Origin of the sequence: Rothia nasisuis (assembly GCF_928381405.1) — a bacterium.
GTDB lineage: Bacteria > Actinomycetota > Actinomycetes > Actinomycetales > Micrococcaceae > Rothia > Rothia nasisuis.
Genome location: NZ_CAKMSB010000001.1, coordinates 230,687 through 346,029, shown reverse-complemented (window position 1 = coordinate 346,029; position 115,343 = coordinate 230,687). Strand labels below are relative to the sequence as shown.

Sequence of the window (115,343 nt, the reverse complement as noted above, 5' to 3'; positions counted from 1 at the left end):
GGTGCTCAAGCGTGCCGGTCAGTAGCGCCTGGGCGGCTGACTGGAAGATAGCTAGGCGCACCTGCCCGGCGGGGACGCCTTCGAGCAGGGTGATGCGGGTGCGGGCAGCATCCAACTCCTTGAGAATGTTACGGGTGCTCTCAATCAAAATCAGAGCCTCGGTGGTCAGCTCAACCCTGCGACCCACCTTGCGCAGTAGGGGAGCACCCACCTCTTTTTCAAGAGTGGTGATTTGCTGAGAGACGGCTGATGAGGTCAGATGCAGGGCTTTGGCTGCGGCGGCAAGGGTTCCGCGCTCGTGGATTTCAAGGAGCATGGCCAGGCGGCGGATATCGTACATGGCAACTCTTTTCTTGTGTAGAGAGTAAGCAGAATATAGTTTAGTAAAACTGAACATACAGGCTAAAAAAGATTCATTTTTTCTAATAGTGTATCTCAGACTCATAGATGGTGAAATGGATAACAAGTTCAAATATCATCTCCACCTCCGGGTGGAACTAGTAGGAGGTCAACCTTTTGGCACAGCCTTTTAGCGATCCCCACCACCAGCAGCTCGCCGAGCAGGCCGTCAACCTTGTAGCTGACTGGGTCAAGGCCGCCCAGAGCGTCCCCTCAGACCCCGCAGCGGAGAAGCTGGCCGGTGTGCTCAAAGACCCCAACGGGCTAGACTTCACTGTCGGCTTCGTTGACGGCGTGGTCCGCCCCGAAGACCAACAGGTTGCCGGTCAAAATCTGAGCCGAATCGCCCCCATCGTCCCCTCCTTTCTGCCCTGGTACATGAAGAGCGCTGTGGGCCTAGGTGGCAAGCTTGCCGCTAAGGCCTCCTGGCCCACTGTTCCTGTCGCCCGCGCCGTGTTGCGCCAGATGGTCGGGCACCTGATTGTTGATGCTCGCGACGAAAAGCTGGGCCCTGCTATTAAGCACCTCACCTCAACCGGTAATAAGCTCAACATCAACCTCTTGGGCGAGGCAGTTCTCGGTGACCGTGAAGCCGAACGCCGCCTGAGTGAAACCAAGCGCCTGCTGACCCGTGATGACGTTGACTACGTCTCCATCAAGGTCTCCTCAGTTTCTGGCCCCCACTCCCACTGGGCCTTCGAAGAGGTTGTGGACGAGGCCGTCCGCCGCCTGACCCCTCTCTATGAGCTGGCTGCCAACTCACCTGCCAAGAAGTTCATCAACCTTGATATGGAGGAGTACAAGGATCTCGACATGACTATCGAGGTCTTTACCAAGATTCTTGACCAGCCCCACCTCAAGAACCTCGAAGCTGGCATTGTGCTTCAGGCTTACCTACCAGACACCCTGGCAGCCATGCAGCACCTCCAGGAGTGGGCGGCAACTCGCGTGGCTGACGGCGGTGCCCCCATCAAGGTGCGTCTGGTCAAAGGTGCCAACCTTTCCATGGAAAAGGTAGAAGCTGCTGTGCACGGTTGGCCTCTGACCACCTGCGACTCCAAGCAGGATTCAGACACCAACTACAAGCGCATTCTCAACTACGCGCTGACCCCCGAGCACACCAAGAACATCCGCTTGGGCGTAGCAGGCCACAACCTTTTTGATGTTGCTTTCGCCCTGCTACTGGCTGAAGATCGTGGCGTTGAAAAGGACATCGAGTTCGAGATGCTCATCGGTATGGCCTCCCAACAGGCCGAGGTCATCCGCCGCCGAGTGGGGCACCTGTTGCTCTACACCCCCGTGGTTCGCCCCGAAGAGTTTGACGTCGCTATCTCCTACCTGGTGCGCCGTCTGGAAGAGAACGCCTCGTCTGAAAACTTTATGAGTGCTGTCTTTGATCTTGATTCTTCACCCGAGCTGTTCGAGCGTGAAAAGAATCGTTTCTTGCGCTCTCTTGAGGCTGTTACCGATGAGGTCCAGCCCGCCCAGCGTACCCAGAACCGCCTGGAAGAAACCGCCGAAACTGTTTTCAAGCCCGCCAGCGGCAGGTTCGAGAACACCCCCGATACCGACCCGGCTCTGGCCGCCAACCGCGAGTGGGGCCGCGCAATTCTGGAGCGCTCCAAGAATACTCAAATCGGTATCGAGGCCCTGGCTGCTAACGAGCTAGGCTCGGTTGAGGACGCAGAAGCCCTGGTTGCTCAGACCGCCTCCGCTGGCGAGAGCTGGGGTGCCCGCCCCGCTGCCGAGCGGGCCGAAATCCTGCGCCAGGTCGCCGTCAATCTGGCTGTGCGCCGGGCTGACTTCATGGAGATCATGGCACACGAGGCAGGTAAGACCCTGGAACAGGGCGATATTGAGGTCTCAGAGGCCGTTGACTTTGCTTACTACTACGCCATGCTGGCCGAGCGCCTGAACTCTGTTGACGGTGCCGCCCACCACCCCGTCAAGCTGACTCTAGTCGTTCCGCCCTGGAACTTTCCCACCGCAATTCCCGTCGGTGGTGTCATTGCAGCCCTAGCGGCAGGCTCCGGCGTCATCTTCAAGCCCGCATCTAACACCGCCCGCGTCGGTGCCCTCATCGCCGAGGTGCTCTGGGAGGCTGGAGTTCCCCGTGACGTTCTGCGCCTGGTTAAGGTCACTAACCGCGACGCCGGTTCAAGGATGATTGCCCACCCGGCGGTCGACCGCCTGATTCTGACCGGCGGCTACGAAACCGCCGAGATGTTCCGTTCCTGGCGCAAAGACCTGCCCCTCTTCGGCGAAACATCCGGTAAGAATTCCATCATCGTTACTCCCAATGCTGACTTCGATTTGGCAGTCAAGGATATTGTTTACTCGGCCTTTGGCCACGCAGGCCAGAAGTGCTCGGCAGCCTCCACCGTGATTCTGGTCGGTTCGGTGGGTGAGTCCAAGCGTTTCTACAACCAGTTGGTTGATGCCGTGAAGTCTCTGTATGTTGCCCACCCCCAAGACATCGAATCAGAGATGGGCCCCGTGATTGAGAAGCCCGAGGGCAAGCTTAAGCGCGGCCTGACCACCCTGGGTGACGGCGAGACCTGGATCATTAAGCCCGAACAGCTCGACGAAACCGGCCGCCTCTGGTCACCCGGTGTACGTGCAGGCGTCAAGCCCGGCAGCGAATACCACCTGACCGAGTACTTTGGCCCCATCCTGGGTATTATGAAGGCCACAACCCTCGAAGAGGCCATTGAGCTACAGAACGCCACTGACTACGGCCTGACCGCCGGTCTTCACTCCCTGGATTCTCAAGAGTTGGAGCTCTGGCTCTCTAAGGTCCAGGCGGGCAACCTTTACGCCAACCGTGGTATCACCGGTGCAATCGTGCAGCGTCAGCCCTTCGGTGGCTGGAAGAAGTCCACCGTAGGCTCTGGCACTAAGGCCGGTGGCCCCAACTACCTGGTGGCTCTCTCAGATTGGTCGAGTGCCGAGGCCACCGCAAGCACCGCGCCCTCCAACCCCTCGGTTCGCGCACTGCTAGCAGCTCTGCGTGAACCCACCGCGACCCAGGACGGCTCCCTTGACATGCTGACCCGGTCGGCAAGCTCTGACGCTGAGGCCTGGGCCAGTGAGTTCGGTGTAGGCCACGACCCCAGCCAGCTGGGTGTTGAGCGCAATATTCTGCGCTACCTGCCCACCACAGTGCAGGTGCGTTTGGATGAATCCGGCGATCGCGATCGTGCTCTGCGCGTTCTGCTCGCCGGCCTTGCCGCCGGGGCCACCATCGAATTCACCACCGGGCAGAGCATTCCTGTGGCTGTTGCCGGTGCCCTGCGTTCTGCCGGTGTGACCGTTCTTGAGCAGTCTGATGAAACCTACCGCGCGTCCCTGGCCACAATTGCCAAGACTCCCTCAAAGCAGCTTGAGGGGACCGCTCTCGAAGGAGCCCGTATTCGCTACATCGGTGACGATGCAACCAGCATCTACAAGGCACTGGGAGGCCGCCCTGACATTGCGGTCTACTTTCAGCCGGTCACCGAAGCCGGCCGTATTGAAATGCTGCCCTTCATCCGTGAGCAGGCAGTCTCTATTACTGCCCACCGTTTTGGCAACCCCTACAAGTACTCTGAGTGTGTTATCTAAACGGTTAGGTACAAGGACGCCGCCCCCCGCTCTTTCTCGCCGCTAGGCTGGGGAGTGGGCGGGCGACGTCCCGTTAAACTGTCAACACGGGGTGCGGGTCATCAGTACCTGCACCCAGTACCATATAATTTGAGGTAACGGGCCTCACTCCCTCGTGTGGCCTGATTCGACAGTCGAGTTTCACGCACCTCGATCGGCCCTCCACCAAAGAAAAGGACACCTCCGATGAGCAACGTTCCGGCAGAACTCAAGTACACCAAAGAGCATGAGTGGGTTAGCGAACTCACCTCAGACGGCACTGTCCGCATCGGCGTGACCGACCACGCCCAAGATGCTTTGGGCGATGTCGTCTACGTTGACCTACCCGAGGTCGGCGAAGCGCTTGACGCAGATGCCACTTTTGGTGAAATCGAATCCACCAAGAGTGTCTCAGACCTCTTTGCTCCCATCTCTGGTGAGGTGGTTGCTGTTAACGAAGACCTAGCCGATGCTCCTGAGACCGTCAACTCTGACCCCTACGGTTCTGGGTGGTTAATTGAAGTTCGCCCTGCGAACGAGGCAGACCTTGACAACCTGCTCTCAGCTGACGATTACACCGCCGAGATTGCTTAAAGGTGCGCTCCGAACCGGGCTCCGATCCCGGTAGGCAGGCCGTCTTTCGTAAGAACGAAAGGCGGCCTGTTCGCTTTCCAGAAAATTTGAGGCCCGAATGCAAACTCAGCTGGGCGAGAGAGGCCCTCAATGGATAGGATTAAACAAGCGGTTCACTGTTTACCGTTTTGTGACCTTGAACCGTAGCCCAGTATCACAGTTTCTTACCGCCCTCTGCCTCGCGGCATACCTCTCTCACACCAAAGGAAAATAGACCGAATGGCTCAGCACGACTCCTACCCGGCAACATCGGCTATGGCCGCAGTGAAACCCCTCGGGGTTGCCACTTCTCATCAGCCCACCACTGAGGAAAGCGACCTGCTGGCCACCCTGCCCGGCGGCTCTGCTATTTTGATTGGCCTAGACGGTCAGTTTAAGGGTGCCCGTTTCCTCATCACCCCCGACACTAAGGACGGAAGCGGCGTCACCGTAGCGGGCCGTAGCCCCGACTCAGATATCTACCTGGACGATGTGACCGTCTCCCGCCGTCACGCCCTTTTCATGCCCAACGCCGGTAGCTACATTCTTACTGACGCAGGTTCACTCAACGGCACCTACGTGAACGGTGACCGTGTTGACGAGGCCTACCTCAAAAATGGGGATGAAATCTACATCGGTAAGTTCCACTTCGCCTTCTACCAGGGCAAGGGCAACTAGCCATGGTTGCGCGTGATACCAGCGATTCCAAGAACAAAACCATCGGCCAGGTGCTCAGCGCCCTCGAGGGGGAATTCCAGGGTATCAGTGCGTCCAAAATTCGGTTCCTTGAGGATAAGGGCCTGGTTGCACCTCAGCGTACCAATACCGGCTACCGCAAGTACTCTGAAGCTGACATTGAGCGCCTACGCTATGTGCTACAACTTCAGCGAGACCAGTACCTGCCCCTCAAAGTGATTCGTGAGCGACTGGCGGATCTTGACGCCGGTCATGGCCCGGGCATCGAAACAGGCGCGGCTTATCGGCAGCAGGCCTCAGCTACGGCGGTCTCTCCTCTGCCCACCGCCGTCGACTCCCCGGTGCCCCCCTCGGAGTCCGCTGAGCCGGGCCGCACCTACACCCTGCGTGAGCTGGGGCAGGCTGCCGGGGTAGATATGCCTCTCTTACGTGAGCTCATGAACTACGGTTTGCTGGCCGACCACAAGGATTCCTATGACGAGTACGACCTCGTGGTCACCAAAGTCAGTGACCAGCTGACCGCCCACGGGTTGCACCCGCGCCATCTGCGTGCTTTCCGGGCTGCCGCCGACCGTGAGGTTGATTTGGTCGAAACCGCCGTAGGCCCCCTGGCTTTGCGCAAGGACGAAAAATCTCAGGCTCGTGCCGCTGAACTGGCCAGTGACATTGCCCAGCTCCTGCTCCGCCTGCACATGGCTTTGGTCGCCGGATCCATGCCCAGCTTTGATTAGAACTATCTTAAAACGCCGAGTCGTAGCCACTCGGATTAACTGAGAATTGGGGGAGCGTGCAGGTAGGATAAGAGAGTCCGTGATCAGCACAAGGGAAGGAACCTCTGACACCGTGAATAAGTTCAGCGGTCAGCACGGCGCACCTGAGTCGCTCCGAGGTGTACCTGCCCCCATTGATCAGCCGATTCTTGGCTTAGACGAAGTGCTACCTCGCACTTCTCCGGTTGGCGAGCAGGGCGTGCTCTTTGACGATCCGGTTTCACTCGTTGACGAGAATCTGGGCTACCGCGGACCCACTGCCTGTAAGGCCGCCGGAATTACCTACCGCCAGCTGGACTACTGGGCACGAACTCACCTGGTCGAACCCACTGTACGCTCTGCAAGGGGTTCGGGTTCTCAACGTCTCTATTCTTTCCGCGACGTTCTAGTGCTGAAAATCGTTAAGAGCCTGCTCGATACGGGAGTATCTTTACAGCAGATTCGCGCCTCTGTTGACCATTTGCGGTCCCGAGGTGTTGAGGATTTGGCGGGTATCACCCTCATGTCAGACGGCGCCTCGGTATATGAGTGCACCTCAGCTAGTGAAGTGATTGACCTGGTCCAAGCAGGTCAGGGTGTTTTCGGCATTGCCATTGGCCGCGTCTGGCGCGAACTCGAAATGTCGCTGAGCGAACTGCCCGGTGAGAGCACCGCTGAAGCCCTCGAAACGCAGGCCCCTGAGACCGTTGATGAGCTCTCTGCTCGCCGTGCTCGTAAGGTTGCTACCTAGCCCACAGCAGCCAAGGAGGGGCTGAGGTTAGGCCTGAAGGCCGTGGGCCCTACACAGAGGGTGAGTTCTTTAGCTGGCTCGCGCCTCGCCCTGGCTAGCTTCGGGAGCCTGGACCAGGCCGGTCAAAAGCTCACTAAATGCATCAGCCAGCTGCTGAGCCTCTGCCTCAGGCCAGTAGTGGATGGGGTAGGCCGCCCCCTGAATGCGCTGAAGCAGGGGGGTTTCAGGTAGTGAGGGCTCAGCAACCAGATCGCCGAAGAGCTGGCGCATTTCTTGGTTGCGGTAGCTGTGTTCTGGGTCGCCCTCACGAACTTTATTGACGACGATGGAGGCTGAGGACACTGCGTGCTCAGTGTTGGCCTCGAAACGTGCGAGAGCTCGCAGAGTGCGTTCTGAGCCGGCAACCGAGAAGAGGGAGGGCTCAGCGACTGACAGCACACGGTCTGAAGCAGCCCAGGCTATTTCAGTTAAATGACCCAATGTGGGTGGGCAGTCAACCAGAATCAAATCAAAATCGGGTAGGGCAGGCTTAAGTAGCTGCGCCAGGTTGGGTAGGGCTTCAGTTGCCTTTTCTTGCTCCAACCGCGCCAACCGCGCCGAGGCACGCCCAACCCATACGCCGGCGTCCTTGCCTGTAGCCGATGCATTGCCCAAGGCGCCTAGGGCAACCCAGGAGGAGGGGCGAATCTCTTCAGTTAGTGTAAAGTTCCCCGGAGCGGCGAGCATGGCCCCCATATCGGCGCCGCTTTGAGCGTCTACAGCACGCACCCCCAGACCGGTGGAGGCGTCGCCGTGAGGGTCCATGTCTACCACGAGAACACGGAGCCCCCGGGCCTGTGCCGCTGAAGCTAAGCCCAACGCCACAGAGGTTTTACCCACACCGCCTTTTAGGCTACTGATACTTACAACGCTGGTCATGCCGGGAAAGCCTCTCAATGTTATGCGAGCACACTGCTCTTCCATGCTACCCAAAGTACAGGCATGGCGGTGAACTGCACCGCCGAGAACTCGACAATGTCGTACAAAAATACCCACCAGGTATGTAGCTAGGCTCACAAAAAAATCGTTACATTACGGCACCGGTCACAAAAATTGAGACAAAAAGAGCGGTGAGAGGCCCAGAAAAGCTATATTTGAGGTGTTCACACGCACTGTGGCTTAGCCGTGTGCGCTCACCAGCAACGACTCATGAGGCGGAACGGAAAATATGTTTTCAAAGATCCTGGTCGCTAACCGCGGCGAAATCGCTATCAGAGCCTACCGCGCGGCCTACGAGCTCGGCGCGAAGACCGTCGGCGTCTTCCCCTACGAGGACCGTCATTCCATTCACCGCCAGCAGGCCGACGAGGCTTACTCAATTGGTGAAGAGGGCCACCCTGTACGTGCCTACCTCGATATTGACGAGATTATTCGCGTGGCTAAAGAAGCCGGAGCCGATGCCATTTACCCGGGCTATGGTTTTCTCTCGGAGAATCCCGACTTGGCGCGTGCAGCTGCGGACGCCGGTATCACCTTCATCGGCCCGCCCCCGGAGGTTCTGGAACTGGCCGGTAACAAGGTAGAGGCACTCAAGGCCGCCCGCCGTGCCGGTATTCCAGTGCTTAAGTCAACCGAGCCGTCAGCCGATGTAGAGAAGTTGCTGGCTGAGGCCGAAGAAATCGGCTTCCCTATCTTCGTTAAGGCAGTTGCTGGCGGTGGCGGCCGCGGTATGCGCCGCGTTGAAAAGCGTGAAGATCTGCGCTCAGCGATGGAAGCTGCCATGCGTGAGGCCGATACAGCCTTCGGCGACCCTACCGTTTTCTTGGAGCAGGCGGTTCTGCGCCCCCGTCACATTGAGGTGCAGATTCTGGCCGATGCTGAAGGCAACATTGTGCACCTCTTTGAGCGCGACTGCTCCCTGCAACGCCGTCACCAGAAGGTTGTGGAGATCGCGCCTGCCCCCAACCTGGACGAAGAGATCCGCCAGGCCCTCTTCCGCGATGCCGTCAAGTTCGCCAAGGAGCTGGGCTACGTCAACGCCGGTACCGTTGAGTTCCTGGTTGACACAGCCGGTGAGCGCGCGGGGCAACATGTTTTCATTGAGATGAACCCCCGCATCCAGGTGGAGCACACCGTGACCGAGGAGGTTACAGACGTTGACCTGGTTCAGTCACAGATGCGTATTGCCGCCGGTGAGACTCTGGAAGATTTGGGCATCCGTCAGGACGATTTGCGTGTGCGTGGCTTCGCCTTACAGTCTCGTATCACCACCGAGGATCCCGCCAATGGCTTCCGACCAGACGTGGGCAAGGTGACCTACTACCGCTCTGCAGGTGGGTCGGGCATTCGTCTGGATGGTGGTACCGTCTACACCGGTGCCCAGATTTCACCCCACTTCGACTCCATGCTGGTTAAGCTGACCTGTCGCGGCCGTACTTTTGAGGACGCCGTACGCCGAGCTTCTCGTGCCCTGGCAGAGTTCCGTATACGCGGTGTGGCCACCAACATCCCCTTCATCCAGGCGGTGCTAGATGACCCCACCTTCCGCGCCGGTGACGTCTCTACCCCCTTCATCGATGAGCACCCGGAGCTGCTGACCAAGAAGCCCTCAGCTGACCGTGGCACCAAAGCCCTGCAATATCTGGCTAACGTCACCGTGAACAAGCCGTACGGTGAGCGTATTGAGGGGCTTGACCCCCGCTGGAAGCTACCCGCCTTCCCCGGTGATAAGACATCTGAGCCCTACCGTTCACCCTTCGACGCTTCTACCCACGAGCCCCCGGCCGGCTGGCGTCAGCGCCTACTGGAGCTTGGCCCTGAAGGATTTGCTCAGGCTGTGCGCGGCACCAAGGAGGTTCTGATTACAGACACCACCTTCCGTGATGCTCACCAGTCCCTGCTGGCAACCCGCGTGCGTACCCGTGACCTGTTGGCTGCCGCACCTGCAGTTGCTCATACCACCCCTGAGCTCTTCTCGGTAGAGGCCTGGGGCGGTGCAACCTATGACGTCGCCCTGCGCTTCCTCTCCGAGGACCCCTGGGAGCGTTTGGCTCACCTGCGTGCGGCCATGCCCAATCTGCCTATTCAGATGCTACTGCGCGGCCGTAACACTGTGGGCTACACACCCTACCCGACCGAGGTTACGGACGCCTTCGTCAGGGAGGCCGCTGAGACCGGCGTTGATATCTTCCGTATCTTCGACTCGCTCAACGATGTATCTCAGATGACTCCGGCCATTAAGGCCGTACGTGCCACCGGAACCGCTGTTGCTGAGGTTGCTATCTGCTACACCGGCGATATGCTTGACTCAGCAGAGCAGACCTACACCCTGGACTACTACCTGAACCTGGCTGACCAGGTGGTAGAAGCTGGGGCGCACATCCTCGCTATTAAGGACATGGCCGGTCTGTTACGTCCTGAGGCAGCCCGCCGCCTGATTACTGCCCTGCGCGAGCGTTTTGATTTGCCCGTGCACCTGCACACTCACGACACTGCCGGTGGCCAGGTTGGTACCCTGTTGGCTGCTGTTGAGGCGGGCGTGGACGTGGTTGATGTAGCTGCCGCTTCAATGGCAGGTACCACCTCACAGCCCTCCTTCTCAGCTCTGGTCGGAGCTCTACAGCACACCGACCGTGCCCCCTCTATCTCGCTGGAAGCTGCGTGTGCGATGGAGCCCTACTGGGAGGCCGTCCGTACCATCTATAAGCCTTTTGAGATGGGCCTGTCATCGCCGACCGGTCGTGTCTACACCCACGAAATCCCCGGCGGGCAGCTCTCTAACCTGAGGGCACAGGCAACCGCGCTGGGTCTGGGGGAGCGCTTTGAAGATATCGAAGACATGTACGCTGCCGCCGATCGCATGCTGGGGCACATCGTCAAGGTGACGCCATCATCGAAGGTGGTGGGTGACCTGGCCCTGCAGCTGGTCGGTATGGGTGTATCGCCCGAGGACTTTGAGAATGACCCGCAGAAGTTCGACATTCCGGACTCTGTGATTGGCTTCCTCAACGGCGAGCTGGGCACCCCGCCCGCGGGCTGGCCCGAGCCCTTCCGCACCCGCGCTCTGGAGGGCCGCAAGCTAGCTAAGCCTTCGGTGACCGAGCTGTCTGAGGAGGATTTGACTGCCCTGGCAGGCGACTCGGCCACCCGCCGCGCCACCCTCAACCGCCTGCTTTTCCCCGCGCCTACCCGTGACTATGAGAAGGCCCGTGAGGAATACGGCGACCTGTCGATTTTGCATACCCGCGACTTCCTCTACGGCCTGCTCTTCAAACGTGAGCATGTGATTTCACTGGGCAAGGGTGTGCGCTTGATTGCGACCCTGCAGGCCATTTCGGAGCCTGACGAGAAGGGGATGCGCGAGGTTATCTGCACCCTGAACGGCCAGCAGCGCACCGTCAAGGTTCGCGATAACTCGGTTGAGTCCAACGTGAAGGAAGCTGAGAAGGCGGATGCTTCTAACCCCGGCCACATCGCAGCGCCCTTCGCAGGTGGTGTGTCTATCACCGTCAAGCCTGGTGACGAAATCTCAGCCGGCGACCAGGTAGCCACCATCGAGGCCATGAAGATGGAAGCCTCCATCACCTCAGCGGTCTCAGGCACCGTCGAACGCGTTGTCTACAACGAAGTCTCCCAGGTAGCTGGTGGTGACCTGCTGATCGTGGTCAACGTGAAGTAGCCCTGTTTGAGAGTGATGCGAGGCGCGGACGCCTGTACCCATTGATAACATTTTGATATGTACTGGGTTCAGGTCACAGAGACTTATTCATAAGGGCAGAGGTGCCCCGGGCTCGCAGCGAAGCTGCTGGCTCGGATGAAGTGACCGGGTGCGAGCGTGCGAGCACTCATGAGGGCACGGAATCCGCCGCAAGGCGGGGCGTGAATCGCCTTGTGAGCGAAGCGAACCGGGCGAGAGGGTCGGCAGCGAGTGCGAGCCCAGGGGTGCCTCGAGACAGACCTTATGAATAAGCCTCAAATTACCCCCTAAAATTTTTGAGCAATTTGTGCTGCGCGTTGCTTGATATCAGTCAGGAGCCCATCAGGGTCGGCTTGAACAACATTTGGGCCAAACAGGACATGTTCTCGTGACTTGACACCTACAAAATCAAGCCAGTCCTCAAAGAACGTCCGTGTAAAGTCCTCACCAAAGGCGTGAGGTACACCATTTCCGTAAACACCGGAGGCGTAGACTGTGAAAGCCTTCTTGCCTTCCAGCAGGCCGCTATACCCAGTCGCGGGATCAAACGCAAATGCCCAACCTGGTTGCGTCACAAGATCAATCCACTGCTTCAGAATATAGGGCACACCCGCATTCCAAAAAGGGACGCTAAAAACATACATATCGGCAGTCTGAAACTCATCGAACAACTCGCGAGCACGAGCCCAGATATCCTGCTGCTCTTTAGTTTGCTCCTCTCCGGCAAAGACAGCCATCTTGGCGGCAGCTGCCTGGGTGCCAAAAGCTGGTAAATCAATATCGAACAAAGATACTTCCCGCACATCAACCTGCTGGTTAGATCTACTGTTGCGAAGCTCCTGAATAAAAAAATCAGAAATCTGCTTAGACTTCGATAGCTCGCCGCGTGGAGAAGCAACATAGTGCAGTATACGTACCATAACAAAATACTCTCTTCTAAATTAGGGGGTTTTGTGTGAAGGACTCGTTGTGCCCTCTATAGACATTTTCACACGCCCCGGAGGACGGACACCAGTAGGAACTTTAATGTCCCCTTGTCACATCGTGCTGAACACGGCCTTACCGCCACTTTTCACCGCTACCTGTAGGCTTAAAGCATGAACCCTACACACCTGATGATTATTGGTTTTGGCGCGATTCTCCTACTACTGGGAGTGCTGGCTCCGCAGGGCGGCTGGAATATCTACGTGATGATTCTTGGTTTCATTCATATCGCTGTGGGCAACGTGCTCGTCTTCCGCCAGTTGCAGAAGAACTTCCGCGAAAACGCAGAAGCCGCCGCCCAGCGCGACACCCCAGATTCACACTAGACACTAAAGAAAAGACCATGACGCACGTACACGACTACGACCTCATCATTATCGGCTCCGGCTCCGGCAACTCCCTGCCCAACCAGGACTACGAAGGCAAGAAAATTGCCATCGTCGATGGCGGCCGCTTCGGCGGCACCTGCCTTAATGTGGGTTGTATTCCCACCAAGATGTACGTCTACCCGGCCTCCACGGTGGCCCGCGCTAAGGACGCCGCCCGCCTGGGCGTAGAACTCGAGCACAAGCACACTGCCTGGCGGCAGATTCGCGACCGAATCTTCGGTCGTATCGATGCCATTAGCGAGGGCGGGCTCACCTGGCGCAAGTCTTTAGAGAACGTGGACGTCTACGAGGAATACGTCCGCTTCACAGGGCCTCTCACTCTAACCACCGATTCCGGGGTGCAACTGACCGCACCGAACATCGTCCTAGCAACCGGTTCGCGTGTCACCCTGCCGCAGGTCCCCGGTATTAATCTACCTCAGGTGCACACCTCAGATACCGTCATGCGCATTGATGAGTTGCCCGAGCGCGTGGTGGTCATCGGCGGCGGCTTTATTGCCGCCGAGTTTGCCCATGTCTTTTCAGGCCTGGGCGCCCACGTCACTCAGGCTGTGCGCTCTGACCGCCTACTGCGTAGCCACGACGACACCATTGCCCAGATTTTTACCCGCCAGGCCGCCCGCCAGTGGGACCTACGCACCAACCACGCCTTGAAGGCTATCGAGCCTGCCGAAGACGGGTCTGTGACGGTGGTCTTTGAGGATGCCGGTGAGCGGGTTACCGTGCCCGCCGACCTGGTGCTGGTAGCAACGGGCCGCACCCCCAACTCCGATACCCTCGATGCTGCCACCTACTTTGATGTGGATGAGCGGGGCCTGGTGCAGGTGGATGAGTACCAGCGGGTTCTCTCCGGCGGCCAGCCGGTCAAGGGCGTCTGGGCCCTGGGTGATGTGAGCTCCCCCTATCAGCTCAAGCACGTTGCTAACGCCGAGATGCGTACCGTGCAGTGGAATATCGTGCACCCCGACCAGCTACGAGCAACTGACCACCGCTATGTGCCTGCTGCGGTCTTCACTAACCCGCCCATTGCCGCTGTGGGCCTGACCGAAAGCCAGGCAAGGGAGCAGGCTGCTGCCGAAGGGTTTGAAATTACCGTCAAGGAACAGAAGTTCGGCGACGTAGCCTACGGCTGGGCCATGGACGATAGCGAAGGTGTCTGCAAGCTCATCGCCCGCAAGGATACCGGCGAGCTACTGGGCGCCCACCTGATTGGTGAGGATTCGCCCAATCTGATTCAACCCCTGATTCAGGCTATGAGCTTTGGGTTGAGCGCCCGTGATATGGCCCGCGGCCAGTACTGGATCCACCCGGCCCTGACCGAGGTTGTAGAAAACGCCCTGTTGGGGCTAGACCTCGACTAGGTTTTCCCACGCACCACAAAATCCCCGTTCCTAGAAACAGGAACGGGGAACTTGTACTTTTTATCAGGGGGCGAGAGTCGGTCTCCCTCTAACAGACTGACCTGCCCACGCTCACAAGTCTCTTATTTGGAGTCTTCTTCGGTTTCAGTGACCTCAACCCAGTCGCTGGCGGCCTTTTCAACCGGCCCCTCGGCGTCGTCGGTGGCGATATCTTTGTCCTTAGCCCCGGGGAGGGGAGCGACCTGCTGAATCTTGTCAGCTAGCTCGTGTAGTTTCTGCCCCTGAACCTCGGTGAACTCATGTAGCTTCTCAGCCTGGATCGCCTTAAACTCCTCCCATTTTTCGCTCTGTTCAGCGCGAATCTCCTGAACACGCTCAGCGGTGTGGGCGGCTGTCTCGGCTACCGTAGTTTTAGCGCGGTCGTAGATATCTTCAACGTAGGAGTTGAAGTCGGCCAGCACCTGTTTGCGGCGCACCTTCATGGAGGGGGTCAGATGACCCTCTGCCTCGGTGAAGTCCTTATCGAGAATACGGAACTCGCGAATCGACTCAGCTTTAGAGACAAGAGCGTTGGCCTCGTCAATGAACTTCTGAATGGCTGCATGCACCCCGGGGTGGGCGGAGGCCTCCTTGGCAGTGAGCGTGCGAGGTAGCCCGATACGCTCAAGTTCATCAGGTAGGACGTCGGGATCAAGGGTAATCAGGGCGGCAATGAAAGGCTTCTCGTCGCCCACCAGCATAGCTTGGGAGACCAGTGGCGATTGGCGCAGGCGATCTTCAGCGGGAACGGGCATTACGTTCTTACCGCCAGCGGTGACAATGATTTCTTTTTTACGGCCGGTGATGTAGAGCTTGCCGTCTTCATCGATTCGAGCCAAATCACCGGTACGGAACCAGCCGTCGTCAGTAAACGCGGCGGCGTTCTCTTCAGGGTTATCAAGGTAGCCGGGAATGAGACCAACGCCCTTAAACTCAAGCTCACCATCCTCGGCGATGCGGGCTGAACCGCCGGGAATCAGTGTGCCCACGTTGCCGATGTCGAACCCCCGAATGCGGCCCACAGCTAGGGGAGCGGTCGTCTCAGTCAGGCCGTAGCCTTCCACAACCTCAATACCCACTGCGTGATAGAAATGGCCGTAGTGGGGGGCCAGGCGGCCCCCGCCAGAGACCGCGAATCGAACACGACCTCCCATTGCTTCACGCAGTTTGGAGTAGACCAGCTTGTCATAGAACCGGTGCTGTAAGGCTAGCCGGGCGGGGACGTTCCCAGCGATCTTAGCCTGAGACCACTTGACCGCTACCTCTACTGAACGGTGGAAGAGCTTGGCATTAACCTTGCCACCCTTTTCAGCCTTCTTGATAGCGCCCTCATAGACCTTCTCAAAGACACGGGGCACCACCAGTAGCATAGTGGGCCTGAAGGAGGAAAGGTCGGTTGATAGGTTCTTGACGTCAGGGGCGTGACCAACGACGAGGCCGCAGTCGAAAGCGAGTACCTGAATGAGACGGCCCAGAACATGTGCCAGGGGCAGGAAGAGAAGGGTTGAGTTGGTCTCGTTTGCGATCTCAGGGATAGTTAGTTTGGCATTGGCTGACAGGCGCACAAAGTTACCGTGGGTGATAGGGCAGGCCTTAGGGCGGCCTGTTGTGCCGGAGGTGTAGACGATGGTTGCGACTGTAGAGAGGTCAGCGGCAGTGCGGCGCTCCTCAACCTGTTCGTCTGTGACGGGTAGGCCGTGACGTTCCAGGGTGGAAAGCGCGGCGTCATCTATAACCCAGACATCTTGCAAGGCAACCAGGGATAGCTCAATGACCTCTGCCAGTTTGGCGTTCTCTACAAAAACTGCCTTGGCCCCGGAGTGAGAGAGGGCCCAGGCGGCCTGCGCGGGCGAGGAGGTCTCGTAGACAGGAACCGGAATCCCGCCGGCGTACCAGATGGCGAAGTCGATGAGGGTCCACTCGTAGCGGGTACGGCTCATAATGCCCACTGCATCACCCGCTTCGATGCCCGAGGCGATGAGGCCTTTAGCCAGTTCGATTACCTGGCGGCGAAAGTCGCTCGCGGTGACATTGAGCCAGTTACCGGTTGATTTCTGAACACGGTAGACCACAGGATTCCTGCTGTCTTGGGCGCGCCGCTCAACCATATCGGTGATATTGCAGGCGGGGTCAATATCCACTAGTTGAGGGGAATGAATCTCTTTCACGCTGTGGTCCTCGTTTCTCGGGCAGGGCTACATGTGGTCGTCTGGTTATTTTACCCTGAACTTATGGCTAGTTTTGGCTCCCACAGCGCTGCCGCCACCTGACGCAGGGCTTACTTCACCGACGGCTTAGGGTTTCCCTTCGAGCGGTTCAGCGCGGGGCTTTGCACAGGCTTACAATGGGTGGTGGGAGTACATCAGTAATCAAGAGGAGAAACCACCCGTGTACATGCAGCTACGTTTTCTGCTCAAGCCCCTCTTGCAGCGTGCCTATCATCAGGACGTTGTGGGCGCTGAGAATATACCGGCCTCGGGAGCGATTCTTGCGAGTAACCACGTTTCTTTCATTGACTCAATCTTCTTACCCCTGGCTGCTCCCCGCCAGGTTTTCTTCCTTGCTAAGTCTGATTACTTCACCACCCCGGGGCTGAAGGGCCGTGTGATGAAGTGGTTCTTTTCGTCGGTGGGCCAGCTACCCATTGACCGTTCCGGTGGAACAAAGTCTGCGCAGTCTCTCGCAGTTGCGGTGGCTGCCCTGCGCGAGGGTAAGCTCGTTGGCATCTACCCCGAGGGAACCCGTAGCCCAGATGGGCGCCTATATCGAGCCAAGATTGGTGTGGCTCGCCTGGCGCTCGAAGCGGGGGTACCCATCGTCCCTGTGGCCCAGCTCGGGAACGAAAACGTCCAGGAACCCGGTTCTAACCGTCTGCGCCTGCGTCGGAACGGCAAACCCATTTGGGTGAAGACCATCATCGGTGAAGCCATCGATACCTCCCCCTACCAGAACCGTGAGGACGCCTGGGCAGCTCAGCGAGAGCTGGCTGATGTTGTGATGGAACGTATCAGTGAGCTGACCGGGCGGAGCATTGTGCCTCTCTATGCAGCAGATGTAAAAAAACTCATGAATACAGAGAACCTCTCTGCCCAGGCCGCCAGCGACCGCCTGATTCAGGCACGCTCCTAGCCAGCTGATTGCTGCCCCTGAGCGTAGTCAACTTGCCATCGGGCCTTGTCTGCACACCGCACAGTAGCCGTGCACGGGGCCTGCTGAGCTAATGTCACATGCTGGACAGAGCTTGGTCGCCCTTGAACCCAACCACAATACTTTTGAATAGCACCACGGCCAACGCCCTCAGCGGCAGGCCTAGCGATTACCACATTATAAGGAGTCACCCCGTGGCCGACGCCGATACCACCCCCACCCCGAACGCTCTCCCTGAACTCGAAGAGTGGCGTTCACTGAAGATTGACCAGCACCCTCAGTGGTCGGAGCACCCAGACTTCGTATCTGTGATTAAGGAGCTGAATTCTGTACCTCCGCTGGTCTTCGCCGGAGAGGTAGATCAGATGCGCGCCGACCTGGCACGCGTGGCTAATGGCGAAGCCTTCCTACTCCAGGGCGGAGACTGCGCCGAAACCTTTGCTGGCGCTACTGCCGACAAAATCTCGGGCCGTGTGCGCACTCTCTTGCAGATGGCTGTGGTATTGACCTACGGCGCCTCCATGCCCGTGGTCAAGATGGGCCGCATGGCCGGGCAGTTTTCAAAGCCCCGCTCGTCCAACGACGAGACCCGAGGCGACCTTACCCTGCCCTCCTTCCGCGGTGAGATGGTTAACGGCTTTGACTTCACCGCAGATTCCCGGGCGCACGATCCCAACCGCATGCTACGCGGCTACCACACCAGTGCCTCCACCCTGAACCTAATTCGAGCTTTCACCCAGGGTGGTTTCGCAGACCTGCGTTCGGTTCACTCCTGGAACAAGGGCTTCACCTCCAACCCAGCACACGCTCGCTACGAATCCATCGCCGGTGAAATCGACCGCGCTATCAAGTTTATGGAAGCCTGCGGAACCGACTTCGGCCCCCTCAAAACCACCGATGTATACACAGGCCACGAGGCTCTGCTCCTGGACTTCGAGCGTGCTCTGACCCGTGTTGACTCGCGCACCAATCAGCCCTATGACACCTCCGCCCACTTCCTGTGGATTGGTGAGCGTACCCGTGGCTTGGACGACGCCCACGTCAACTTCCTCTCCAAGGTACGCAACCCTATTGGCGTGAAGCTCGGGCCCACCACCACCGCGGACGATGCCCTGGCCCTTATCGACAAGCTTGATCCTCACCGCGAGCCTGGACGCCTCACCTTCATTACCCGCATGGGCGCAGGCAAGATCCGCGAAAACCTGCCCGCCATCGTTGAGGGCGTACAGAAGGAAGGCGCCAAGGTCGTCTGGGTCACCGACCCCATGCACGGTAACACCATCTCGGTGCCCTCGGGCTACAAGACCCGCCGCTTTGACGACGTCATGAATGAGGTTCAGGGCTTCTTTGAGGTGCATGAAGCCCTAGGCACCTTCCCCGGCGGTATCCATGTCGAGATGACCGGCGATGACGTGGCTGAATGCCTGGGCGGCTCCGACCCCATCGAGGAGGCAGCCTTTGCAGACCGTTACGAGACTCTCTGCGACCCGCGTCTGAACCACCAGCAGTCCTTGGAAATCGCTTTTCAGGTCGCTGAGTACTTGGCTCGACGTTAGAGAGGGCGGCTCGAGCCCTCAAGGGGGAAGCACAGAATTAATCGCCGCAGCTCACCTGCCAACCGGCCCATTGGCCGGGCAAAAACACTGGTGAGTTGCGGCGACTTTTGATGCTTGGGAGAGCTTATAACAAGAAACTAGCCAGCCACCAGCCAACCATGCCGGCACCAACGAAAGCCAGGAGCACGCCCAAGGCTGTTAAGGCCAAGACGGTCGTGCTCGGCGCGGGGCGCCAGGGCTTAGCTGGGGTGCGCCGCTGGGCTTCAGTCCAGTGAGCCGGGTCAGGGTTGCGCTGCGAGCTCGGCGCGTCGCGGTGGGTATCGACCTGCCCTGAATCGGCCCACTGACGTGCCGCCCGGTCGGGTGAATAGCCTGCAGAAATTGTATAGCGCGCATCAAACTCAACCTCAGCCTGGCTGGCCGTGAGCGGCCCTAACCCCGTCAGCTCAGTGGGGGAGTAGGCCTCCACCGGGGCGGCAGCGGCCGAACGCACCGCCTGCTCGTGGGCAGAGAGGCTGGCTCCGGCGTCCTCGTCGAATAAAAGATCAGAGGCACCGCCTACCGCGACGATAGACTCATGATCAGCGGTGTGACGGCGGCCGGAGCGCTCGGCGATTTCGTCAATGTCTTCCCACAGTGAAGTCTGAGCCGGGTCAGCTGAGGGCAGGCGATAGGCTTGCTCCTGGGGGGTCATACCGGACTCGACATCACGCAGGGCCCGGTAGAGCTCAGCTGCATCAGCGGGGCGATCACCCGGGTTACGGCGTGTCGCCCAGTTCACCACGCCTGCAACGTCAGACGAAATCCTCGGCGCTAGAAGAGCCACCGATGGGATATCAGTGTTCACATTGTGATAGAGCACCTGCTGGTCATTCTCACCACCTTCAAAGGGCATGCGCCCGGTGAGCATACGGTACATCATCACCCCCACCGCAAAAATATCCGCTTCCGGGCCTACAGTGGCCTGCGCATCGAGAATTTCAGGGGCGATAAAGGGCGGAGTGCCCATCAGCTGGCCTGTTGCCGATTGGTCAGCCCTGCGTGTCAGCCCAAAATCCGATAGCTTAATCGACCCTGAACCAGCCTCTAACAAAATATTGGCGGGCTTTATATCCCGGTGAATTAGCTGATGCGCATGTACCTCAGAGAGGCCTTCCACTGCGGGAAGTATGATATGCAAGACCTCGCCAACACTCAGCACCGGCCGCAGTGTTAATAACTGCGCCAGGGTGCAACCGTGCACATACTCCAGTACCAAAAACATGACCTGCTGGCCATGAACTAGTTGCGTTCCCTCATCTACCACACCCACTACGTGCTCATGGTTGATTTTCTTGAGTGCCCGCCCTTCTCGAAAAAATTTTTGCTGCTGGGCAGGATCACCCGCCAGATGCGGCAACAGCACCTTGACTGCTACAGGATTATTCGACCAGAGATCAACAGCATAGTAGACCTCGGCCATACCTCCGCGCGCAATCAGGTGGCCTACCTCAAAATGGCCCTTAAAAATGACCCCCGTCAGCCAGGGGGCAGCAGACTTAGAATCAGACATCCCTCATATAGTACGAGAAACAGCTGGGAGCTCCCCGTAAAGGCACACCCTCCCGTCCTACCGCTTCAGCACTTTCTGGGGCACAATGGAGGGGTGACTGATGAAAAAACAACCCCTCAAGTAATGGAGCTCGTCGGCGACTGGCTCACCATTCCCGACATTGCAGAGACCCTTGACCTCAAGGTCACCCGTGTCCACAACCTCCTTGCTGACGGCACCCTCCTGGCGGTACGAGATCCTGAGACCGGCGTTCGTAAGGTGCCCGCTCTCTTCATGCGCGAAGACCGCGTCCTTGAGTCTCTCAAGGGTACCGTCAGTGTGCTCTCTGATGCTGGCTTTACCGCTGAAGAGGCTATCGTCTGGCTTTACACCGCAGATGACTCCCTCCCCGGCCGCCCCATCGATGCCCTCATCGACGGCCGTAAAACCGAGGTGCGCCGTCGTGCCTCAGCACTCGCCTGGTAGAAATAGTGTGATTGAGCTGCTCGGCGGTGAGGTCGCCAAGACTCTAGGCGACCTAAGCCTGGTTATCTCAAAGATCTAGTAGGAGCGCTGTAGGGCCTTCAAAGCAATGGCATGGAGGGCATCGCGTACTTCCTCCGGGATAGGCAGAGCTGAGAGGGCCGAGAGTGCCTGATCGCTCTTCTCACTGATAAGGGCTTCAACTTCGTCAAGGGCTCCGGATTCACGCATGAGCCTCTGGATCTGGGCGATGGTAGTAGCGTTGAGCTTGGGGTCGCCCAAAGACATCTCGAGCAGGGCTCGTTCCTCGGGGCTGGCTTTCATGGCGGTAAAGGCAGTCAGTACGGTGCGCTTGCCCTCGCGCAGATCATCGCCGGCCGGCTTGCCAGTTGTTTCGGGTTCGCCAAATACGCCGAGGATGTCGTCGCGGAGCTGGTAGCCCTCCCCCAGAGGGAGGGCGAAATCTCGGTAGCCCCGGATAATCTGGGCTTTCTGATCGCGGCCTAGACCCAGGCCCAGTGCACCGCCTAAGGCAACAGGGTGCTCACAGGTGTATTTGGCGGCTTTATAACGGATGACATTGAGAGCGCGTTGAAGGGCTACCTGCGGTTCTTCTTCGGGTACCACCTCACCCACAATATCGAGGTACTGGCCGGCCATGACTTCGGTGCGCATGACATCGAAAATAAAACGGGCCTCGCTGGTGGCGGTCAACTCAGGAATTGAAGAGAAAACCATCTCAGACCATGAGAGGCAGAGGTCTCCCGCTAGAAGTGCACTTGAAACGCCAAAAGAAGCTGCGTTTGTTTTATACCCGCGTTCCCGGTGCATCGCCTCAAAGCGGCGGTGGACGCTGGGGGCACCGCGCCGCGTATCAGAGGCATCAATTATGTCGTCGTGAATGAGTGCTGCGGTTTGGAAGAGTTCAATGGCTAGACCAGCCCGAACGATAGAGGCTGAGCACTCAGTGCCACCAGCGCCGCGGTACCCCCAGTAGGCCAGCAGGGCACGCAACCGCTTGCCGCCGGTAGAAAGGGCTGAGATAGATTCGATGAGAGGTAGGGTTTCGGGCGAGACCGCCCGCATCGTGGTGCTCTGTTCATGAAAGAAGCGGTTCATCTCTGCTTCGATGGCCGCCAGGTAACGAGCTGATTCATCGGTGCCCGCAGAGGGGGGTAGCTGGGTGGTCATGGCATCCTTGGGTTGAACCTATCTGTAGAGTACCAGTTTATCGATAAAGTACCTGGCGTGCTGGGGGCCTCTGATTTATGATGGATTAGAACATATTTTCGATGGAAGGTGTGGTGGGGTGCCCATGCAGAACGGCGGACGCGGCCCGCAGTCGCGCGTTATCATGCACCTTGATATGGATGCCTTCTTTGTCAACGTGGAACTCTTAGCCCGGCCCGAGCTCCAGGGGCAAAGAATTATTGTGGCCCGTAATTCGCCGCGCTCTGTGGTTCTCTCTGCTTCGTATGAAGCTCGACAGTTTGGTGTGGGCTCTGCCATGCCGCTGGCGCAGGCACTCCGGCGTTGCCCCGGGGCTGTACTTATTGAACCGTCGGCTCGCTACCGTGATTACTCGGCTCACGTTATGGGGATTCTGCGTGATGTTACCGACCGGGTAGAGCAGGTAAGCGTCGATGAAGCTTTCGTTGATTTAACCGGAGCCATGCGCGCCCAGGGGAACCCGGTCGAGCTGGCCCAGGGGGTGCGCGCTCGCATTGTTGACGAGCTACATTTACCGAGTTCTGCCGGTATTTCCTCGACCAAGTTTGTGGCCAAGGTGGCATCAACCGGGTCCAAGCCCAACGGGCTCTGGGTGGTTCCTCCGCGGCGTATCCAGGAATTTCTTGACCCACTTCCTATTGAGAAACTCTGGGGTGTGGGCGCTAAGAGCGCACAGAACTTGCACGGCTTTGGTATTCATACCGTAGCCCAGTTGCGCGAGTACGAGTTGGGCTGGTTGCAGGGGCGGCTGGGTAAGGCGGCTGGGTCTCATCTCTATGAGATGGCCCGAGGTATTGACCGGCGTGAGGTGGTGCCCTACCGCCATGAAAAATCTATCGGAGCTGAGCATACCTTCGTAACGGACCAAACGGATGCCTCTGCGGTAGCTGCCGAGCTATACACTCTCTGTCTCACGGTAGCGCGCCGTCTTAGAGCGTCCGGCAAACAACCGCGCGGTCTCAGTCTCAAAATTCGTTACTCAGACTTTGAAACTCTCACCCGCTCCTGCCCGCTTGATACCCCAACTACCTCGGGTCGGGCTCTTTACCGTGCTGTACACAGCCACCTGCAAAGGTTGGGCCTGCTTGATGCGCAGGGGGCCTCGCCCAGGCCGATTCGCCTGGTGGGTGTACGTGCCGAGAAATTAGAGAGCAAGGACGCCGGCGTGCAGCTCTCACTCTTTGAGCAGGAAGGCGCTGGGGGAGATCCGGTGGGCCTAACGACTGTGCGGAGTGATGCGTCTGCCGAAAACTTTGGTGAGCCTGATAGTTTGCGTGAACACTGGGAGAGGGCTGAGGCGGCTATGGACCAAATACATTCTAAGTTCGGCTCACGGGGTTTGCTGCCTGCTCGTTTGCTTAACCCCACGATGCAGAAAAGTGGGTGACATGCAAGGTTATTTTTTACCTTCTGTCTAGGTTCTACCCCGCCTGCCCCGGTAAGATTAAGTAGACGCGCGGGGTAGTCCGCGTACCGGCCCTAGGGAGTGATAGCTGGGCCCAGCTAAGCTCACCGAACCAGCTCAAGGAGACACCATGGCGCTATCTGAACAGGAACAGCAACTGCTGGATCAGCTCGAGAAGCAGTTGAACGAAGACCCTGCTTTTGCGTCAACCATGACTGACCCCCACCCTGCCGTTGCTTCCACGGGTAAGACCTCCCCCCGCAACTTGGTCATTGGCGCTCTTGTTGCCGTGCTGGGCTTGGGGGTTATCATCGCCGGGGTTGCTACCAAACTTATTCTTCTTGGCGTACTGGGATTCATCATTGCAGCCGGTGGTGTCTATTTCGCTACCACCGCTCCCAGGGGTTCCCGGGCCGTACCTACCAACCCCCAGAGAGGAGTGCCCACGAAGAAACAGGGCAGTTCCCGCTTCATGCAAAATCTTGAAGACAAGTGGGATAAACGTCAAAACGGTAATCGTTTCTAAGCGTCCTTTTCAACGTTTAATCTCAGTGCTCTAGCGCAGGTTTCCTTGGCCGCCCGGCATATGCCGGGCGGCCAAGTTTTTTTAAACTCCGGGTCATAGGTCAAAAGCGATTATGAAACTGATTCAAAAGCAACAGGGCTTCTCAAGCTTGAGGTGAGCGCGAGCTTGGGCGCCCAGAGAGAGATCTTAGGGATAAACCTCAGGGGATAAAACATGTGAAAACACTCAAAAAGGAGGAAAAATTCCATATTTGCTGTGGTTGGTGGGGCATAGTGGAGTAAAGTGGAGGAAGTCAGAGCAACAGTGGTGCAGTTTCCCCGTCCGGGGAAGCCTCTAGGTAGTCAAGAAAAGGCGGTGGTGCTATGTTCCTCGGGACTCACACCCCGCGGCTGGACGTCAAAGGTCGGCTTATTCTGCCTGCAAAGTTTCGCGAGCAACTCGAAGAAGGGCTTGTACTGACCCGCGGTCAAGAACGTTGCCTCTATGTTTTCACCCAGGCTGAGTTTGAACGCATCCACGAACAGTTGCGTTCGGCCCCGCTGTCATCAAAACAGGCGCGAGACTACATCAGAGTTTTTCTGTCGGGTGCCTCAGACGAAGTGCCAGATAAGCAGGGGCGTATCACCATACCGCCTGCCCTCAGAACCTACGCCGGGCTCGAAAAAGAACTGACCGTTATTGGTGCAGGGTCTCGAGCAGAAATATGGAGTTCTGAGGCCTGGGAAGCCTACCTGCTCGAACAAGAGGAAGCCTTCTCTGACACAGATGAAGACATCCTTCCAGGGCTGATGCTCTAATACAGCCCGCACCATGACCATACGACCACCCCGAGGAGCAAAACCCTTGACTCAGGTAGAGAACCTCTCACCAGGCAAGGAAGCCAAAGACAGGCACACGCCGGTCATGCTTGACCGTTGCCTGAGCCTCCTCGCGCCCGCACTGAACCGCCCAGATGCCGTCGCCATTGACGGTACTCTCGGCATGGGGGGCCATTCTGAAGCCATGCTTGAACAGTTCGAAGACCTCATCCTGATTGGCATTGATCGCGACCCCATGGCTCTCAAGATTGCGAGCCAGCGCCTGGCCAGGTTCAGCAAACGGTTTATCCCGGTGCACGCTGTTTATAGCGAAATCCCGCGTGCTATGGAAGAAGCCGGAGTGACCGAAGTCGATGGTGTGCTCTTTGACCTGGGTGTTTCTTCTATGCAACTTGACGAACGCGCCCGTGGGTTTGCCTACTCCTACGATGCCCCTCTTGACATGCGTATGGACACAACCGAAGAACTCACAGCAGCAACCATCGTTAACACCTACGACGAAGCTGATTTGCGCCGAATCATTCGTACGTGGGGCGAAGAGAAGTTCTCCTCCCGTATAGCCGCTCGTATTGTCACCGCTCGTGCCGAACGTCCATTTGAAACGACCGGGGAACTGGTGAGAGTCATCCAGGAGGCGGTACCCGTTGCTGCTCAGCGAAAAGGCGGTCACCCCGCCAAGCGCACCTTCCAAGCACTCCGTATAGAGGTCAATCACGAGCTCGAAGCACTTGAGCTGGCCATTCCCGCAGCTATCGACGCCCTCAAACTCGGCGGCCGCTGCGTGGCCATGAGCTACCACAGCCTCGAAGACAAAATCGTTAAACGAAGTTTCACCGCTCGTTCCACATCTAGCGCCCCTAAAGGCTTTCCTGTGGAACTTGAAGAACACAAACCCGAACTCAAAATTATCACCCGGGGTGCGGAACCCCCCACTGACCGAGAGATTGAAGAAAACTCACGGGCAGCGTCCGCAAAACTCCGGGCAGCAGAAAAAATCAAGATCACAAAGGCAGTACAATGAGCGCGGAACCCCGTTTCCTCCATCCCCTGACCGACAGCTCGGCACCAACCAGACCACGCCTGTCTGTAGTACGCGACGACCTGGTAGAGAGCAAGCCAGCCCGTCGCCCCCTATCACGCTCCCGCGCCAACAAGGCCACGTCAAACCGCTGGCGTATCTTCATAGCGCTCGGTGCCATGCTGGTGGCTCTACTGACCGTTCTAGTACTTAGCATCATCATGGCCTCCCGTCAGTATGATTTGGTTGAGTTGCGCGCTCAGGAACAAGCTCTGCAGCAGAACAACGAGGCTCTAGTTCAGGAGATTGAATTCCAGCAAGCGCCCCAAGATTTGGCTATACGTGCCAGCCAGCTGGGCCTGGTTGCCACCTCAAGTCAGGCCGCACTTGACCTGCAAACCGGTGAAATTACAGGTACGCCCACGGCAGCTACCCCTGCTGAAGAAACAGATCAAAACCTGATAGCTCCGCCTGCGCTGTCTGACACCCAGGCGTACTCTGAGGCTCAAGCCCGTGCTGAGGAACAGCGTAAGAAAGAAGAAGCAGCAGCCAAGGCTAAAGCATCGGCAGAAGCGTCAGCAAGTGCGGCTGCATCAGCTCAGGCGTCCCCAGGGGCAACACCCACCGCTACGCCCTCAACCTCCCAGAGCGGTGGCTGAGACTAGAGTCGAATAGAGCGAGGTGCCCACCGGGCTCGGTGGGCACCTCTTAGCGTGCAGGGTTTCACGTAGACTTTTGCTGGAAAAGACATCATGATTGATCGGAAACCGTGATGAAGGAATGGGGGAGTATGAGCGGCTCGGAGCACACGACTACTAGCCAGAATATTGCTGGCATCCAACGTACCGTGGGGCGCCGTGGCTTTATCGCAGGAACTCTAGCTGTGGGCGGTCTGGGCGTACTCGGCGCTCGCCTGGCCTGGCTACAAGGGCTTGACCCGAACGGGCTAGCCGATGCAGCCAAGCAAAAACGTACTCGCACCCAAACCATCCCGGCTCTGCGCGGTGAGATTCTCGATATTAACGGCAATGTGCTGGCCCGCAGCGTGCAGCGTTACAACATTACCGTTGACCAGACCACCGTCACCGGCTTCAAGCGTTACATTGACGGCAGTAGCGACGCTGTTGAAGTAACTCCCACCGAACTGGTCTATGAACTAGCGGACATTCTGCAGATGAAAGACACCGAGGTCAAAGAGGCTCTGGACGGTGATAGCCGTTACAAGGTCATTAAAGAGAACGTGACCCCTGCCGTCTACAACAGGATTGATGCGCTTGGTGCTCCTTTTATCTATGGTGAAATCCTCTCCGAACGTCAGTACCCCAACGGCCAGGTAGGTGGCTCGGTCGTGGGCCGCTTGAGCATTGTAGAAGAGGCCGTTGAAGGTTCTAATGGGCAAACTCGTCAGGCCAACTACTCAGTAGGGGTTGAACGTACCATGGGTGAGCACCTGGCTGGTGTTGACGGGGAGCGGATCTACGAAATTTCTGCTGACGGAATCCGTATTCCTATCGGAGAGGAGCAGAATACTCCGGCTCAAAACGGTAAAAATATTCGTCTTACCCTTAACCAGGACGTTCAGTACTTTGCTCAGCAGGTGGTGAAAGCCCGAGCAGATGAATTAAAGGCTGAGTGGGGCACAGCCATTGTGATGGATGTGCGTGACGGGTCGATCCTGGCGCTCGCAGATTCCTCGACCATGGACCCGGGTGCCGAGAAGTTTGAACTTGCTGATATGAACCCCCGGGCTATCACTCAGGTCTTTGAGCCGGGGTCAACCGAAAAAATTCTGACCACGGCGGCCGTTTTCGAAGAGGGTTTGGCTGACCCTACCACTGTTTTTGATGTGCCCGCCGAGTTGCATATTGATGATCAGACTATCACCGATGCATTCACACACCCGGCGCAAAAGCGGACTGTGGCAGGTATTATCGCTGACTCGATGAACACCGGCACCGTGCTGATGGGGAGTAAGCTTACCAAGGAACAGCGCTATAACTGGCTTAAGAAGTTCGGTATAGGTGAGTACACCGGTGTTGAACTGACCGGTGAATCACAGGGGCTGGTCTCTGATTGGCGCGACTGGGATATCCGCCAGCAGTACACGGTGCTATTTGGGCAGGGTCTGGCTCAGTCTGCCCTGCAAACGTCGATGATTTACCAGACCATCGCCAATAAGGGTATGATGCTCAAGCCCCGCATTATTGATGCGGTTATTGATGCGGACGGCACTGAGCAGGTTCGTGAGGTTGCTGAGGGCACACGCATCGTGAGTGAAGAAACCGCCCGAAAAACCATGCAGGTCATGGAGGCGGTGGTATATCAGGGGGGCACTAAGGGCGCTCAAATTAACGGTTACCGGGTGGCTGGCAAAACCGGTACAGCAGAAAACGTGGGTGAGGGATCAACAACTTATGACGGCTGGACAACCTCCTTTGTGGGCGTTGCACCGGCCGAAGATCCGCGTTTCTTGGTGTCAGTAACGATACACCGCCCCAAGACCACAGCTGCTGAGGTGGGGTCGGCTAATACTACGCTTCAGTTCGCTGAGATTATGGAAAAAACCCTTCACATTTACAATGTGCCACGCTCTACCACTGAGCCTCAGGAGACCCCCAAGTTCGCTGAAGGTCATGACGAAAACAACTAGAGTAGAGCCTAACTACTTTTGCGGGGCCGCTGCCTGGAACCGCCTGAGAACACATCGCCCATTGAGAGGGAGACCGTGACCGATAATCAATCCCTGAGCGGTAACGCTCAGACCCTACGCCCTGCCCGCGTACCTGAACGTACCTGCGCTGAGCTTGTTGAGTGGCTCCGTGCCGTGGGCCTGTCTGCCAGCGTGGTGCAGGAGTCTAAGAGCCCCATCACCGGTATCACCATGGACTCACGTGAGGTGCAACCCGGTGATCTGTATGTGGCACTGGCCGGAGCCAAGGCTCACGGCGCTGAGTTCTTGGGTGCGGCCGTGCAGTTGGGTGCAGCTGCGATGCTCACGGATGCTACGGGGCTTGAGATGAGTCAGTTATCTGGGCAGCTACCTGAGGGGTTCGGTTTGCTGAGCACAGAGGACGTCCGCTCGGCGGTTGGTCCCCTTTCGGCGCGAATCTACGATTCTCAGCCAGCCGGTGGGGGAGCACCTCGCCTGTTTGCTGTGACCGGCACCAACGGGAAGACCACCACCACCTACATGATTAACTCGGTGATGCAGGGGCTGGGTCACACCACCGGGCTCATTGGAACAATTGAGATTTTGGCTGGGGGCCAGGCTATCCCATCTAGACTGACTACCCCCGAATCCCCTCACGTTCATTCGCTCATAGCGCTGATGCGTCAGCAGGGCGTTACCTCTGCGGCTATGGAGGTTTCTTCTCATGCTCTGGACTATCACCGTGTTGACGGGATTCGCTATGATGTTGCCGGTTTCACTAACCTAACCCAAGACCACCTGGATTTGCACGGCACAATGCGCGGCTACTTTGAGTCGAAGGTCCAGCTTTTTACGCAGACTCGTACTCGCCGCGCGGTCATTACCGTGGACGATGAATGGGGAATCGCGATGGCTGATGCGGCAGAGGCGGCCCTCGGCCCTAGCTCAGTGGTGCGCCTAGCAACTAGTTTCGGCGCGGGGTTTGAAAACAGGGACGCCGCCCCCACCTTGGGCGCCTCAGACTGGGCTCTTCTGAAGGTAGAGCGTTCGGGTATCGGCCACTCGTTCGTGCTACACCGCGGAGACGGCCTGGAATTGCCCACTGCCACCCAGCTCCCGGCTGACTTCAACGTTTCTAATGCTGCCCTAGCTGCGGTGATGGTCTACGAGTCAGCCCGCGACGCTATGGAACGTGACCGTATTGCCGAGCTACTGGCTACTCCCGAGACGCTGACCCCGCTCGTCCCCGGCCGCATGCAGCTCATGTCTACCGAGCCCACTACTTTGGTTGACTTCGCCCATAACCCCGATGCGCTTAAACGAGCTCTGGAGGCTATCGAACCGGCCGACCCCAGCGGTAAGGTCATTATCGTTTTTGGTGCAACCGGTGAGCGCGACCAGACCAAGCGCCCCCTGATGGGCCAGGTAGCGGCTACCTACGCAGATATCGTGGTGGTCACTGACGATGACCCGCACGGAGAAGACCCGGCACCTATCCGGGAGGCGGTTGCTTCAGGTGCTCGTCTGGCAGTTGAGAACGGGGCCCGTGCCAGCCAGGTGCTTAACATCGAGCCGCGCTCTGTAGCCATTGACCGGGCGATTGAACTTGCTGGCCCTCACGATTCAATCTTGGTGGCTGGGCGTGGCCACGAGGTGGCCCAAGACGTGGCTGGAAACGATATAGAACTCGATGACCGGGTAGAGACTGTACGTGCGTTACGCGCAGCAGGTTTTACCGTCGTACCTGCCTATCAGAATCACACCAAATAACTTCAAGGTAAACTTATGATTGAACTTTCAGCTGTTGAGATTGCGGGCGCGGTAGAGGGCACCCTCCTCGGTGTTTCTGAGGATCAGCAATGGGCTTTGACATGCACATCTGCTAGTACAGACTCTCGCGAGGTAGACCCGGGCTGTCTCTTTATTGCTAAGCCTGGTGAAGTAACAGATGGCCATAACTATCTCTCGACTGCTTTCGAAGCCGGAGCGTCTCTAGCTCTCGTTGAACGTGAGGTAAAGGACGCTCACGGTCAGGTTTATCCCTCGGTTCTGGTCGATGATGTTGTGCTAGCTATGGGTCGCCTAGCTTCTTTCATAACCAGGCGTCTGCGCGAGCAGGGGGATATCACGGTCGTGGGCATCACCGGGTCAGCGGGCAAAACCACTACTAAGGATCTGCTGGCGGCTATCTTTGGTGCGGCCGGTAAGACCGTTGCCCCCCTCGGTTCCTTTAACGGTGAGGTAGGTGTGCCGCTGACGGTCTTTCGCGCGGAGCTAGACACCCGCTACTTGGTCATCGAGATGGGAGCAGACCGCGTAGGCAATATCAGGTACCTGACTGACATGATTCAACCTGACTTCGGTGTGGTGCTCAAAGTGGGAACCGCTCACGCGGGTGAATTCGGCGGCGTCGATAATATCGAAGCAACTAAGGGCGAAATGGCCGAAGGCGTGCGCCTAGGTCTAGCCCTAAATATCGACGACTACCGGGTGCGTCGCATGATTAACCGTGCCTCAACCCCCGTGGTCTACTTCGGTGTTGAGGGCCGTGAGGCTGAAGAAACTGTCTCGGATTATTCCGAAGTCCGCCAAGAGCGCATCACAGCGAGCAACCTCACGACGGACAGCGGGGGCAGACCGGTTTTCACTCTGACCTTCCCCTCGGGGGAGAGCTTTGAAATTTCTTCTCAGCTTATCGGCGAACACCATGTCTACAACCTGCTGGCGGCGGCCACGGTGGCTTATCAGGCCGGGATTGACTCTGCAACTATTGCCGGGCAGCTGGCTGTAGCCGGTGCCGCCTCCAAATGGCGGATGCAGCGTACGGATCGAGCAGACGGCATCACGGTCATTAACGACGCCTACAACGCCAACCCCGAATCCATGACCGCTGCCCTTCAAACCCTAGCCCAGCTCGGCCGTCTACCCGGGACCAACCGAACCTGGGCCGTACTGGGTGCCATGCTTGAGCTGGGTGAGCAAACCCTGGCTGAGCATGACCGCATTGGTCAGCTGGCCGTCCGCCTGAATATTTCAAAGACCGTTGCAGTAGGGGAGATTGCCAAGGCCATCTACAACACCGCGCATCTGGAGGGTTCTTGGGGGCATGAGGCTACCTGGGTTGCCACCCCTGACGAAGCATTCGAACTTTTGCGTGGACAGCTTGAACCCGGTGATATTGTACTTTTCAAATCTTCAAATGGTGCTGGCCTGGGCCGACTCGGTCAAAGGGTCTCTGAGTATGAGGGAGACCTCACCCGCCAGAAGAAGCAAAACGAACATTCACAGCCCTGGCTAAGCGCAGGAGACTTTGCACAAACGCTAAACTCAGACAATGGCGCAGAAACAGACACTGCCACCGAATCACAGACAAACTTATAACCGGGAAGGCTCAGACACCGCATGATTTCCATCCTGTTGGCTGCCGCTTTTGGCCTGCTCATCTCGATTATCGGCACTCCGCTCTATACCAAATGGCTGGTGAAGCAGCAGTTTGGCCAGTTCATTCGAGAAGACGGCCCCACCTCTCACCAGACCAAGCGGGGAACCCCCACTATGGGCGGTGTGATGATGATGGCGGCAACCGTGTTCGGTTTCTTTCTGGCTTTGGGGGCCACCGCGGTTTTGACCGGCGTTGCAGAGGCTCCCAGCGCCTCGGTGCTCCTTTCGCTGTTTCTCATGCTGGGTATGGCCGGTGTGGGCTTTGTCGATGACTTCTCGAAAATATGGAAAAAACAGAGCGAAGGGCTAACCCCCAAGGGAAAAATTGTTCTGCAGGGGCTCATCGGAACCCTGTTTGCGGTGGGTGCACTTTTGCTGGAGGACGAACGTGGCTGGTCCCCGGCGTCCTCCCAGCTCTCTTTTACCCGCGATATTTCCTGGCTTGATTTGGCCTTCGCTGGGCCAGTAGTCGGTATTATTCTCTTTATCATTTGGGCAAACTTAATCGCTACAGCCACCACCAACGCTGTTAACCTGACAGACGGCCTAGATGGTCTCGCTACCGGTGTTTCAATCATGGTGTTTTCGGGTTATCTACTTATCTCGATGTGGCAGGCCCAGAACCTGTGCGCCCCCGGTTCTAGTTCAGCTGCCTGCTACGAGGTGCCCGATTCGGCCCAGATGGCTGTTCTCGCAGCCTCACTGATAGGGGCATTGATTGGCTTTCTGTGGTGGAACACCTCACCGGCCACTATCTTCATGGGTGACACGGGTTCGCTGGGCCTAGGTGGAGCGCTTGCCGCCTTCGCTATTATTACCCGCACCCAGATGCTGCTGCCGATTATCGCCGGGCTTTTTGTGATGATTGCGCTGTCTGTGATTATTCAGGTCGGTTACTTCAAGATGAGCGGCGGCAAACGCGTATTTCTCATGGCACCCTTGCAGCACCACTTTGAGCTCAAGGGCTGGACCGAGGTCAACGTGGTAATCCGCTTCTGGATTTTGGCCGGTCTCTTTGTGGCCGTTGCCCTTGGTATTTTCTACGGCGACTGGTTGCTGATTAATGGAGGTGACTTTTAGTGAAGGCTTCAAACGCCAACCCCGTCTATGGCTATGAACGACTAGAGAAACTGACGCGTTGGGAATCTGACTGGGCCGGTTTGCGCGTGGTGGTTGCGGGGCTTGGCGTCAGTGGGTTCGCAGCGGCAGATACGCTCATTGAATTGGGCGCGCGTGTGGTGGTGGTCGACGGATCTGACGCGCAGGCTACCCGTGATAAGGCTGATACCCTCACGATTGTGGGCTCAGCCGGTTCGGTATTGGGCTTGGACGCTATGGACGCCCTGCCACTTGTGGATGGGAAGCCCGCTGAACTGGTCGTGGCCTCGCCCGGGCTCGCTCCCTCCCTGGGTATTTTGGCGGATGCTGTAGCTCAGAAGATTCAAATCTGGGGTGATATTGAGTTAGCCTGGCGTCTGCGTCAACGTGAAGGTCACAAGACAGCCCCCTGGCTGGCTATCACCGGTACGAACGGTAAGACCACCACCGTGGGTATGACGGAGTCCATTCTGCAGACCGCTGGCTACAAAGCCCTTGCCGTGGGTAACGTAGGAACCCCCATTCTCGATGCCCTCCGTGACCCGGTAGACTACGATTTCTTCGCTGTTGAGCTCTCTAGCTTTCAGCTGCACTGGGTATACTCCATGTCTCCGCTGGCCTCAGTGGTACTGAACGTAGCTGAAGATCACGTGGACTGGCATCAGGGGTACAGCAATTACATGGCTGATAAGGCTCGTGTTTACGAGAACACCCAGGTGGCGTGTGTTTTTAATGCCAACTACCCCGAAATCGTAACCATGGTCGAAGAAGCGGACGTAGTCGAGGGCGCCCGTGCTATTGGGTTCTGGGCTGATACCCCGGGGCTCTCTATGCTGGGAGTCATCGATGGGCTTTTGGTTGATCGGGCTTTTCTTGATGACCGCCGCAACCAGGCGCTTGAACTTGCCGAGGTTGCAGACACCGGTCATCTACCCACCAAACACACCGTAGAGAACGCACTGGTGGCTGCGGCACTGACCCGTGCAGCGGGTGTCTCGCCTGAGCAGGTCAAGGCCGGGTTACAGGCCTATGAGCCCGGTGCTCACCGTATTCAGCTCGTGGCCAATACACACGGCGTTCTGTGGGTCAACGACTCTAAAGCAACCAACCCCCACGCCGCCAACGCTTCACTGGCTTCTTTCAACCCCGTCATCTGGGTGGCTGGGGGTCTGTCCAAGGGCGTGACGTACGATGAGCTCGTCAGTAATCACAGGGACCGCCTCAAGGCCGTGATTCTGATTGGCACCGATACCGAGGCCCTGCAAGCGGCCCTGGCTAAGCATGCCCCCGAGGTTCCGGTTCGTAATGTTACCGCTAGCTCCCTGCTCGCCGATCCCACTGACGGTAATGCCGTGATGCGGCTGGCCGTAGCTGAAGCTCACGAAATCTCTGAACAAAACGACACCGTGCTCATGGCGCCGGCTGCGGCTTCGATGGATCAGTTCGCTTCGTATGCTGACCGCGGCAACAGCTTTATCGATGCGGTAGCCGACCTTGTCAACCAGATTAATTCGTAGCCACCCGGCCACACGGAGGGAGACGTAACTATGCCCCTGGTAGCAAACACCACACGACGCCGACTTGCCAATGGCCTGAGGAATCTAGGCCCCGCTCTCAAGAAGACCTGGGAAAACGCACAGGTGCGCCTGAGTACTATGGTGCTCACCGACGTCCCCGTGGTGCTGATGGTGACCGCTATTATCCTGACACTTTTCGGTGTGATGATGGTGCTCTCAGCCTCAAGCGTCGAACAGATATCATCGGGGGTGGGTGCCTACACGCAGGCGCGTTCCCAGGGCGTATTCGCCTTAATTGGCCTGGTACTCATGCTTGTGGTGGGGTATCTGATTCCGGTGACCTGGTACCGCAGACCGGCTGCGTTAACGGCGCTCCTTGCGGTGGTGGTAGTGCTACTCGTGGCCGTCATTGTTGTGGGTACCACCGTTAACGGTAACCGCAACTGGATCAACCTAGGGGGCCTCTCTGTGCAGCCCTCAGAATTCGCCAAGCCGGTTATGATTTTGTGGCTTGCCTCGGTTTACTCCCGTCAGGGCCGTATCGATGTGGGAACGCCCGGGCAAACCATCTACAAAGGGCTTATGCCGGCTGTGGTGGGTTTTGGCCTGGTGACAGCTCTGATTCTGGCCGGTCACGACGTGGGCACGGTGCTGGTTTATGCCGTGGTTTTTCTTGCCATGATTATGGTGGCCCGCCCATCCAGAGCCCTGGTGATGCTTACCGTGGGTCTGGGCCTGGTAGCAGGTGCCGCTATGGTTTTGATGAGCCCCAACCGAGTTGAGCGTCTGCTCAACACCTACTCCTTCTGGAAGGACTGTGTCGAGGCCACCTGTGACCAGGCAAACTCCGGCCTGGCAGCCCTCGCCACCGGAGGTTTCTGGGGTGTGGGCTTGGGGCAGTCACGCCAAAAGTACAACTATCTACCAGAAGCCCACAACGACTATATTTTTGCTGTTGTGGGGGAGGAGCTTGGACTCATTGGGGCGCTGGCCGTGCTGGTGCTTTACGCAGCCCTCATCTATGCTGCTATGCGCATCCTGTTGCGCTCCTCAGACCTTTTCATTCGCTTTGCAACCGTAGGTATAATCACCTGGATTGCAGGTCAGGCCCTGCTGAATATCAGTATGGTGGCGGGCGTAGCCCCCGTCATCGGGGTGCCATTGCCCTTTATCTCCGCAGGCGGCTCTGCGCTCATCTCCTCTTTGATTGGCGTTGGTATTCTGATAGCTTTTGCTCGCCAGACCCCGCTGACGTCCATGGTGGGAGAAAGCCCAGCACCTGCTAACAGTAAGATGCACAAGGACGCTACCCGTCGTCTTGGTCTGGCTCGTATTGCTGAACGTGAGCAGGCGGTGATTGCTGCTGATCCCGTTGGTGCCGGCTGGACCCTCGACAAGTTCCGTACCCGCCTCGGGCTACTGATTGACGGCCGGGCACGTACACCCGCCCCACCCGCTTCGACCCCTTCGCCTGCGAAGAAAGGCCCGGTGCCTCAGCCCCCCTCAGCTGCCCTAAGGCAGTCGGGTACGCCGCACGCAGCCGCGTCCCAGCCTAAAAATCAGCCTGAGGCTCCGCCACCACCGACGAAAAAACAGCAGCCGGTAGCTCCCGTTCAGCCCTCAGAGCCTGCGCTCCCTGCGGGCCTACGCACTATTCGCAAAGCACGCCAGCTACCCGACAACAAGCAGTAGCTACTCTAGGAGAGGTAAGCTCGCTCACCTCGGCCCGGTTAAAGTGCGGCCTGGCAAGAACCCAGCGTAAACTGAAGGGGCACCACAGAAGAGCAAAGGGAGTAAGCACTCATGACCCAAGCACCCACTGTCGTTCTGGCAGGCGGAGGAACAGCCGGGCATATCAACCCCATGCTGGCTATCGCACGGGCCCTGCAAGAGCGGGAGCCGGGCGTAGGCATAGTGACCGTTGGTACTGAAAACAGTATGGAAGCCCGCATGGTTCCCGCTGCGGGTTACGAGATGCGTTTTATCCCCAAGGTTCCCTTTCCGCGTCGTCCCACCCTTGATGCCCTCACCTTTCCGGGGCGTTTCCGTAACTCCATCAAACAGGCGGAGAGGATTCTGAACGAAACTGAGGCACAGGTGCTTGTTGGCGTGGGAGGGTATGTGTGCACCCCCATGTATTTAGCCGCTTACAGGTTAGGTGTGCCCGTCATTATTCACGAGGCCAATGCGAAACCGGGCCTGGCTAACAGAGTAGGTGCTACAAAAGCTGCCCTGGTGGCCACAGCCTTTCCTAACACCCCTATCAAAGGGGCCCGTACCGTGGGTATGCCCATGCGCCAGAACATCGCCACCCTGAATCGGGCAGCTGAGCAGGCAGGTGCACGTGAACGCCTGGGGCTGGACCCAGACCTACCAACGCTGGTCGTCACAGGAGGTTCGTTAGGGGCACTCAGTCTCAATCGAACCGTAGCTGAAATTATTGATGAAATTGCGCCGGCAGGCTATCAGCTACTGCACATCACCGGCCGAGAGAAGGCGCTGAAGGACGATACTGGGCAGCCGCGCACAGCGCCCGGCTACCATCAGGTCGAGTTCATCACCTCTATGGAGGATGTCTATGCAGCGGCCGATTTGATGGTGGTGCGCTCCGGCGCTGCAACCGTCAGTGAAGTCGCGGCTGTGGGTCTGCCCGCTATTTTTGTGCCCCTGCCCATTGGAAACGGTGAACAGGCTCTGAATGCCCGTTCACTGGTAGAGTCCGGGGCAGGCCTGCTCGTTGACGACTCCGAATTCACGGCCAGCTGGTTTCGCGCTACCGTCCCCGGTTTACTGGCCGACCCCGAAAAACTAGCCGATATGGCTGATAAGTCCTACCGACACGGCATCCGTGATGCTGCGGAGGTTATGGCAGACGAAGTACTGAAGGCGGTACGCGCATGAGCAACTCTTTGATGAATCTTTCTATTGACCTTCCCGTGCCTCTGAACCCTCCCTTCCCCGATCGGCCCGCTCTCAACCGCTTGGGCGCTGTACATTTTGTGGGTATTGGCGGAGCTGGCATGTCTGCTATTGCCCGTCTCATGTTGGCAGCTGGCATGACTGTCAGTGGGTCAGATCAGGTTGAGAGCGCTGCGGTCAGCGCCCTTCGTGAGCTGGGCGCGCATGTATCTGTGCCGCAGGCCGCTGAGAACCTTGACGGGGTAGACACCGTAGTGGTGTCAACCGCTATTCGTGATGATAATCCCGAGCTGGCCGGTGCTCGTGAACGCGGCTTGCGGGTGCTCCACCGCTCTGAGGCGCTGGCTGCGACTATGCGTGACTCCCAGGTAATTGCGGTTGCCGGTACACACGGTAAGACCACCACCAGTTCCATGATTGCGGTGATGCTCGGTGAACTGGGGCTTGACCCTTCTTTTGCGGTGGGCTCGACAATCGCCGGGTATAACACCAACGCTCATCTAGGTGCTGGTGGTGAAAAAACCTGGTTTGTGGCTGAAGCTGATGAATCAGATGGGTCTTTTGTGCGGTACCGCCCCGAAATTGCGGTGATAACCAACGCCGAGCCGGACCATCTCGATTTCTATGGTTCTTCTGAACGAGTGTTTGAGGCCTTTAACCGCTTTATTGCCTCCATGGCTCCTGGTGGAGTTTTTGTGACCTGCCTTGATGATCCTGGCGCGGCTCATTTGGCGGCTCGGGTCGCCGAGGCCGGTGTGCAGGTGGTGACCTACGGTGAGGGCGAGAACGCCATGGTCCGCCTCACCGGTATCACCTCTGAGGGTACCGCCTGCTCATCGAACCTGGTGTGGAACTTTACTGCCCGTGGGCAGGAATATGCTGGCCACATTACTCTTACCCTGAAAGTGCCGGGCGTCCATAACCAGCTCAACGCTACGGCGTCCTTTATCTGCGCTCTCATCGCTGGAGCAAGCCCCGAAGCTGCAGCTACCGCCCTGGGCACCTTTGGCGGCACCGACCGCCGCTTCACCCTGCGCGGTGAGGTTGCTGGCGTGAAGGTTTTTGATGATTACGCTCATCACCCTACCGAGGTGCAACGCGCGCTTGAGACCGGGCGAACGGTAGCTTCTGGTCATAATCTTTATGTCATTTTTCAACCCCACCTCTTTTCTCGCACCCAGGAGTTTGCCGCTGAATTTGCACAGGCCCTAGCCCAGGCTGACCGCACCTATGTGCTCGATATCTACCCCGCCCGAGAGGCTCCTATAGAGGGCGTGACAAGCCGCCTTATTACCGAGGCTGGCTATTCAGAGGTGCACTATGCTAAGAGCGCTGAAGAGGCGGTTGAGGCTGTGGTGGCTGCGGCGCTACCCGGTGATATTGTTATGACCGTTGGCGCGGGCGATGTCACCTCCTTGGGGCGGGTACTCGTTGAGAAACTTGCCATACGTACAACCGAAGGTGCTACGAACTAGTGACTGATACGAGCGGAACCGAGAATAACAGGGGGCGAAAGTCACACGTTAGGCTCAATTCAGCTAAGGTGAGCCAGCTCCCTGAGAGTACAGATAATCTGGTCGATATTTCGAACAACAGCCGCTTTGCCCAGTGGCGTGAAGCCCAGAAGCAGGCTAAGGCACAGCGCCAGGCTACGGCTACACCACGGCGTGCGGACGCTGGCGGGCAGAGCCCGGCGGCCCCCACCCCCTTGCGCCCCCGCACCCGAGCTGGATGGAGCTGGAAAAAGTGGGCGAGTCTGATGGGCGCACTATTCCTAGCAGCACTTATTTTTGTGGGCGTGGTTTTCTTCTCACCTCTGCTAGCTACGCGCACTATTACGGTGCAGGGAGCTTCCCTCCTTGATGCTTCGACTGTTAAAGAACAGCTAAGCCCGTTGGAGGGGGTACCCATGACCCGTATTACCGAGTCGGATGTATCCTCTTTGATTGGCAACGAGAACGTGCTGTATGGCGTTACGCTTGAGGCAAATCCACCGCATGAGCTAGTTGTCAAACTGCACGAGCGGGTGCCCGTTGCTGTGGTGGAAGATGCTGGGGTCTATGTGCTTGTAGATAACGAGGGCGTGCAACTGGGGCAGGCGGAGTCCGTTGAAGAAGCCGGTGTGCCCCTGGTTGCTGGTGGCCTCGATATTGTTGGCACTCCGGCCTTTGAAACAGTAACGGGTGTGCTAGCGGCTCTACCTACCTCTATCCTTTCCCAAGTATCTGAAGCGAAGGCTGACTCGGCCTCAACAATTACTCTGGAGATGGCCGACGGGACCCAAGTGGTCTGGGGGACACCGCAAGACAGTGAGATTAAAGCTAAGGTATTGGTTCAGCTTATGGAGTCAGTGGGGAGTGAAGTGAGTGTAACGACCTACGATGTCTCAAGCCCGCTCGTCCCCACCGTACAATAGATTCAACTTCTACCTTAGGTTTTCTTTACACCTTGGTATTTTCTAAGAAAAATAAGCTCATTAGTGAAACCAGGGCGACAATGTCAGGTGAAGTTGATAATCTTTCATTGATTGAATTAATAGGTTTACTCCAATTCTCAACTTTAAATCGATAGTTGAGTTGGCCTGAATAAAGCACAAAATAGTAGGGATTCCATGGATACAGCAACTCCCCAGAACTACCTGGCAGTCATTAAGGTCGTCGGTATCGGCGGCGGTGGCGTCAACGCTGTCAACCGCATGATTGAGGTTGGTCTGCGTGGCGTTGAATTTATCGCAATTAACACCGACGCTCAGGCTCTGCTCATGTCGGATGCAGATGTCAAACTTGACGTCGGCCGCGAACTGACCAGAGGCCTGGGTGCAGGCGCTAATCCCGATGTTGGGCGTCAGGCTGCCGAAGATCACGAACAGGAAATTGAAGAGGTCCTCAAGGGTGCAGATATGGTCTTCGTGACCGCCGGTGAAGGTGGTGGCACTGGTACCGGTGGCGCCCCCGTCGTTGCCCGCATTGCACGCTCTCTCGGCGCGTTGACTATCGGTGTTGTTACCCGCCCCTTCACCTTCGAGGGCCGCCGCCGCTCCAACCAGGCAGAAACCGGCATCGCCTCACTTCGTGATGAGGTCGACACCCTGATTGTGATTCCTAACGATCGACTGCTCTCTATCTCAGACCGAAACGTATCCATGCTTGATGCCTTCAAATCAGCAGACCAGGTCCTGCTCTCTGGTGTTCAGGGCATCACCGACCTGATTACTACCCCGGGCCTGATCAACCTCGACTTTGCTGACGTCAAGTCCGTCATGCAGGGCGCAGGTTCAGCGCTCATGGGCATTGGTTCGGCCTCAGGTGAGGACCGTGCTGTCAAGGCAGCTGAGCTGGCTATAGCCTCACCTCTACTCGAAGCATCAATTGACGGCGCCCACGGCGTTCTGCTCTCTATCCAGGGCGGTTCAGACCTGGGTCTGTTCGAAATTAACGAAGCAGCTCGCCTGGTTCAGGAGGTCGCGCACCCCGATGCCAACATCATCTTTGGTGCCGTCATTGACGATGCGCTGGGTGACGAGGCACGTGTTACCGTCATCGCAGCAGGCTTCGACTCTGTTGACCCCGAAACCAACTCCAACAGCACTAATGCGGCAGCTAACCAGGCTGCACGCACCCAGCAGTCCTTCGGCGGCACCTCAGCCGCCCCCGCTACGGCGGGTAATGGCTTTGGCTCTGCACCTGCTGCGGGTAGCAATAGGAACAACGGTAGCGCTGACGTTCCTACCAACGCGGGTTTCGATGTAGATTTGCCGCCTGTAGTTGAAGACAATCAGCAGAGCCGCCGTGAGACCCTCGACGTTCCGGACTTTCTAAAGTAACAAAAACGGCCCTGCTCGTTTCAAACGAGATAGGGTAGAGGGGTGGAAGCACCGGCTGCTTCCACCCCTCTCGTCTTTAAACTTCACCTACCAGGAGCCCCCGTGACGGACTTTCTGTTTTCGAGCGCTGAGCATAGAACCGTTGACGGTTCTGTAGTAAAGGTAGCTTTCACCTCGGTCGGAGCAGGTAACCTGGGCTTGCATGTTGGCGGCAGCCAGGCCGAAGTATTGACTGCACGCACAAGACTCGAAGAACGACTGCTCGGCCCCAGTGCTCTCTACGGATTCACCTATCTGAACCAGGTACACGGAACTGCGGTGTTCAACGCGGACCAAACCAACCCCCTGCCCGCGGGGCATAGGCAGGTGCTCCCGGGCGCACATCTTTCGGCCCCCACTGCAGATGCCGCCTCTAGCTCGGAGGCAAAACCCCTGGCGATTATGGTGGCTGATTGTATTCCCGTTGTGTTTATAGGGGAGCACCGTCAGAGCGGCCAGCCGGTGTTGGGTGTAGCCCACGCTGGCCGCCGCGGTCTGCTGGACGGGGTTCTGCAGGCTGAGATTCATGACCTGGTGGCCCGTGAAGCAGAAAATATTCATGCCTGGCTCGGCCCTTCCATCTGTGGGCGTTGCTATGAAGTCCCCGAGAGTATGTTCACAGAGTCAGTTGCGCAGTGTGCAGAGGTGGCTTCTCGAACGAGCTGGGGCACCCCAGGTCTTGACCTGCCAGCCGGTGCAGTTGCAGTGTTGAGTAGCCACCCGGCGGGTATTGCCGTTCATACCGATACAGCAGCCTGCACTTTTGAAACCTCAGATCTCTATTCGCACCGTGGTCATACACAGCGAGCAGAAGCTGCTGGCCGAATCGCAGGTCTGGTCTGGGTAGAGTCTGCACAAAACACTATCGATGAGGAGACAGGCCGGTGAAACTGACCTATACCCCTGAGCGGGCCGCTGAACTGCGCGAGCGGGTGGGGGGCGTCCGCAAAATTCTTGAACAGGCAGCCCAAGATGTCAGTGGTGCTCGCACCACAGCCTCGCCAGCCCCTGAGCTGGTTGTGGTCACCAAGTTCTTTCCAGCCTCTGACGTGGCGGCCCTGTACGACACGGGGATGGGCAAGGTCGGCGAGAACCGAGACCAAGAAGCTTCGGCTAAGTCCAAGGAACTGGCTACCTACACTGGCGGCTCACTCCGTTGGGCCTTTATCGGCCAGCTACAGACAAATAAATCAAAGTCAGTGGTGCAGTACGCTAGCGAGGTGCAGTCGGTGGATCGCCTGCAATTAGCTGATGCGCTCTCGAAAGCCTATACCAACCGTCTAGCGCGCTACGAAGCTGGTGAAGCTCCCGCTCCCGCAGCCCACGCCCACGGTGGATTGCGTTGCCTTATTCAGATTGGTCTAGATGAGTCGGTTGAGGCTACCGCGGGTCAGGCAGCTCTTGGGGCTCGGGGTGGTGCTGCCCCAGCAGATGTGGCGGCCCTTGCCGAACGCATCGAATCTTTACCGGGACTCACCCTGGGAGGGATGATGGCAGTTGCCCCGCTGGGGCAGGACGCAGCAGCCGCCTTTGAGCGTCTCTACGGTTACGCCCAGCAACTCCAAGCAACTTACCCGCAAGCTACAACCATATCAGCCGGTATGAGCCACGACCTGGCTGAAGCTGTACGGTGGGGCTCCACCGAAGTCCGAGTCGGCTCAGCCATCATGGGCCCCCGCCCCGTTGCCTAACCTTTGCTCCATACATCAGCCCAACGGCTAAGGACCTTGCCCCTGAATTCACCGGGAATCGGCAGATGCTTCATGGGCTTGTCATTCGGCACAGGCGGCATATTTTTGGTACCGTAAAAGGTTGTTGGAACAGTGGAAACAGCGCCCGAAACCACCGGGTGGGCAACACTGTTGACGAGGGAGGGAACACATGGCTCGCACACTTCACCAGGCGATGGCCTACCTAGGTCTGGGCCAGGTAGAAGATGATAACCAACGGGCGGAGCGCCGTACCCCTGAGACGGTCTATGAAGAAACTGTTTTCATGCCCGATGACCAGTACGAAGACTACGACGACCGTTTAACACGTGAGCCGCGCACCTACGCCTCCTCCACAGCTGACCGCGACGTGCTCCACGGTATAGCTTCTGACCAGGTAGCGGCTCAGAATAATGCGCCCCGGTCTCATGTCACCGAAACCTACGGAACATCCTCCTCAGAGCGTCCTTACGGTAGCGTATCCACCACTGAAGCTGACAAACTGCTCGAGCTGAACTCCACTGGTTCAGACGAGTGGGACCTCCCTGCCACCGATTCAAGGGTCGCCCGTAGCGCGCCCTCTTTCACCCCATCCGTCCCCGAAGAAAGCAGCGACGAATTGCGCCGTATCACCACCATCCACCCCCGCTCCTACAACGATGCCAAGATTATCGGCGAGTCCTTTCGCGAGAATATCCCGGTCATCATGAATGTGACCGACATGGGAGATGCCGACGCAAAGCGTCTTATTGACTTCTCTGCGGGTTTGGCTTTCGCACTCAATGGCCATATTGAGCGCGTCACCGACAAAGTCTTTTTGTTAACCCCCGCCAATCTTGAGGTGCTGGGTGCTGAAGGTACCGAGGTCCCCGTCGCCCTCGATAGCGACGACGACGTAACCCCCTTCAATCAGGTTTAGGTTACGGACTATGGGTTACCTTGTATCCCTGCTGGCGATTGCGCTGTATTTGCTCATCGTGACCTTCATGATTCGTCTGGTGTTTGACTGGGTGACAATGTTTGCCCGGTACTGGCGCCCCAAGGGCATAACGTTGATTTTGGCTTCTTTTGTGTATTCGGTAACAGACCCGCTCATGAACGTGACCCGCCGCTTTATCAAGCCTTTGAACCTGGGTGGTATCTCGCTGGATTTGGGATTTATGGTCTTGCTAGTGGCTCTAGGGTTTGGCTTTATGGTACTCAGTAGGCTGACGCAAACTTTGTCGTAAAACAAGGGCTACCCCGCCCAGCGTGGGCGGGTCGCGGTGAGTGCGCTAGTGAGCGGATGCGTGACCAGTGGCTCATCCTTAATGTGCGCCTAGAATGTTGCAAGCTCTGCCGTTGCCATGTAATTTTGTGTTGTAGTAAATAGGGGACTACCCGAACTTTCAACGCACTGAGAGTTCGAGCGTCGTACACGAGCGCTAACAGCCAACTCTGCTGTAGCTTGACTCGAACCGCTCATCTTGAGGCCGGGTTCAAAGCCGAACGCGGGTGGAATGTCATCTGCCTGCTGGGCGCTAGTGGCCGAAGCAAATACGTTTTAGAAAATAGAGGTGAACAATCGTGGCACTCACGCCTGAGGAAGTCATTAACAAGCGCTTCCAGCCAACTAAGTTTAAGGAAGGCTACAACCCCGAAGAGGTTGATGACTTTCTCGATGAGATTGTCATTGAGCTACGCCGTCTGAACGCTGAAAATTTGAGCCTGAAACGTCAGCTTGAAGAAGCTGAAGCGAAGATTTCTCTGGCTCCTGCACAGCAGTCCACCGGTACAGCGGCAGCGGCTGCTACCTCCCAGCAGTCTGCCACTAACTCGGTTGCATCACCTGCAGCTTCAGCTCCTGTTGCTGACTCCGCTGGCGCACCCTCTAGCGCAACTGGCCTGCTGGCCATGGCTCAGAAGGTCCACGACGACTACGTCTTAGAGGGCAAGCGTGAGCGTGAGCGTCTCATCGGTGAAGGCCGCGATGAAGCCAGTAAGTTGGTTACTGACGCTGAGCAGAAGTCAAGTCAGGTTTTGGGTGAACTTGAAAGGAGCAAGAGTGCCCTTGAAGTTTCTGTGGCCAAGCTGCGTTCCTTTGAGAACCAGTACCGCACTTCGCTACGCGACTACCTGAATAAGCAGCTGACCAACCTTGAGGAGGCTCCGGCACTGGAACCCAAGGGTGATGGCGCTCCAGCCGTAGCTAAAACCGCTAATGACTCGAAGCAGACCCAGGGGTTTGGCGCTTTTAACCAGCGTAATGGCGGTGGAGCTAACAACAATAAGCTCTAGTCTTTAAGATTGGGTATATACCTTAGGCGGCAATTCCCTGCGCAGGGGGTTGCCGCCTGAGATGTTTAAGATAGTCTCTAGCGGTACCCGGGGCGGCCCAGACACGATAAGCTAGGGTGTGCAGTTTTTGATGAGAGATTTACGGGGGCGCTGTGGCTTCGGCGAGGAGTGGTGAGGGTACGATGACGGTGCCCGTGCGGACGATTTCTGGGCTGAGCAAGGCGTTACTGGCCGGTGCGCTGTTCGCTACCATCTATGGGGTTGACCAGTGGGTGAAGCACCTGGTGGAGAGCACCATGCAGGTGGGGCAAACCATCACCGTTATTGATGGGTGGCTTTGGTGGCGCTACTATTTGAACTCCGGTGCTGCTTTTTCAATGGGGGAGGGATCCACCTGGATTTTCACCATCATATCGACCGTGGGGGCTCTGGTCTGCCTGTGGCTCATCGTCCGTGCCCGCACCCTTCCCTGGGTGGTGCTTCTAGCGACCCTGGCCGGTGGGATTGTGGGCAACTTGCATGACCGTCTCTTTCGCGAGCCGGGCTTTGGAGTGGGCCATGTAGTGGATTATATTTCTGTGCCGAACTTTGCGATTTTTAACATTGCGGATGCCTCTATCTGTATTTCGATGGCTGCGATTGTTCTGCTTACTTTTCTGGGCTATCGCATGGATGGTCAGCGGGAGGTAAAAGCTGAGGAGACCGCTGTGAAAGGTGGGGCATCGGAATGAGCCAGAAGATTGAGCTGGAATTTGTGATAGCAGGGGAGCAGGCGGGTACCCGTTTAGACGCCCTGCTGGCGGAGGTCTCTGGCCAGTCCCGTGCTACGGTGGCTACCTGGTTTAGAGACGCCGCTGTAAGGCTTTTCGATACCGGGGGCAGGGAAGTGAAGGCAAAGGCGTCCACCAAGGTAGCTGCCGGGCAGACCGTGCGTGCTACTGGCTCACCCCCTCGTGACCTTACACGGATTGAGGCGGAGCAGATTGATGGTTTCTCCCTCGTGTACCAGGACGATGACATAGTGGTGGTCGATAAGCCCACCGGTGTTGCAGCCCACCCCTCCATGGGCTGGCACGGGCCTACCGTCGTCGGCGCCCTCAAGTATGCCGGAGTTGAGATTGCCACCAGCGGAGCTGCTGAACGGCAGGGCATCGTGCACCGCTTGGACGTGGGTACCTCAGGCCTCATGGTGGTCGCTAAAAATGAGCGCGCCTACTCGGTGCTCAAGAGTGCCTTCAAAGAGCGAACAGTGAATAAGGTGTACCACACTCTGGTGCAGGGGTTACCCGACCCCCTCAAGGGCACCATTGATGCCCCGATTGGCCGTCATCCCGGCAGCGAGTGGAAATTTGCGGTCAGCGAGGACGGAAAACCCGCTATCACCCACTATGAGGTACAAGAAGCTTTTGGCCCGGCGTCCCTGGTTGAGGTGCACCTTGAGACCGGCCGTACTCATCAGATCCGCGTGCATTTTTCGGCTTTACGCCACCCCTGCGCCGGTGATCTGACCTATGGGGCTGACCCGGTGCTTTCAGCCCACCTGGGGCTGACCCGCCAGTGGCTTCACGCTCACCGCCTAGGCTTTACGCACCCTAGCACCGGTGAGCCCGTCGAATATGTGAGCCCCTACCCGCAGGATTTGGTCTACGCGCTAGAAGCCCTGCGCGAGGGCAACTTTGGTTCTTAGTTGAGATTTGTAGAGAGGTAGCGTCATGACTCGAACTGACTTCACCCACTTGCACGTGCACACCGAGTACTCCATGCTTGACGGTGCCGCCCGACTCACCGATCTCTTTGAGCACTCCAAGAATCTCGGCATGAATGCCTTAGCGACGACCGACCACGGCTTTCTCTTTGGTGCCTTCGACTTTTGGAACAAGGCCAAGCAAGCCGGGGTTAAACCCATTATTGGGGTGGAAGCCTACCTGACCCCGGGCACAGCCCGTTCTGACCGAACCCGAGTGAAGTTTGGTGAGGGCGGCCGTGATGACGTCTCTGGTGGTGGCGCTTACACGCACATGACCATGTGGGCAGAGAACACACAGGGCATGCATAACCTGTTTCGGGCGTCATCGCTTGCCTCACTTGAGGGGCACTTCTACAAGCCGCGTATGGATCGCGACCTGTTGCAAACCTACGGCAAGGGCCTGATCGCCACTACCGGCTGCCCCTCTGGTGAAGTCCAGACTCGTTTGCGCCTGGGCCAGTACCGCGAGGCCCTGCAGGCGGCATCTGACTTCCGTGACATCTTCGGCAAAGAAAACTTCTACTGCGAGCTCATGGACCACGGTCTTTCCATCGAGAAAAACGTGATGGCCGACTTGCTCAAGCTCGCCAAAGAGCTCGACCTGCCCCTGGTCGCTACCAACGACCTGCACTATACTCACGCCGAGGACGCCAAAGCGCACGCCGCCTTGCTCTGCGTGCAGTCGGGCTCCACCTTGCAGGACCCTAAACGTTTTAAATTCGACGCCGATAACTTCTACCTCAAGTCGCCAGCTGAGATGCGCGAACTCTTCCGCGACTACCCCGAGGCCTGCAACAACACCATGGAGATCGCCGAGCGCTGCTCTGTGGAGTTCAATACCAAGGCCAACTATATGCCCAACTTCCCCGTACCCGAGGGCGAAAACGAGGAATCCTGGTTCGTCAAAGAAGTTGAGCGCGGCTTGCACTATCGATTCCCCAAGGGGGTGCCCGATGATGTCCGCAAGCAAGCTGAGTACGAAGTGGACGTTATCTCCCAGATGGGCTTCCCCGGCTACTTTCTGGTGGTTGCCGACTTTATCAACTGGGCCAAGGAGAACGGCATCCGCGTGGGCCCCGGTCGCGGCTCGGGTGCGGGCTCTATGGTTGCCTACGCCATGCGTATCACTGACCTGAATCCGCTTGAACACGACCTGATTTTCGAGCGCTTTCTCAACCCTGATCGCGTTTCCATGCCTGACTTCGACGTGGACTTTGACGATCGCCGCCGCTCTGAAGTGATTCACTATGTGACCGAGAAGTACGGCGAAGATAAGGTGGCTATGATTGTCACCTACGGCACTATTAAAGCCAAGCAGGCGCTCAAGGATTCCTCCCGTGTGCTGGGCTACCCCTTCTCCACCGGTGAGCGCTTGACCAAGGCCATGCCTGAGGACGTCATGGGCAAAAATATTGCCTTGGCGAATGTCTATAACTCTGACGACAAGCGTTACAACGATGCGCAGGAGTTGCGAGACCTGATTGAGACTGATCAGGATGCCGCTAAGGTCTTTGAAACAGCCAAGGGCCTTGAGGGCCTCAAGCGCCAGTGGGGCGTGCACGCGGCGGGCGTCATTATGTCGAGTCACGACCTCATTGATGTGATTCCCATTATGCGCCGAGAGCAGGACGGGCAGGTTATCACCCAGTTCGATTACCCCACCTGTGAGGGGCTGGGGCTGATTAAGATGGACTTCTTGGGCCTGCGTAACCTGACCATCATTTCGGATGCGATTGAAAATATTAAGCTCAACCGCGACCTTGACCTTGATCTTGAGACACTTGAACTTGATGACGCTGCCTCCTACAAGCTACTTGCTCGTGGCGACACCCTGGGCGTCTTCCAGCTCGACGGCGGGCCCATGCGTCAGCTACTCAAGCTCATGCAGCCCGACCACTTTGAGCACATTTCGGCGGTCCTGGCCCTCTACCGCCCAGGCCCCATGGGTGCGAACTCCCACACCAACTATGCCCTGCGCAAAAACGGTCTACAGGAGGTCACCCCCATCCACCCGGAGCTTGAGGAGCCTTTGGCGGAAATTCTGGGAACCACCTACGGCCTGATTGTGTATCAGGAGCAGGTTATGGCGATCGCCCAGAAGGTTGCTAACTACTCTCTGGGTGAGGCAGACATTCTGCGCCGTGCCATGGGCAAGAAGAAGAAGGAGGAGCTGGATAAACAGTACGCCACCTTCCGCCAGGGCATGCTTGATAACGGCTACTCTGAGGGCGCGGTGAAGGCACTGTGGGACATCTTGCTTCCCTTCTCTGACTACGCCTTTAACAAGGCTCATACCGCAGCCTACGGTCTGGTGTCTTATTGGACTGCCTACCTGAAGGCGCACTTTCCCCAGGAGTACATGGCTGCCCTGCTGACCTCGGTTGGCGATGACAAAGACAAACTGGCGCTCTACCTAAACGAATGCCGCCACATGAAGATTACGGTGCTACCGCCCGATGTGAATGAATCGGCCCTGAACTTCACCCCTGTGGGTGACGACATTCGCTTTGGTATGGGAGCAATTCGTAACGTGGGTGCCAATGTGGTTGCGGCCATGGTTGCTAGCCGCGAGGAGAAGGGCCGCTATGAGAGTTTCAATGACTTTCTCGCCAAGGTGCCCGTTGTGGTCTGCAATAAACGTACCGTGGATTCGCTGATTAAGGCCGGTGCTTTTGACTCGCTGGGTCACAACCGACGCCCGCTCTCTATGATTCACGAGGAGGCCATTGACGCAACCGTCTCAATCAAGCGGCAGGAGGCCGCCGGTCAGTTTGACCTCTTCGGTGGGCTAGGGCTTGAGGAGGATAACCCGGTCGGGGAGTTTGCGGTGCAGGTTCCGGATTCCCCCGAATGGGAGAAGCGCGACAAGCTCAACTTTGAGCGCGAGATGCTGGGCCTTTACGTCTCTGACCACCCCCTACGCGGCTTAGAAGATGCCCTTGATGCTCTCTCGGATTCAACCATCCAGGGCTTGCTTTCTGAGGATTCGGTTAAGCCTGACGGTGCGATTGTGACCGTAGCAGGCATGATTACCTCGGTCTCCCGCCGCATCGCCAAGAACTCGGGTAACCCCTATGCTCGGATTGAGCTGGAGGACCGCACGGGGTCTATTGAGGTCATGTTCTTTGGCCGGGCCTATGAGCCGATTGCGGGGGTGCTGGCCGAAGACCTGATTTGTACCATCAAGGGGCGCCTGCAGCGCCGTGACGACGGGTCGGTGACTCTAAGCGCCCAGGAGCTGAATATACCCGAGATTTCGGCGGACAGTGTGGGTGGACCAGTGACCATCGTGCTCCCGGAATACAAGGCTACCGAGGAGGCTCTGGGGCAGCTGCGCGATATTCTGCGCAACCACCGCGGTGAATCCGAGGTGCGAATCGCCATGACTACCCGTACCAAGCGTCTGCTGATTCGTCTGGGCGCAGACCTGCGTGTTAACCCAAACCCGGCTCTCTTTGGTGACTTGAAGGTGCTCCTGGGCCCGGCCTGCTTGGACGCGTAGCTTGGGGAACAAGGAACGCCCTACCCACTGCAACCGTTTAAAACAGTGAGAGCACGTAGACTCTACGTGCTCTCACTGTTGTGCTCCACCTTGCACAGAAGGCGGTAGCGCGTTAGGGGCGGCCTATATCGGCTGGTTTATCGTACTGGTAGCCCTTGGGTGAGCTGGGGAAGAAGTACATGACGAACGGAACGATACCAAGAGCAACGAGGGTAAGCAGGTAGAAAGCGCCGTGAAAACCAGCGTCCTGTAGCCTGCGCCAGCTGACGGCAATAGTGCAAACAAGCGTGATTAGACCCCAAAGCCCGAGAAGAATGAGAAGAACAATGACGCCGTAGGCAGGCTCGGTGCTACTTTCAGCGAGTGCCTCGTACTCAGCGCGGGTGATTTCACCAGTCACGTATTGAGTGGAGGCCTCATTGAACCTGGCTACTTCGCTCACTCTGCTTGCGACGGCAAAGCTCAAGATGATTGCCATGACGAGTGTAACGAGATAAAAGGTGCCGTAAACCCACCAGAACTCTGAGCGAGATGCCCTACCTGAGAAGTGGAAGAGGTACTTGAAATTATTTTTCAGTGCCTGGCTGAAACCGACAGCGGGGCGGGGCTGTGAACCGGTCGAAGCTGGCTGGTGATAGTCAGTGTTCTCCATGAGGGGAACCCTTTCGAATCATATGCGATTTAGTGATGTGTACATGGAGCCAGGTAGCTAGGGGGCAAAGCTGACTCCGCTTCTTAGTGTAGCGGCTCTGACCTCTAAGAATAAATATTTAATGCTCTACGGGCAGTTATGGCAAAGGAATCTGGTTGTTTAAAGCCGTGTGGAGTCGTAGCGCTGGCGGTTGGCCTGTACTTCAGCTAGGTGGGTTTCGGCCCAGATACGCACTGCTGTAAGAGGCTCTACGGTGGTGGCGCCTAGGGGAGTGAGCTTGTAGTCCACGCGCGGGGGCACACTGGCGGTGACCAGGCGTTCAACCAACCCGTCGCGTTCCATGGAGCGCAGGGTTTCAGTGAGAACCTTGGGTGAGATGCCCTCTACCCGGGTTTTGATGTCCTTGAACCGCACCGGCTCACCGTCAGCAAGCACGGCGACGATCAGCGGTGTCCAGCGGTCGGTCAGGTGGCGCAGCACCATGCGGGAGGGGCAGTGCTGGCTCAGAACGTCGGCGGGCAGCTGCTCTGCGTCGGGCGGGGAAGCGGGGCGGACGTCCGCGCTGACCTGGGTTGAGGAGGGCATGGTGGGCCTTTCGAAAAGTTTTTTAAAAATCTTCCAATAGTTACCTTGAGGTAATTAGTTTCTAAAATATACTATAGAACTATCAGAAAACGAAAACAACTTCTTCAAGGAGAAACCCCATGAACATCTCAGTCATCGGCGCAGCAGGTATGGTCGGCTCAGACATCGTCGCAGAAGCTAAGAACCGCGGCCACGAAGTCACCGGCTACACCCGCAGCGGCTCAGCAGGCACCTCAGCCCTTGATCTGGCTAACACCCAAGCCCTGGTAGAGGTCATTAACTCCTCTGATGCCACCGTCATTTCCGTAGCTAGCCGTGGTGACTACTCCGCAGCTATTGCCGCCCACCGTGCCCTCATAGCCGCTGCCCCCACCGGCCGCTTCCTGGTTGTTGGCGGTGCCGGTGCCCTGAATGTCGGGGAAGGCCTGCTGCTGGAGAGCCCCGACTTCCCCGCAGAATACCTGCCCGAAGCCAAGACCTTCGCAACCGTCCTTGAGGACTACCGGGCTGCGTCCGGTCTGAACTGGACCATGCTGGCCCCCTCACCCATGATCGCCCCCGGCGCCCGTACCGGTGACTACCGTACCGAGCTGGACGTCCCCGCCGGCATGTTCGTCTCCACCCAGGACTTCGCCGTAGCGGCCCTGGACGAAATTGAAAACCCCGCCCACGCCGGTACCCGTTTCACCGTTGCTTCAGCTGATGAGGCAGCAGCCCAGGGTAAGTAGGACTACCTGTTTATCTTGCACAAAGATAGGGAACAATAGTTCCCGGGTGCTCGATATGGTAGCTGGGGCAGGGCAGCAATCATTCCTGCCGGAGGCAGACAGACCCACTCCAGGTGCATGAAGAAGGACCGTGAAGCAGCACGCTTCACGGTCCTTTGTGTGGGGTTGACTAGGCCGTTTTCCCTTCCCTCCGCTTTTTGAGCAGGGGGATTACGCGGCGTACCAGGTAGACGGTGATGAATACCCCCAGAATGATGAAGGTAAGGGCGACGAAACCCGCCAGAATCGGCAGGAGGAGGGCAAAGATACCGAAGAAGAAGGCGGCAATGTCTTCGCCGATGCTGACAGCGATGTTGGAGACAGGCTCGGGGGAGAGGTTGACGACGGCGCGGGCACTGGTCTTGGTGGCGTGGACGCCGAAGGCGCTCGCTGCACCGACGGCCGCAAGCACGAGGGCGTTGGCGGTGCTTGTTTCTCCGCCGAGGAGGTAGCCGATAGCGCCACCGGCGACGGGGCGGATGATGGTGTGGGCGGTGTCCCAGAAGGAGTCGAAGAGGGCAATTTTGTCGGCGGCAAAATCTACGAGGACGAGGACGCCCGCTATCACGAGCACATCGGTGCGTTGCAGGGCGGCAGGGACGATATCCAGGCCGAAGAAGCGGCCAGAAAGACCCAGGAGTAGGAGCATCAGGTAGGGGCGGATCCCGCTGACAGCGCCGGAACTCAGGGTGAGCATGAGGGTTTCCATGGAACTCAGTCTACCGGGAGAGCCAGAAGACTCAGGCTGACTCTGCATGGCGGCGGCTGCCTCAGCGCTGGCCCTGCCCTTTAAGGTTTATCGAGTTTCATGTAGCCTGTATCAATGCTATGATGAATACAATCGTCCCCCTCCCAAGCCTATCGCAGAAGCTCAAATGGGAGGGGCCTTTTGCATCTGAAAGGTGTGCAATGAAGCCCTACCTTACCCCAGAAGAACAGGCCGATCTCGTGGTGAAACGGGGTCTAGCGGTAGATAATTTAGATGCCTGTCTAGAATTCTTCAGGACCAATAACTATTACAGATTTTCAGGGTATGCCCGGTATTTTCAGGTCGCTCCAGAACGAGGTGATGATACATTTCGCACCGGAGTATCGTTCAGTGCTATTTGTCGGGTTTATGATGATGACGCGAGGCTGCGTGGTTTGCTACTTGCTCGCCTAACCGAGATTGAGCTGCTACTCAGAACAGTACTTGCTAGGGTACTGGCCCGAGACTATGAAGCATACCGCCGTTATCTAGATTCTGATTTTTATGGGTCAACTGGTGACCATGTTCGGTTAGCCTGTACCAGGGATATAGATAGGAGCCGTGATCGGCACATCTTGAAGTATGTGGAACAGGGTGCCGGCCAAGGAGACGGCCTTCAGTCTTTACCGATTTGGTCTGCGGTTGAGGCATTTTCCTTTGGCACCCTATCTAAAGTGATTGAGCTAGGTGATAGTGGAGAACTAGCCCGAAAAGTAGCTCAAGAACTCGGGGTAGCTAAAGCAGGCTTTGCCTATAGAATTAGGGCGCTGGTGTACCTGAGAAATAGATGTGCTCATCATAGTCGCTTGTGGCACCACTCGGTGATTGATGCTGGCCCTACCCCTAACAATGTTCGAGTAAAAGCTAAAAGGCTAGTGGGGCAGTTTGAGCCTCGATCTGTTGCGGATGTCATTGCCTCGTTGGATGATCTCTATGTACGAGCCGGTCTTGGGCAACCTCTCATGCCAGAAGTATTCAAACTCTTTTCTCACTCTAGTCATACGTGGAAGGGGTATACGACCCCGGTTTCTCCGAGAGACCACCGCCCATAGCATCGTGGAGGGTAGGGGTAAAACAAGCAGGTTCTTTGAGTGAAGCTAACCAACTCTACGCTTTTCACATCGGCACACGAGGTTGAGGAGTTGCTCCTTCCTGTGTTCCTTTTCTTGAAGAAACATCTCTGAACGAACCGTCAATGAATGTTCACCTGATGCTGAAAATTCCCTAGTAGCGATTTGCAACGTGCTGACTCAGCGTCCTAATTGCATTGTCGATGTTAACTAAAGCCTTATCTCTAGAATCACCACTCATTCTTTTTGGCCCCGTAACCGGAACAGGAGCTGCGGCAGTAAAACCTGTATCAACGGTTATCACCTCTGCGTACTGAAATTTTCTTCTGAACAAGCCAGGTTTATCCCATGTATATGTAACTTCTACATCTAGAACTTCTGGAGTTCCTCCGACTTTTTCTGCTTTGACTGTCCGCCATATGATTCTGAAACTTGCATGTGGAGCTAAATAGAAAGGGCGATTGAAGACCTTATCCAGAAGCGGCAAAATATACTCATTTTCTCCGCCCTCTAGTTTACCAAGCGGCTTGAGAACAACGTTGTGTGCGGGGGACTGACCGTAGTTAGTAACCACTAAATCAATTGCACCGTTGAGATGGACGCCCAGCCTCGGTTCGAGAGCAATGTAGGGCCTGGTGCGCTCGCGAGAGTCTGACGCTAGCTTCATGAGGTTGAGCACCGCAAAGATAACACCAAGAATTGCTGTTATGACGGTCAGCGGACCGGCTTCAGTTTTCAAAAATGACCAAGGATCAAGAGTAGCTATGAATACCATGCTCCAATTATCCCAGGGTAGATAGGCCCCAGAAAGCCTTTCGCTGTGATGCTGTAGTGTCTACATCGTCTAGCCGAAGCCCAGAATGGGTATCCTTAGAGAAGTCGAAATCTTATCACCATAGGGGAGTGGCATGGCTCGGTTGAACCTTTCCGCAATTGAGGAACGCATGAAGCCGCTAGGACGGCGTGAAGTCTATGACCAGGACTTCATCTTCGACCTGCTGGCAGCTTACGGCCGCCCCAAAAGCACCATTAGCCGCCTCAGAAGCGGGCATCTGAATGTTGCTCAGGATCCTGACCGCGAGGTTGCCCTGAAGAACTACGTCTACTTCAGCGAAGCCTGGCCCGGGCAAGACACCCTAGAACTTTTAGAAAAGCTCCGGCTCGCAGCCCACGTCACCCGCTATTCCCCGCGGTTTATTATCGTGACTGACTACCAGGAACTGTTGGCCGCTGACACCAAAACCGGTGAAACTCTCGCAACCCCTATTGCCCAGATCGACCAGAAGTTCACCTTTTTCCTTCCCTGGGCCGGGATGGAAAAAGCCCAGTACACCTCAGAAGCCCACGCCGATGTCAAGGCAGCTGAAAAGATGGGCAAGCTTTTTGATGAACTGCTTTCAGCCAACCCGCATGTAACTGAGTCGGAGAGCGCCCGCCACCTGCTTAACGTGTTTTTTACCCGCCTGCTCTTCTGCTTCTTCGCAGAGGACACCGGAATTTTTGACGATAACCAGTTCACGAATGCGGTAAGCAGGTTCACCCAGGCGGATGGTAGTGACACCCAGGAATTCTTGACAGGTCTCTTTGATGCCCTTGATACCTCTGATCCCCACGAGAAGACCGGGGTTTTTGCGGACTTCCCCTACGTGAACGGCCGGCTGTTCAGTAGGGGCGGTGAGAACGAGGGGCTCGTGGTGCCTGCCTTTACCCAGAAGGCAAGGGAGTCCCTCATTGAGCTGGGCACCCTCAAATGGCAGGAGATCAACCCGGATATTTTCGGTTCCATGTTCCAGGCAGTGGTTGCCCCGGGTCAGCGCTCTGACCTAGGGCAGCACTACACCTCGGTGCCGAACATTCTCAAAACCATCGAACCCCTCTTCCTGGATGAGTTGCGCGAAGAGTTCGACGCAGCCTACAACAGCGTCAAGAAACTACAGAAACTACTGAATCGCATAGCGGCAATCCGAATCTTTGACCCTGCCTGTGGGTCCGGTAATTTCTTGGTCATTGCCTACAAGGAGCTCCGCCGCCTGGAACACGCTATCTTAGAGCGCCTCCAAACGATTGGCGGTAACAAGCAGGGCTTCCTCTACCACGACTCACAGATTTCCATTGAACACTTCTACGGCATTGAGATCGACGACTTTGCGGTAGAAATAGCGGTGCTCTCCCTCTGGATTGCCAAGCACCAGATGAACCGGGAGTTCAAGGAAAAATTCAGCATCGAAATTCCTCTGATTCCCCTCAAAGAGACAGGCCAGATTAAGGCCGGTAACGCCACCCGCCTCGACTGGAAGCAGATCTGCCCCAACGAGGGAACAGATGAAGTATATCTGATCGGTAATCCACCCTATGTGGGATCTTCCATGCAAACCAAGGAGCAAAAGGAAGACTTCCCCTACGTATTTGGGGAGCGACCCTACTCTAAGAAACTGGACTATATTGCCCTCTGGTTCGTTAAGGGAGCGGACCATATCCGCGGCACAAAGGCCCAGCTAGCCTTCGTCTCAACGAACTCAGTAGCCCAAGGCGACCACGTAGCCCTCATGTTCCCTACGATCCTTAGTGGTGGGATTGAGATTGGCTACGCCTATACCTCCTTTAAATGGGAGAACAACGCCAAACGGAATGCGGGTGTCTCCGTAGTGGTGATTAGTCTCAGAAACCTATCTCAAGATAGTAAATACTTGTATTCTGAAAAAGTGAGTCAAATTGTGGATAATATATCTCCCTATTTGACTGATGGTGATGATTTAATAGTGTCGGGTAGAAGTAATCCTTTATGTTCTGAATTTCCTGCTATGAAATTTGGTAACAAATCTGTCGACGGGGGGAATCTAATATTATCAAGCAATGAAAAAGATGAACTAATAGCTGCTGGAAATAGTCTGTCAAAGTTCTTAAAAAAATTTGTTGGCGCGAGCGAGTATATCAACGGTAAAGATCGTTTCTGCCTTTGGATAAATGAATCTGAATATTTAATGTTGAAGGACTCGCCACTTGTCGGCGAACGGTTCAACCGAGTAAAAAAGATGAGGCTGGCAAGCCGCGACAAAGGGGCTCAAAAATTAGCTGAGACTCCTTGGCGTTTCCGGGAACAGAATATTGGGAAGGCTATTATCGTTCCAAGCGTTTCTTCTGAGCGGCGATCTTATATTCCGATTGGCTTTGTGGGTGATGATACCGTTATCTCAAATCTTGCGTATGCGATTTATGACGCTGAACCCTGGCTTTTTGCTCTTCTCACCTCGCGACTACACATGGTTTGGGTAGCTACTGTTGGTGGCAAACTTGAAACTCGGTTACGTTATACCAACACCCTGGTCTACAACACCTTCCCGGTTCCTCCACTCAACGAGAAGACTAAGGAGAAGCTGACCGCTGCTGCCCTGCGCGTCCTTGACGTCCGTGAGTACCACTGCGAGAAGACCCTGGCTGAACTCTACGACCCCGACAAAATGCCAGACGACTTGAAAAGCGCCCACCTGGCTATCGACTACCTCGTCGACTCCCTCTACTCCAAAAAACCCTTCGAAACAGACGAAGAACGCCTGGCAGTACTCTTCGATCTCTACGAAAAAATGACCGCCGAAGAAGCAGAAGGCGAAGCAGCTGCCAAAGCCGCCAAGAAAACCAGCCGCAGGGCCCGCGGACCCAAAACAACCGCGTCCGCACCTGCCACCACACCCACCACCCACGAGAACTAACCATGAGCACTCCAACCGACAAGACCAAGAACATCGTCAACGTCACCTACGCCCAAGCAGGCACCTCCGTCACCACCGACGAACTGGGCATGCGCGAAATGCAACGCCGCGTCTACGCCGAACGAGCCGCCCAATACCTACTGGTCAAAGCACCCCCGGCCTCCGGCAAATCCCGTGCCCTCATGTTCGTCGGCCTCGACAAACTCTTCAACCAAGACCGCACCAAGGTCATCGTCGCCGTTCCCGAACGCTCCATCGGCGCCTCCTTCGCCAGCACCAAGCTCACCGCCCACGGCTTCTTCGCCGACTGGGACGTCAAACCCGAAAACAACCTCTGTACCCCCGGCTCATCCAGTAAAAAAGTAGACCGCTTCACCAATTTCCTCAAAGGCCCAGACACCGTCCTCGTCTGCACCCACGCCACCCTACGCTTCGCCTTCGAAAAACTCGCCCCCGAAGAATTCAACGGCACCGTGCTCGCCATCGACGAATTCCACCACGTCTCAGCAGACCTCGACAACAGCCGCCTCGGCTCCCTACTCAGCGACATCATGGCCCACTCCGACGCCCACATCGTCGCCATGACAGGTTCCTACTTCCGCGGCGACTCCGTACCCGTGCTCACCCCCGAAGATGAAGCCAAATTCACCCCCGTCACCTTCAACTACTACGACCAGCTCAACGGCTACCAACACCTCAAAACCCTAGGAATTGGCCACCACTTCTACCAGGGGCGCTACACCGACGCCATCGACCAGGTACTCGACCTCGACAAGAAAACCATCCTGCACATACCCAGCGTTGGATCAGGCGAATCTACCAAAGACAAATACGAAGAAGTCGGCTTCATCCTCGACACCATCGGCGACCACGTAGAAACCGAAGACGACACCGGAATCATCGTCATGCGCCGCAAAGACACCGGCCAACTGGTGCGCGTAGCCGACCTCGTAGACGACACCGACCCCAAAAAACGCAGCGCTACCCTCACCTACCTCACCACCATCGCCTCCACAAACCGCGACGCAGTAGACATCATCATCGCACTCGGCATGGCCAAAGAAGGCTTCGACTGGCCCTACGCAGAACACGCCCTCACCGTCGGCTACCGAGCCTCCCTCACCGAAGTCATCCAAATCATTGGGCGAGTCACCCGAGACTCAGAAGGCAAAACCCACGCCCAATTCACCAACCTCATCGCCGAACCAGACGCCGCCCAAAGCCAGGTCACAGTCTCCGTCAACAACACCCTCAAAGCCATCACAGCATCCCTGCTCATGGAACAGGTACTAGCCCCCAACTTCAACTTCAAAGCCAAAAAGGGGAACGACGACTACCCCGACCCCGGCACCATCGCCATCAAAGGCTTCAAAGAACCCTCAACAGAACGAGTACGCCAAATCGTCCGCACCGACCTTAACGACCTCAAAGCCAAAATCCTGCAAGATGACTCCTTTGCCCGAGCCGCAACAGGAGCCCTCGATGCAGAAACCACTAACAAGGTCATCATCCCCAAAATTATCCGCACCCAGTACCCCGACCTCAATGATGAAGAAGTAGAAGAAGTCCGTCAGCAGGTTGTTGTGGACTCCGTCGTCAAGAACGGCGAAGTACGCAACGTAGGTGATAAAAAATTTGTGATGATGGCTGATAAGTTCATCAACATTGACGACCTCAACATCAACCTGATTGACACTATTAACCCCTTCCAGAAAGCCTTTGAGGTACTCTCAAAGTCAGTCACCCCCCCAATGTGCTTCGGCTTATTTCAGATACCATAGCCACCAATAAAATCGTGATGACACCGGAAGAAGCCTTGGCTCTCTACCCCAAAATTAAAATGTGGGTACAGGTCAACGGCCGCAAACCCGAACGTCGAACCGAAGACGCCACCGAACGTACCTATGCTGAAGCCCTACTCATCCTGCAAAAAGCTAAGCGAGAACGGGAACAGCGACGGGCAGCTGCTGGGCAGGCACCCGAAACAGAGTCACAGAGCTAGGAAGGCTAATCCATGAGCATTGAGAAAACCTCATTCGATGATTTGTTAGACCAGCTCATTGCTGATGACACCGACGGGCTGCTCGATACCCCCGAGAAACCCAAGCCCATTACCGCTACCGATCGGCTTGAACGTGCCTTTCTTGAGATCGTAGATTTCCGACGGGAGCACGACCGCCTGCCCTCGCCTGAAACCCTTGAGATTTCAGAACGAAAACTAGGGGCACGACTAGTGGGTTTCCTCAATGATGAAGCCAAAGCTGATCTAGTACGGCACCTAGACGAGTTTGACCTTCTGGCTCTACCCGAAGCACCCACCAGCGTCGATGAGCTATTTGAAAGTGACATCGATGTTTTTGACCTGCTTGAAGACGAGAATGATATCTACGACTTCACTGGCATGGAGGAGCTGCAACGAGAACCCGATGAGTTAGATGTAGCTCAGCGTAAAAAAGCCGAAGACTTTGAAAAGTTCAAGCCCTTCTTCGAGCTTAAACACCAGCAACTGGAAACTGGGGAGCTGAAACTTGGTGACTACACTGGAGTCTCAACCATCAAGCAGGGGCGCTTCTTCGTACTCGGCGGAGTCATGCTTTACGTGGCAGAGGTAGGGGAGACCGAACACGTCAAAAATGGTGATCGAATGGTACCCAAGGAGCGGCTGAGAGTTATCTTCGAAAACGGTACTGAATCCTCTATGTACCGCCAATCACTGGCTGTACGGCTAGGGGAGAAAGACGGCCTAGCCCTACAAGAAACAAACCACAGTGACTTCGCAACCGAAGAACTGGGCGATAACTTCATGCCCGACGGCTACATTTATGTGCTGAAATCGATGAGCACTAACCCGGATATTGCGCAGCTTCGTGACCTTTATAAGATCGGGTTTTCGCGCGGGCCTGTGCAGAAGCGAATAGCTCATGCAGAGACACAGCCCACCTACCTGATGGCACCGGTTGAATTGGTTGCAGAATACGCGGTGCAGAATGTGAAGGCTTCAAAGCTGGAGCACCTCCTCCACAGAATCTTTAGTGACGTACGCCTGGACATCGTTTTGAGCGACGAAGCTGGGCAGCCTTTCAAACCCTCAGAGTGGTTCATAGTACCCCTAGAGGTTATTGATCAGGCTGTACTCATGGTCATCAATGGTGACATCGTGGACTTCGAGTACGTACCGGAGCTGCAGAAGCTGAAATATATCGGAGAGAGCTGAAATGAATGTTAGAGTGCCGACCCGTAAAGATATTTTTACGGGTTACTTATATATAATAATCAGTGTTTTTTTGGCTACTTCGGTTTTGGTTGTATCATGCTCAATTCTCATTCCTCATGCTGGCAAAATTCAAGGGGAGGATATTTATAAGATTTTACCAAAGCTCAAGGAGGGAGTCGGCGTTCTTGTAGAATCTTTTCAAATTTTTCCTTCGAGCACGTGGCTTTCTGTGGCTGCACTGGTTGTTGCTCTAATGATTGCACTATCAATTATTCCAGGAAAATTGATGGTGGAAGCTGAATTAGATTACATGGAGAATCTGAGATATCTTTCAGTGACAATATCGTTAATTTCTCTGATTGCTGTCGCTTCTTCTTTGTCGTTGCTTGGGTTTCAAGTGTGGTCCGGTTATTATCATAATGAAGAGAATTTTGTCCAACTGCTTTTTTCGATGATTATTTCATCTTTTGTTTTTATTTTTGGTGCCCTTAATACAGCCCCTTCGAGCGTAAGGGTTCTTCAGGAGATGGAGTCTATCGATAAAAAGATTTCCAGATTGGCCATTCCTCCATGGTGCGAGAAGAATGACTACCAAGGGAAGGTGTTAAAAATAAAATCAAAGGGTGTGTCTGGTGTGTACTCTGGAATTTTTAGAGTGAGGTTTATGTTGGCCAAGTATTATCTCCCTTCTCTTATTCTTCTATTGGTTCTATCGGTAGTTGTTTCAGTCTTTGGGTGGCAAGACGGAAAAATGGTCGTATTATTCGTATTCACTTTTGTATTCCCTCTCGGCTTTATTGTTTTTATATTTGAGCGATGGAATAGAATTCGCTTTGTAGGGAGTGTAGCTTCAGAGAAAAATGTTTTAGAGTTGTCTCTGATGGTGGTGGTAGCAATTCTATTGAGTCTATCTCCGATAATGATCACGAGTGGTGTTATTTATGGTGCATTGGTGGTTGGTGGTGGCGTATCTGGTTGGCTGGTTAGTCTTTTGTTTCTATTCTCTATCATCTATACAATCATATCTCCTTTGATTTGGATTCGTAGGATATTTCGAGAATATAAAGACGGTATTGAGGAGTTGGTGCGTGAGAGGCTACATAGATCATTGTCTAGTCGGAGATCTGATCTGGAGAAAATTTTAGAAAGTGTTAATTAGTAATAAGCTTTATACCTTCCAAGAGATTTGGAAAAGGATGCTTATCCATAAGGGCAGATGAAGCAGGCTCGCAGCGAAGCTGCTGGCTCGGCGGCTGGCGTGAATCGCCTCGTGAGCGAAGCGAACCAGGCGAGAGGGTCGGCAGCGAGCGTGAGCCTGCTTCACCATATGAAAATACAGCCGGGTACTAGATGAAAAAAGAACTAGGGTCCTGCTATGCAAAAGACTGTTAGATGAAGATGGATGACTATATAAACTTGGACCCCATGCCCCTTTCCACCTCCCGCGCCCTCTACGAGGCGGCGTCCGCGCACGCCCTGGCCCTGCCCGAGGCTGAAATCTACCGCTTCAGCCCCCGCAGCGAGGCCGAAGCTGCCCGCGTGAGCGGCAAGTGGTTCATGGTGCTAGCTGAGAAGGACGGCACCCAACTGGTCAACCTCAAAGCCCACCCGGCAGACGTCGCCGCCATCATCGAAACCCACCCGGCGGCGCGTCCGGCCTGGCACATGAACAAAACCCACTGGTACACCCTCACCAACGGCCCAGACCTCCCCGCTGAACTTCTTTGCGAGCTCATTACCGAGTCCTACCTCACCGTCGTCGAGGCCATGCCCAAAGCCAAGCGTCCGCCCAGCTGGCAGACGATGACCGAGAGCATCACCCCGGGGATAAGGTAACCACCTTCCCCTATCTTTTTCACAACCGCACCACTAAGCTAGAAACACAACAACACAGCGCGAAGGAGGACAACATGGGCACAGCAGATTCCCTACAACTAGTAGCAGCAGAACCGTTAGTCACAGGTATCTCCCCGCTCGCAGTAGCAACTTACCTACTTGCCCGTGATGCTTCACGCGATGACTCTGACGTTACTCAGATGAAGCTCCACAAACTTCTTTACTTCGCCCAAGCCAATTACCTCGCGTCGACCGGGCAGCGCCTCTTCGATGCCCATATCGAAGCATTCGAGCACGGCCCTGTTGTCGAGTCCATCCGCCGTCATTACGAACAATTTGGGCGCAGGATTATCGTTGTAGCAGATGCCAGTCAAAGTGGAAACGGTAAACAGGAACTACCTGAAAATATTGCCAACTACCTTGATGCAATCTGGTCACAGTTCGGGGAGCAGTCAGCTAGCCAATTGCGTGCTCTGAGCCATAAAGATAAGCCCTGGTCAGATAATTACCACCCCGGCAGGTTACATAGCATTATCCCAGACTACGAAATGCGCACCTGGTACGCGAACCTGGCCGATCAACGCAGAGTCGAGCTGGATACTGTCTACATGGGCTCCTTCGAGCCCTTTACTGAAGAGGAAGAAAAGAGAATCCTCGCAGCGTGGGCAGAAGGATAAGGCTGCGGAATGTGGCATACGATAGAACCAATCTCTCCATCTAGTCAGGCTGAGAATTTTACAACAGGCCTCGACTCAGTAGACCACTGGTTCCGCAGTAACTCATTGAGCGAACAAGCTGCGAAAAGAGTTATTACCTGGGTGTGCTTAGCTGATGACAATACTGTTATGGGATTCTTCGCGCTTAAAACCGTTGTGCTGACACAACATCCCCAAGCAAGCTCAAAAGCACGGAACTATTTTGATAACAATTCAACCGATATTCTGATAGCACAGATGGGCGTTTTGGAACGCTTGCAGGGCAGAGGGCTAGGTAAGCGACTACTAGGTGAAGCGATTTCGTATGCTGTTGCCGCAGCAGATATCGCTGCAACACGAGCCATCGTGCTCGACGCAGCCACTCCAGAACTTATCGGGTTTTACCAGAAATTTGGTTTTAAACGCCTTTCAGCATCAAGTAACCGTATGTACCTTCCAATGAGCACAGCCCGGAAAATTGTAAGGCTTATTACGCAATAGCTTGAATAGCTGTGTGGTTAGGGTGACCTGCTAAAAAAGTTACACATTGACCACCAGCTGAAATAATCAGGCTCCCAAGCTCCACGTGGCTTGACGGCCGCGTTAAAATCGAAGAGATGAGCACAAGAGACAGCACCCAGAACTCCACTGCCCCCGCAGACTTCACCCTGCGCACTATCGACCTGCGCGGCAGCAACCACTCCTACGCCGAGCTGCGCCGCATCGTCCCGCGTCAGACCACCGAGTTCGTGGGGAATGCGCTCACCACCGTGCACGAGATTCTTGAGAACGTGCAGGACCGCGGGGCTGACTACCTGCGGGAACTCTCCGCAAAGTTCGACGGCGTAGATCAAGGCGCCCTGCGCGTACCCCAAAGCGCTATCAACCGGGCGGTAGCCGACCTGGACCCGGCCGTCCGCCAAGGCCTTGAAATAGCCATCGAACGTACACGGGCCTTCGCAGCTGCCCAGCGCCCCGCTGACCAGGCCATCGAGGTTGCCCCCGGCGCCGTCCTGACCAACCGCTGGACCCCAGTGCGCCGCGCCGGCGTCTACGTGCCCGGCGGCCTGGCTGTCTACCCCTCATCTGTCATTATGAACACCGTGCCTGCCCAGGCAGCCGGTGTTGGCTCTATCGTGCTCTGCACCCCGCCCCAAAAAGAATTCGGCGGCCTGCCCCACCCCACCATTCTGGGTGCAGCTGGCCTGCTCGGGATCACCGAAGTCTGGGCCATTGGTGGCGCCGGTGCCCTCGGTGCTATGGCCTACGGCCTGGACGACGCCGGTGAAGTACTCGAACCCGTCGACACCATCACCGGCCCCGGTAATATCTTTGTTGCCATGGCCAAACGGGCCCTGCAAGGTGTTGTAGGTGTAGATGGCGAAGCCGGAACCACCGAAATCGCCGTCATCGCAGACGACACGGCAACCCCCGACTATGTTGCTGCCGACCTCATCTCCCAGGCAGAACACGACCCCAACGCGGGGTCCGTCCTTATTACCCACAGCCCGGCCCTAGCAGCTGCTGTGCAGGAAGCCATTGACCGCCGGGCGTCCGCCACCAAACACAGCGAGCGCGTTGCCAAGGCCCTGACCGGCCCGCAGTCAGGTGTGGTACTCACTGACAGCCTCGATGCCTCTATCGCCGTGGCCGACGCCTACGCCGCCGAGCACCTCGAAATCCACACCGAGAAGGCAGAAGAGGTTGCCGCTCGCGTGCGTAACGCCGGCGCTATCTTCATCGGCCCCTACTCGCCGGTGCCCCTGGGCGACTACGCGGCAGGGTCCAACCACGTTCTGCCCACCGGCGGCTCAGCGGCCTACGCATCAGGGCTCAACACCACCGTCTTTATGAAGGCGGTTCAGCTCATCAACTACAGCCAAGATGCCCTGGCCAACATTGGGGAGTCTATTGTAGCCGTTGCCCAGGACGAAGACCTGCCAGCCCACGGCGAAGCAATTACTGCCCGCACCGGTCAGCCCAAATAAGGTACCCACCGGAGGAACCACATGAACTGCCCCTTCTGTCGTAATTCCACCTCAAAGGTCGTCGACTCGCGAACGACCGACGACAATTCAGCAATTCGCCGCCGCCGCCAGTGCAGCAACTGCGGCAAGCGCTTCACCACGGTTGAGACCACCGCCGTATCAGTCATCAAGCGCAGCGGGGTAACGGAACCTTTTGATCGGTCCAAGATTGTCGCTGGCGTTCGCAAAGCCTGCCAGGGCCGCCCGGTCAGCGAGGACGACCTGGCCAAACTAGCCCAGGAGGTTGAAGAGGCAATCCGGGCTAAGGGTATCGCTGAAATTGATGCTCACGAGGTGGGGCTCTCCATTCTTGAGCCCCTCTCAAAACTCGATACCGTGGCCTACCTGCGTTTTGCTAGCGTCTACCAGGCTTTTGAGTCTCTCGATGACTTTGAGCAGGCTATTGCAGTTCTGCGTGAATCGGGCGCAGGCAGAGACGAGCGGGGTACGCTTCTCTGAGATGGAGAGTGGGCATAACGGTGCCTGATGCCCAGTAAAAATAGGTAAACCACATACCGGGTATATGATTTGTGCCATCAAACTGTCTCACAACGAGAGACGTACAGTGAAAAATCGGCGACTCACCGGCAAACCCGCTACTTACTGAAATTTGAACAGTAGCATTAGGGTATGGCAGAACACAATCGCCCAGAACCATCAGTAGCTAGCTTCCGCTCCTCTCTCTTACAGCACCTGCAATACACCGCAGGTAAGGATCCGAAGCATTCCACCACTTTCGACTGGCGTATCGCCCTTTCCCATGCCCTGCGCGACATGGCGGTTGAGCCCTGGTTCAACTCCACCCGCCGCACCTGGGACGAAGATCGCAAGCGCGTCTACTACCTCTCTATGGAGTTTCTCATTGGTCGCCTCATGGAGGATTTGGCCATCAACCTTGGCGTACGCGATATCGCGCGCGAGGCCCTGGCAGACCTTGGCGTTGATTTTGACACAATAGCGCAGTCTGAGCCCGATGCGGCACTAGGTAACGGTGGCCTGGGGCGCCTGGCAGCCTGCTATCTTGAATCAATGGCAACCGTGGGCTGCCCTGCCTACGGTTATGGCCTGCGCTACGAACACGGCCTCTTCGAGCAGTCCTTTGAAAACGGCCGTCAGCAGGAGAACCCAGAGAACTGGTTAGCTCACGGCAACCCCTGGGACTTTGACCGCCCCGAATCTGTCTATGGCGTTGGCTTTGGCGGCGGCATCCACGAAGAGAACGGTGTATACCGCTGGACCCCGGGTACCCACGTGCAGGCTCAAGCTTTCGATACTCCCGTAGTGGGCTATGGTGGAGCTTGGGCCAACACCCTGCGCCTCTGGGCTGCGACCCCCAACGCTGACCTCTTTGACCTGGGCCGCTTTAACGCGGGCGACTTCGCTGCCGCAGCAGAACCAGAAGCGCTCGCCCGCAGTCTCAGCCGTGTGCTCTACCCCAACGACACCACGGACGGCGGCAAGCAGCTACGCCTGTCGCAGGAGTACTTTCTCACCTCCGCGTCTGTCCAAGACATCGTGCGCCGTCACCTGGTCTCCCACTCCTCACTCGAGAACCTGGACCAGCACGTCGCCATTCAGATGAACGACACCCACCCGGCTATCGCTGGCCCTGAACTTATCCGTATTCTGGTGGACGAGCACGGCTTTGATTTTGACCGCGCCGCTGACCTTTCAACCCGGGTGCTGGGCTACACCAACCACACCCTGCTACCTGAGGCCCTGGAGCGCTGGACCGTCGGCCTGATGCGCAATGTGCTACCCCGCCACCTACAAATCATTGAACGTCTGGATCAGCAGTTCGTTGACCTACAGGCAGGCTCGGCGCACCCCGCCCGCCTTATTTCGGGCGACCAGGTCAACATGGGTGACCTGGCTTTCACCACCAGCCACCGCGTCAACGGCGTCTCAGCGCTGCACACCGAGCTGGTTAAAACCGAGCTCTTCCCCGTACACGACGCCCTGCACCCTGACCGCATCGTCAACATCACCAACGGTATTACTCCCCGCCGCTGGCTCAAACTGGCCAACCCAGCGCTGGCTGACCTGATTACCGAGACTATTGGTGAAGGCTGGGAGACCGACCTGGAACGCCTGCGCGGGCTCGAAGCCTACGCGGACGACCCCGCCTTCCTGGACGCTTTCGGGCAGACCAAGATGGCTGCCAAGCAGCGCTTTGCCGACTGGATGCGCGACGAACACGGGGTTGAGCTACCCATCGATGCGCTCTTCGACTCCCAGGTCAAGCGTATGCATGAATACAAGCGCCAGCTACTCAATATTCTGTGGACCGTAGCCCACTACCAGCGTATTAAGCGTGACCCCAACGCAGGTTGGGTGCCCCGCGTCAAGATTTTTGCTGGTAAGGCTGCCCCCAGCTATCACACCGCGAAAGACATCATTAAGCTCATCAACGATGTGGCCCAGGTTGTTAACAACGACCCAGATACCAAGCACCTCTTGCGTATTGTCTTCCCGCCCAACTACAACGTTTCTATGGCTGAGCGTCTGATTCCTGCCTCTGACCTCTCCGAGCAGATTTCAACCGCTGGTATGGAGGCTTCGGGAACCGGCAACATGAAGTTTGCCCTCAATGGGGCGTTGACCATTGGCACGCTGGACGGTGCCAACGTCGAGATTCGTGAGCACGTAGGCGCTGAGAACTTCTTCCTCTTCGGCCTCACCACCGAAGAGGTTGCCCAGCGCCGAACCCAGCCCGGCCACTCCCGCGCCGCAATCGAAAACAGCCAGGCCCTCCGCGACATCTTGCAGGCTGTAGCAGAGGGCGCCTTCAGCCCCGATGAACCCTACCGTTTCGGTCAGCTGGTCGACAACATGTGGAACAGTGACTGGTTCCTTGTTGCCTCGGACTTTGACGACTACGACAGAGCCCAGCAGGAGGTCGAGGCTGCCTACCGAGACACCAGGCGCTGGCAGCGTATGGCCGTGCTGAACATTGCCCGCATGGGCTATTTCAGCTCTGACCGTTCGGTGAGGGAGTACATGACCGAAGTATGGGGAATTGATTCAGCCCTGTAGCTGAGCAGACCTTCAAGGAGCCAGGAAAGCCTTATGAGTATCACAGAAATAGAAGCCCAAGCTCTAGCAGCAGGGAAGCACCACGATCCTTTCAAGGCTCTCGGCCCCAGCGAAGACGGCCAGCGCATCGTCGCTCTCATTCCCGGCGCCCAGCGTGTCTGGGCGGTGAACGGCACGGATCAGCGTGAGCTGACCCGCCCGTTCACCGACCTGCCGGTCTTCGAAGGCGACTACCTGCCCTACTACCGTCTGCGGATTGAATGGCCCGGTGGTCAGCAGGTGGAGAGGGAGGACCCCTACCGCTTTTCTCCAGTGCTTGGCAACATCGATGAGTACCTCCTAAACGAGGGGCACCACGAGCAACTCTGGAAGGCCCTCGGCGCCCACCTGATGGAACATGAAAGCGTCCCCGGTGTGCATTTTGCCGTGTGGGCCCCCAACGCCAGCCGGGTGTCAGTGGTAGGTTCCTTCAACGATTGGAACGGAGTCTGCCACCCCATGCGCCAGCGCGGGGCAACCGGTGTCTGGGAACTCTTTATCCCAGGCCTGGGTGAGGGCACGGTGTACAAGTATGAGATTCTCAACTCAGCCGGTGAGGTACTGCCCCTGAAAGCCGATCCGGTCGGATTTGGCGCTGAAATGCCTCCCGCCACTGCATCCGTGGTGCGCGCGATTGACAGGCATGACTGGCAGGACGGCCAGTGGCTGAGTACCCGTGCACAAGCCAGTGCCCCGGATGCCCCCGTGAGCGTTTACGAGGTTCATCTTGGCTCCTGGCGGCGCGAGGGCTGGGGTGACCTTATTGACTACGTGGCAGACCTTGGTTTCACCCACATTGAGGTGATGCCGATTACCGAACACCCCTTTGACGGCTCCTGGGGTTACCAGCCGATTGGTATGTACGCCCTCACGGCGCGCTACGGTCTACCCGAGGACTTTCAGGCTTTCGTCGACGCTGCCCACCAGCGCGGTCTAGGCGTCATTGCCGACTGGGTGCCGGGCCATTTTCCCACGGACGCGCACGGGCTAGGCCGATTTGACGGCACAGCCCTATACGAGCACCAGAACCCGCAGGAGGGCTTTCACCCCGACTGGAACACCCTGATTTACAACTATGGGCGGCCTGAAGTTGCTGGGCACCTGCGTTCCAATGCCCTCTTCTGGTTGCAGGAATACCACCTGGACGGGCTTCGCGTTGATGCCGTAGCCTCAATGATTTACCGTAACTACTCCCGTAAGGAAGGGGAGTGGGTGCCCAATAAGGACGGTGGAGTCGAAAACTACGAAGCCCTCGACTTTTTGCAAAGCACCAATGAGGCGGTAGACCGCACCGTTGGTGGGGCCATTATGATTGCCGAAGAATCCACCTCCTTTCCCGGGGTGACCCGCGCAACTGGCCACGGCGGCTTGGGCTTTAACTATAAATGGAGCCTGGGCTGGATGAACGACTCACTTGAGTACTTTGGCCTTGACCCGGTCTACCGTAAATACCACTCTGACCTACTTACTTTCGGGTTGACCTACATCTTCAGCGAACGCTTTATGCTACCCATTAGCCACGACGAAGTAGTACACGGCAAGGGCTCCCTCTACGGTCGTATGCCCGGTGACCACGCAGAGAAACTGGGCAACCTCAAGGCCTTCTTGGCCTACATGTGGGCCCACCCCGGTAAGAAACTCCTCTTTATGGGGCAGGAGTTCGGCCAGCCCTCTGAATGGGATTACAAGGACGAACTCGACTGGGGCGTACTCGATGACCCGGGGCACGCTGGCGTCCTTGCACTTGTACGGGATCTCAACGCTCTCTACCGCCAACAACCGGCTCTTCACCGCAGTGACTGCGACCCGAACGGGTTCCAGTGGATGCTGGCAGATGCACGGGATGAACAGGTGTACGCCTGGCTACGCCGTGGCGCGCCGGGTGACCCCCACGTCGTCGTCGTGCTGAACCTTACCCCGGTTGAGCGTGATGCCTTCAGGGTTCCCTTCCCCGTGCCAGGGCGCTGGCGTGAAGCGCTCAACACCGACTCCGCTCACTACCACGGCGGTGACTGCGGGCACGATGGTGCCATTGAAACGGAGCCCTTTCCCATGGGTACCGAGGCACAGTCAGCCCTCCTCAAACTCCCACCACTTTCAGCTATCTATTTTGTAGAGGACAAACCATGAGTCAACTCAGCACCCCACACGGCTCACGAGAGAATAAGCACCGCCTATCGAGCCAGGCCATGGCCTTCGTTTTGGCCGGCGGGCGCGGCTCCCGACTAGAAGAACTCACCGATCGACGAGCCAAACCCGCTGTGCACTTTGGTGGCAAGGCCAGGATTATTGATTTTCCCCTGTCGAATGCCTACAACTCGGGTATTCGCAAGATGGCGGTGGCAACCCAGTACAAGGCCCACTCTCTGATTCGCCACATGCAGCGCGGCTGGAGTTTCTTCCGAGCCGAACGTAATGAGTACCTGGATATTCTGCCTGCCAGCCAGCGTGTCTCTGAACACCAGTGGTACCTGGGAACCGCAGACGCGATTTACCAGAACATAGATATTGTGGATGACTATCAGGTGGAGTACATCGTGGTGCTGGCCGGCGATCACATCTACAAGATGGACTATGAGATTATGCTCCAGCAGCATGTGGACAGCGGGGCGGATGTGACCGTGGGCTGTCTAACAGTTTCTCGTAGTGAGGCTAGTGCCTTTGGCGTGATGGCGGTTGACGAGCAGAGCCGCATTGTGGACTTCCTTGAAAAACCTGCCGACCCGCCCTCCACACCTGACAACCCCGAAGAGTCCCTGGTCTCGATGGGTATTTATGTCTTTGACTGGGCCTTCCTGCGTCAAATGCTGATCGAGGATGCACAGAAACTGGATTCGTCGCATGACTTTGGGCACGACATCATTCCGAACATTGTGAAGAACGGCAAGGCCGTTGCGCACCGCTTCAGCGATTCGTGTGTCATGAGCGGTCTTGAAACCAACCCCTACTGGCGTGACGTAGGCACCATTGATTCTTTCTGGCAGGCCAACCTTGACCTGACAGCCATGATTCCGCCGCTGGATTTCTACGACCGCACCTGGCCTATCTGGACTTATGCTGAAATCAGCCCGCCTTCCAAGTTCATTCACAACGACGAGGGCCGCCGCGGTAATGCTATTCAATCGCTCATCTCGGGGGACTGTATCATTTCGGGCTCATCCGTAGAAAACTCCCTCCTCTTTACGGGGAGCCGCGTGCACTCCTACGCGGAGCTTAAAGAGGCAGTGGTGCTACCGCACGTTGACATTGCTCGATCAGCCCGCCTGACCCGCTGCGTCATCGACAGCGACGTAGATATTCCTGCGGGGCTCATCGTTGGTGAGGACCCCGAGGAAGATGCTAAGTGGTTCAGGGTCTCACCCGGTGGGGTCACCCTGATTACTCAGAAGATGCTCAACCGGCGCGCAGAAGCCTTAGGGAAGTAGACGAAATGGCACGCCGTGTAAAACGCGTACTGTCGGTCGCCTCTGAGTGCGCCCCCCTCATTAAAACCGGGGGGCTGGCTGACGTGGTGGGTGCCCTGCCCGCTGCACTTGAGCCCTACGGCTACAAGTCCAAGGTGCTCCTCCCTGCCTACCCCGGTTTGCTCCAACGTCTGAGCCGAGGTACCCGAGTCTGGCGTGATGCCGACTTGTTCGGGGGCCCGGCTTCGGTGGTGCGAGGCACTGTTGACGGGCTCAACGTCCTACTGCTGGATGCCCCACACCTCTTTGACCGAGAGGGCGGCCCGTACGCCATGAACGGCCGCGACTACCCAGATAATCACGTACGTTTTGCGGCGCTGAGCTGGGCGGCCGCGCAAATCGCGCTTAGGGGAACCAGCGACCGTTGGAAACCTGACCTGGTGCACGCCCACGACTGGCAGGCGGGCCTGGCACCCTCCTACCTCAAGTATGCGGGGTCAACCGTTCCCACCGTCATGACGGTTCACAACATCGCCTTCCAGGGTGTTGTTGGTGCTGATCAGCTCGACTACCTACGTTTACCCACATGGGACTTTACCCCGGATTCTTTGGAATACCACGGCATGCTCTCCACTCTCAAGGCGGGTATGACCCATGCCTCTCGCCTGACCACGGTGAGCCCCAGCTACGCGGAAGAACTGACGGATTCTCACTTCGGTTTCGGCTTACAGGGTGTGGTAGCGGCCCGGCGTGACCGCGGTGAGCTTTCCGGCATTATCAACGGGGTTGATACCGATGTATGGAACCCGGCTGAAGATCAGGAGATTGTGCCCTACACGGCAGCTAACCCCGCCGATAAGGCCATTAACCGACAGCGTTTACTGGATGAGTTTAACCTGGCGGAACCCACCGGGCCACTGGCTGTGGTTGTAACCCGACTGACCTACCAGAAAGGCATTGACCTGCTGGTTCAGGCCCTTCCCGGTTTCCTGGACCGCGGTGGCGCGGTAGCTATTCTGGGGTCCGGGGACGTTACCTACGAGGTAGCTCTGAGCGACCTGGCTGCTCGCTACCCCGAGCGCGTCGGTTTGCGACTCGGCTATGACGAAGCCCTGAGCCACCGCCTGTATGCGGGGGGCGACATCGTCCTTGTGCCCTCTCGTTTTGAGCCCAGCGGCCTGACCCAGATGTACGGTATGCGCTACGGTGCTGTACCGGTGGTCGCTGCCACCGGCGGCTTGCGTGACACTGTGTGCGATGCCACCCCAGAAAACCTGGCTTCGGGCACCGCAACCGGCTTCACCTTCGGTGATGCCCGCCTGGGGGGAGCCATCGACGCAGGTGGCCTCAGTTTCGCTCTAGGGCGAGCCATTGATCTCTACGCAGACAGCGAAGAGTGGATCCGGTTACGTCACACTGCGATGAGCGCCTCAGTCGGTTGGGAGAAATCAGCAGGAGAGTATGCGAAGATGTTTGATACTCTCGTGGAATGAGAATTGAAGTTTGGGCACCTGGGGCCACCCGGGTGTGGTTTTGCCTGTTCGATGAAGAGAACTACGAAAGCCGCCATGAGCTCACTACCAAGGACGGCGAACACTGGATCGGCGATATTGCCGAGGCGCACGAGGGGAGCCGCTACGGCTTTCGCGCCGTCGGCGATTCGCCGCATTTCCAGCTCGAAAAACTGCTGATTGATCCCGCAGCCAGGCAACTTGATGCACCCCTGCGGTGGGATTCCTTAATGGCTGCTACCTCTCAGGGTGACAGCGCACAGGTGGTACCTAAATGCGTGATACCCGAGACCAATCCTGGCGGCCCTGACCCCGCCCAGAACCGCCCGCACCACTTTTGGGAAGACCTCGTCATCTACGAAGCCCACGTGAAGGGTCTCACCAAGAATCACCCGGCTATCAACCCCGAGATTCGCGGTACCTACGCGGCTCTGGCCGACCCCGCCGTCCTTGAGCATCTACAGACCCTGGGCGTTAACGCCCTGGAACTTCTGCCGGTGCAGGCCTTTATTGACGATGAGCACCTGATTCAGCGCGGCCTAGTGAACTACTGGGGTTATCAGCCCGTTGGCTTTTCGGCGCTCGAACCGCGGTACGCCTCGGGCCCGGCTCACGGCGCGCAGGCGGACGCAGAGTTCAGGCAGGCCGTGTACACTCTGCACGAGCACGGTATTGAGGTCATCCTTGATGTGGTCTTCAACCACAGCGGTGAGGGCGGCGAAAACGGGCCGATTCTGTCGATGCGTGGGCTCAACGACGCTGGTTATTATCTGCGGAACATTGACGGCACCTATACCAACGACACGGGCACCGGGAATACCGTGGCTGTACGTAACCCGAACGTTCTCCGACTGGTTCTGGACTCACTTCGCCACTTTGCGACCCGCTACGGAGTTGATGGCTTCCGCTTCGACCTGGCGGCTACCCTGGGGCGCACAGAGAACGGCTTCTCGAACCAGGCCGCCTTCTTTCAAGCTGTGGGGCAGGACCCTGTGCTCCGCAGCCTCAAAATGATTGCCGAGCCCTGGGATATTGGCCTGGGAGGCTACCAGCTGGGGCACTTCCCTCACCCCTGGCGGGAGTGGAATGACACCTACCGGGACGGGGTGCGCCAGGCATGGCGCGGGGACACAGACACGATAGGTAAGCTAGCCTCAGCACTGCTGGGGAGCGCCCAACGGTTTGACCACAGCGGCAGACCGGCCACTGCCTCCGTCAACTTTATTACGGCCCATGATGGGTTCACTATGCGTGACTTGGTGACCTACTCGCAGAAACATAACGAGGCAAACGGTGAGGGGAACAAGGACGGACATAACGATAACCATAGCGATAACCTGGGCGTTGAAGGCCCCACCGATGACCCAGCTATCGCACAGGCCCGTGAGCGTAGGGTTCGTGCCTTACTGGCTACCCTAATACTCTCGCAGGGGGTACCCATGCTTCTTGCGGGCGACGAGATGGGCAACACCCAGGATGGCAACAACAATGCCTACTGCCAGGATAATGAGACGAGCTGGCTCAACTGGGATCTCGCTGATCACTCTCTGGTGTCTTATGTTGCCTCACTGGTTGCCCTGAGACGCCGCCTTCCCCAGCTACGCCGGCGTGAGTTCCTGCACGGGGATCAGGTTCTGTGGTGGCGATCAAACGGTACCCCTGTAGAAAGTTACGATTGGCACGCCCCAGACTTCCGGTGTTTTCAGGCTCAGCTGGGTGATGTGCTGCTTGTCTTCAACACCGGTGACGAGATTGACCTGAGCCTGCCGCCGCACCCTGAGGGCCGCGACTGGCACCTAGAGTTCGAGTCAGAACCCTCACATCAGCAGGCTATGGTTGCCCAGTCGGTTCGGGTCTATTCCTAGACTGCGGATTCATTCTCACGCTGCCGCCCTCCCTATAAATGAAGGAGGGCGGCAGCGTCCTTATGCACTCGGGTAACCGGCCATGAGCGGCATCTCTACCGGCCCAGCCCCGCGTAGATCCACCCTGCTTCGAGCCAAGCCTGCTTGTCGAGAGCATTGCGGCCATCGATGATATGAGCCCGTTCCACTACGGAGGCCGCGTCAGCGGGATCCAGGTTAACGAAGCTGGGCCATTCGGTCAGTAGCAACACCAGCTGAGCACCGGTCAGAGCGGCCTGCACATCGGTTTGACAGATGAGCTGAGGGTAGCGGGCAGCCACACCGGGTAGCGCCTCGGGGTCGGTGATGGTCACGCGGGCACCGGCCTCGGCCAGGCGCACGGCTACCTCAAGGGCAGGGGAGTCACGTATATCATCTGAGTCAGGTTTGAAGGCTGCCCCCAAGACCGTAATCCGGGCATCTGCAAGGTTTCCGGCGAACGCCTTGATAGATTCGGTGACGACGCGGTCGCGGCGGCGCTGATTGATGGCGTCAATATCGCGCAAGAAGCTCACGGCATCTTCTACGCCGAGTTCCTGGGCGCGGGCCATGAAGGCGCGGATGTCCTTAGGTAGGCAACCACCCCCGAAACCCACACCTGCCCGCAGGAACTTGTTGCCAATACGCTCGTCGTAGCCGATAGCGTGAGCCAGCTCAGTCACGTCACCGCCGGTGGCTTCGCAGAGCTCAGCCATAGCATTGATGAAGGAGATTTTGGTAGCGAGGAAGGAGTTAGCTGCCACCTTAACGAGTTCTGCGGTGGGGTAGTTGGTTCTGATATGTGGTGTACCTGCGGCAAGAATAGGTGCGTAGACAGTATCGAGTGCAGCCGCACCAGCGTGAGCCCGAGCAGGGTCTGAGGGGAGGCCGTAGACCAGCCGATCTGGGTACAGAGTGTCTTTGACAGCGAACCCTTCGCGGAGAAACTCAGGGTTCCATAGGAGAACAGCCCCCGCTGCTTCGGCTCGTTCTGCTAACCGAGCGGCAGTTCCTACAGGCACGGTTGATTTGCCCACGATGACGGTAGATGGACGCTCGGAGCTGGCCTGTGCTTTTTTGTCGGCAGGAATGGTGGCAAGCACCAGTTCGAGTGCAGCCTCTACGTACGAGAGATTGGCTGCCTTACCGTCTGAAGACTGGGGAGTACCCACAGTAATGAAGTGCAAATCGGTATCTGCAAGTTGAGCTGACAGTTCAGGGGAGGGGGCACCGTCAGTGGGGGCCAGAGCGAACGAGAGTGCCCCCGATGACAGTGAGCTCTTGAGAAGTTCAGGGAAGCCGGGCTCGTAGAAAGGCGCCTGGCCTGCTGAAAGATTGTCGATTTTGGCGGCGTCAACGTCAACGCCCAGAACGGTGTGCCCTAGGTGGGCCATAGCTGCCGCGTGGACTGCGCCCAGATAGCCGCAACCGATAACTGAAATTTTCATTTTCTTTTTCCTTAGTGTATTGGGGTCAGTGTGTGTTTAATCCAGGAGGGGAGCCAGCGCTGGGCCGACGGTCTAAAGCTGTAGACGCAGGCAATTCGAATTCGGGCTGCCTGCCGGTAGAGCTCAAGCCTGGCTTCTGGTATAGCGCACTTTGCAGCTAGCTGCTCAAGGTTTTTAATGATGTGGGCTGAGAATGCCCTGCTATAGATTCCCTGTGTAGCTCGTAGTTCCACGTGGGCAAGCAGGTTGCCCACATCGAGTGCGGCTTCTCCGTAAGCGGCGGTGTCTAGGTCAATAATTCCTAGGCTGGTTCCGTCCCACAGAAGCTGCTTATCGTGTAGGTCGCGGTGAAGAAGAACGTAGTCGCTGTGAGTCTCGGTGCTTCTCAGTTCGTGTGCGACCCGCTGAGCCGCTGCTGAGAGCTCTGCGCCTCCTATGCTTCTATCACTCAAACCAGAGAAAGCATTGTAGGCCTCGGTATGGCCCACCCACTGTTCGAGCACCAGTGCCTCTTCGTTGGCACTGTGGACGGGGGGCCTGTAGTCTTCCTGCGGTGAGTGAAGGGCCTCTCCGCTCCGGTAGGCAGCTGATCCACGCTCTAAGAAGGCAGACCAGTTAAGCGCAAAATGACTCCAGGCCTCCAGCCCCTGATCCGCCAGCTGGAAGAGCGAGCGGCCAGCAACCTTCGAGAAATCGACTCGGGAGTGACCGGCGTTGATTACTTCAGCCACCGTGAAACCAGAAGCGGAGGCTAGGTTTCCCACAGCAGCGCTCGCTGTAACCACAGACCGTACCTTGACCGGTTTGAGGTGTTTAGAGACTCGGCCGCTGTGCATGACTACCGCCCGTTTGCCTGCGCGATGCACCAGTAACTGTGAACCGGGTTCCCTGAGGTCACCGGCTAATTCAGGTAGCTTTGCGTCAGTACCGTACGGGAGTTCTCGGACGTGCCCGGCCGCATCGATGTGGGCGGCACCCAGCAGCTCCGTCTGGCCGTTGTATATCTCCGCAATGAGTGATGCGTTGGTATGGGGCCAGGCTCTGCGGACGGTGAGGTGCGGAGCAAACGAGCGCTCAGAGCGAAGGGCTGCGAGGGCTTGAGAAGTGTTCATAGCAGTTGTTCTATCTGAATGAGACGGCGGACGATGTCGGTGCGCCAGGTCGCTTGGCCGGCACGCAGTGGCTCGGTCAGGCGCAAAGCTAGCGAGTGGGCGGTCGCTCTCTGGAGCTGGTCGGGTGACGGGGGCACACCACCAGCATTGAGGTAGCCGCGCATAAAAGACCTTCCGGCTTCTGGGCTACTGGTAGCCAGGTAGGAGCCAAGATCGGTGGCTGCCGGGCCGAGGTGCGCCCGGTCGAAGTCGGTGAGCCAGAAACTGCCCGAGGTATCGGTGATGACCTGGTCAGGTGAGGCATCACCGTGCACGAGCACCGGGTCCCCCTCTAACCGGGGGAGTTCAGCGGCAAGCTCACGGCAACGGCCCGCAAGCTCAGAATCCAGAGCATCAAGCACCCCGGCATGAACCTGTAACTGGCGGGCTCCGCTGGTGAAACGATCCGCCAGCTTCCCTTTAAGGGAGGGGGGAAGATGCGGGGTGGACGCATGTAGGTGAGCAAAGAGGGCACCTGCGGCCTCAGCCTGCGCTGGAGTCTGACCATCGCTCAGGTCGTGATCGCCCACGTACTCCAGGGCTGGTAGGCCGGTCACCTGATCGGGGGCAAGCACCGGAGGAGCCGGAACGAACCCGCTCACGAACTCGTGAATACCGGTATCGGCTGGCTCACCGGCGGTCAGTACCCGAACCACACGAAGGGGGCCGTCACTGCTTCTGTACCTGATGACGAGGCGCCGGGCAGGGTTGTAACGCAAGACCCTCGCGCCGGGGGCAAGAAGTGCACTACTCTCAGCGAGCGGACCCATCAGTTTAGGGTCAGCCGCCAGGGGGCCAGTCTGAATCACTGAACCCGGTTCAAACTCCCGGCCCGCCGGCACTACTGGAGCCGCCAAGCCCAGCTTTGCAACTTGCTCGGCGTGGCGGGTGGCCTTTCGTGCTCCTGCTGGCCAGAGCAGACGGACCCAGCCGTGAGCGTCCTGCCCTTTAACCAGCTCATGCGGGCTGTAGGCCCTAAAGCCTGCAAGCACGGAGGTGTCTGGTTTAACACGTAGTGACGTCACTGTGACCTCACGCCCCAGCCACTCAGAAAGCCACCCGGGCTCTAGAAGAGTAGAGACGGCGGCGAAGGTGGTCGATGTACCCATCATCAGTCTCCTACCCGAATGTCATCATGGTTCTTCTCGCCCGCTGAGACCCAGGCGCGGAAGGCCCTGCTAGTTTTGAGAAGGTGGGCGGGAGAGCCGTCGAACTGAACCCTACCGTCCTGTAGCCAAATCACCCGGTCAGCTCGCAGAGCCACCTCGGTATCATGGGTGACAGCCAGCGTTGTTTTACCCTTGACCAGTTCTTCGATAGCGTCCATAACCAGGCCAGCTGACTCGGGGTCAAGGCCCGTTGTGGCCTCGTCAAGCACCACGATGGGTGTATCGCGCAGGAGCGCACGAGCAATAGCGATGCGCTGGCGCTGGCCGCCTGAGAGTGTTCCTCCGCGTTCGCCGACCATGGTGTCGTAGCCTGCGGGAAGTTTTTCGATGAAGGGTGCAGCATGGGCTGCCCGGGCGGCGGCCTCGATTTCGTCATCGGTGGCGTCAAAACGCCCGTACCTAATATTCTCGCGAATCGTTGCTGTGAAGAGCACTGCTTCTTGATGAAGCAGGGAGATATTGGCCCTCAGCTCTTCAAGATCAGTAGTGGCAACCGTGACGTCATCGATGCGGACGGTGCCCCAGCTTGGGTCTTGTGACCTGCCCAGCAGCGAAACGAGCGTTGATTTACCGGCACCTGAAGGCCCGATAACCGCTACGAATTCCCCCGGATGCACCGTAAGGTTGAGCCCGCGTAGAACCGGGTGACCGTCATATTCGGTGTATACGTTATTGAACACCAGGCTACCAGTTACCTTCCCCAGGTTCTGGGGGGATTCTAGCTGTTCGATGTCGTTCTCAACATCCATCAAATCAGCTACACGCTCACCGCTGGCGGTGGCGCGGGCTATTCTTCCCGTGTATTTTGCCATATCGCGCAGGGGTTTCATAGTGGTTTTGAGGTAGGTGGTAAAAAGTACCAAATCACCGATTGTCATGTGGTTTTCCAGCACCCGCCAGGCACCTCCCACTATGACGGCGGCGGTTGAGATGCCCACAATGACGTCGGTGCCCCGTTCAAGACGGGCCGCCAGACGGCGGGCACGCACCCCATCTTTGAGCGATTTCTTGTTAGCCTCTACAAAGCGTTGGCCAATGTGCTCCTCCAGGCCGTAGGCTTGCACCACCTTAATCGATGACAGAGACTCTTGAGCGGTGTTAGCCAGCTGGCCTTCGGCCTTGCGGGTGCGGCGGGAAGCCTGCGTAATCTTGCGGGCTGTTCCTCGAGACATGAGAGGGAAGATAAAGAGCGCGACCACCACAACCAGTGAGAGAATGGGGTCTATCACCAGCATGACGATGAGCATGACCGCCAGAGTGAGGAGGTTGGCGATGAGTGGCAGACCTGCGGTAACTGCGACCTCTTGGAGCCTGGCCACGTCACCCACGATGCGCTGCACGGTGTCAGCTGACCGGTTGCGGGCATGGAACCCCTGATGCAGGTTCTGCACGTGGTTAAAGACGCGGGCGCGCAGGAGGGTAGAGGCTCGTGAACCCACGAGTGCGAAAGCGACGGTTGCCAGGTAGTTGGAGAGGGCGCGAAGACCCACAATTGCGATAAGGGCAACCCCGCACCACACCAGCAGTGACCAGGAGGCAGGAGGCCCGCTCTGCTGGGCTCCCAGAGAGACAGATAGGGCATCTACCACGAATTTGAGCGGCCAGGGCTCTAAGACCCTAAAAGCTACCTCAAAGAGGAGAGCCAGAGTGCCACCTGCTGCCAGTGCCTTCTGAGGTTTGATGTCTGGTGCAATCAGTTCGAGGGTGCGTCGAAGCGCCTTCTTCTGAATTCGTTTAGCCACTTAGACACCTGCCAGAGAAAGTATACGGGTCACGGCCTGTTCCCAGGAGTGGCGGCTTACTGCAAGTTCTCGTGCACGCTTACCGTAGCGGGCACGCAGCGCCCGATGACCGGCCAGCTCATCCAGAGCGCCTGCCAGGGCGGCCGCGTCTGAGCCAGGCACCAGGGTTCCAGCGCCTTCGATGGTGGCAGGTATCTGACCGATAGAGGTAGCGACCACCGGCAGGCCAGCCGCCAGGTACTCATAGACCTTCAGGGGGGAGAAATAGTGCTCGCCGCTACCGTCAGCAGCGGGGTAGGGGGCAACTCCGATAGCTGAACCCGCCAGAGCCGCTGGCATATCCTCGGGAGCAAGCGCTCCTACAAAGTCGACCTCAAGCCCCAGCTCATCGGCCTGGGCTTGGAGGGCCTCACGTTCGGGGCCGTCACCCAGGATCCTTAGCCGCCAGGGCACCCTTGCTAAGGACGCGGCGGTAAGCAGGTCGGCGACGCCGTGCCAGGGCTTGAGGGTGCCCACAAAAGTGACAATCGGGCTCCCCTCAGCCTCGGGGCTGGGCGTGATGCGTGAGATGCTCACTCCGTTGGGCACCGTGGTCACGGTAGCCTGCGGAACCAGACCAGCAACCCATGCCTTCACCTGATCAGAGACAGCGACAACAGCAGAAGCGGCCTGGGCCTGGAGAGTAAGGGCCTGGTAGGCGGCAGGCTCATCAACCAGCACCCGATGAGTCTTCTGCTCGTCGATCAGCGGAGCGTTCACCTCTAGGACGCCCGGTAGCTGGCTCTCTGCCAAGACCGTAGAGAACAGTGAATAGCGTTCGTACACAAAATCAGCGCCCCAGTCACGCACAGCCTGCGCAATATGCGCAGAAACCTGCTGCTGGGCAACCTCCCGCTCACCGGCGTCCTTGGTCTCAATCTTAAAGATTTCACACGGAACATCAGCTAGATCCTGGGGTACTTGCTGACCGCTTCGCGTGGCAAAAAACTTCAGCTCGTGCCCCCGGCGCAACAGTTCGCGGGCTACCTCCTGAATGTGAACCGATGCACCTTTTGTGCCGAACACCGGAATGCCCGGGTCTACACACACATAGGCAATGCGCATTGTCTACTTCACACCTTTCGTGCTGTGGGCAGCCTGCAACTCGCCCAGGGCTCGTGCCTGGGCACGACTATCAAACTTCTCTTCTATTAAGGTTCGGGCCTCTTGCGCCAGTGCCACCGTGTTCACCCGTGATGTAGCTACCGCCTCGAGCGCATCGGCTAGCCCAGCCACGTCCAGAGGCTCTAAAAGCAGACCCGTGTGTAAATTACGTACTACCTCCGGTAAACCGGTCACGCTGGTTGCAATAACCGGGGCTCCGCAAGCCATGGCCTCCAGCACAACTGTGGGTAGGCCGTCCATATTGCCATCGGCCGCTGGGATACAGGGAGCTACGAAAACGTGAACCTGCGCAAGTAGGTCACGCACCTCCTGCTGGGTGAGCGGGCCAGGCAAGGTGACTCGATCACCCAGCTCTAACTCTTGAATCTGCTGCACAAGAGACGGAGTCAGCTCACCCGAACCACCCAGGGTCAGCTGCACGTCAAACCCCCGGTCAACGGTGATTTTTAGAGCATCCAGGAGTTGGCTGAACCCTTTTTTAGTCACGTGGCGGCCCACAGCAGCCACCCGCAGTGGCTCCTGCTGGTTCACAACCGGCGGGTTCTGGTAAGGGAAGCGGTCTAGTTCTAGCGCGTTGTACTGTAGGACGATGTTGGCACCAGTGCCCTCAAGAACCCTGTGTAAGTAAGACTCGTTATAGCGTGAAATAGCGACGGTAGCCGCAGCATCGCCACAGATACGGCGTAGCCAGGTCATATCGACCGATTCATGGAAAATATCCTTGGCATGGGTGGTAACAGTGTAGGGAATTCCCGTCAACTGGTGGGCGACCCAGGCCATACGCCCAGCCAAGGACGCAAAGTGAGCGTGCAGGTGGGTGATGCCATCAGCCTGAGCCCGGGCAGCAAGGGTGACACCTTGAACAACATCAGAGGCAGGTAGCTCCATCAGCTGAGGCAAAATCACGGCGAACCGTGACCGCATCTGTTCGGTTCTCAACGATCGCCCCAGCTGCTCCCAGAACGAGGCAGACTGACTCGTTCGAGGAATCCAGGTCACAGGTGCTTGCACACGCGCCAGTTCCGGGTGAAAACGAGTGTCAGTGGTGGGGCGTAAAGCGTAGATACTCAGGTTTTCCCCCGCAGCTTCACGCGCCAAAATTTCGGTAACCACGAAGGTTTCAGAGAACCTGGGGTAGACCTTCAAAACATAACCTATATGGCCCATAAGATTTCATCTTCCTGCGAGCTTCGGGCTTCCGCCTTACCCACTACTATTTCTGCAACGAGTGTGGCGGTTCGCCACAGACCGTCCCGCTCAATATGGGTACGATCAACCCTGCCTTTGACAGCCTCACGCACCCAAGCTGAGGCCCTCTCAACCGTCAGCTCTTGCTGCCTACAGTAGTCAGCCACGTTCTGGCGGGCTAAAGCCTGTGCTCTGATGAGCTGTTCTGTTCGAGGTGCCTCCCTGGGCACGATGAGCGCTGGGGTAGCAGTTGCTAACACCTCGTTAGTGGTGTTGTACCCGCCCATGCACACCACGGCTGCCGCCCGGTCAATGAGCTGGCTGAGACCGGGGAGTGAGTGAACCACTTGCACTCCGGACGCGGCGCCGTCAACCAGTTGCCTGAATTTTTCGGGTGCCAGCTGAGGGCCGGTAACCACAAGGTGGTCAAAACCTTCGGGCGGTTGAACCTGCACCATCGTTTCGAGGAGGGTATACCCGTCCTCACCACCACCAGCGGTTGTGAGAATAAAAGGGCGGTCGGGTGCAGGCTGGCCGGTGGGCTCGGCTAGCTCTCGCCCCAGGGCAAGGTAGCCAGTGAACTTTGCCTGATCGGCTAGCTCCCTAGGAATTTCACCGGAGCGTACCGGGTGATGCACCGAGGGGTCACCGTAGATCCAGAGGGAATCAACAATTGACCGTAGGTTAGCCGGTGAACCGTTTTTGAACCACTCAGCGTGAGCTACGGCAGGCTCGTCAAGAATTTCGCGCAGACCGAGCACCACATGGGTTTCTGGGTGCAGGGCGCGAAGTTTTTCTAGGGGCACCTGGAGTTCCCTCATAACTCCGAAGATGTGCCGATCAATAATCACCACGTCAGGGGCGAAGCCCAGAAGTGAGGCTTCAAGCAACTGGGAGCGCAACTGTACCAGCAGGGGCATCGTGGTGCCAAGGGACCGCGAAGCATACTGGCCTTTGACCTTGCGGATGCTGGGAATAAACACCCAGTCAAACCCGGGAGGGAGTGGAAAGGTGGCCGCCTGAGGCAGACCCGAGACGAGGAGCCCAGCCACTGGGCGCCCCGTTAACTCGGGGACCGTTCGGGCAATATGGTGGGCGATAGCCAGGTTGCGGCGCACATGCCCCAGCCCCTGAGAATCGTGGCTGTAGAGCACAACGCGTACTGGCGCATCGGTCAGTGTATGGTGCATAAGTATTTTCTGGTGCGATTAAAACCGGGTAACCGGTGGTGTGATTGTTTCGCCAGAAAATATTACGGACGCATTATTAAGGAAAGATGAAAATAAATCTCTCCAACATTAATGAGAGCATTCTAACACCCTCCGGGCTGCCCCAGCCCTAGGCTGCGGCAGCTGCGCGGCGTTCGTGTTCACTGGGGTGCCCGGCAGCCCACAAGGCAGCACCCACAATGCCAGCGTTATTGCGCAGGGTAGCCATGACCATGGGGGTGCGAATCTCATCTTCAAAGTAGGGCATGAACTTCTCAGGGTTCTTTGAGATGCCCCCACCGATGATGAAAAGATCGGGGGAGAAGAGCATCTCAACGTGGGAGAAGTAGCGATGTAGGCGCTTGCCGTACTTCTTCCATGACAGCTCGTGAATTTCGCGGGCACGGGCCGAGGCACGAGACTCGGCGTTGTGGCCGTCAAGCTCCAGGTGACCCAGCTCGGTGTTGGGTACCAGCTGCCCGTTGATAATGAGGGCTGAACCGATACCGGTGCCCAGAGTAATCACGGCAATCAGGCCGTCCTTATCTCGACCCTGGCCGTAAGTAGCCTCAGCCAGGCCAGCGGCGTCTGCGTCATTCAGGGCATAGACGGCGCGGCCACCCAGGGCCTGGCTCATGATGCCCTCAAGGTCAGCGCCAATCCAGGACTCATGCACATTCGCAGCAGACAGGGTCACGCCGTTCTTCACGATGGCGGGGAAGTCGATACCGACCGCTGAATCGGGCAGGGGAGCGAGCTCGCGGCCCTGCAGCTCATCAACAATCTCCCGCACGACCGTGGCGCAGGCCTCAGGGGTGGCAGGCTGGGGGGTGGGAATGCGGAAGCGCTCGCCCACCAGCTGGCCGGTGCGGATATCGACGATTCCGCCTTTCATGCCGGTGCCGCCAATGTCGATACCGATGACCAGGTCAGCTGCGGTGGGTGCCGGTACGTCGGGGGTAACTGCGTCAGTCAAGAGCGCTCCTTAGAGAGTGATGGTGTTTAGGGCAGGGTGAGAATGTCAACGCCGTCGGCGGTGACAACCATGGTGTGTTCAAACTGGGCGGTACGCTTGCGGTCGCGGGTGACGACCGTCCAGTCGTCCTCCCACATATCCCATTCGATGGTGCCTAGGGTGAGCATGGGTTCGATGGTGAAGATCATGCCCTCTTCGATGACGGTGTTGTAGGCTGGGGCCGCATCGTAGTGGGGGATAATCAGGCCGGAGTGGAATTCGCGGCCGACGCCGTGGCCGGTGAAGTCGCGCACCACGCCGTAGCCAAAACGGGCAGCGTACTTTTCTATCACGCGGCCAATCACGTTGATTTCACGGCCCGGGCGTACAGCCTTCATAGCGCGGTTCAGGGCTTCTTCGGTGCGCTCAACCAGCAGGCGGGATTCTTCGTCAACCTCACCTATGAGCAGGGTTCGGTTGGTATCACCGTGCATACCGGCTAGGTAGGCGGTCACGTCAAGGTTGAGAATGTCACCCTCTTCGAGCGCGGTGGAATCGGGGATGCCGTGGCAGATGACCTCGTTGAGGGAGGTGCAAACGCTTTTGGTGAAACCGCGGTAGTCAACGGTTGAGGGGTAGGCCCCGTGGTCGCAGATGTATTCGTGCACCAGCACGTCAATCTGATCTGTGGTGGTGCCGGGTATCGCAATTTTTTCGGCTTCAACAATGGCACCGGCAGCGATTTTGCCGGCGGCTCGCACCTTTTCTACTTCTTCGGGGGTGTAGAAGTTAGAGCCTTGACCCTCGTTGGCTTCGGGCTTACCCACGTATTCGGGGCGTTCAATGTGCGCCGGTACCGGGCGCATGGGGGCGATGACGCCGGGCGTTAGGTTGCCCACGGGAGCTTTACCCGGCTCTGCGGGCAGGTTGTGGCTTACAGGTGCAGTCGACATATCTTCTAGCTTATCGGCTTGTTCACCTGCCTGCTGGCTGGAAGCTGTGCCAAAAACTGTATCTTTTTCCCACTGAAGCGTAAAGTGGGCTGTGCTAAATGCTGTCTGTGTAAAGGAGAAAGAGCATGTCGCTGCAAGACTACACCCCCGGCCCCCACGAGAAGCAGTACTGGTACAACCTGAGCACCGGGCAAGTGGAAGAGGGCCAGCAGTCCAAAATTACCGAGCTCTGGGGCCCCTTTGCCACCTATGAGGAGGCTCAGAACGCTATGGCCAAGGCCAAGGAACGCAACGAAGAATGGGACGAGGGCAAGGACGCCTGGTAGAGCTCATCACCGCTGGCGCCGGTTCGCGCCTGCTGACCCGGGCTCGCAGCGAAGCTGCTGGCTCGGGGCTGGCGTGAATCAGGTATGAGCGCTAGCAAACCCGCGAGAGGGTTGGTAGCGAGCGCGAGCCCAGGGGTAGCTAAGCTCAGCCACAGTCGCGAGTATGCTACTGCTGGGAGCGTAAACTCTAGCTGTCGAACCGATGCTCTTCTGCCGGGTAGGCCCCTGAGCGCACATCAGCCCGGTAGGCGGTGGCCCCCTCAAAGAGGGTGTCGTAGAGGTTGGCGTACTGTTTGACGAAGCGGGCCATCTTACCCCTGCGTAGGCCGAAAGCATCCTGCCAGACCAGCACCTGGCCGCTGACGTCAGCCCCGGCCCCAATACCGATGATTGGAATCCGCACCGCCCGGTCAATCTCGGCTGCAACATCCGAGCGGGTCATCTCAACCAACAGGCAGAAGGCACCCGCGGCTTCGAGGGCCAGGGCGGTTTCCTTAAGCACTGAGCCTGTGCCGCCGCGCCCCTGCACCCGGTAGCCGCCCAGGGCATGTTCAGACTGGGGAGTGAACCCAATGTGAGCCATTACGGGAATACCGGCAGCAACCATAGCCCGCACATGCTCCACATGGTGGGCCGTGGCCTCCAACTTGATGGCCTGAGCGCCACCCTCCTTCATGAAACGGACGGCGGTGGCTACAGCCTGAGCGGGGGACTGCTCGTAGGAGCCAAAGGGTAAATCGGCCACAACCAGGGCCCGCTGGGCCGCGGTAGAAACGGCCTTAACCAGGGGAATCATCTCATCAACGGTAATGGTCAGCGTAGACTCGTGACCCAGCACGTTATTGCCCGCCGAATCTCCAATCAGTAGCAGCTCAATGCCAGCCTGATCAAAGATAGTGGCCGTCAGCGCATCGTAGCTGGTAAGCATCGCAAACTTCTCACCGGCGTCCTTGGCTGCCTGAAGGTGTACGGTACGTACCTTCTTCACGTCGAGGACGCTGGCACCCTGTCGAAGTGAGGTAGGGGCGGCGGGCGCTGGGGTGGGGGTACCGTAGGGTGCTGTTTCTTCGTTGCTCATAACCCTTAACTGTAGTGGGTGCTCCCCGGCCAACGGCGAAGGTGGCAGGGGCGATATCTCACCCACTGAAAGATTTGTGTAAAACACCTTACTGTTACGCGCGGGCCGTGTGTGCCAGCTAGGCAGGAGGTACCGGTACGTTTTAGAGTTATTGGGTACAAGGGGTATCTCTGCTCGCCCACTGGGGTGCGGGCACCGCCATTTAAGTGAAGAACGGACTGAAGTTACATGGATCGTCAACAGGAATTCGTTTTGCGCACCATCGAGGAACGTAACGTGCGTTTCGTCCGCCTGTGGTTTACCGATGTTGTGGGCCAGCTCAAATCGGTAGCTATCGCTCCAGCTGAGGTAGAGAGCGCCTTTGACGAGGGCATCGGTTTTGACGGTTCATCAATTGAGGGCCTTTCTCGCGTCTACGAGTCAGACATGCTACTTCAGCCTGACCCCTCCACCTTCCAGGTCTTGCCCTGGCGCGGCAACGAAGAGCCTACCTCCCGCATGTTCTGCGATATTCTTACCCCTGACGGTGAGCCCAGCGCCTCAGATACTCGCGGGGTGCTCAAGAACGTGCTCTCTAAGGCAGCCGGTATGGGCTTCACCTGCTACACCTCACCTGAAATTGAGTTCTATCTGCTTAAATCTAAAGAGCTTGATGCTAACGGTGCCCCTGAGCCCGTAGATTTTGAGAGCTATTTTGATCACACTCCCGGTGGCGTAGTGCAGGATTTCCGCCGCAAGGCCGTGAGCACCCTCGAAGAAATCGGTATCTCGGTAGAGTTCTCCCACCACGAGACCGGGCCCGGCCAGAATGAAATCGACCTACGTCACGCCGACGCTCTGCAGACAGCAGACAACATCATGAGCTTCCGTACCGTTATCAAGGAAGTCGCGCTCTCACAGGGTATTTACGCGACTTTTATGCCCAAGCCCTTCACCGAGCACGCAGGCTCCGGCATGCACACCCACTTCTCCCTTTTTGAGGGAGACACGAACGCTTTCTTTGAAGCCGGGGCCGAGTACCAGCTTTCCCGCACCGCCAAGCACTTTATTGCTGGCGTCCTGCGGCATGCCCCCGAATTCACCTCGGTTACCAACCAGTTCGTCAACTCCTACAAGCGCCTCTGGGGTGGGGGAGAGGCCCCCTCATACGTCTCCTGGGGGCACAATAACCGCTCTGCCCTGGTGAGGGTTCCACTCTATAAGCCCAACAAGATGCAGTCGGCCCGCATGGAGTACCGCGGTATCGACTCAGCAACCAATCCCTACCTGGCCTACGCCGTGATTCTGGCGGCCGGCCTCAGGGGTATTGAAAACGAGTACGAACTGCCCAGCGCCGCCGTGACCGAAGATATCTCGGCAATGACGAGCGCCGAGCGCCGCGCCATGGGCTATCACGCCCTGCCTTCATCCCTACACGACGCTATCCACCGCACCGAAGAGTCAGAGTTCATGGCAGAGACCTTGGGTGAGCAGGTTTTCGACCAGTTCCTACGCAATAAGCGCCGCGACTGGAACGCCTTCCGGGCTGAAGTCACCCCCTACGAACTCAAGAACAACCTGGGCATTCTCTAGAGCCCACAGGCAGGCGCAGCACCGCAGAGGGTGTTGCGCCTGCTGTGATTAAACCCCAAGGAGCCAGCGGTGACTCACGCCCCGCAGAACACCACCCCCGAAGAGATTGCCCGCCGAGCCGAAGAAGAACGCAAGGCCCAGGCCCGCACCATCGCCGAGATGGCCTCAGCCGGTTTCTACGATGCGGCCAAAAGCGTGCGCTGGCTTAACTCGAAAGAGCTGGACGGCATCGACCGGGGCAAGCTACTCGAAGGGTTACGTCTGGCCCCATCCCCCGATATTGCCCTACCCACTCTGGTGCGCCTCATCGAACGCGCCCCTCACATAGCGCGCCTAGCTGACCGCGGCGCCGAAGCTGAGTCGCTCTACCGGCTTCTGGGCGGCTCCGAGGCCTTGGGAGAGTTCCTGGTACGTCACCCTGAGCACACCGACCTCCTGCAGGCCACCGTGCAGGATTTCTCGGCCAAGGACTTCCCGCCCTCCCTACTGCCCGAAACCGACGACGAATTTCTCACTCCCATCGCTCCGCTCAACACCGTCTACCGCACCGAATTATTGGCCGCTGTGGGCGCTGACCCAGCCGCAGTTACCCCGCAGGCGACCACCACCGGCAAAGAAGCCTACACAGCTCTACGAACTGCCTACCGGCGCCACCTGACCGAGCTGGCCATTCATGATTTGATCAGTTTTGCGCCGGCCCAGTTTATGCCTACGGCGGGGCGCCTGCTGGCCGACCTCGCAGCTGCAGCCATCGAAGGGGCGTTAGCTATTGCCCGCGCCGAGGTCGCCACCACCCGGGGGCAAGAAACCGTGGACGCCGTTGAGCTCGCCGTCATCGGTATGGGCAAGTGCGGCGCGCGCGAACTCAACTACATCTCAGATGTGGACGTGGTCTACACCGTAGCCCACAAGCCCCTAGCCGACCTGGCCGAGAACTTCACCCCGCTGGATGAAAACACGCTCACCCAGGTGGGCACCGAACTGGTCATGGCCCTATCTAAGGCCATCATGGCCCCCGCCCCAGAACCGGCCCTCTGGGAGGTTGACGCCAACCTACGCCCCGAAGGTAAGGACGGCGCCCTTGTGCGTACCGTTGACTCCTACACCAGCTACTACAAGCGCTGGGCCGAAAATTGGGAGTTCCAGGCCCTGCTCAAAGCCCGCCCCATCGCCGGTACACCCGAGCTGGGCATCCGCTGGGCTCGGGCTATGCGACCCTTCATCTGGGAATCTGCCGCCCGCGATTCCTTTGTCGAATCCGTGCAGGCCATGCGACAGCGCGTCACCGACAATATCCCCGCCACAGAGATTGACCGCCAAATCAAGCTGGGCCCGGGCGGCCTACGCGATGTCGAATTTACCGTGCAGCTACTCCAGCTCGTCCACGGCCGCACCGACGAAACAGTGCGCACTCAAAGCACCACAGACTCCATCGCAGCCCTAGCCAAGGCAAGCTACATCGGACGTAAGGACGCCATCGATTTTGCCGAGAATTACGCTACCTTGCGCGTCATGGAACACCGCATCCAGCTGCTCTACATGCGCCGCACCCACCTGATGCCAGCCAAAGAAAGTGACCGCCGCACCCTAGCCCGTGCCATGAACTCACCCCTGGCCCCCACTCAGCTCACCGAAGCTGACATGCTCAAACAGTGGGCCTCCATCAAGCGGGCCGTCAAGTCCTTGCACGAGCGCCTCTTCTTCCGCCCCCTGCTGGCCGCTGTCGCCCACCTCTCCAAAGACGAGGCTGCGCTCAGTCCCCAAGCCGCCCAAGACCGCCTGGCTGCCCTGGGCTATAAGGACCCACGCAGGGCAATGGGCCACATTGAGGCTCTCACCAAGGGCCTACGCCGCTCCGCTGAAATTCAGCGTACACTCATGCCCGTGCTTTTGGGGTGGTTCGCCAAGGGCGTTGACCCGGACGCGGGCCTGCTCGGTTTCCGCCGTATCAGCGAATCTCTGGGCGGCACACCCTGGTACCTGCGTATGCTCCGCGACTCACCGGCAGCCGCAGAGCGCCTCTGCGCTCTGCTCTCATCCTCCCGCTTTATCACCGACCTGCTCGAAGATACCCCCGAACCAATTGCCTGGCTTGATAGGGCCGAAGACCTTAAGCCACGCGAAACCGAAGCTATCATTGGTGAGCTGCGCTCGCAGCTAACCCGCCACACCGACTCAGACGAGGCTATTCGGGCCGTGCGCATGGTACGCCGCCGCGAAATTTTGCGGCTGGCTATGGGGGAGGCCTTGGGGCTGAACTCTAACGCTGAGGTCGCCCACGGGCTCTCAGATGTTGACCGGGGCGCTATTCAGTCAGCTCTGGCGATTGCCGAGCGCGAGCTCTACACAGGCGGGGGCACCCCGCTGACTGATGTCGCCGTCATTGCTATGGGCCGCCAGGGCGGGGCAGAAATCGGGTACGGTTCTGACTCAGATCTCATGTACGTGCATATCCCGCGCGATGGGGCCGATGAGAAAGACGCTCAGGCTGAGGCCACCACCTTGGTCAACCGTATGGTCACCCTGCTCAAGCAGCCCACCACGCCCGCTATCAGAGCCGAAAAGGTGCTTGAAATTGACGCTGACCTGCGCCCCGAGGGTAAGGCCGGTGCTATGGTTCGGTCTTTGGGCTCCTACCGTGAGTACTATGAGCGCTGGGCTGACACCTGGGAGTTCCAGGCCCTGCTACGGGCTCGCCCTTTTGCCGGTTCAGAATACGTGGGGGCGGCCTTTGTTGAGTTGATTGACCCCTACCGTTACCCGGTAACCTTCGGCCCTGACAAGGTGACCGAGATTCGCCGTATGAAGGCCCGGGTGGAGAACGAGCGCATGTCTCGAGGCGTAGATAAAACCCGTCAGCTCAAGCTGGGCCGCGGTGGGCTCACGGACGTTGAGTGGCTAGTTCAGCTTCTACAGCTACAGCACGCCCATCGGCTGGAAGGTATGCGTACCACCTCAACACTGGGTGCTCTAGAGGCCGCTACCAGGGCAGGGCTGGTTGATCAATGTGATGCCACCTTGCTTTCCGATGCCTGGAAATTAGCATCGAAGATACGCGGCCTCAATGTGCTACGTACGGGCCGGGCTTCAGATACCCTGACCACCACCCGTTCCGACCTTGAAGCTATCGCCCGCTGGTGCGGCTACGCGCCGGGTTCTGCTCGCATTCTTGAGGATGACTATCTGCGTATTACCCGCCAGGCTCGCGCGGTCTACGAAAAGCTGTTCTACCCGGCCTAGTGTTTTTCTGCCTTCGAAATCTGCTCGGCAAGGTCTTCTGGAGATAGGTCCGCATTCGAGAAGGCCTCATTGAGCGGCAGGTGTAGGCGCAGGCCGGTTCCGGGGCAGATTTCTACGTGGGCGTCCCGTAGCTTGAAGTCAATGACGTGCCCGCCGCGCGTCCGCTCGTCATCAATGAAATGGGCGTGGCAACCGGGCACCCCGATGCCCTGTTCGTAGATGGGGGTGCGAAAGCCCACTATGGTGCCTGAAACGTTAGTGAACTGTACGATGTCTTCGCCCTCAACGGCATCGACCATCTTGGGGTAGGGTTTGACCTGTTTTTTGACGGTGCGGGTGCGCACCCACTCGAAGTGACCCACAATTTTGATGGCGTACATGTAGTTATCTGAGAGGGTGAAATTGTCGAGTACCTGGCTGGTTGACTGACGTAGCAGGTGCTTGGGGAGGTCGCGTTTGATGGCTGGCACAAAGTTGGTAATCACAGCAAAGGGTGTTTTCTGGTCGAGGGAGGCCAACGAGATGGATCCGTCGTAGCGCATCTGATAGCAGGTGCCATCGAGAACAATCATCTCGCCGTCCAGGCCGTCGAAGGTGCCCACGCCGAAGTTGCCATGGCCGAGTAGCTCACCGATAGTCATGTCGCCGTCGTAGATGCCATCTAGTAGCTGGCTCATCAGCCCGGTCTGAAAGACCTCGTTACGGTAGATAGTTGACCGGCCTTCAAGGATTGCTGGCTGCTCGTTCATGGTGTCCTTTCGTCGCTGGTGCCTCACACCCGGCGCGCAAAAGCCGCGCGGCAACGTCCTTGGGTTTGGTAGCTTGTGTGGGACGCGCACCGCGCGGCTTCTCTGCCTTATCTACAGTATAGGCAGTGGGGTTAGACGCCGTAGTAGAGCTGGTATTCGAGGGGGTGAGGTACCAGCTGCAGGGGAGCGAGCTTGTTGATGTCTTGAGAAAGAGCTTATGAATAAGACTCGTTCTATAGGCTTGCGTTCACGAGGCAAAACATTCCAGCTGCCGAGTCAGTGAGGCTTATTCAAAAGTCCACATCTGATGCCCCAGACTCATGCATGTTGTTGGTTTTCTGGCCTTCTTCGAGTCGTTGAGTAAGTGGTTCACTGCGTGCGGGGAAGTTTAAGAGTGAACGAAAGGCAGGGAGAAGGTCCAAGCGACTTCCTTGTCTGCCCTGTGGTCGGAAACCTCTACCCATTCCCGCAAGTTCCATCCGAGTCAGTTTGGAGGGTTATTCATAAGGGGTACCCCGCAGCCAAAAAGAGCAACCCGCGAACTACTGGAAACACCCGCCCATACGAGCCCAACGGACGCCTGAAGCCTGTGTGCAGAACCCGCCAAGTGCAACACCAGCGCGATGACCCGCTCCACCACCGACCGTAGCCGATTGAGCATCCGATTATTTCGTTTCTGCTCCTTAGTTAGCTTCACCCCAGGCTTGCGCTTTGTCGGTGTGGCCAGTCCCAAACCTACGTAGCCCTTATCAGCCAAAGTCGAAGAATCAAGAAAGTGATTTAGCCCGTGGGTTCTGAAGGCGTAAGCATCATGTCTAGCCCCAGGTAGCGGTTCTGTGATAGCTAAGAGCCTGCCATCGAGGGTGCAGATCACCTGATGGTTAAATCCTGCTCTTTTATGCTGACCAGAGAAATTTCTTTTCCCAAGGGACACGCCAGTTCCAGGTGGGGACAAGGGTTCGGTCAATCACAAAAGAGCCAGGTGCTTTCAGGCTCTCTTCTAAGCTGGGGACTAGTGGAGTGAGAGCCTTTTCTAGGGCCTTTTCGATGGTTTTGATGGTCCGCGAGATGGTTGGCTGTGAGATACCGAAGAGGTGGGCGAGAGTCTCTTGGGTGAGGTTCTGTCGGTAGCTGATCAGCGTGATTTTTAGGGCCTGGGTCAGGGTGAGCCTGCGGGGTTTTTGGTCTGGTTTGATCCAGGTGAGGTGGGTGTTGAGGGCTGTGATGAGTATGGCGAATTGCGTGGTGGTGAGCCCGGTTGTACGCTGGTGGTGCAACGGTCTTTCCTGGTGTGGTTTGAGGTTATTTGTGGAGATTTAACGCTCATATTTTTGCCGCCTGGTGGGGCCGTTGTCTCTTGGTGGGGGTTGGGGTGTGGACCCCTTATGAATAAGCCTCTTGGTGTCCGTACATCCTCATTCTCGGGTATCCACTACGAATAAAAATTTCTAAAAATGAGTCTAAATATCTGCTTGATAGGTTCTGGATGAACATGATAGTTTTAAACCGCTGGCTAGCTCATATGTCAATTGTATACACAAAAGAATGGAGGCTTCAAATGAAGTCTAACCTGTTTGGTAAGCACAACACGAGTGCAGGAGCTACCCGTCAGGCTGGTGGCTACGCTACCCGTCAGGCTGGTGGCTACAACGCGCGATAAGCGAGTTTGTGATGGGGGGTGTTAGGTATTCCTACACCCCCCACTCCGTATAGGAATTATATGAAAAATTTTCGTAAACTGATAAACTCTGAGCTTGAACAGTTAGCGGGTAAGGAAAATGTTTATCAGGAAATTTTGGTGGATACAATGAGTCATCCACTTAATGATGATTTGTTTGTAGTTGTGGCGCAGCAAGCTAAAAATAATAGAGTATGCAGAACTTGCCTTCAAAGAAAATTTAATATTCTTTTTAATTCTACTTCAGATATTGTACCTGAAATAGATTTTGATACTGCGGAATCTACTGTAATAGATTGTGCATCTAGCGGATTTGGAATGGCTATTACAAATGCTGAAATAGCACAGAGTTGGTCAATGCTGGCACCCTGGCCCGATTGTCAAAAATGTACATATGAGCTGTCTGAATTGATACCTGAACGACCTTATTTTTCATACACGGGAGAAAAATTAAAAAAGTTAAATGCAGGGAATGGTATCCAGCGAAAAATATCTTCTGAGAATTTCAATTCTGCTCATCGAGGATATTTTGGTTTTGCATCTGTCCTTCTCAATCCAAGTATAGATAGCACTGGGGGGATTTATACCGTCGACACAGGTATGTTTCTTGATAAGATTACGGATTTTGCGCCAGTGGGGGGAAAGGGGACGTCTCTTGAACAGGCTTTAGCTAGTTGTATTGGTGAAGGTATCGAAAGATACTATATTTGCTCAAGACCGATGGGTGAAACACAGGTTTTTGCTGCTCGTCATTTCCGTAATGAGAAATGGTACGGTGCCCTGGATTTCGATAAAAAATCAATCGCGATATCTGATGATTCTCAAATAGAGGTGCGTAGCCTAGAAGTCCTCGGTGGGAGAGATATGATTTATGCTCCAGACTCGCTTATCTTCGCCCCATACACACCACCAAACAATGATATTATATCTCCTACTCCGAGTTCGACGACAGGAGCTGCTGCTGGAGGCACTATTGAAGAAGCTACACTTCAAGCAATTTTCGAGCTTATTGAAAGAGATGCTTTTTGGTTTGCTACGAGAACAAATATGTCGCTTATCCCGATAGGTCAACCCTTTCATAGCTCCATAGCGGATTCTATTCGGCATCAATATGATGTCGATATAGTTCTCCGCTGGGTGCCCAATCCACTGCAAATTCCCATCGCTCATTGTACGATTTTTTCAAATATCCCTGGGGTAAATATGTGCTCGCGCGGAATGGGTGTCACTCCCAACCCGCAAGAGTCTATTAATAAGTCAATTATCGAGGCTATTCAGATGTGGCGATCTATTGCTACTGGAGTCGAAGTTACATCTTCAGAAACAGACATGAGGTCTCTCTGGTGGTCTGGTAAAGCTAAGGAAATATTTCCTGGTTTGTTTGGAGACTCTGAATATACAGAAATAGATAATGTGAATTTCTGGGAGCCTTCTTCTGCCGAAACACCAGATTCTATACTGCAGGAACTAGTGGAGCATGCATCTAGGAATGGAATATATTTTGCACGTTCCATTCTAAACGATAGCGGCTGGCATAGTGTAGTGCGATGTATTTCAAATAGAATTTTACCTCTAGATGATGTATACTTCCCAAAACTTCGTCGTTTTGATGATTGGAGTAAATTTACATCAACGAAAGGATTCGTCAAATACACCGGCCCCCTTTTTATGTAACAATGATTAAACATACTGGTATAGGAATTTGGGTTTTTTTAGCTCTAAGTGGTATTGGTATTGGTGCATTTAGTGCCTTTGACAACTTTTACTTTTATAGCATAGGTTATCCTGCGGCAGTCATCGGCGCACTTATCGCAACATTCAATATCTCTGTTGCTCTAGCTGAGATTCCATCTGCAATAATATTTGACCGTAAATCTCATTGGGTAGCAATTCAAGTCGGTAACGCGCTCCGCTTCCTCGGCTTAGTGATATTTTTCTTGGCATTGGGGCTTGTTGGAGATTTCTCAGCTGAATTTCTCACTGGGGTAGGAGCAGCAGCCATGAGCGGCACATCAGTCGCCTATGTACTGAACCGTTTAGGAACTGTTAGCGATTACGAGCGCCGCCGTGCAATCGGAGCTATCACAGTTCTTGGTGCTGCAACCTCACTCCTGGGTGGAGCAATAGGTCTTATAGGCTTCTCGCACAATCCAAGATTTATTTGGGCGATAGGTGCGTTGTTCATGGCAGGTGCAGGCATTGCCTTTTTCTTTGGCCGCCCCAGCAAACACTATGCTAGCGGACACTCTCAGGAGCCTCTTCGAGAATACCTCGGTGGTCTTTATGCTATTTCACGGCACCCTAGGGCGTGGCTTTCAATCTGTGCAGACGCAGCGCTTGTTGCTCCTTTCTTACTCTGGCAACTACGTCTTGGCGACACCAGCCTCACTGCTGTACTTTTAGGGTTCGCCGTCATGAAAATTGCAGGAGTCGTGGGTGGACAGTTCATAGGTCATAGGAAGGTTAGCCGAAACATTTTGTATTGGCTTGTGCCATTTAATATCCTAGCTATTTTTGGATTTGCTGCATTTGAGAATGTTGGCCTTATTGTCCTCTGCTTTGGGTTTCATGTTTTGTTCCACATCGCAACCAGCGTATATTGCCAATCAGAATTTCAGTTAGTTGTTGCCGCCTCACAGCGTGCCGGTGCTAGTTCAATTGTCTCTCTTCTGAGTTCCTTTGTCGCCGGAGCAGCTGCCATTCTTGTCGGGTGGCTGGCTGATGCTGGCGGTTCCCTGCTGGCAAGTACCCCTAGCATGGTTCTGTATGGGTGTGTAGCACTTATCGCCTTTCGATTACATTTCATTAAAGGTGTGTAATGAGAGTAATTTCAGAGGCAATAAAAATATGAAGCTTATTCAAAAGGTATTCGGTGCCCGGACTCACAGCGTAGCTGCTGGCTCGGATAGAGTTCATGGGAATGAGCGGAGGTCTCTGCCCAAAGATGGAAAAGAAACCTCTGCGAATCACTCGAGACTGTGAGAACAAGAAATTTCTGCCTACAGGGCACAGACAAGGGAGTCGCTTGGCCCCTCTCCCTGCCTTTCGCTCGCTTCACTCCGTTGATTCTGTGCCCTCATGAGTGCCTGCACGCTTGAGCCCGGGCACTTCGTCCGGGCCAGTTACGCTGTGAGCCTAAGGTACCTCTACCCTTATAAGAATGAATAAGCCTCACTACCTAGCTGGTCTTAGACGCCGTAGTAGAGCTGGTATTCGAGGGGGTGAGGTACCAGCTGCAGGGGAGCGAGCTCGTTGGTGCGCTTGTATTCAATCCAGGCCTGGATTAGGTCTTCGGTGAAGACATCCCCCTGCAGCAGGAAGTCATGATCAGCTTCGAGGGCTGCCAGGGCTTCTTCAAGGTTGGCGGGAGCCTTCTTGATGTCGGCTGCTTCTTCGGCGGGCAGTTCGTAGAGGTCCTTGTCAATGGGGGCGGGTGGCTCGATGCGGTTGCGGATTCCGTCCAGACCGGCCATGAGCTGGGCTGCGAAGGCTAGGTAGGGGTTACCTGAGGGGTCAGGTGCGCGGAACTCCAGGCGCTTAGCCTTGGGGTTGGAGCCGGTGATGGGAATGCGGATACCGGCGGAGCGGTTACCCTGCGAGTAAACCATGTTGATGGGGGCCTCGTAGCCGGGAACCAGGCGCTTGTAGGAGTTCACGGTGGGGTTGGTGAAGGCCAGAACCGATGAGGAATGCTCAATCAGACCACCGATATACCAGCGCGCGGTGTCTGACAGGCCAGCGTAGCCACGCTCGTCGTAGAAGAGGGGCTCACCATCCAGCCACAGCGACTGGTGGCAGTGCATACCTGAACCGTTGTCGCCAAAGACGGGCTTGGGCATGAAAGTGACGGTCTTGCCCCAGGCATCTGCGGTGTTCTTGATGACGTACTTGAACTTGAGCAGGTCGTCGGCGGCCTGGGTGAGGGTGGAGAACTTGTAGTTGATTTCAGCCTGGCCGGGTGCACCTACCTCGTGATGTGAACGCTCAACTTCGAGGCCGACTTCGTCGAGAGCTACACACATAGCGTCACGCAGGTCAGCCTGCTTGTCGACGGGGGAGACGGGAAAGTAGCCGCCCTTGGTGTTGGTCTTGTTACCCAGGTTGCCGCCCTCTTCCCGACGGTTAGAGTTCCACGGGGCCTCATCTGAATCGATGGTGAACGAAACAGACTGGGGTGAGACCTCATGCTGAACATTCTCGAAGACGAAGAACTCAGCTTCGGGGGCAAAGAAGGCGGTGTCGGCGATGCCGGTTGACTTCAGGTATTCCTCGGCGCGCTCAGCGACACCGCGGGGATCACGGTGGTAGGACTCGCCGGTGCGGGGGTTGACGATGGATCCGGTGACAATCAGGGTCTTCTCAAGGCGGAAGGGGTCAACGTAGGCGCTGGTGACGTCAGGGATGAGCTGCATATCTGATTCTGCGATGCCCTGGAAGCCGCGGATTGAAGAACCATCGAACATCTGGCCAACGGTGAAGAAGTCCTCGTCGATAGACTTGGCAGGCATGTTAAAGTGCTGCTGCACGCCGGGAAGGTCGGTGAAACGGATATCAACGAACTTGATGTCTTCGTTTTTGATGAAGTCGAGGACTTCCTGTGCGGTTGTGAACATGGTCGGTTGTTCTCCTTGAGTTGTTGTCGACCGGCGGGGGCCCGCGCGAGGCAGGCTCCTGTGTTGTTGTTTCTAGCCTAGGGCGGATTTTTTGCCCTGAAGTGTCGCTTATGTTTCGCGTGTGTAACTTAGCTATGGTGCCGGTTGCACCGGTGTTACATGCTAGGTCGGCTAGGGGGCCTACCTCTAGTGTAGAGGGCCTGCGGTTCGGTTTCTCAGATGGTAGGACGCTGGGGTTACCCGGCGGGGGCCAGGTCGGGGCCTAGCGGGTAAGGTGGTGTCTATGGTTTCACGAAAAGATTTAGGGTCTTGGATTGAGGGGGCACCTACCTGGATGGATTACCCGGGGCAGGGTATGGGCCGCCCTCGGTCCGGGCGAGGGGCTATTGCGCGCCCTCTGCCGCGTCTGATTGCTTTCTGTCTGGACTGGTTCCTAGTTGAGGGGCTATTTTGGGTGGTGGGCCATTATTTGGCTCCGGGGGCCAGTGTGACCGTTCTTGACGTTGCGCAGCTGGTTTTCTTCTGGCTGTATATGGTTGCGGCTGTTGGCTTTATGGGGCATACGGTGGGGCACTTTGCCTTGGGCATGCAGGTTCAGCGGTTGGACGGGCAGCCCGCTGGCTGGCTCACTGCGCTGATTCGCCAGTCGCTTGTGATGCTTATTCTTCCCGTGGTTATTATGGACGCCGACCAGCGAGGCCTGCACGATAGGGCTCGTTACACTATTCTGGTCAAAATTCGGTAGACGAAGGAGTACTGTGAGCGACGAAAGCAAACCTGATTCCTTGCACGATGAACCTGAGGGCGCGCCTGCCCCGGCTCCCGCCGAAGAGCAGGAAAAGGAGGCAGATGCGTCCTTACCGAGCTTTCTCGTGAACCCTGGGAAGGTAGACAAGATTTTGCTGGGCCTGCTGGCCTTTATGACTGTCTACTCCATGGTCATGATTCCCCTGCGACCTAATCTTTTGGTCAATGCCCCCTGGTTACTATCAATAATCACGGGGTCGGGTCTGGGCATTCTCATTACCGCTGCCCAGAACCAGGGAGCCATTGCCATGTTGGCCGGGCTCACAGCGATTGCTGCTGCCAGTAGCATTAAGTTCGTCATGGTCTATTTCTTCATGGGCAAACACTGGGGCCAGGACTTCATATCGTGGATATTCGCTAACCACACCCCGCTGTGGTACCGCAAACTTGAACGCTTTGTTGAAAAGCACCTCTACTTTACCCTCCTGCTGGGTTTTATCCCCTTTTCCCCCATACCGGTAGCCATCCTGGTCGCTATCGCAGGTATCCGTAAGCTCAATGCCTGGGCTACTGCCGGTTACATTTACCTGCTGGCTGTGGGTAATAAGATTTTCTACCTCTATCTCGGCCTGCAATTTGGTGAGGGAATCCGACCAACCCTCGAAACCATCGACAGGTACATGATGCAGATTACCCTGGTGCTTGTGGCCTATGTTTTTATCGTCAACTGGTGGAGAGCATCGAAGAACCAGAAGGCTAAGAAACAGTAAGTTAGCGCGCTGCCTGGAGCTGTGCAATGTCGATTTTACCCATCCGCATGAAGGCGCCGCGGGCACCGGGGCTAGCGAGCAGTTCGTCTAGGTTCTCGGGAACAACCTGCCAGCTGATGCCGTATTCATCGATGCACCAGCCGCAGCGCTCCTTCTCGGGTACGGCTGACAGAGCCCGCCAGAGACCGTCAATCTTCTGTTGATCAGTAGCACGTACTAAGAGGGAAACTCCGCCGCTAAAGGTGAACTCGTGGCCTGATCCGCCGTCGGTAATCATGATCCAGTCACCGGCAATGTTGGCGTCAGAGAAGAGCACCTGATCGTCAGTTCCAGGCATGAGTATACGGTTGCCCATCTCAGAGCCGGGGAAGAGCTCTAGGAGTTTTTCGGTAAAGACCATGGCCTGGTTACCGCGAGTAAACATGATAGCCGGGAGGGCTGCTGGGCGCGGCTCACCGGCGGGGTTGGTGAGCATGAGCTGCCAGCTTACTCCGAAAGGGTCCTGAACCCAGGCATAGTAGTCAGAGAAATCGTAAGAGCCCAGGGGCATGAGCTCTGTTGCCCCTGCTGCCATTAGAGCGGCATGGGCGGCTTCTAGCTCTTGACGGGCGTCCCCGCCTGCCGCCGGGTCAAAGTTCATCATCAAACTGATGGAGGGGTTGGGGGTGTAGGTATCGTCGGCGTTGATAATGCCGAGCATCAGGCCCCTGACGTTTAGATCCACGGACATCAACTGCCCGGCGAAATCAGCTCTCTCAGCAGGCATGTCATCGGGGTAGGTCTGACTGGAGGCGACGGTGGCACCGAAGGCCGCTGAGTAGAGATCAATCATCTGCTCAGCCTTGCCCGCGGACCAGATGAAGGGAACAATTTTCTGCATTACAATTCCTGAGGTCGGTTGGTTTTCTCTAAAACTACCGGTACGGGCCCGCCACTACAACCACTCATAGCAAGAGCAATATACAAAAAGAGCCCCTCCCGCTATAGATTGTCTGGCAATCAGTAGCTAGAGGGGCTTTGTCTCAAACTGTTTAACGCATACCCTTGCGGTCAGGGCGCATACGCATAGGGTCAATGCCCTTGGGTATAGCATTGAGCATGTTGTGGTGCTTTGACAGTGAGTCAATGCGACCAGCTACCTGGTGCATCTCCTGTTGAGTCAGCTGCTTGGGTAGTTTGTTCAGGGTCTTGGTCAGCTGCTTAAGCCCGACCTGGCCGTCAGCGTCGCCGGTGTTGATGACGTGCACGGGCACGGTGGGAAGAATTTTCTTGTACCTAAGCTTTTCTTTCTGTACCAGGCCGTTGACACGGCTGGTGGGGCCTTCGGTCACCAGGACGATTCCAGGGCGGCCAATGGCGCGGAAGACGACGTCCTGGGACTTGTTGGCAGCTACCGGTTGCTGCTCAACGATCCAGCCGCGGCGCAGGGTAGATAGCGCAGCCCCGGAGCGGCCGGGCTGCCCTTCCAGCTGTGCAAACGCAGCTTTTTCAGCTCGGCGGGAGAGCACTATCACCGCAAAAAGTAGGCCCAGAGGAATACCTATGAGTAAGAAGGTAATCCAGTTATTGAGCAAAACACCAATCAGGAGGAAGACCAGAAGGGTGCCGAAGAAGATGAGGGCTAGAATCCACGGGATGTTGGGATCCTGCTCCCGAGTCATCGTATAGACCTGTTTGAGCTGGGCAAACATGCCTGGGCCGCGTTTGGCGCGGCGCTCTTCGCGGGCCTTCTTCTTCTCTTCGCGGGTCTGAGCACGGGTGCTACCACGGGATTCAGCCACTGGGTTTCCTTCGTAAGTTGATTGAGATGGAGCGCAACTTGCGGCGCCGTAAGACCCCATTCTATACGGCAAGCGCCCACCGATAAAACCGGTGGGCACTTGAATTCACTAGTTCTTAGGGCTTTTAGGCGCCTGCTGCGACCAACGACCGTGCCTCCTGCATAGCGAAGCCGGAGTCGTCAATATGGGCTAGGTGCTCAGGAATCTCGCGGCCCTGCTTCTTCATAGCGCGGGCCCAGAGTTTACCGGCGCGGTAGGAGGAGCGGACCATGGGCCCGGCCATCACCCCGGCGAAGCCAATTTCTTCGGCCATCTGAGAGAGCTTCACGAATTCTGCGGGTTTGACCCAGCGGTCGATGGGGTGGAAGAGGGGGCCGGGGCGTAGGTATTGGGTGAGGGTAATCAGGTCGGTGCCCGCGTCGTGCAGATCGCAGAGGGCTTCGTAGACCTCATCGTTGGTCTCTCCCATGCCCAGAATCAGATTGGACTTGGTAATCATGCCGGCTTCCTTGCCCTGGGTGATGACGTCAAGAGAACGCTCGTAGCGGAAAGCCGGGCGAATCTGCCGGAATATGCGGGGCACGGTCTCAAGGTTGTGGGCAAAAACCTCGGGGGCCGCGTCGATGACCTGCTGCACGTCATCTTCCCTTCCTTTGAAATCGGGAATCAGGATTTCAACGCCAGTGTTGGGCGAGACGCGGTGAATCTGACGGATTGTTTCGGCGTAGAGCCAGGCCCCTCCGTCCTCAAGGTCGTCGCGGGCCACACCGGTGACGGTGGCGTAGCGCAACCCCATCTTCTTGACGTTCAGCGCTACCTTAATGGGTTCGGTGCGGTCGATGGCAACGGGCTTGCCGGTATCAATCATGCAGAAGTCACAGCGGCGCGTACATTCTGAACCGCCGATGAGGTAGGTGGCTTCACGGTCTTCCCAGCATTCGTAGATGTTCGGGCAACCTGCCTCTTCGCAGACGGTGTGCAGGCCAGAGCCACGGGCCAGGTCAACCATTTCTTTGTATTCGGGGCCGACCTTGGCCTTGGTTTTAATCCAGGAGGGCTTCTTTTCGATGGGTACCTCGGCGTTGCGGGCTTCAACACGCAGTAGCTTGCGGCCTTCGGGCTGGGCGCTCATGGGTGAGGTTTCTCCTTTGGTGTGGCTGGTTTTCAACCTGCGGGTATGGGGTGGGCGGTTGCTTTCGCTAGGCTTTGACGGTGAAGTTGGCTGCCAGCTGGTCAGCGTAGCGAGAGAGCTCGTCTTCTATGCGGTCAACAACATCAGCGGGGCTAATATTCCGGCCGAGCTGTTCAGATATGGTGGTGACGCCGGCGTCTGTGATGCCACACGGGATAAAGGCGCCAAAGGGATCGGTGGGGTTGTTGCAGTTGAGGGAGAAGCCGTGCATGGTGGTATTTTTGGCAACTCGGATACCGATGGCCGCGATTTTCTTATCCTGCACAAGAGCCCCGTCGCCAACAACCCACACCCCGGAGCGTCCCTCAACTCGCTGGCAGGTGATACCTAAATCGGTGAGTACGTTGATGAGTATTTCTTCGAGCACACGCACGTATTTGACCACGTCGATAGGCTCAGGCAACTGCACGATGGGGTAGCCGACCAGCTGGCCGGGGCCGTGCCAGGTGAGCTTACCGCCGCGGTCAATTGTGATCACGGGGACGCTGTTATCGGACGGGTACTCGTGTTTTTCGGTGCGCTTACCGGCGGTGATGACCTCCCGGTGTTCAAGCAGGAGCACGGTGTTTTGCCGGGTTCTGTTTGCCACGTCTTCGTGGAGGGCACGCTGAATCTCGAGTGCCTCGGTGTATTCCACGTAGTTGGGGGCAAAGCCTAGCCTGTTAAACAAAAGTGCCATACTCTCTAGGGTAGTCCTTTTGTGCAAAGGGCAAAAATACAGAGCGCAGGTGAGCTACCCAGCCAGGGTGTGATGTGTGTTACGGATTGTGACGTTCCTGCCAACAGGGGTGCTTCATGCAGGTGACTAGTGCTAACGCCCTGCCTGTGGATAACTTTCTGGGAGAAATTTGTTTCTGGTGTATTGCTATACCATGACTACTTCAACCACACCCCACCGTTTAGAATCAAATGCTGTGGTCGCTGAGTCGGCTACTTCTGTAGCAGCCACCGGTAGCCTTCTTGGGCTCGCCCAGCTCCTGCCCGATGTCACCCCGCTCTACCGTGTGGAAAGCGGGCCGCATCACGCCACCTGGGTGGTCAGCTGTGGCTACGAGGGGGCATCGGAGCTGGGACTTCAAGCTGGCCCCTACACCCTGACCCTGCTCAACCAGGAGGCCCGGTCAACTCGCGCCGCTGAGCGGCTCTGCTCCCTGCCCACTTACCCTCACCTGCTTCGCGTTGATGCCATCACCACTGCTGAACAGCAGGCAAGCAAAGAAGGCGAGAAGACAGGAGCAGGAGTAGAGAAAGGCAACGCGCATATTTGGTATGAGGCTGCTGAAGCAGGAACCCTTGCTGACTACTGTGCAGCTCGGGGGCCTTTACCGGTTGGGCAGGTGACTACAGTGGTGAGAGCGGTGATTGCTGCCCTCACCTACCTGCATGCCAACCAACTGACCTACAGCAGTCTTACCGCAGAGACTGTGGTGTTCACGGTAGAAGGAATTCCTAAACTTCTGGCTCCCGACCTTGACTTGCGCGGAGAGCCCGAAGCAACTCAGGCTGCCCGTCAGGCTGAGGCTACTGCCGCAGCTGCAGCTCTTATCTGGTTGTGTTATACCGGTGAGCAGCCCCATTCTCAAAGACTCCGTGCCCCATTGCCGCTGGCTGTTCCCGAGGCATCCGAGGCTCTAGCCCGCACCCTTGAGGACGCGATTGATTCCCGGGCTCACCAACCCACTCTCACCGAGATAGGAGCCCTGGTTGATCTCACGGCAGACCCTGAGCAACTAGAACTACACCTGAGTGCCCACGAGAGCGTGCGTCCCAGGCTCCCTGCCTACTCCGTGCCTGAACCGCAGGCAAAAACTCGTCAGAAGCTGGCTCGTCGCACCGTCCTGGGGCAAGCGACGCAACTAACCGGCAGGAGCCCAAAGAAAAGACGGCCCAATCTAGGGGATAAATCTTTGCTGAGGAGCAAGAAGGCGGGGGTTTCTCGCGCAGGCACGAGGCAGGCCTCCCGGCCAGTATTCCTGGGCGGCCTTGCCATAACAGGTTTGCTGGTATTGATGTTGGGTGGTCACCAGCTGGTTGGTAACCAAGGTGCGGACGCCCCCACCCCGCCTGCGCCGGAAACGCCAGCTGACTTGCCGCAACAGGAGGCGCAGCCTGACAGGCAGGTGCGGGCAGGAGATACGGGTACGGGCTGGGGGAGCGAAGCTCATATTGATGAGCAGGAACTAGCTACTGCCCTCACCGAGCTGGTAGCTACTCGCAGCCGGGTGCTGGCCAGCGGTGATTCGGCAGGAATCTCTGACTACAGCCGGGTGGGTTCCTTGCTAGCTCAGGCTGACGAACAGCTGTTGAACCACCCGCAGGCCGGGCAACTGGCGGGTATGCAGACCAGGTTATTGAGCATTCAGGCCCTTAGCGCCCAACAGGATGGGAGTCTGCGGGCTGAGGTCACAGTAGCTGCGACCGGCTATGCACCCGGTGAAAGCGAAGCAGAGCTTAAAGCAGCCGGTATCACGGTAGAAGAGGCCGATGTTACTCAGACAGTTGCACTGACCCTTGAGCTGGTAGAGGGCCGCTACCTACTGACCGATGCCAGCCCGATTCCCGTTTCAAACGGCACCCGTTGATGCGGAACGTGAACGTTAGATAGCGGGGTATTGCATGAAAACAGCGATGGCGATGTTGATGAGAGCTAGTCCGCCAACGGTATGGGCCAGGGCCACATTGCGGCCAGATTCAGGGGTTCCCAGGGCCCGGGCCGCCTTGTATTTCTTCTGGCCCATGAAAGCAGCACCTGTGATGACAAGGGCAAGAACAATTTTAATACCAATCATCATATGGTTGAGAGTCATATTCTCGGCCATCTGGATGAAGTAGAGGCCGAAGCCGGTCACAACCTGTAGCAGAGCTGCATGGAACTGCCCGGGCAGAACAATGCCCTTTTTGAAGGTACCGAGCCAGATGCCGAAGACCATAGCTGCACCCACAATGTGCAGAAAAAGAAGGATAGAAAATGCGATAGCCATAACCACAAGTCTACTTAAGATGTGGGGGCTTAATGACACTATGACAGCAAAACCGGTATGTGGGCGTGACCACGTGCCTTTTGCCATGCGGCAGCGCATCAAACAAGGAGCCCCAACGGCGAATCCGCCGTTGGGGCACCTCTATCTTGATTTAGCTCAGAGAACTAAACAGCCAGGTTTAGAGACCAACTTCAGCTTCGAAGGCTGCTTCTTCAAGACGGTTCTTGAGGAAGGCCAAGAAACGGCCGGCGTCTGCACCGTCAACGACGCGGTGGTCGTAGGTCAGTGCGAAGTAGGCCAGTGAGCGGATAGCAATCACATCGTTACCCTCGGCATCCTGAATGACGGCGGGGCGCTTGTTGGTAGAGCCAATGCCCAGAATTGCAACGTTAGGCTGGTTGATAATCGGGGTGAAGAAGACACCGCCTGACTGGCCGGTAGAGGAGATAGTGAAGGTTGAACCTGACAGCTCTTCGGGGCCAACCTGGCCGTCACGGGCACGCTTGGCAACGTCGTTAATCTTCTTGGCGATACCTGCGATGTTGAGGTCACCGGCGTCCTTGACCACGGGAACTAACAAGCCCTTAGGAGTGTCAACTGCCAGGCCAATATTCTCGGAGCCATGGTAGGTGATTTCCTTGTAGTCCTCGCTCATGGATGAGTTGAACTGGGGGAACTGCTGCAGAGCTTCGGTCACTGCCTTGGTGAAGAAGGGCAGGAAGGTCAGCTTGGTACCCTCGCGGGCTTCAAAACCAGCCTTAGCCTTGTTGCGTAGAGCAACCAGTCGGGTCAAATCGACTTCCTGAACAGTGGTCAGCTGGGCAGACACCGCCAGAGACTCAACCATGCGCTTAGCTACGGTCTGACGAATGCGGGGCGCCTTCTCCGTGGTGCCGCGCTTTGAGGACGCTGCAACCTGGGGGGCTTCCTTCTTAGCAGGAGCTGCGGTTGCAGGTGCTTCGGCTGCGGGGGCCGCAGCAACGGGAGCTGCCCCCTTCTTAGACTCGGCTGCTGCCAGAACATCCTGCTTACGGATGCGGCCGCCCACGCCGGTGCCCTTAAGGGTGGAAAGGTCGATACCCTCTTGTTTGGCTAGCTTACGAACCAGGGGAGTAACGTAGGCCTCACCGTTGTCTCCAGAGGGTAGTTCAACAGCAGGCGCTTCAGCAGCTTCATCGGTGGACGAAACGGGAGCAACCTCTTCTGCTTTCTCCTCCTCAGCAGCTGGGGCTTCTTCCTTCTCTTCAGGCGTTGAGGTTTCTTCCTTCTTTTCCTCAGCGGCGGCAGGTGCAGCGGCAGAAGCGTCACCGATGATAGCCAGAACCTGGCCGACCTCGGCGTCCTCGTCCTCCTGGATACGGATTTCGAGCAGAGTTCCTGCTACGGGGGAGGGAACTTCGGTATCAACCTTGTCAGTGGAAACCTCAACGAGGGGCTCATCGACGGCGACTTCCTCACCAACTTCCTTGAGCCAGCGGGTGATGGTGCCTTCAGTCACGGACTCGCCCAGAGCAGGCAGGGTAACCTCGGTGCCTGAAGCTGAACCGGAGGACGCGGGAGCGGCAGCGGGTGCCTCTTCCTTCTCTTCCTCAGCTGCGGGAGCTTCTTCCTTCTTTTCAGCCTCGGGGGCTTCTGCTGCCGGGGCATCGTCAGATGAACCTGCGCCGGAGCCATCGCCAATGACTACCAGGGGGGCGCCGACTTCGACGTCCTCGTCCTCTTCAACCAGAATCTTCTCAACAACACCGGCTACGGGTGAGGGGACCTCGGTGTCAACCTTGTCAGTGGAAACCTCAACGATGGGCTGGTCAACCTCAACGGTTTCACCAACCTCAACGAGCCAGCGGGTAACGGTACCCTCGGTCACGGATTCGCCCAGGGCGGGCAGTTCTACGGTGGTGGACATAATCCTTCGTGCTCTCCTTGTGAGTAATTTAAAAACTGTAGCGGGCAGACGGTGAGGTGGCAGGTACCTCACCTACTACACCGATGCCTCATTTAGCCGTGCAAGGGTGCGCCAGCCAGAGCCATCGCGGCCTCGCCCAGGGATTCGTTTTGGGTGGGGTGGGCGTGAATAAACTGGGCGACGTCTTCGGGGAAGGCTTCCCAGACAACCCACATCTGAGCCTCACCGATCTGCTCGCCCATGCGCTTGCCGACTGCGTGCACACCAATGATGGGGCCGTCCTTTTCGCGAACAACCTTGACCAGGCCGCCGGTGCCTAGGATGGAGGACTTACCATTGCCGGCCAGGTTGTACTCTGCAACCTCAACGTTTTCCTTGCCGAACTTCTCTTCAGCCTTGGGCTGTGAGTAGCCGATGGAAGCAATCTCGGGCTCGCAGAAAGTAACCTTGGGGATGTTGATGTCTTCTACAACCTGAGGTGAAAGACCGGCGATTTCTTCAGCCACAAAGCGGCCCTGCTGGTAGCCGCGGTGGGCTAGCTGAACACCGGGGACGATGTCGCCAATAGCGTAGATATTGCCCACCCCTGTGTGTAGGCGCTCGTTGGTGATAACGAAGCCACGGTCCATGGTCAGACCCTGCTCGTCGTAACCAAAGCCCTCGGTGTTGGGGCCGCGGCCTACAGCAACCAGCACGATGTCGGCTTCGAAGGCGGTGCCATCTTCAAGGGTGACCTTGGCTCCGTTGGCGTCCTGCTCTACGGTCTTAAAGAACTTACCCAGTGAGGACTTGATGCCGCGCTTCTTGAACTCGCGCTCGACCACCTTAATGATGGAGGGGTCTTCGTTGGGAACCAGGTGGGGTAGGCCCTCGATAATGGTGACCTCAACGCCCATGGAGTTCCACATGGAAGCGAACTCTGAGCCGATAACGCCGCCGCCGAGAACGATGGCGCTCTTGGGCAGGTAGTCCATTTCGAGTGCTTCTGTGGAGGTGAGCACACGGTCGCGAATCTCGATACCGAAGGTCTTGGAGACAGAACCTGATGCCAGGATGATGTGCTTGCCCCTGTACTCGGTGCCACCCACGGTGATGGTGTCCTTGCCGGTGAGCTTGCCTTCACCCTCAATGACGGTGACCTTCTTCATCTTGAGAAGACCGGTCAGGCCCTTGAACTTGCCGGCGACGATGCCGTCCTTGTAGTCGCGAACCTTAGCCATATCGATGGACTCAAGAGTAGTGTTTACGCCGTACTTAGAAGCGTGCTGAGCCTCAGAGGCGAGTTCTGCAGCGTGCAGGTAAGCCTTGGTGGGAATGCAACCGGTGTGCAGGCAGGTACCGCCCAGGTTGCTCTTTTCGATCAGACCTACGGTGAAGCCCAGCTGTACCGCGCGCAGAGCTGCGGAGTAACCGGCGCTACCGCCGCCGAGGATGAGGATATCGAATTCTGTTGTTGCCGAGTCGGCCACGTTGACGCTCCCTTGCATGGGTCGCGGAGGCCTAAGCCCCCTTATGTACTGTCGGTTTCTAGCTTATCGCTTGTTTGAGTCGACCTGCCACTTATGGCCTTTATTTTATGGTGTGAGGGAAATGATGACACCCCATGACCCACCGTTTTCAGGTCATGGGGTGTTGAGCTACCCAAGCTGGTTACTCCTCATAGCGGTGTTTAGGCGTAGGCCTCGATGAACTTGATGAGAGTGGTCACAGAGTGGCCGGTTCCTTCCTTGGGAGTGTAGCCGTAGGGGCTCTCCTCGTTAAAGGAGGGGCCAGCGAAGTCCAGGTGGGCCCAGGGAATTTTTGCGCCGTCCCTGTTCCCAACGAACTCTTCAAGGAAGAGACCTGCAACCAGCATGCCGCCGTAACGAGAGCCGATATTCTGCAGATCAGCGACGGGGGACTTAAGGGACTTACGTAGGTGCTCAGGCAGAGGCATTGGCCAGTAGTCCTCGCCAGCGGACTTGCTCGCTGCAAGAATCTGCTCACGAACGTCCTCGGTGCCCATGACGGCTGCGGTACGCACCCCGAGCGCAAGTAGCTGGGCACCGGTTAGGGTGGCGATATCGAGAAGGACGTCGGGTTCAGCTTCTGACGCCAGAGCCAGGCCATCAGCCATGACCAGGCGCCCCTCGGCATCGGTGTTCATGACCTCGACTGTGTGGCCGCTCCGCATAGTCAACACATCCTCGGGGCGAATCGAGTTACCGCCGGGCATGTTCTCGGCCAGACAGAGGTAGCCGCTGACCGCAACAGGGAGACGGAGTTCGGCGGCAGCCGCGACCACATTCAGCACGGTAGCAGCACCGGCCATGTCTGACTTCATGGTGGTCATAGAGGTGGCAGGTTTCAGAGAAATGCCTCCGGTGTCAAAAGTGATGCCCTTACCCACGATAGCTACGGTCTTGGTGGCATCGGCCGGGGTGTACTTGACCTCCACCAGGCGGGGCTTGCGCGCAGAACCCTGGCCTACACCGGCAATGCCACCGAAACCCTCGGCAACCAGCTGATCATAGTCCCAGACCTTCGCTACTACATCGTTGAGACTTTCGATGCGCTCTAAAGCTCGCTCTGCAAAAACCTCGGGATAGAGGTGGGAGGGAGGGGTATTGACCAGACGGCGGGTATGGTCAACTGCCTCCCCCAGAATCAGGGCGCGGGTCAGAGCATCCTCTGAGTCTGCGGCTGCCAGGTCGGTGACAATGGCGATCTCAGCTACCGGAGCCTTCACAGAGTCGGCAGTCTTGGCGCGCAGCTGGGGATCAGAGAAAGCCCCGAAGGCCGCGCCCTCGGCAAGAGCTGCAACCTGCTCTGCATTCTCTGCTCCCAGGGCTAGAGCCACACTCTGCACGCCAGCTAACTGACGAATCGCAGAACCTGCCGCGTAGCGCAGGGCTGCCAGCTGCTCGTCCTGGTCAGTTTTCTGAGACCCCAGGCCGATAAGAGCGATAACGCCAGCTCCCACCTCGTCAAAACCGGGAAGTCGGACCAGCTCGTCCACTCCACCGCTGATCCCCAGAGTCTCAAAAATTGCCTCAAGACTCTCAGCCGTCCTGTTCGTAAGGGGGTGAGAAGCTAAAATTGGTCCCTCAGCCGATGAGTGAACGCCAAGAACCAGAACATCTGTCTTGAGGCTTTCAAGGTCGGGGGCTACAACGGACAGTGACAGGTCATGTGATTCGCTCACTGAGTCTCCCTTTGCATAGAAATTTTTTTTTAGTGCTCTCTACACCCTGGAATACTGCGGGTAGAGACACACGCATACTCGCCTTTAAGAGTAGTCACGTATCTTCTTAAACTGTAACCTGTGCCATGGTGCCGCTCCTAAATCCCCGTAAAGCGAACAACTGAGGGCTTCTGAAGTTATGTTGTAGGGAATAGATGGACCACACAGGGCCGTTAACCCATCACATATAGAGGTGAGTAGCGAAATACTGGAGTACTATAGAGACTCAATTACACGGGATGCGACGGTAAGAACAAGGGGGCAGATACTCATGACACCAACAGAAAAGCTCTACATTGCACAGGCCGGGGTGTTCGAGAACGACCGCCTTAAGGGATTGCCCTTGGTTGTTGCGCTGTCGCACCCGCAAGATGCAGGCGGCACAGCTGGTCACCTGGGCGAAGTGTTGCTCCATGAGCTCGATAATGTTCCAGTTGTCGAGTTCGACTCGGATATGCTTCACGACTACCGCAACCGCCGCCCTCGAATTACCTTTAAAAAGGATCATTACGTAGACCCTGTACTCCCTGAGCTCAAGCTATACGCTGTGGAGGACCGCCTGGGCAAACCTTTCTTATTATTGACTGGCACCGAGCCTGACTTACTCTGGCAACGCTTCACCTCCGATGTTGTTGATATTGCTCAGAGGCTTGAGGTCTCGGTGGCCCTCTCCGTGACGGCCTTTCCTATGCCCGTGCCGCATACTCGGCCTTTGCCCGTGACCGCGCACGGGTCGCGCAAGGATTTGACCGTTGGCATCTCCGCCTACCAGCCTGAAGCTCTTGTGCCAGGTTCTGTTTCAAGTCTGCTTGAAGTAAGGCTGACGGAAGCTGGCATTGGGACTGCTGGCTTCTCAGTAAATGTGCCACAGTACCTGTCAGAGTCAGAGTTGCCCCAAACAGCACTGGTTGCCATGGAGCACCTATCGCTAGCTGCCAAGCTGAGTCTGCCCTCAGACCGCCTGAGGGAGCTCTCTGAAAACGTCCAGATTCAGATAGATGAGCAAGCACATGCTAACCCCGATATTTTACGGATGATTCAGCGGCTTGAGGAAAGCTACGATGCTAATGCGGCGCAGGGCTTCGGGGCGCTACCCCTCTCGGAGCGGGCCGCAGGCCAGGTGCCCAACCGTGATGAAATCGGCGCAGAGGTTGAGGCCTTTCTGGCTCAGCTCAACCGCAAAAGCAGGGGTGATGACGGTCAGTTAGGGCTCGAACGCTAGCCCGTTTGTCTGTGGATAAGTCACCCAAGTCATGTCATAAAACCGTCACGAGTGCACCATTTTTGGGTCTTATCGGAGGGCTGACACCCGGGCCGGTGCGAAAAACGGTGACAGGTAGTCTTCCACTTTATCCACAGCCTGCACCAGCTCTAGAAACTAGACCGGTAGCCGGGCAAGGTGAGAGACATGACATCTCTATCTCACAACCCAGAACATCGCACGACTGCCTCACTCACATCAGAACTAGATGTGATCGCTGCAGCCGTTCACATGCTTGGCTACTGGCCCCAAAATTCCATGGTTATTCTGACCGTGGACGGCAGGGGAGTAGGGCCTGTTCTCCGCGTAGATTTAGCTGATCCAGACGACATAGACCTGCATGAATATTTGGCTACATTTCTGCAAGCTATTCCGCAGGAATCACCGATGGGACTACCCATACAACGAGTCTTCGTACTTCTCTTTTCAGCTGAATCCGAGCCGCCTAACCCGTCAACCACGTCAGATACCGAGAGGGAAACCGCGCTAGACACCGAGCGCGCCTTTGTTGAAATCGCCCAGTCATACCTACATTCGCTTGTACGTGAAGTTGCTCATCAGGGGTTGGGGTTACTTGACCTCATCGCAGTGGGTCACCGTAAACTGTGGTGCTTGACTCCATCCGGGGAGGCCCTTGAATTTTCAGGGTACACCGCTCAGGTGCTTTCAAGCCCCGTCTATCTTCACCTCGTTGCCACCGGATCAGTAGTGGCTACAAGCTTCGATGACCATGCCGATGAGCAAGGTAGCCTCCTCCAAGACACGGTCGACGAGCAGAAACGCGATGCGTGGATACTGAGAGTTGAAACATCGGCCCGAACCATTCAGGAGGAAAAAGAGACCCTCAACCCCAACGAGTACTTTCAACTCGATGCTGAGCTGGCAGTGTGGAATATCATCCTCAACCGGGTAACTACCTACCTGGAGACAAGGAACTGTTCGCTAGCGGAAGTTGCCATCGGTGACCCCATTAGAGCTGAACTTGACCCAGAGCTTGCTGGCTACCTAGTGGCGTCACTGAATAGTACTGCCACCTTGAACCTGCTTGTCTACCTGGCAGAAACAACCTACCGCGATGCAGAGAAAGTATTGTGTGCCATTAACGCCAGTGGGTACGAGGTGCTCCAATCCGCCGGTCAGGTTCCTCAGCGAGTTCTGCCTTCAAGCTCAGCTCTGCAACAGATTGGCCTGGGCCACCTGGTAGAGCAGACCCAACCTCCGGTGTCCGAAAAGCAAGACTTTGACGGCGTAGGCGAGAGCTTCGCTCACTTACTCTGTGGAACCGGGTCTGAACCCCCTCATTGGCTCCGCCTTGAAGCTCTTGAATGTCTAGCCTGGGTACTTGAACCAGCTTCCACCGGC

At 57.0% G+C, this 115,343-nt stretch carries 93 protein-coding genes (2 of these 93 running past the window's edge); 61 read left to right on the top strand and 32 right to left on the bottom strand.

What is annotated here, in order from left to right; all coding sequences use genetic code 11:
* Window positions 1-340, bottom strand: the 5' portion of a protein-coding gene (locus tag L6966_RS01450; RefSeq protein WP_237232765.1) for a LysR substrate-binding domain-containing protein. 560 nt of this gene lie to the left of the window's left edge; 340 of the gene's 900 nt are visible here — the first part of the coding sequence; the start codon lies at window positions 338-340; its stop codon lies off the left edge, out of view.
* 176 nt (window positions 341-516) lie between these two features.
* Between L6966_RS01450 and L6966_RS01445 the strand changes: the two genes are divergently transcribed.
* The 5 genes from L6966_RS01445 to L6966_RS01425 all read left to right on the top strand — a co-directional run bounded on the left by L6966_RS01445 (window position 517) and on the right by L6966_RS01425 (window position 6,828).
* Window positions 517-4,002, top strand: coding sequence for a bifunctional proline dehydrogenase/L-glutamate gamma-semialdehyde dehydrogenase (locus L6966_RS01445; RefSeq protein ID WP_083091803.1), 3,486 nt, complete (start codon window positions 517-519; stop codon window positions 4,000-4,002).
* Between the two features lie 225 nt (window positions 4,003-4,227).
* A complete protein-coding gene (gene gcvH / locus L6966_RS01440) occupies window positions 4,228-4,614 on the top strand; it encodes a glycine cleavage system protein GcvH (protein ID WP_083091802.1) in 387 nt (128 codons plus the stop codon).
* A gap of 258 nt (window positions 4,615-4,872) precedes the next feature.
* On the top strand, window positions 4,873-5,310 hold the full coding sequence (locus tag L6966_RS01435; RefSeq protein ID WP_083091801.1) for an FHA domain-containing protein: 438 nt from the start codon (window positions 4,873-4,875) through the stop codon (window positions 5,308-5,310).
* Between the two features lie 2 nt (window positions 5,311-5,312).
* On the top strand, window positions 5,313-6,059 hold the full coding sequence (gene ftsR / locus L6966_RS01430; RefSeq protein WP_083091800.1) for a transcriptional regulator FtsR: 747 nt from the start codon (window positions 5,313-5,315) through the stop codon (window positions 6,057-6,059).
* Between the two features lie 172 nt (window positions 6,060-6,231).
* Complete coding sequence (locus L6966_RS01425) at window positions 6,232-6,828, top strand: MerR family transcriptional regulator (protein WP_219336353.1); 597 nt, start codon at window positions 6,232-6,234, stop codon at window positions 6,826-6,828.
* Window positions 6,829-6,897: 69 nt separating this feature from the next.
* Here L6966_RS01425 and L6966_RS01420 read toward each other — a convergent pair whose 3' ends face one another.
* Window positions 6,898-7,746 (bottom strand): ParA family protein, encoded by an 849-nt coding sequence (locus L6966_RS01420; RefSeq protein WP_237232764.1) that lies wholly within the window; start codon window positions 7,744-7,746, stop codon window positions 6,898-6,900.
* Between the two features lie 289 nt (window positions 7,747-8,035).
* Here L6966_RS01420 and L6966_RS01415 point away from each other — a divergent pair, with 289 nt between their 5' ends.
* On the top strand, window positions 8,036-11,485 hold the full coding sequence (locus tag L6966_RS01415; protein WP_237232763.1) for a pyruvate carboxylase: 3,450 nt from the start codon (window positions 8,036-8,038) through the stop codon (window positions 11,483-11,485).
* A 305-nt stretch (window positions 11,486-11,790) separates the two neighbouring features.
* Here L6966_RS01415 and L6966_RS01410 read toward each other — a convergent pair whose 3' ends face one another.
* Window positions 11,791-12,423 carry an FMN-dependent NADH-azoreductase gene (locus L6966_RS01410; protein WP_083091795.1) on the bottom strand — a complete coding sequence of 211 codons (633 nt, stop codon included), beginning with the start codon at window positions 12,421-12,423 and terminating at the stop codon, window positions 11,791-11,793.
* A gap of 177 nt (window positions 12,424-12,600) precedes the next feature.
* Between L6966_RS01410 and L6966_RS01405 the strand changes: the two genes are divergently transcribed.
* Window positions 12,601-12,813 (top strand): hypothetical protein, encoded by a 213-nt coding sequence (locus L6966_RS01405; RefSeq protein ID WP_083091794.1) that lies wholly within the window; start codon window positions 12,601-12,603, stop codon window positions 12,811-12,813.
* 17 nt (window positions 12,814-12,830) lie between these two features.
* Entirely contained in the window at window positions 12,831-14,237 is a 1,407-nt protein-coding gene (locus tag L6966_RS01400) for a mycothione reductase (protein WP_237223703.1), read from the top strand.
* Between the two features lie 122 nt (window positions 14,238-14,359).
* Here the strand turns inward: L6966_RS01400 and L6966_RS01395 are convergent, their stop codons facing one another.
* Window positions 14,360-16,444 carry an AMP-dependent synthetase/ligase gene (locus L6966_RS01395; protein WP_237232762.1) on the bottom strand — a complete coding sequence of 695 codons (2,085 nt, stop codon included), beginning with the start codon at window positions 16,442-16,444 and terminating at the stop codon, window positions 14,360-14,362.
* A gap of 226 nt (window positions 16,445-16,670) precedes the next feature.
* Between L6966_RS01395 and L6966_RS01390 the strand changes: the two genes are divergently transcribed.
* The gene (locus L6966_RS01390) at window positions 16,671-17,405 is read left to right on the top strand and encodes a lysophospholipid acyltransferase family protein (protein WP_237232761.1); all 735 of its coding nucleotides are present in this window, start codon (window positions 16,671-16,673) and stop codon (window positions 17,403-17,405) included.
* A 212-nt stretch (window positions 17,406-17,617) separates the two neighbouring features.
* A complete protein-coding gene (locus L6966_RS01385) occupies window positions 17,618-18,979 on the top strand; it encodes a class II 3-deoxy-7-phosphoheptulonate synthase (protein WP_083091791.1) in 1,362 nt (453 codons plus the stop codon).
* Window positions 18,980-19,103: 124 nt separating this feature from the next.
* Here L6966_RS01385 and L6966_RS01380 read toward each other — a convergent pair whose 3' ends face one another.
* A complete protein-coding gene (locus tag L6966_RS01380) occupies window positions 19,104-20,531 on the bottom strand; it encodes a serine/threonine-protein kinase (RefSeq protein ID WP_237232760.1) in 1,428 nt (475 codons plus the stop codon).
* Window positions 20,532-20,654: 123 nt separating this feature from the next.
* On the opposite strand from L6966_RS01380, the gene L6966_RS01375 reads away from it, so the two are divergent.
* Window positions 20,655-20,996 (top strand): Rv2175c family DNA-binding protein, encoded by a 342-nt coding sequence (locus L6966_RS01375; RefSeq protein ID WP_143539127.1) that lies wholly within the window; start codon window positions 20,655-20,657, stop codon window positions 20,994-20,996.
* Window positions 20,997-21,071: 75 nt separating this feature from the next.
* On the opposite strand, the gene L6966_RS01370 is transcribed toward L6966_RS01375, so the two are convergent.
* On the bottom strand, window positions 21,072-22,184 hold the full coding sequence (locus L6966_RS01370; RefSeq protein WP_237232759.1) for a polyprenyl synthetase family protein: 1,113 nt from the start codon (window positions 22,182-22,184) through the stop codon (window positions 21,072-21,074).
* 124 nt (window positions 22,185-22,308) lie between these two features.
* Between L6966_RS01370 and dinB the strand changes: the two genes are divergently transcribed.
* The 23 genes from dinB (at window position 22,309) to dnaE (ending at window position 50,712) form a co-directional block, all read left to right on the top strand.
* The gene (dinB, locus tag L6966_RS01365) at window positions 22,309-23,610 is read left to right on the top strand and encodes a DNA polymerase IV (RefSeq protein WP_237232772.1); all 1,302 of its coding nucleotides are present in this window, start codon (window positions 22,309-22,311) and stop codon (window positions 23,608-23,610) included.
* A gap of 148 nt (window positions 23,611-23,758) precedes the next feature.
* Entirely contained in the window at window positions 23,759-24,154 is a 396-nt protein-coding gene (locus tag L6966_RS01360) for a DUF3040 domain-containing protein (RefSeq protein WP_237232758.1), read from the top strand.
* 362 nt (window positions 24,155-24,516) lie between these two features.
* On the top strand, window positions 24,517-24,951 hold the full coding sequence (gene mraZ, locus L6966_RS01355) for a division/cell wall cluster transcriptional repressor MraZ (protein ID WP_083091786.1): 435 nt from the start codon (window positions 24,517-24,519) through the stop codon (window positions 24,949-24,951).
* A gap of 106 nt (window positions 24,952-25,057) precedes the next feature.
* Complete coding sequence (gene rsmH, locus L6966_RS01350) at window positions 25,058-25,993, top strand: 16S rRNA (cytosine(1402)-N(4))-methyltransferase RsmH (RefSeq protein WP_237232771.1); 936 nt, start codon at window positions 25,058-25,060, stop codon at window positions 25,991-25,993.
* Window positions 25,990-26,649 (top strand): cell division protein FtsL, encoded by a 660-nt coding sequence (ftsL, locus tag L6966_RS01345; RefSeq protein ID WP_083091784.1) that lies wholly within the window; start codon window positions 25,990-25,992, stop codon window positions 26,647-26,649. Before rsmH ends, ftsL begins: the two co-directional genes overlap by 4 nt.
* Before the next feature lie 131 nt (window positions 26,650-26,780).
* Window positions 26,781-28,640 carry a peptidoglycan D,D-transpeptidase FtsI family protein gene (locus L6966_RS01340; RefSeq protein WP_237232757.1) on the top strand — a complete coding sequence of 620 codons (1,860 nt, stop codon included), beginning with the start codon at window positions 26,781-26,783 and terminating at the stop codon, window positions 28,638-28,640.
* A 75-nt stretch (window positions 28,641-28,715) separates the two neighbouring features.
* Window positions 28,716-30,410: a Mur ligase family protein gene (locus L6966_RS01335; RefSeq protein ID WP_237232756.1), complete on the top strand. Its 1,695-nt coding sequence runs from the start codon at window positions 28,716-28,718 to the stop codon at window positions 30,408-30,410.
* Between the two features lie 15 nt (window positions 30,411-30,425).
* Complete coding sequence (locus tag L6966_RS01330; protein WP_237232755.1) at window positions 30,426-32,021, top strand: UDP-N-acetylmuramoyl-tripeptide--D-alanyl-D-alanine ligase; 1,596 nt, start codon at window positions 30,426-30,428, stop codon at window positions 32,019-32,021.
* A gap of 21 nt (window positions 32,022-32,042) precedes the next feature.
* Window positions 32,043-33,161: a phospho-N-acetylmuramoyl-pentapeptide-transferase gene (mraY, locus tag L6966_RS01325; RefSeq protein ID WP_237232754.1), complete on the top strand. Its 1,119-nt coding sequence runs from the start codon at window positions 32,043-32,045 to the stop codon at window positions 33,159-33,161.
* Entirely contained in the window at window positions 33,161-34,696 is a 1,536-nt protein-coding gene (gene murD / locus L6966_RS01320; RefSeq protein WP_237232753.1) for a UDP-N-acetylmuramoyl-L-alanine--D-glutamate ligase, read from the top strand. Before mraY ends, murD begins: the two co-directional genes overlap by 1 nt.
* A gap of 30 nt (window positions 34,697-34,726) precedes the next feature.
* Entirely contained in the window at window positions 34,727-36,388 is a 1,662-nt protein-coding gene (locus L6966_RS01315; protein WP_237232752.1) for an FtsW/RodA/SpoVE family cell cycle protein, read from the top strand.
* A 111-nt stretch (window positions 36,389-36,499) separates the two neighbouring features.
* A complete protein-coding gene (murG, locus tag L6966_RS01310) occupies window positions 36,500-37,597 on the top strand; it encodes an undecaprenyldiphospho-muramoylpentapeptide beta-N-acetylglucosaminyltransferase (protein ID WP_237232751.1) in 1,098 nt (365 codons plus the stop codon).
* A complete protein-coding gene (murC, locus tag L6966_RS01305) occupies window positions 37,594-39,090 on the top strand; it encodes a UDP-N-acetylmuramate--L-alanine ligase (protein WP_237232750.1) in 1,497 nt (498 codons plus the stop codon). The genes murG and murC overlap by 4 nt, the downstream gene beginning before the upstream one ends.
* The gene (locus L6966_RS01300; RefSeq protein WP_237232749.1) at window positions 39,090-40,031 is read left to right on the top strand and encodes a cell division protein FtsQ/DivIB; all 942 of its coding nucleotides are present in this window, start codon (window positions 39,090-39,092) and stop codon (window positions 40,029-40,031) included. Before murC ends, L6966_RS01300 begins: the two co-directional genes overlap by 1 nt.
* Window positions 40,032-40,226: 195 nt before the next feature.
* Entirely contained in the window at window positions 40,227-41,438 is a 1,212-nt protein-coding gene (gene ftsZ, locus L6966_RS01295; RefSeq protein ID WP_083091777.1) for a cell division protein FtsZ, read from the top strand.
* Between the two features lie 102 nt (window positions 41,439-41,540).
* Window positions 41,541-42,365 carry a purine nucleoside phosphorylase YfiH/LACC1 family protein gene (locus L6966_RS01290; protein WP_237232748.1) on the top strand — a complete coding sequence of 275 codons (825 nt, stop codon included), beginning with the start codon at window positions 41,541-41,543 and terminating at the stop codon, window positions 42,363-42,365.
* On the top strand, window positions 42,362-43,168 hold the full coding sequence (locus tag L6966_RS01285; protein ID WP_237232747.1) for a YggS family pyridoxal phosphate-dependent enzyme: 807 nt from the start codon (window positions 42,362-42,364) through the stop codon (window positions 43,166-43,168). The genes L6966_RS01290 and L6966_RS01285 overlap by 4 nt, the downstream gene beginning before the upstream one ends.
* A gap of 190 nt (window positions 43,169-43,358) precedes the next feature.
* A complete protein-coding gene (locus tag L6966_RS01280; RefSeq protein ID WP_237232746.1) occupies window positions 43,359-44,105 on the top strand; it encodes a cell division protein SepF in 747 nt (248 codons plus the stop codon).
* A gap of 10 nt (window positions 44,106-44,115) precedes the next feature.
* The gene (locus L6966_RS01275) at window positions 44,116-44,415 is read left to right on the top strand and encodes a YggT family protein (RefSeq protein WP_237223718.1); all 300 of its coding nucleotides are present in this window, start codon (window positions 44,116-44,118) and stop codon (window positions 44,413-44,415) included.
* A 337-nt stretch (window positions 44,416-44,752) separates the two neighbouring features.
* Window positions 44,753-45,463, top strand: coding sequence for a DivIVA domain-containing protein (locus tag L6966_RS01270; protein ID WP_083091773.1), 711 nt, complete (start codon window positions 44,753-44,755; stop codon window positions 45,461-45,463).
* 152 nt (window positions 45,464-45,615) lie between these two features.
* Window positions 45,616-46,194, top strand: a complete 579-nt coding sequence (lspA, locus tag L6966_RS01265; RefSeq protein ID WP_237232745.1) for a signal peptidase II — start codon at window positions 45,616-45,618, stop codon at window positions 46,192-46,194.
* On the top strand, window positions 46,191-47,150 hold the full coding sequence (locus L6966_RS01260; RefSeq protein ID WP_237232744.1) for an RluA family pseudouridine synthase: 960 nt from the start codon (window positions 46,191-46,193) through the stop codon (window positions 47,148-47,150). Before lspA ends, L6966_RS01260 begins: the two co-directional genes overlap by 4 nt.
* Window positions 47,151-47,175: 25 nt before the next feature.
* Window positions 47,176-50,712 carry a DNA polymerase III subunit alpha gene (gene dnaE / locus L6966_RS01255; protein WP_083091770.1) on the top strand — a complete coding sequence of 1,179 codons (3,537 nt, stop codon included), beginning with the start codon at window positions 47,176-47,178 and terminating at the stop codon, window positions 50,710-50,712.
* A 112-nt stretch (window positions 50,713-50,824) separates the two neighbouring features.
* On the opposite strand, the gene L6966_RS01250 is transcribed toward dnaE, so the two are convergent.
* Window positions 50,825-51,364, bottom strand: a complete 540-nt coding sequence (locus L6966_RS01250) for a DUF805 domain-containing protein (RefSeq protein WP_083091769.1) — start codon at window positions 51,362-51,364, stop codon at window positions 50,825-50,827.
* Window positions 51,365-51,523: 159 nt separating this feature from the next.
* Complete coding sequence (locus tag L6966_RS01245) at window positions 51,524-51,949, bottom strand: winged helix-turn-helix transcriptional regulator (RefSeq protein WP_083091768.1); 426 nt, start codon at window positions 51,947-51,949, stop codon at window positions 51,524-51,526.
* A gap of 119 nt (window positions 51,950-52,068) precedes the next feature.
* On the opposite strand from L6966_RS01245, the gene L6966_RS01240 reads away from it, so the two are divergent.
* On the top strand, window positions 52,069-52,677 hold the full coding sequence (locus L6966_RS01240) for an NAD(P)-dependent oxidoreductase (RefSeq protein WP_237232743.1): 609 nt from the start codon (window positions 52,069-52,071) through the stop codon (window positions 52,675-52,677).
* Window positions 52,678-52,846: 169 nt separating this feature from the next.
* On the opposite strand, the gene L6966_RS01235 is transcribed toward L6966_RS01240, so the two are convergent.
* Window positions 52,847-53,425: a DUF4126 domain-containing protein gene (locus L6966_RS01235; RefSeq protein ID WP_237232742.1), complete on the bottom strand. Its 579-nt coding sequence runs from the start codon at window positions 53,423-53,425 to the stop codon at window positions 52,847-52,849.
* Window positions 53,426-53,625: 200 nt separating this feature from the next.
* Between L6966_RS01235 and L6966_RS01230 the strand changes: the two genes are divergently transcribed.
* Window positions 53,626-54,516 (top strand): Abi family protein, encoded by an 891-nt coding sequence (locus L6966_RS01230; protein WP_237232741.1) that lies wholly within the window; start codon window positions 53,626-53,628, stop codon window positions 54,514-54,516.
* Between the two features lie 172 nt (window positions 54,517-54,688).
* Here the strand turns inward: L6966_RS01230 and L6966_RS01225 are convergent, their stop codons facing one another.
* The gene (locus L6966_RS01225; RefSeq protein WP_237232740.1) at window positions 54,689-55,309 is read right to left on the bottom strand and encodes a hypothetical protein; all 621 of its coding nucleotides are present in this window, start codon (window positions 55,307-55,309) and stop codon (window positions 54,689-54,691) included.
* 133 nt (window positions 55,310-55,442) lie between these two features.
* Here L6966_RS01225 and L6966_RS01220 point away from each other — a divergent pair, with 133 nt between their 5' ends.
* The 15 genes from L6966_RS01220 to glgX all read left to right on the top strand — a co-directional run bounded on the left by L6966_RS01220 (window position 55,443) and on the right by glgX (window position 75,868).
* Window positions 55,443-58,241, top strand: a complete 2,799-nt coding sequence (locus L6966_RS01220; protein ID WP_237232739.1) for a DNA methyltransferase — start codon at window positions 55,443-55,445, stop codon at window positions 58,239-58,241.
* Window positions 58,242-58,243: 2 nt separating this feature from the next.
* The gene (locus tag L6966_RS01215) at window positions 58,244-60,022 is read left to right on the top strand and encodes a DEAD/DEAH box helicase (protein WP_237232738.1); all 1,779 of its coding nucleotides are present in this window, start codon (window positions 58,244-58,246) and stop codon (window positions 60,020-60,022) included.
* Between the two features lie 17 nt (window positions 60,023-60,039).
* A complete protein-coding gene (locus L6966_RS01210) occupies window positions 60,040-60,243 on the top strand; it encodes a hypothetical protein (protein ID WP_237232737.1) in 204 nt (67 codons plus the stop codon).
* Window positions 60,244-60,255: 12 nt separating this feature from the next.
* Window positions 60,256-61,455 (top strand): GIY-YIG nuclease family protein, encoded by a 1,200-nt coding sequence (locus L6966_RS01205; protein ID WP_237232736.1) that lies wholly within the window; start codon window positions 60,256-60,258, stop codon window positions 61,453-61,455.
* Between the two features lie 13 nt (window positions 61,456-61,468).
* Window positions 61,469-62,614 (top strand): hypothetical protein, encoded by a 1,146-nt coding sequence (locus tag L6966_RS01200; RefSeq protein ID WP_237232735.1) that lies wholly within the window; start codon window positions 61,469-61,471, stop codon window positions 62,612-62,614.
* Between the two features lie 266 nt (window positions 62,615-62,880).
* Window positions 62,881-63,291 carry an MmcQ/YjbR family DNA-binding protein gene (locus L6966_RS01195; RefSeq protein ID WP_237232734.1) on the top strand — a complete coding sequence of 137 codons (411 nt, stop codon included), beginning with the start codon at window positions 62,881-62,883 and terminating at the stop codon, window positions 63,289-63,291.
* Window positions 63,292-63,365: 74 nt separating this feature from the next.
* Window positions 63,366-63,968 carry a Panacea domain-containing protein gene (locus L6966_RS01190; RefSeq protein ID WP_237232733.1) on the top strand — a complete coding sequence of 201 codons (603 nt, stop codon included), beginning with the start codon at window positions 63,366-63,368 and terminating at the stop codon, window positions 63,966-63,968.
* A gap of 9 nt (window positions 63,969-63,977) precedes the next feature.
* A complete protein-coding gene (locus L6966_RS01185; RefSeq protein WP_237232732.1) occupies window positions 63,978-64,487 on the top strand; it encodes a GNAT family N-acetyltransferase in 510 nt (169 codons plus the stop codon).
* A 116-nt stretch (window positions 64,488-64,603) separates the two neighbouring features.
* Window positions 64,604-65,974: a histidinol dehydrogenase gene (gene hisD / locus L6966_RS01180; protein WP_237232731.1), complete on the top strand. Its 1,371-nt coding sequence runs from the start codon at window positions 64,604-64,606 to the stop codon at window positions 65,972-65,974.
* Window positions 65,975-65,995: 21 nt separating this feature from the next.
* Window positions 65,996-66,472: a transcriptional regulator NrdR gene (gene nrdR / locus L6966_RS01175; RefSeq protein WP_237223727.1), complete on the top strand. Its 477-nt coding sequence runs from the start codon at window positions 65,996-65,998 to the stop codon at window positions 66,470-66,472.
* A gap of 171 nt (window positions 66,473-66,643) precedes the next feature.
* Window positions 66,644-69,049 (top strand): glycogen/starch/alpha-glucan phosphorylase, encoded by a 2,406-nt coding sequence (locus tag L6966_RS01170; protein WP_083091760.1) that lies wholly within the window; start codon window positions 66,644-66,646, stop codon window positions 69,047-69,049.
* A gap of 33 nt (window positions 69,050-69,082) precedes the next feature.
* On the top strand, window positions 69,083-71,218 hold the full coding sequence (gene glgB / locus L6966_RS01165; RefSeq protein ID WP_237232730.1) for a 1,4-alpha-glucan branching protein GlgB: 2,136 nt from the start codon (window positions 69,083-69,085) through the stop codon (window positions 71,216-71,218).
* Complete coding sequence (gene glgC / locus L6966_RS01160; protein ID WP_237232729.1) at window positions 71,215-72,513, top strand: glucose-1-phosphate adenylyltransferase; 1,299 nt, start codon at window positions 71,215-71,217, stop codon at window positions 72,511-72,513. Before glgB ends, glgC begins: the two co-directional genes overlap by 4 nt.
* A gap of 5 nt (window positions 72,514-72,518) precedes the next feature.
* The gene (glgA, locus tag L6966_RS01155) at window positions 72,519-73,985 is read left to right on the top strand and encodes a glycogen synthase GlgA (protein ID WP_237232728.1); all 1,467 of its coding nucleotides are present in this window, start codon (window positions 72,519-72,521) and stop codon (window positions 73,983-73,985) included.
* Window positions 73,982-75,868, top strand: coding sequence for a glycogen debranching protein GlgX (glgX, locus tag L6966_RS01150; RefSeq protein WP_237232727.1), 1,887 nt, complete (start codon window positions 73,982-73,984; stop codon window positions 75,866-75,868). Before glgA ends, glgX begins: the two co-directional genes overlap by 4 nt.
* A 95-nt stretch (window positions 75,869-75,963) precedes the next feature.
* Here the strand turns inward: glgX and L6966_RS01145 are convergent, their stop codons facing one another.
* From L6966_RS01145 to map, 9 genes are all read right to left on the bottom strand, one after another.
* Window positions 75,964-77,334 (bottom strand): UDP-glucose dehydrogenase family protein, encoded by a 1,371-nt coding sequence (locus L6966_RS01145; protein ID WP_237232726.1) that lies wholly within the window; start codon window positions 77,332-77,334, stop codon window positions 75,964-75,966.
* An 11-nt stretch (window positions 77,335-77,345) separates the two neighbouring features.
* Entirely contained in the window at window positions 77,346-78,446 is a 1,101-nt protein-coding gene (locus L6966_RS01140; protein WP_237232725.1) for a phosphotransferase, read from the bottom strand.
* Window positions 78,443-79,597: a phosphotransferase family protein gene (locus L6966_RS01135; RefSeq protein WP_237232724.1), complete on the bottom strand. Its 1,155-nt coding sequence runs from the start codon at window positions 79,595-79,597 to the stop codon at window positions 78,443-78,445. The genes L6966_RS01140 and L6966_RS01135 overlap by 4 nt, the downstream gene beginning before the upstream one ends.
* Window positions 79,597-81,396, bottom strand: a complete 1,800-nt coding sequence (locus tag L6966_RS01130; RefSeq protein ID WP_237232723.1) for an ABC transporter ATP-binding protein — start codon at window positions 81,394-81,396, stop codon at window positions 79,597-79,599. The genes L6966_RS01135 and L6966_RS01130 overlap by 1 nt, the downstream gene beginning before the upstream one ends.
* Complete coding sequence (locus tag L6966_RS01125) at window positions 81,397-82,500, bottom strand: glycosyltransferase family 4 protein (protein ID WP_237232722.1); 1,104 nt, start codon at window positions 82,498-82,500, stop codon at window positions 81,397-81,399. It abuts the gene before it with no gap.
* A gap of 3 nt (window positions 82,501-82,503) precedes the next feature.
* On the bottom strand, window positions 82,504-83,727 hold the full coding sequence (locus L6966_RS01120) for a glycosyltransferase family 4 protein (protein WP_237232721.1): 1,224 nt from the start codon (window positions 83,725-83,727) through the stop codon (window positions 82,504-82,506).
* A complete protein-coding gene (locus tag L6966_RS01115; RefSeq protein WP_083091749.1) occupies window positions 83,715-84,938 on the bottom strand; it encodes a glycosyltransferase family protein in 1,224 nt (407 codons plus the stop codon). The genes L6966_RS01120 and L6966_RS01115 overlap by 13 nt, the downstream gene beginning before the upstream one ends.
* Before the next feature lie 148 nt (window positions 84,939-85,086).
* A complete protein-coding gene (gene ppgK / locus L6966_RS01110; RefSeq protein WP_272878569.1) occupies window positions 85,087-85,932 on the bottom strand; it encodes a polyphosphate--glucose phosphotransferase in 846 nt (281 codons plus the stop codon).
* A 26-nt stretch (window positions 85,933-85,958) separates the two neighbouring features.
* On the bottom strand, window positions 85,959-86,864 hold the full coding sequence (gene map / locus L6966_RS01105; protein ID WP_237223735.1) for a type I methionyl aminopeptidase: 906 nt from the start codon (window positions 86,862-86,864) through the stop codon (window positions 85,959-85,961).
* 125 nt (window positions 86,865-86,989) lie between these two features.
* On the opposite strand from map, the gene L6966_RS01100 reads away from it, so the two are divergent.
* Window positions 86,990-87,190 carry an SPOR domain-containing protein gene (locus L6966_RS01100; RefSeq protein WP_237223736.1) on the top strand — a complete coding sequence of 67 codons (201 nt, stop codon included), beginning with the start codon at window positions 86,990-86,992 and terminating at the stop codon, window positions 87,188-87,190.
* A gap of 187 nt (window positions 87,191-87,377) precedes the next feature.
* On the opposite strand, the gene panB is transcribed toward L6966_RS01100, so the two are convergent.
* The gene (panB, locus tag L6966_RS01095; protein WP_237232720.1) at window positions 87,378-88,268 is read right to left on the bottom strand and encodes a 3-methyl-2-oxobutanoate hydroxymethyltransferase; all 891 of its coding nucleotides are present in this window, start codon (window positions 88,266-88,268) and stop codon (window positions 87,378-87,380) included.
* 228 nt (window positions 88,269-88,496) lie between these two features.
* Between panB and glnA (L6966_RS01090) the strand changes: the two genes are divergently transcribed.
* The gene (gene glnA / locus L6966_RS01090) at window positions 88,497-89,840 is read left to right on the top strand and encodes a type I glutamate--ammonia ligase (protein ID WP_083091745.1); all 1,344 of its coding nucleotides are present in this window, start codon (window positions 88,497-88,499) and stop codon (window positions 89,838-89,840) included.
* 159 nt (window positions 89,841-89,999) lie between these two features.
* Entirely contained in the window at window positions 90,000-93,080 is a 3,081-nt protein-coding gene (locus tag L6966_RS01085) for a bifunctional [glutamine synthetase] adenylyltransferase/[glutamine synthetase]-adenylyl-L-tyrosine phosphorylase (RefSeq protein WP_237232770.1), read from the top strand.
* Here the strand turns inward: L6966_RS01085 and budA are convergent.
* The 3 genes from budA to L6966_RS01075 all read right to left on the bottom strand — a co-directional run bounded on the left by budA (window position 93,077) and on the right by L6966_RS01075 (window position 95,106).
* Window positions 93,077-93,829 (bottom strand): acetolactate decarboxylase, encoded by a 753-nt coding sequence (gene budA / locus L6966_RS01080; RefSeq protein ID WP_237223738.1) that lies wholly within the window; start codon window positions 93,827-93,829, stop codon window positions 93,077-93,079. The two genes, L6966_RS01085 and budA, sit on opposite strands and share 4 nt — an antisense overlap.
* Before the next feature lie 484 nt (window positions 93,830-94,313).
* Window positions 94,314-94,703, bottom strand: coding sequence for a transposase family protein (locus L6966_RS12150; protein ID WP_419721871.1), 390 nt, complete (start codon window positions 94,701-94,703; stop codon window positions 94,314-94,316).
* Between the two features lie 22 nt (window positions 94,704-94,725).
* Complete coding sequence (locus L6966_RS01075; protein WP_237232719.1) at window positions 94,726-95,106, bottom strand: helix-turn-helix domain-containing protein; 381 nt, start codon at window positions 95,104-95,106, stop codon at window positions 94,726-94,728.
* Between the two features lie 443 nt (window positions 95,107-95,549).
* Here L6966_RS01075 and L6966_RS01070 point away from each other — a divergent pair, with 443 nt between their 5' ends.
* Window positions 95,550-97,181, top strand: a complete 1,632-nt coding sequence (locus L6966_RS01070) for a YcaO-like family protein (RefSeq protein ID WP_237232718.1) — start codon at window positions 95,550-95,552, stop codon at window positions 97,179-97,181.
* Between the two features lie 2 nt (window positions 97,182-97,183).
* Complete coding sequence (locus tag L6966_RS01065) at window positions 97,184-98,326, top strand: MFS transporter (protein WP_237223741.1); 1,143 nt, start codon at window positions 97,184-97,186, stop codon at window positions 98,324-98,326.
* Between the two features lie 369 nt (window positions 98,327-98,695).
* Here L6966_RS01065 and glnA (L6966_RS01060) read toward each other — a convergent pair whose 3' ends face one another.
* The gene (glnA, locus tag L6966_RS01060; protein WP_237232717.1) at window positions 98,696-100,120 is read right to left on the bottom strand and encodes a type I glutamate--ammonia ligase; all 1,425 of its coding nucleotides are present in this window, start codon (window positions 100,118-100,120) and stop codon (window positions 98,696-98,698) included.
* Window positions 100,121-100,403: 283 nt separating this feature from the next.
* On the opposite strand from glnA (L6966_RS01060), the gene L6966_RS01055 reads away from it, so the two are divergent.
* Window positions 100,404-100,865 carry an RDD family protein gene (locus tag L6966_RS01055; RefSeq protein WP_083091738.1) on the top strand — a complete coding sequence of 154 codons (462 nt, stop codon included), beginning with the start codon at window positions 100,404-100,406 and terminating at the stop codon, window positions 100,863-100,865.
* A 13-nt stretch (window positions 100,866-100,878) separates the two neighbouring features.
* Entirely contained in the window at window positions 100,879-101,637 is a 759-nt protein-coding gene (locus L6966_RS01050) for a DedA family protein (RefSeq protein WP_237232716.1), read from the top strand.
* 1 nt (window position 101,638) lies between these two features.
* Here the strand turns inward: L6966_RS01050 and L6966_RS01045 are convergent, their stop codons facing one another.
* The 4 genes from L6966_RS01045 to lipB form a co-directional block, all read right to left on the bottom strand.
* On the bottom strand, window positions 101,639-102,517 hold the full coding sequence (locus tag L6966_RS01045; protein ID WP_237232715.1) for a VOC family protein: 879 nt from the start codon (window positions 102,515-102,517) through the stop codon (window positions 101,639-101,641).
* A gap of 151 nt (window positions 102,518-102,668) precedes the next feature.
* A complete protein-coding gene (locus L6966_RS01040; RefSeq protein ID WP_083091818.1) occupies window positions 102,669-103,478 on the bottom strand; it encodes a DUF4191 domain-containing protein in 810 nt (269 codons plus the stop codon).
* Window positions 103,479-103,542: 64 nt separating this feature from the next.
* Window positions 103,543-104,550 (bottom strand): lipoyl synthase, encoded by a 1,008-nt coding sequence (gene lipA, locus L6966_RS01035; RefSeq protein ID WP_083091735.1) that lies wholly within the window; start codon window positions 104,548-104,550, stop codon window positions 103,543-103,545.
* A gap of 67 nt (window positions 104,551-104,617) precedes the next feature.
* On the bottom strand, window positions 104,618-105,289 hold the full coding sequence (gene lipB, locus L6966_RS01030) for a lipoyl(octanoyl) transferase LipB (RefSeq protein ID WP_083091734.1): 672 nt from the start codon (window positions 105,287-105,289) through the stop codon (window positions 104,618-104,620).
* A 193-nt stretch (window positions 105,290-105,482) separates the two neighbouring features.
* Here lipB and L6966_RS01025 point away from each other — a divergent pair, with 193 nt between their 5' ends.
* Window positions 105,483-107,192, top strand: a complete 1,710-nt coding sequence (locus L6966_RS01025; RefSeq protein ID WP_237232714.1) for a protein kinase family protein — start codon at window positions 105,483-105,485, stop codon at window positions 107,190-107,192.
* A gap of 15 nt (window positions 107,193-107,207) precedes the next feature.
* On the opposite strand, the gene L6966_RS01020 is transcribed toward L6966_RS01025, so the two are convergent.
* From L6966_RS01020 to L6966_RS01005, 4 genes are all read right to left on the bottom strand, one after another.
* The gene (locus L6966_RS01020; protein ID WP_083091732.1) at window positions 107,208-107,591 is read right to left on the bottom strand and encodes a hypothetical protein; all 384 of its coding nucleotides are present in this window, start codon (window positions 107,589-107,591) and stop codon (window positions 107,208-107,210) included.
* 178 nt (window positions 107,592-107,769) lie between these two features.
* Window positions 107,770-109,497 (bottom strand): 2-oxoglutarate dehydrogenase, E2 component, dihydrolipoamide succinyltransferase, encoded by a 1,728-nt coding sequence (gene sucB, locus L6966_RS01015; protein ID WP_237232713.1) that lies wholly within the window; start codon window positions 109,495-109,497, stop codon window positions 107,770-107,772.
* A 92-nt stretch (window positions 109,498-109,589) separates the two neighbouring features.
* Entirely contained in the window at window positions 109,590-110,984 is a 1,395-nt protein-coding gene (lpdA, locus tag L6966_RS01010; RefSeq protein WP_237223749.1) for a dihydrolipoyl dehydrogenase, read from the bottom strand.
* A 182-nt stretch (window positions 110,985-111,166) separates the two neighbouring features.
* The gene (locus L6966_RS01005) at window positions 111,167-112,681 is read right to left on the bottom strand and encodes a leucyl aminopeptidase (protein WP_237232712.1); all 1,515 of its coding nucleotides are present in this window, start codon (window positions 112,679-112,681) and stop codon (window positions 111,167-111,169) included.
* 310 nt (window positions 112,682-112,991) lie between these two features.
* Between L6966_RS01005 and L6966_RS01000 the strand changes: the two genes are divergently transcribed.
* Window positions 112,992-113,942, top strand: a complete 951-nt coding sequence (locus L6966_RS01000; protein ID WP_237232711.1) for a proteasome assembly chaperone family protein — start codon at window positions 112,992-112,994, stop codon at window positions 113,940-113,942.
* 186 nt (window positions 113,943-114,128) lie between these two features.
* A protein-coding gene (locus L6966_RS00995) for a DUF4192 family protein (protein WP_237232710.1) crosses the window boundary here: on the top strand, window positions 114,129-115,343 show its 5' portion. The gene runs 234 nt beyond the window's last position; the window shows 1,215 of its 1,449 coding nt (coding positions 1-1,215); the start codon lies at window positions 114,129-114,131; its stop codon lies beyond the right edge, outside the window.

Coding starts and splice junctions, on each gene's coding strand:
- gcvH (WP_083091802.1), top strand. CDS start 4,228: ATGAGCAACGTTCCGGCAGAACTCAAGTACACCAAAGAGCATGAGTGG.
- L6966_RS01435 (WP_083091801.1), top strand. CDS start 4,873: ATGGCTCAGCACGACTCCTACCCGGCAACATCGGCTATGGCCGCAGTG.
- ftsR (WP_083091800.1), top strand. CDS start 5,313: ATGGTTGCGCGTGATACCAGCGATTCCAAGAACAAAACCATCGGCCAG.
- L6966_RS01420 (WP_237232764.1), bottom strand. CDS start 7,746: ATGACCAGCGTTGTAAGTATCAGTAGCCTAAAAGGCGGTGTGGGTAAA.
- L6966_RS01415 (WP_237232763.1), top strand. CDS start 8,036: ATGTTTTCAAAGATCCTGGTCGCTAACCGCGGCGAAATCGCTATCAGA.
- L6966_RS01410 (WP_083091795.1), bottom strand. CDS start 12,423: ATGGTACGTATACTGCACTATGTTGCTTCTCCACGCGGCGAGCTATCG.
- L6966_RS01405 (WP_083091794.1), top strand. CDS start 12,601: ATGAACCCTACACACCTGATGATTATTGGTTTTGGCGCGATTCTCCTA.
- L6966_RS01400 (WP_237223703.1), top strand. CDS start 12,831: ATGACGCACGTACACGACTACGACCTCATCATTATCGGCTCCGGCTCC.
- L6966_RS01390 (WP_237232761.1), top strand. CDS start 16,671: ATGCAGCTACGTTTTCTGCTCAAGCCCCTCTTGCAGCGTGCCTATCAT.
- L6966_RS01380 (WP_237232760.1), bottom strand. CDS start 20,531: ATGTCTGATTCTAAGTCTGCTGCCCCCTGGCTGACGGGGGTCATTTTT.
- L6966_RS01375 (WP_143539127.1), top strand. CDS start 20,655: ATGGAGCTCGTCGGCGACTGGCTCACCATTCCCGACATTGCAGAGACC.
- L6966_RS01370 (WP_237232759.1), bottom strand. CDS start 22,184: ATGACCACCCAGCTACCCCCCTCTGCGGGCACCGATGAATCAGCTCGT.
- dinB (WP_237232772.1), top strand. CDS start 22,309: ATGCAGAACGGCGGACGCGGCCCGCAGTCGCGCGTTATCATGCACCTT.
- L6966_RS01360 (WP_237232758.1), top strand. CDS start 23,759: ATGGCGCTATCTGAACAGGAACAGCAACTGCTGGATCAGCTCGAGAAG.
- mraZ (WP_083091786.1), top strand. CDS start 24,517: ATGTTCCTCGGGACTCACACCCCGCGGCTGGACGTCAAAGGTCGGCTT.
- rsmH (WP_237232771.1), top strand. CDS start 25,058: ATGCTTGACCGTTGCCTGAGCCTCCTCGCGCCCGCACTGAACCGCCCA.
- ftsL (WP_083091784.1), top strand. CDS start 25,990: ATGAGCGCGGAACCCCGTTTCCTCCATCCCCTGACCGACAGCTCGGCA.
- L6966_RS01340 (WP_237232757.1), top strand. CDS start 26,781: ATGAGCGGCTCGGAGCACACGACTACTAGCCAGAATATTGCTGGCATC.
- L6966_RS01330 (WP_237232755.1), top strand. CDS start 30,426: ATGATTGAACTTTCAGCTGTTGAGATTGCGGGCGCGGTAGAGGGCACC.
- mraY (WP_237232754.1), top strand. CDS start 32,043: ATGATTTCCATCCTGTTGGCTGCCGCTTTTGGCCTGCTCATCTCGATT.
- L6966_RS01315 (WP_237232752.1), top strand. CDS start 34,727: ATGCCCCTGGTAGCAAACACCACACGACGCCGACTTGCCAATGGCCTG.
- murG (WP_237232751.1), top strand. CDS start 36,500: ATGACCCAAGCACCCACTGTCGTTCTGGCAGGCGGAGGAACAGCCGGG.
- murC (WP_237232750.1), top strand. CDS start 37,594: ATGAGCAACTCTTTGATGAATCTTTCTATTGACCTTCCCGTGCCTCTG.
- ftsZ (WP_083091777.1), top strand. CDS start 40,227: ATGGATACAGCAACTCCCCAGAACTACCTGGCAGTCATTAAGGTCGTC.
- L6966_RS01280 (WP_237232746.1), top strand. CDS start 43,359: ATGGCTCGCACACTTCACCAGGCGATGGCCTACCTAGGTCTGGGCCAG.
- L6966_RS01275 (WP_237223718.1), top strand. CDS start 44,116: ATGGGTTACCTTGTATCCCTGCTGGCGATTGCGCTGTATTTGCTCATC.
- L6966_RS01260 (WP_237232744.1), top strand. CDS start 46,191: ATGAGCCAGAAGATTGAGCTGGAATTTGTGATAGCAGGGGAGCAGGCG.
- dnaE (WP_083091770.1), top strand. CDS start 47,176: ATGACTCGAACTGACTTCACCCACTTGCACGTGCACACCGAGTACTCC.
- L6966_RS01250 (WP_083091769.1), bottom strand. CDS start 51,364: ATGGAGAACACTGACTATCACCAGCCAGCTTCGACCGGTTCACAGCCC.
- L6966_RS01245 (WP_083091768.1), bottom strand. CDS start 51,949: ATGCCCTCCTCAACCCAGGTCAGCGCGGACGTCCGCCCCGCTTCCCCG.
- L6966_RS01240 (WP_237232743.1), top strand. CDS start 52,069: ATGAACATCTCAGTCATCGGCGCAGCAGGTATGGTCGGCTCAGACATC.
- L6966_RS01235 (WP_237232742.1), bottom strand. CDS start 53,425: ATGGAAACCCTCATGCTCACCCTGAGTTCCGGCGCTGTCAGCGGGATC.
- L6966_RS01230 (WP_237232741.1), top strand. CDS start 53,626: ATGAAGCCCTACCTTACCCCAGAAGAACAGGCCGATCTCGTGGTGAAA.
- L6966_RS01225 (WP_237232740.1), bottom strand. CDS start 55,309: ATGGTATTCATAGCTACTCTTGATCCTTGGTCATTTTTGAAAACTGAA.
- L6966_RS01220 (WP_237232739.1), top strand. CDS start 55,443: ATGGCTCGGTTGAACCTTTCCGCAATTGAGGAACGCATGAAGCCGCTA.
- L6966_RS01215 (WP_237232738.1), top strand. CDS start 58,244: ATGAGCACTCCAACCGACAAGACCAAGAACATCGTCAACGTCACCTAC.
- L6966_RS01210 (WP_237232737.1), top strand. CDS start 60,040: ATGACACCGGAAGAAGCCTTGGCTCTCTACCCCAAAATTAAAATGTGG.
- L6966_RS01205 (WP_237232736.1), top strand. CDS start 60,256: ATGAGCATTGAGAAAACCTCATTCGATGATTTGTTAGACCAGCTCATT.
- L6966_RS01195 (WP_237232734.1), top strand. CDS start 62,881: ATGCCCCTTTCCACCTCCCGCGCCCTCTACGAGGCGGCGTCCGCGCAC.
- L6966_RS01190 (WP_237232733.1), top strand. CDS start 63,366: ATGGGCACAGCAGATTCCCTACAACTAGTAGCAGCAGAACCGTTAGTC.
- L6966_RS01185 (WP_237232732.1), top strand. CDS start 63,978: ATGTGGCATACGATAGAACCAATCTCTCCATCTAGTCAGGCTGAGAAT.
- hisD (WP_237232731.1), top strand. CDS start 64,604: ATGAGCACAAGAGACAGCACCCAGAACTCCACTGCCCCCGCAGACTTC.
- nrdR (WP_237223727.1), top strand. CDS start 65,996: ATGAACTGCCCCTTCTGTCGTAATTCCACCTCAAAGGTCGTCGACTCG.
- L6966_RS01170 (WP_083091760.1), top strand. CDS start 66,644: ATGGCAGAACACAATCGCCCAGAACCATCAGTAGCTAGCTTCCGCTCC.
- glgB (WP_237232730.1), top strand. CDS start 69,083: ATGAGTATCACAGAAATAGAAGCCCAAGCTCTAGCAGCAGGGAAGCAC.
- glgC (WP_237232729.1), top strand. CDS start 71,215: ATGAGTCAACTCAGCACCCCACACGGCTCACGAGAGAATAAGCACCGC.
- glgA (WP_237232728.1), top strand. CDS start 72,519: ATGGCACGCCGTGTAAAACGCGTACTGTCGGTCGCCTCTGAGTGCGCC.
- glgX (WP_237232727.1), top strand. CDS start 73,982: ATGAGAATTGAAGTTTGGGCACCTGGGGCCACCCGGGTGTGGTTTTGC.
- L6966_RS01145 (WP_237232726.1), bottom strand. CDS start 77,334: ATGAAAATTTCAGTTATCGGTTGCGGCTATCTGGGCGCAGTCCACGCG.
- L6966_RS01140 (WP_237232725.1), bottom strand. CDS start 78,446: ATGAACACTTCTCAAGCCCTCGCAGCCCTTCGCTCTGAGCGCTCGTTT.
- L6966_RS01135 (WP_237232724.1), bottom strand. CDS start 79,597: ATGATGGGTACATCGACCACCTTCGCCGCCGTCTCTACTCTTCTAGAG.
- L6966_RS01125 (WP_237232722.1), bottom strand. CDS start 82,500: ATGCGCATTGCCTATGTGTGTGTAGACCCGGGCATTCCGGTGTTCGGC.
- L6966_RS01120 (WP_237232721.1), bottom strand. CDS start 83,727: ATGGGCCATATAGGTTATGTTTTGAAGGTCTACCCCAGGTTCTCTGAA.
- L6966_RS01115 (WP_083091749.1), bottom strand. CDS start 84,938: ATGCACCATACACTGACCGATGCGCCAGTACGCGTTGTGCTCTACAGC.
- map (WP_237223735.1), bottom strand. CDS start 86,864: ATGTCGACTGCACCTGTAAGCCACAACCTGCCCGCAGAGCCGGGTAAA.
- L6966_RS01100 (WP_237223736.1), top strand. CDS start 86,990: ATGTCGCTGCAAGACTACACCCCCGGCCCCCACGAGAAGCAGTACTGG.
- panB (WP_237232720.1), bottom strand. CDS start 88,268: ATGAGCAACGAAGAAACAGCACCCTACGGTACCCCCACCCCAGCGCCC.
- glnA (WP_083091745.1), top strand. CDS start 88,497: ATGGATCGTCAACAGGAATTCGTTTTGCGCACCATCGAGGAACGTAAC.
- L6966_RS01085 (WP_237232770.1), top strand. CDS start 90,000: ATGGCCTCAGCCGGTTTCTACGATGCGGCCAAAAGCGTGCGCTGGCTT.
- budA (WP_237223738.1), bottom strand. CDS start 93,829: ATGAACGAGCAGCCAGCAATCCTTGAAGGCCGGTCAACTATCTACCGT.
- L6966_RS01070 (WP_237232718.1), top strand. CDS start 95,550: ATGAAAAATTTTCGTAAACTGATAAACTCTGAGCTTGAACAGTTAGCG.
- L6966_RS01065 (WP_237223741.1), top strand. CDS start 97,184: ATGATTAAACATACTGGTATAGGAATTTGGGTTTTTTTAGCTCTAAGT.
- glnA (WP_237232717.1), bottom strand. CDS start 100,120: ATGTTCACAACCGCACAGGAAGTCCTCGACTTCATCAAAAACGAAGAC.
- L6966_RS01055 (WP_083091738.1), top strand. CDS start 100,404: ATGGTTTCACGAAAAGATTTAGGGTCTTGGATTGAGGGGGCACCTACC.
- L6966_RS01045 (WP_237232715.1), bottom strand. CDS start 102,517: ATGCAGAAAATTGTTCCCTTCATCTGGTCCGCGGGCAAGGCTGAGCAG.
- L6966_RS01040 (WP_083091818.1), bottom strand. CDS start 103,478: ATGGGGTCTTACGGCGCCGCAAGTTGCGCTCCATCTCAATCAACTTAC.
- lipA (WP_083091735.1), bottom strand. CDS start 104,550: ATGAGCGCCCAGCCCGAAGGCCGCAAGCTACTGCGTGTTGAAGCCCGC.
- lipB (WP_083091734.1), bottom strand. CDS start 105,289: ATGGCACTTTTGTTTAACAGGCTAGGCTTTGCCCCCAACTACGTGGAA.
- L6966_RS01025 (WP_237232714.1), top strand. CDS start 105,483: ATGACTACTTCAACCACACCCCACCGTTTAGAATCAAATGCTGTGGTC.
- L6966_RS01020 (WP_083091732.1), bottom strand. CDS start 107,591: ATGGCTATCGCATTTTCTATCCTTCTTTTTCTGCACATTGTGGGTGCA.
- sucB (WP_237232713.1), bottom strand. CDS start 109,497: ATGTCCACCACCGTAGAACTGCCCGCCCTGGGCGAATCCGTGACCGAG.
- lpdA (WP_237223749.1), bottom strand. CDS start 110,984: ATGCAAGGGAGCGTCAACGTGGCCGACTCGGCAACAACAGAATTCGAT.
- L6966_RS01000 (WP_237232711.1), top strand. CDS start 112,992: ATGACACCAACAGAAAAGCTCTACATTGCACAGGCCGGGGTGTTCGAG.